We start from the raw sequence: 107,717 nt of genomic DNA, 5'->3' as shown, positions 1-107,717 counted from the left end.
CGCCTAATCAGACGCCCGGAATGAATTTCGACATGCGGAATTCAATCCCGTTGAGGAGTCGTGCAGTAGTGAGGTGCCGCGAAGCGGCGGGATGGTCGTCGCAGAACCGTTCCGGCTCTTTGGCAACTCGGAGAACACTACGGATCGGGGGAGGGTGTGTCAACCTGGGTCAGTCGAGGTCGCTGAGGCGACCTTCGGCGTCCGGCTGGGCGTCCTCGACCCGGCGCAGCAGGCGGGTCAACGCGTCGCCGAGGATTCGGCGTTCCTCGCCGGAGAAGTCCTGGAGGAGGTCCTCCTCGAAGACCGTGGCCAGGCGCATCGCCTCCAGCCACTTCTCCCGGCCCTCGTGGGTCAGCTCGACGATGACGCGCACGCGGTTGGTCTCGTCGCGCTCGCGGGTCACCAGGCCCTCGTTCGCCATGCGGTCAATGCGGTGGGTCATGGCGGCCGGGGTGAGGCCGAGGTGCTTGGCCAGTTCGCCGGGGCCCATGCGGTAGGGCGCCCCGGAGACGACGAGGGCCTTGAGGACCTCCCATTCGGCGTTGCTCATGCCGAGGGTGGCGGTCTGGCGTCCGTAGGCGACGTTCATCCGTCGGTTGAGGCGCTGGAGTGCGGAGACGACCTTCTCGACCTGAGGGTCGAGGTCCTGGAACTCGCGCTGATAGGCCGCGATCTGTTCCTCAAGGCTCGGCTCGGCGGTGCCGGCGGCCGGTTCTTCGGGCTCTGGCATGCGGCGAAGTATGACACGAAAGCCATTGGCGTTGAAGTTCTTCGTCATGTAGTCTTTAGCTTCGAACTTTAGGGTCGAAGTCTTGAGGGTGTGACTGTCCGGTCGCGGACGTCCTGCACCGTGCCTCGGCTTGGCCCCGGGGGTTTCCTGCTCGTTATCCGTCTTTTCGACCTGACCTAGGTAGGTGAGTGTGACCACCGCGATGGGCGCCGCGCTGCGCCGGATCCAGCTGGGGAACGCGCTGAGCGCGTTCGGCAACGGCTTCACCGTGCCGTATCTGTACGTCTACGTGGCGAACGTGCGGCATCTCGGTGCGAGTACGGCTGGTGTGGTGCTGGCGATGCTGGCGGTCTCCGCGCTGGTCGTGCTGCCGCTGACGGGGCGGGCCATCGACCGGCGGGGGCCGCTTCCGGTGGCCGTCGTCGGTACGGTCTCGGCGGCCGTTGGTTCGCTGGGGATCGGGCTGTCGGCGAGCGAGCCGATGGTGATCGCGTCGGCGGCGGCGCTCGGTGCCGGTATCGCGGTGATCCAGCCCGCGCTCGCCACGATGATCGTGTGGTGCTCGACGACGGTGACCCGCTCGCGGGCGTTCGCCACCCAGTTCTTCCTCAACAACCTGGGGCTGGGGATCGGCGGTCTGGTCGGCGGTCAGTTGGTGGACGAGGCGCACGCGTCCAGCTTTGTGCGGCTGTTCGCCATCGAGGCCGTGATGTTCCTGGTGTTGGGCGCGGCGATCGCGACCGTGCGGCTGCCGCGGGCGCCCAAGGTCGAGGACGCGGTGCCGTCCGAGGAGCGGGCCGCGGGTGCCTGGCGGGTGCTCTTCGGCGACCGGCGGATGGTGTGGCTGTGCGTGCTGGGCTTCGTGCTGTTCTTCGCCTGCTACGGGCAGTTCGAGTCGGGGCTGGCGGCGTATGCCACGGAGGTCACCCGGATCGAGCCGGCCACGTTGGGCATCGCGCTGGCGGCCAACACCGCGGCGATCGTGGCAGCGCAGTTCGTGGTGCTGAGGCTGGTCGAGCGGCGGCGCCGTAGCCGGGTGATGGCGCTGGTGGGGCTGATATGGACGGTGGCGTGGATCGCCGCCGGGCTGTCCGGGTTGGTGCACGGGGCGCAGGTGGTGGCGACGGTGCTGCTGATCTCCACGTACGCGCTGTTCGGCGTTGGGGAGTCGCTGCTGTCGCCGACCGTGTCGCCGTTGGTGGCGGATCTGGCGCCGGCCTCGCTCATAGGTCAGTACAACTCGGCGTTCGCGCTGGTCAAGCAGTTGGCGTTGGCGGTCGGGCCGGCCGTTGGGGCGCTGATGGTCGGGCACGGGATGTATGTCGCGTACATCGCGATGCTGACGGCGTGCGCGATCGGGATCACGGTGCTGGCGCTGCGGCTGGGGCGGATGTTGACCCCGGCGCAGGACCAGCCGCACCGGGCGGCCGTGCCGGCGCAGCGGGTGGAGGCCGAGCCGGTGGCCGCCGCGGTCTGAGGCGCGTTTCGGCGGCGGAGGCCGCCGGGCCCCGGCCGGGCGGCCCCGGTGGTGGGCCGCGGGCCGGGGGTCAGCCCTTGGGCAGGGCGAATTCGCACCAGACCGCCTTGCCGCCGCCCGGAGTTCGGCGGGAGCCCCAGGACGAGGCGATGGTGGCGACGATGGAGATGCCGCGGCCGGTCTCGTCGACGGGCTCGGCCCGACGGCGGCGGGGCAGGTGGTCATCGCCGTCGGTGACCTCGATGATCAGGCGACGGTCGGTGCGGCGCAGGCGTAGCCGCATCGGCGGGGTGCCGTGCTGGAGGGAGTTGGCGACGAGTTCGCTGGCGGCCAGCACTCCGAGGTCGTGGAGTTCGGGGGAGAAGCGCCAGGAGGCGAGGACTCCGGAGGCGAAGGCGCGGGCCCGGGGTGCGGCCTCGGTGCCGCCGTGGAGTTCGAGCGCGGCGTTGTGGAACAGCTCGGCGTCGTGGCCGGTGCGGACCGGGTTCTGGATGACGAGGATGGCGACGTCGTCGTCGTGCGTGGCGGTGATGCCCAGAGAGCGCAGCAGCCGGTCGCAGACGATGTCGGGGGCGCCGGTGGCGCCGGCGAAGGCGCGCTCCAGGCCGGCGACGCCCTCGTCGATGTCCTTGTCGCGGCGCTCCACGAGGCCGTCCGTATAGAGGACGGCGCTGCTGCCGGGGCTGAGCGGGACGGTGCCGGAGGTGTGCAGCCAGCCGCCGGTGCCCAGGGGCGGGCCGGTCGGTTCGGCGGCGCGGCATACGGTGCCGTCGGCGTCGCGGACGAGCATCGGCAGGTGGCCGGCCGAGGAGTAGACCAGGCGGCCTTCGTTGGGGTCGTGGACGGCGTAGACGCAGGTGGCGATCTGGCTGGCGTCGATCTCGGCGGCCAGGCCGTCGAGGAGTTGGAGCACCTCGTGGGGCGGGAGGTCGAGGCGGGCGTAGGCGCGGACGGCGGTGCGGAGTTGGCCCATGACGGCGGCGGCGCGCACCCCGCGGCCCATGACGTCGCCGATGACGAGTGCGGTGCGGCCGGCGCCGAGGGTGATGACGTCGTACCAGTCGCCGCCGACCGCGGCGTCGGTGCCGCCGGGTTGGTAGGTGGCGGCGACGCGGAGGTCGTCGGGCTGTTCCAGTTCCTGCGGGAGCAGGGAGCGTTGGAGGGTGACGGCGGCGGCGCGCTGGCGGGCCTCGCTGGCGCGGAGGCGCTCGGCGGACTCGATCTGGTCGGTGACCTCGGCGCCGAAGACCAGGACGCCCTTGTGCGGGGCGACGCAGGCGACCTCCGGGTCGGGGGCCGGGCCGCTGTCGGCGACCTCGATGGGGGTGCAGGTGAAGGTGTAGTAGCCGTCGCGGGTGCGGTCGCCGCAGGCGCCGGCGGGGACCTTGCGGGACTTGACGGTGCGGGGCCGGCCGCTGCGCAGGACCTGGTCCATCAGGGGCAGCAGGCCCAGTTCGCCGAGTTCGGGGAGGGCCTCGCGGGCGGTGCGGCCGGCGGGGCGGGGGCCGAAGACGCCGGCGTAGGCGCCGTTGACGTAGGCGATCCGGTGTTCGGGGCCGTAGACGACGGCGACCAGGGCGGGGATGGTGCCGAGGATGTCGTGGACGGAGAGCGCGTCGACGGTGGGCGGGGTGGCGTGCGGCGGGGTGTCCTCGCCGGCGGTGCCCTCGGCGCGGGCCGCGGGGACGGTGCCGGGCGGGCCGGCGGGGGCGTCGCCGGCGGGGGCGGGCGTGGTCGAGTGTGCCGTGGGCCCGGCGGGCGGGGTGGTCGACGGAGCGGCGCGGTCGGCTCGGGCGGCGGTGCGCCGCTGCGTACCCGGGAACTTGGCGCTCCAGCGCGTGAAGATCACGGAGGGATACCTCTTACTTCGCGTCGTCGCGCGGGGTCGGGCCGTCGGCGTGGGGGAACGCCCCGTGGCGTGGCTGGGGGCGCTGTCGGCACCCTCTGATGGAATGCAGCAAACGTCCTGAATCCTCGTGATTGTCACTCTTCGCAGATACGAGCCCACCCATGGTCACACGTCCAGTGTGGCCGACCGGACGGTCATCCGTCAGACGCCGGGCGCGCGGGCGTAGTTCCCGGCGCCGCGGTGGCCGGCCGGCGTCGGTCGGGCGGGCGGTCAACGTCCCTGGTGGGGCGGCCGGTCAACTGGCTTCGTTGTGCCGGCCGGTGCCCGCGGCGAGTTCGAATTCGGCGCGCGGATTCTCCAGCGAGCCGAGGGAGACGATCTCCCGCTTGAACAGTCCGGCCAGGGTCCATTCGGCGAGGATCCGGGCCTTGCGGTTGAAGGTGGGCACCCGGCTGAGGTGGTAGGCGCGGTGCATGAACCACGCGGGATAGCCCTTGAGTTTGCGTCCGTAGACGTGCGCGACGCCCTTGTGCAGGCCGAGCGAGGCCACCGAACCGACGTATTTGTGGCGGTAGTTGTGGAGCTCGTCGCCGCGCAGGGCGGCGGTGAGGTTGGCGGCGAGCGCCTTGGCCTGGCGGACGGCGTGTTGGGCGTTGGGGGCGCAGAGGGTGCGCGGGGCGTCGGAGGTGGCCGGCAGGGGCGCGGTCAGGTCCGGTACGGCCGCCGCGTCCCCGGCCGACCAGGCGTGCTCGGCGCCGTCCACCTGGAGCGCGGCGGTGCACTTGAGGCGGCCGTGACCGGCCAGCGGGAGGCCGCTGGCGGCGACGATGGGGTGGGGCTTGACGCCGGCGGTCCACACCAGCGTCCGGGCGGGGAAGCGGGAGCCGTCGCTGAGCCGGATCAGGCGCCGCTCGCAGGAGTCCAGGCGGGTGGTGAGCCGGACGTCGATGTTGCGGGCGCGCAGCTCGCGGACGGCGTAGCGGCCCATCTCGGGGCCGACCTCGGGCAGGATCCGGTCGGTGGCCTCGACCAGGATCCACTTCATGTCCTCGGGCTGGACGTTGTGGTAGTAGCGGACGGCATAGCGGGCCATGTCCTCCAGTTCGGCCAGCGCCTCCACGCCCGCGTAGCCGCCGCCGACGAAGACGAAGGTCAGCGCGGCGTCGCGGACCTCGGGGTCGCGGGTGGAGGAGGCGATATCGAGCTGTTCGAGGACGTGGTTGCGCAGTCCGATGGCCTCCTCGACGGTCTTGAAGCCGATGCCGACGTCGGCGAGGCCGGGGACGGGGAGGGTGCGCGAGACCGATCCGGGGGCGAGGACCAGCTCGTCGTAGGCCAGGGTGTGGGCGCCGTCGCCGGCCTCCCGCGCGGCCAGGGTGGTCAGCGTCGCCTTCCGTTTGTCGTGGTCGATGGCGGTGACCTCGCCGATGACGACGGTGCAGTGCGGCAGGACGCGGCGCAGCGGGACGACGACGTGGCGCGGGGAGATGGAGCCGGCGGCGGCCTCCGGCAGGAATGGCTGGTACGTCATGTACGGGTCGGGGTCGACGATGACGATCTCGACCGCGCCCTGCCGCAGTTCCTGCTTGAGCGTGCGCTGCAACCGCAGGGCGGTGTACATCCCCACGTAGCCACCGCCGACCACGAGAATGCGCGCCACGGCGTCCGAATGCTCCGAAGACACAGTCTTCACAGAGGTTCTCCTCGCGGTGTCGACCAGGCCGGGGCGCCACCGAGCGGGCGGCCGGGCCGGCAGCGCGGCCACCCCCTACGGGCGCTGTGCCCCCGGCGCGCACAGCACTGTTCCATGACGCACTGCCGCAACGGCTTTGTCCACAGGTCGGTCGAAAAGTATGGCCGGTACGCAGCGGTGGTGCGGAGCGGGACATTCCACATCACCGTTGCGAAGTACGCTGGTCAGGCGGAGATTGGCGCGAGACGGGAGGAAGGGGGCTCCGAGCGGATCCGGCCCATTAGGCCGATCGGGGGGTGTAGCAGGCGGAGGACCCTCTTCAATCTTGACGCGGGCTCAACTATGTTCGTATCTCGTTGGGGTGCACCCTTTCGTCGGGTCACCCCGGCCGTCAGGGCGGGGAGTCTCCGGGGGGAGACGTCATTACCGGGGGATCACTTATGCACATTCAGGGCTCTCAATGGCCGACGGCGGTCACCGTGACCGCCGCTTCCGACGGTGCCAACGGCGCCGGGGGCAAGGGAACGGGCGCTGCGACCGGCGCCAACGGCCGCAGCGCACCGCTGCGGGTCGACGCCCAGCGCAATTTGGAGCACGTGCTGCGCGCGGCGCGCGAGGTCTTCGGCGAGCTGGGGTACGGCGCGCCGATGGAGGACGTGGCACGGCGGGCCCGGGTCGGGGTCGGGACGGTCTACCGCCGCTTCCCGAGCAAGGACGTCCTGGTCCGGCGGATAGCCGAGGAGGAGACCTCCCGGCTGACCGAGCAGGCACGGGCCGCGCTGGGTCAGGAGGACGATCCGTGGTCGGCGCTGGCGCGGTTCCTGCGGACGTCGGTGGCTTCGGGGGCGGGGCGGCTGTTGCCGCCGGGCATCCTGCGGGTCGGCCCGGGCGAGGAGCGGGTGCCGGAGGGCCTGGGCGAGGTCCGGGTGCCGGAGGGCGGGACCGAGGCGCGGGTGCCGTTGCAGCGGGCGGCGCCGAGCGAGGCGGACGTGGCGGACGTGGCGCGTACCGGCACCGAGGCCGAGGAGACGCCGGGCGGGCAGGCGTTGCTGGAGGTCGTCGGACGGCTCGTGGAGCGGGCTCGGGCGGCCGGTGCGCTGCGGGTCGACGTGACGGTCTCCGATGTGCTGCTGGTGATCGCCACGGGCGCGCCGGCGCTGCCGGATCCGGGACAGCAACAGGCCGCCTCCGCACGGCTGTTGGAGATCCTGCTGGAAGGGCTGCGGTCACGTCCCACCACCTGATGCGGGGCGGCCGGCCCGGCGGCGCGGTGCATACGGCACAACGGCGCGCGGGTGGGCGGGGCTTGGCGTTGGGGGGTGTCGGCGGGGGCGGTTGTCGCGCCGGTCGCGCCGTTGGGCGTAGCAGGGCTGGCTACAAGGGCGGGCCGTGGGGTCGGGGTTCCCGGGGCGGGCGTTTGGCGTGTGGTGGCCGGGGCCGGTGTGGCGCGGTCGCCGGGGCGGGAGGGCCGCTGGCGGTGAACGTCAGTGCGGGCGCCCCGGAGGAGTGGTTGCCCACCCGGGCCCTGAAGCTCGGGCCCCGGGTGTGGCACGCTAGCGCGGTGTTGCGGTGTGACGGGTTCGGGGGCCTCGGCGATGGGTGTTGACGGGCGGGACGAGCGGCGCGGCGAGGGCGCGGGCGCACCGTCGGGTCAGGTACCGGACCAGTTGGGGCCGTGGGGGGCGACGCCCTCGGCGGCCGGTCCGGGGGGCGCCGGGCCCAGCGTGCCGGCGCAGCGCAGGCATGCCCGGCGGCGGGGACGGCCGGCGGCGGGCGAACCGGCCGCCGAGGGCACCGACGCCGGACTGCCGCCGTCCGACGCCCAGTTGGTGGCCGCCATGCGGGCCGGCGACGACAGCGCCTACGAGGAGCTCTACCGCCGGCACGCCGAGGCGGTGCGCCGGTACGCGCGCAGTTGTTGTCGGGACACCCACACCGCGGAGGACCTGACCGGCGAGGTGTTCGCGCGCACCCTCCAGGCGGTGCGCGGCGGGGCCGGGCCGGATTCGTCGGTGCGCGCCTATCTGTTGACGACCGTCCGGCGGGTCGCCGCGGTCTGGGCGAAGACCGCCCGGCGGGAGCATCTGGTCGAGGACTTCGCGGTGTTCGCGGTGACCGCGGCCGGCTCGTCCCTGGACGACGACACCCTGGACCTCGGCGCCGACGTCCGGGCGATGCACGAGGCCGAGCAGACGATGGCGGTGCGGGCGTTCCAGAGTCTGCCGGAGCGCTATCAGACGGTGCTGTGGCACACCACCATCGAGGACGAGTCGCCGAGCGAGGTCGCGCCGCTGCTCGGGCTGACCGCCAACGCCACCGCCGTCCTCGCGCACCGGGCCCGGGAGGGGCTCAAGCAGGCGTATCTGCAGGCCCATGTGAGCCAGTCGCTGACCTCGGGCGGCGACTGCGCGCGCTACGCGGACCGGCTCGGCGCGTACGCCCGGGGCGGGCTGCGGATGCGGGCCGAGCGGGGGCTGCGCAAGCACCTGGACGAGTGCGCCCAGTGCCGCGGCGCGGCGCTGGAGGTCGCGGATCTCAACCAGCGGATCGGGGCGGTGCTGCCGGTCGCGGTCATCGGTTGGTTCGCGGCCGGGTACGCGATCAAGGGGGCCGCGGCGGTGGCCGGCGTCGCCGGGGCCGGGGCTGCGGCGAGCGCCGGGGTGGCCGCGGCCGCCTCGGGCTCCGGGTCCGGTACGGCCGCCGGTGCCGGCGGGGCCGCCGCGGGGTCCGGTGCGGGCGCGTCCGCGGGCTCGGGTGGGGCGGCCGCGGGCGAGGGGTTGGCCGCGCCGGTGAAGGTCGCCGTCGGGGCCGGGTTGGTGGTCGTGGCGGGCGCGGCACTGGCCTTCGCGCTGACCGGGTCGCCGCAGCCGGCCCCCAAGCCGCGGGCGCAGCCGCCGGCGCCCTCGGCGCCGGCCGTGCCCACTCCCCCGCCGTCGCACACGCCGCGGCCCCCGGTGAGCGCCCCGGCCCCGAAGCCCAGCCCGACGCCCGCGCCGCCCAGGCCCACTCCGGCGCCGCCGAAGCCCACCCCCACGCCGACCCCGCCCCCGACGCCGACTCCGACACCGCCGAAGCCCACGCCGACGCCGACTCCGACGCCCACCCCGACCCCGACGCCCACGCCCACACCGCCGCCCGCGCCGTATCAAGTCAACGCGCTGCAGTACGACTTCGCGGGCGACGGCACCAAGCCGGAGGTCCGCGCCTTCGACAGCAGCTGGCTGTGGAAGCGGAACCACCCGAGCATCGGCGGGACGAGCTATCCGCACGGGGTGAGCGTGCACGCGTCGTCGTCCGTGGTCATCGACCTCAACCGGCAGTGCACCGCGTACGACGCGGTGGCCGGCGTCGACGACCTCAGCCTGGGGCTGGGCGCGCTGCGCTTCTCGGTGTACGCGGACGGGGTCCGGCTGTGGCGGTCGGCCGTGGTGCACGGCGGGCAGCCGGCGGTGCCGGTGCACGTCCCGTTGGCCGGGCGCAAGACGCTGCGCCTGGTGGTCGAGCCTTCGAGCGCGGGCGATCTGGTGGCGCTGGGGGACTGGGCGCGGTCGCAGATCAGCTGCCGGTGAGGGAGCGGGCGGGACGGGCGCTTGGCACCCGTCGGCCGAGGCATCGCTTCGGGGCCCTGGGGCCTTTCGGGGCGTGGCGACGGAACGCGGCAACAGGCCCGGTTAACGGGACTCAACGCCGGGCCCGGTAGCCGGGCGTGGCAACACCGGTCACGTCGGAGTGTGCGCCGGTGTGCGCCCCGACTCCGGGCGCGCGGGGAAGGTCGTGCGCCGGGTTGGTGCGCCGTTCTGCCGGGAGCACCGGGGCGGGACCGTGCTCCGGTCATCCGCCCCTGCGGGAAAACGGGCGGCGGGCCCTCCCCAGCCGTCCCCAACAGGCCGCCCGTGCCGGGCGGTTGGACACTCAGGCGAGCCGGGCGCGCGGCACCACGCCCCCGGCGAGGGCCCGTTGGCGCGGTGCCTCCGCGCCCGTCCAGCACGAGCCGCGGCGGGCCAGCAGCCGACGCAGCCACACTTCGGTGGAGACCAGGTCGGCCAGCCCGTCCAGGGGCAGCGAGGCGCCCTCGGCGGCCGCCCGGAGCGCCGTGCGGACCACCCGCGCCTCGATCAGCCCGGCGTCGGCGAGCAGGGGCGCGTCGAAGAGCCGGAGCAACTGGCCGGCGGCGGCGCGGAGTCCGGCGCGGGCCGCGGCGGAGTGCGGGTGGTGCGCGGCGGCGCCCCAGCCGGACGGCAGGTGCCGGACGCCGGCGCCGGTCAGGACCGACCGCAGGACGGCCGCCCGGGCGCCGGGCTGCACCCGGAGGGTGTCCGGCAGGGCGCGACAGGCGAGCACCACCTGGTTGTCCAGGAAGGGGGCGTGCAGCCGCTGGCTGCGGACCTCGGCGGCCTGCTCGAAGATCCGGTGGTCGGCGGCCTGGCGGGCCAGCGCGGCCCGGGCCCGCCGCTCGCCGGGACGGCCGGCGGCGGGCGAGCGGCCGGCCGCGTCCCCGAGGCGGACCGCCACCTCGGCCAGCGCCTCCCCCGTGAGCCAGCGGGCCGCGGGCCCGGGGCGGCACCAGGTGAGCGCGGCCAGCGAGGCATCCACCGCGCCGCCGGCCACCGGCTCGTCGGCGAACTCCCGCTCCCGTAGGCGACGGGCGGCCTCGGCGATCCCCGTGGCGTAGGAGGTGCGGGCGAGCTTCCGGGCGGCCCGGTAGACGGTGAACGGGATCAGGACGGAGTGCGCGGAGGGTCCGTCCGCCTTGGCCAACGCGGTGACCGGGCGCAGCAGATGGCGTCGGCGGCGGTCCATGAGGAGGTCGGCGAGGCGGGCCGGGTGGGCGTCGAGGACCTGACGGGCGCCGTTTCCGACGAAGTGGTCGGCGCCGCCGGACACCAGCCGGCTGCGGTGCCGGCCGGCGAGGACCAGCGCGGGGCCGGGCTCGTCGGTGAGCGGGAGGGCGTCGAGGCCGGTGTACGGGAGCGCCTCCTCGCCGGCCGCGACGATGACGTGGTGCAGCCGGGGGTTCTCGGCGATCCCGCGGGCGCGCTCCAGTTCTGCCTCGTGGTCGTCCTGACCGCCCCTGGTGGCACGGTCGTTGAAGGTCACCGCCAACAGGCGCTCGCCGTGGCCGTTGATCCTCCCTGGTTGGCCGGGGAGGCCGGCGGCCAGCAGGGCGAGCGTTCCGGAAGCGCTGCCTCCGGAGAGGTCGGCGCCGATGCCGGGGGCCGGGCCGCCGCGCGCCGCGCGCCGCTCCGCGGGGCCCATGCCGGGCACCGGGCCGGGGTCGAGCCGGTCCAGGCCGTCCGGGTCGGGGGCGAAGCGGGGGGCCGCCAGACGGGCGCGGACGGCCTCCACCAGGGCCTCGCGGACGGCCTCCACGGCCTGTTCCGGGGCGAGTTGGGGGGTGGCGACGGCGAGGGAAGCGGGCGGCTCGTAGGAGGCGCGCTCGCTGGTGCCGTTGCGCAGCACCAGGGCGTGGCCGGGCGGGACGCGGTGCACGCCGTCGTACGGGGTGCCGGTGCCGAGGGCCTCGGGGGCGTCCGGGCAGGCCAGCAGCGCCGCCAGGTGGCCGACGTCGAGGCCGGCCTCGACGAGGTCGGCGAGCGGCAGGGCGGCGGTGGCGTACGCGGTGCCGCCGGCCCAACGGGTGTGGAAGACGGGGCGGGCGCCGGCCAGATCCCCGGTGACGGTGATCCGGCGTCCCACCTGGGCGACGGCGGTGTAACTGCCCGGCCAGGCGGTGAGATGGCGCAGCGCGCCCCCACGGGCGGCGAACAGGCCGACCTTCAACTGGTCGTCGGTGGCGCCGCAGACCCCGAAGACGGCGAGCCGGGTCTCCGGGTCGGCCTGTACGACGCGCACCTCATGGGGCCGCCAATCGCCCACCGCCCAGAGGGGATCGGGGTCGCCCCACAGGAGTTGGGCGCCCACGGGCAGCAGCGAGCGGCACCCCTTGTCGGTGGTCGCGGCACTGCTCCACCCCACCAGCCAGCGCATCGCCGCCTCCGCCCGATTTCCCCGTCCGCCGAGGTGGCCGGCGGCCGCCCCGCACAGCGGATTCCCCAGCTGTCGTGCGGTCCATGCTGCCATGGCGCTGGCCTGCGGGCGGCTGCGGAGACGGCCCCTATCCGGGCGCGCGATGCCCCACTGACGCGCCAGGCGAGGGGCGGCGCGGCGCCCCGATGGCGACGGGCGGGAGGGCGCGGGCAGCGGCAACGGCCCCGGGTGGCCCCCCGTGTGGCCCCCGGAGCGGTCGACGGCGTGAAAGCGTCACCCGTCGATTTTCGGCCAAAGTCCGTGCCGTTCAGCCGAGTTGGGTCCCGGTCGGCGCCCCGGACTCGGCCGCCGTGCGGCGCGGCGGCCGGGTGGGTGCCCGGTCCCCGCGACGGTCCGGGAAGCGGGCTGCGCCTCCCGGACCGGACCGCCACCCGCGGGGAATGAGGTGGCGGTGTCCCCCAGCCCACTGGATCCAGTACAGCGGGCCGACCCACGCAGAACTCATCGAAGCGCGGGGGGCGTTGAGGGGCCAGCGCGCACGGACGGGCGCATGGGCACACGTACCCGGAGCACATGCCAATTCCCGCACCCCCGTTTGAACACGAATCTCGCCATCCAAGACACCGGCCCTTAACGGTCGGGATCCGGCGAACTACTCTGGGTGGACGCATGCCCCGGGGTACGGGGCGGCTGTCGCTGTGTCGAGGGGTGCGCATGTCCAGGGATACACGCGGGCCGAACGAAAAGCTCGGCACCGTTCTCGCCCTCGCGGGGATCAGCAATGCCGGACTGGCGCGCCGGGTCAACGACCTGGGTGCCCAACGCGGTCTGACGCTTCGCTACGACAAGACGTCGGTGGCCCGATGGGTCTCCAAGGGCATGGTGCCCCAGGGCGCCGCGCCCCATCTGATTGCGTCCGCGATCGGCAGCAAGCTGGGGCGACCGGTGCCGTTGCACGAGATCGGTCTGGCCGATGCCGATCCGGCGCCCGAAGTGGGGCTGGCCTTCCCCCGTGACGTGGGCGCTGCGGTGCGCTCAGCGACCGAGTTGTACCGTCTCGATCTCGCCGGCCGGCGGGGCAACGGCGGCGGCATCTGGCAGAGCCTGGCCGGATCCTTCGCGGTCAGTGCGTATGCGACCCCCACCTCCCGTTGGCTGATATCGCCGACCGACAGTTCGGTGGCGCGGGAGACGGCCGAGGCGCGGGAGAAGGACGCCGCGGCCGCCGGTGATGCCGGGACCCCGCAGCACGTCGGCCACAGCGACGTCACCAAGCTGCGCGAGGCGGCCGAGGACGCCCGGCGCTGGGATTCCAAGTACGGGGGCGGGGACTGGCGTTCGTCCATGGTGCCGGAGTGCCTCCGGGTGGACGCGGCGCCGCTGCTGCTCGCCTCGTACAGCGACGAGGTGGGCCGCGCGCTCTTCGGGGCGACGTCCGAACTCACCCGCCTGGCAGGCTGGATGGCCTTCGACACCGGCCAACAGGAGGCCGCCCAGCGGTACTACATCCAGGCGCTGCGGCTGGCCCGCGCCGCCGCGGACGTCCCCCTGGGCGGGTATGTGCTCGCGTCGATGTCCCTCCAGGCGACCTACCGGGGCTTCGCCGACGAGGGCGTCGACCTGGCCCAGGCCGCCCTGGAGCGCAACCGCGGGCTGGCCACCGCGCGCACCATGAGCTTCTTCCGCCTGGTGGAGGCGCGGGCGCAGGCCAAGGCCGGTGAGGCGCGCGCCTGCGAGGTGGCGCTCAAGGCGTCCGAGGGCTGGCTGGAGCGCTCCCGAGGCGGCGACCCGGACCCGTCCTGGTTGGACTTCTACTCCTACGAGCGGTTCGCTGCCGACGCCGCCGAGTGCTACCGGGACCTGCGGCTGCCCCGTCAGGTGCGGCGCTTCACCGAGCAGGCGCTCTCCCGGCCGACGGAGGAGTTCGTCCGCTCGCACGGGCTGCGCCTGGTCGTGTCGGCCGTCGCCGAACTGGAGTCCGGCAATCTGGACGCGGCGTGCGCCGCCGGCACCCGGGCCGTCGAGGTCGCCGGCCGCATCTCGTCCGCCCGCACCACGGAATACGTCCGGGATCTGCTGCACCGCCTGGAGCCGTACGGGGACGAGCCACGGGTGGTCGAACTCCGGGAGCGGGCACGGCCGTTGCTGGCGGCGCCGGCTTAGCACGCGGGCGCTGGAGGCGCGAAGGGCGCTGAAGGCGCTGTGGGCGACCGCGGGCGGCGGTCGGGGAACGACGAGCGGGCGCCCTGCGCGGGGTGGGGTCCAGGACGCGGGTCGTCTTCGCAGGTCAGGCCGGATCACTGCGGATTGTCGGTGCCGCCCGTCATGATGGACTACGGCGTCGGCGATGACGCGCGGACCCGCGGCGACGGGCGGGCCGGCGGTCATGCGGTTGGGGAGGTGCAGTGGCGGCGTACGACTGCGATGTGCTGGTGATCGGTGCCGGGATCGTAGGGCTTTCCACGGCCCATGCCCTCACGCGCGCCGCGCCGGGTATACGCGTCGTGGTGCTGGAGAAGGAGCCCGGTGTGGCCCGCCACCAGACCGGGCGCAACAGCGGGGTGATCCACAGCGGGATCTACTACCCACCCGGTTCGCTGAAGGCCCGCTTCGCCCTCCAAGGGGCGGCGGAAATGGTCAAGTTCTGCACGGAACACGACATTCCGCACGAGGTCACCGGCAAGCTGATCGTCGCCACCGACCGCGGCGAGCTGCCCCGGCTGCACGGCCTCATCCAGCGCGGCCGCGAGCACGGTCTGCCGGTGCGCGAGCTGGGCCCGGCCCAGATCGCCGGGTACGAGCCGGAGGTGCGCGGCCTGGCCGCGATCCACGTCGGCACGACCGGCGTCTGCGACTTCGGCGCGGTCGCCCGGGAGTTGGGCCGGCTCGCCCAGGAGGACGGCGCGCGGGTCGTCCTCGGCGAGGAGGTCACCGCCATCGGGCGCCGCCCCGGCCGGGTCGCGGTCCGCACCGCCGGCGGCACGGTCTACCGCGCCCGCGCCCTGGTCAACTGCGCCGGGCTGCACTGCGACCGGATCGCCCGGCTGGCCGGCGACGCCCCGGGCATGCGGATCGTGCCGTTCCGCGGGGAGTACTTCACCCTCGCCCCGGAGCGCGCGGCCCTGGTCCGGGGCCTGGTCTACCCGGTGCCCGACCCGGCGTTCCCGTTCCTGGGGGTGCACCTCACCCGCGGCATCGACGGCGCCGTCCACATCGGGCCGAACGCCGTCCCCGCGCTGGCCCGCGAGGGCTACGACTGGCGCACCGTCCGCCCCGCGGAGCTCGCCGGGACGCTGGCCTTCCGCGGCTCCTGGCAGATAGCCCGCCGCCACTGGCGCTACGGCGCGGGCGAGCTGCACCGCTCGCTGTCCCGTCGGGCCTTCGCGGACGCGGTCCGCCGGCTGCTGCCCGACGCCCGGGAGGAGGACCTGCTGCCCTCCCCCGCCGGCGTCCGGGCCCAGGCCGTCCTCCCCGACGGCACCCTCGTCGACGACTTCCTCTTCGCCGAGTCCCCCGGCATGGTCCACGTCCTCAACGCCCCGTCGCCGGCCGCCACGGCCAGTCTCCCGATCGGCCGCGAGGTGGCCCGACGGGTCGCCCGACTGTTGGGCATACCGGCGGGCGAGGTGCGGGGCCTCGGCCCCGAGGCGGGAAGCTGAAAGCCCGCTCCCGTTACCTCGCCCACACCGCGCCGTCCCCCGGGAGACCCGCCGCCGCCCGCCCGGCCCGCACCGCGTCGCCCGTTGGCCACCGGGCCCCACCTGCGCCTCTACGGGCGGGCAGGGGCGCGGGCCCGTCGGAACGGGGGGTGTCGGCCGGCCTTCGCCCCGTTCACCGCGCCCGGCGGTCCCGCCCTCGACGGTCCCGTTGACCCCGGCGCCATCCGTAGAATCGACGCACTGTGTCCGAGAACCCCGCCACCCCCGAGACCCTCGCCGCCGTTGCCGACGCCACGGGCGCGGACGCCGCGGTGACCGCCGCAGCAACCGCCGCCCCGGCCGCCGCGCCCCGGCGCGGCAAGCCGATGTTCCCCGACGGCACGGGACCGGCGGCCGACCCCGCCGGCTCGCACCACGAGCGGCGGATCCGGTCCTTCCAGCCCCGCCGCAGCCGCGTCACGGCCTCGCAGGGCGACGCGCTGCGCCGGCTCTGGCCGAAGTGGGGCGTGGACGTCGACGGGCTCTCCCGCCTCGACCTCGACGCGTTCTTCGACGGGCGGCCGGTCGTTTTGGAGATCGGTTTCGGGATGGGCGAGGCCACCGCGCAGATGGCCGCCGCCGCCCCGGAGACCGGCATCCTCGGCTGCGATGTGCACACCCCCGGCCAGGGCCATCTGCTCGGTCTCGCGGAGCGGAACGGCCTGTCCAACATCCGGGTGGCCAACGGCGACGCGATCATCCTGCTGCGCGAGATGCTCGCCCCGGCGTCCCTGGCCGGCCTGCGCGTCTACTTCCCGGACCCCTGGCCCAAGAAGCGCCACCACAAGCGCCGGCTGATCCAGCCGGAGTTCGTGGCGCTGGCCGCCACCCGGCTCGCGCCCGGCGCCCTGGTGCACTGCGCGACCGACTGGGAGCCGTACGCCGAGCAGATGCTTGAGGTCCTCTCCGCCGAGCCGGCGCTGGAGAACCTCTACCCGGGCTACGCACCGCGACCGGACTTCCGGCCGCTGACGAGATTCGAGGGCCAGGGCCTGGACAAGGGCCACACCGTCCACGACCTGCTGTTCCGTCGCCGGGCCTGAGGCCCGCGGCCCCTACGGGCCGCGCCCCCGCACCACCGTGTCCTCGCTGGCGGCAAACTCGCCTGCCCACGCCGCTCCACCCTCGTTAGGGTCGATGGGTGTACCCGTCACCGCCGCCGCTCCCCGAGCGCTCAGCCGGCCCGCCGCCGTACACACCCGCCGGGTCCCACCCCGGGCCCCGGCGCCGGTTCGCGCCCTGGCGCAGCCGGACCGTCCGAGCGATCGCGCTGGCCGCACTGCTCGCGCTGTCCGGCGTGCTCATCCTCGGCATCGTCCGGCGCCAGACCGGCACCGAGGGCTTTCTGGTCGGCCTCGGGCTGGCCGTCTTCCCCGTTCCGCTGCTGATCGCGGCGTTCTGCTGGCTGGACCGCATCGAGCCCGAGCCCTGGCGGAACCTCGCGTTCGCCTTCGCCTGGGGGGCGTGCGCCGCCACCCTCGTCGCCGTACTGGCCAACGGCTTCGCCACCGACTGGCTGGCCAGCAACGTCGCCTCCGCGTCCCCGACCGAGGCCGAAGCCTGGGGCTCGACGGTGGTCGCCCCGATCGTCGAGGAGGTGGTGAAGGCCGCCGCCATCGCCCTCCTCTACCGCTTCCGCCGCCGCGACTTCGACGGGATCACCGACGGCATCGTGATCGCCGGCATCACCGCCACCGGCTTCGCGTTCACCGAGAACGTGCTCTACCTGGGCAGCGCCTTCGGCGAGGACCAGTCCATGGGGCACAGCGGTCTGAACTCCCTCACGGCCGGCACCTTCTTCGTGCGGATCGTGGTCTCCCCGTTCGCCCACCCGCTGTTCACGATCCTCACCGGCCTGGCGTTCGGCATAGCCGCGACCCGCTACCCCCGCCGCCGCGGTGCCCGGACCGGGCTGGTGCTCCTCGGCCTGACCACCGCGGTCCTGCTGCACGGCGTGTGGAACGCCGCCTCCACCCTCGGCGACGCCGGCTTCCTCACCGTCTACGGCGCCTTCATGGTCCCGGTCCTGCTGGCCGTGACGTGGCTGGCGCTCTGGGCCCGCCGCCAGGAGCTGCTCTCGGTCCGCGAGTACCTCGCCCCGTACACCGCCGCCGGTTGGCTGGCCGCGCCCGAGCCCACCGCCCTCGCCTCCCTGAAGACCCGCGCGCTGGCCCGCGACATAGCCCGCCGCACCCACGGCCCGGCCGCCGCGCGCGCCGTCACCGCCTACGGCGCACTGGCCACCGCGCTCTCCTTCCATCGGCGCCGCGCCCATCTGACGGGCCCGACCGCGGACTTCGCCGCCCGGGAGCGGGAACTCCTGGACAGCCTGTGGCACTACCGGTCGTGGGCCGGCCCGGCGCTGCTCCAGGCGTGGGCGGGCCGGACCGCGACACCGGAAGCGGTGCCGGACCGGCCCGGGGGCGCGCCCGATTCCGACGCGGCAACGGGCCGGCGCCCCGCCCCGTAAGGAGCCGCGGTCGGACGCACGGCGCCGGCCGGCCGCCCCGCGCGACGGTGCCGCCCGGCGGTGCGGGGGCCGCGCGTAGGCTCGTGGGAGTTGTCCGCGAAAGGGAGGATTCTGCGATGGCTGGGATACCGACGAGCGTGGTGGCGGCCACCGGGCTGGTGGGCGGTTACGGCGTGGCCCGGTGGACCAAGAAGCGGCCCCTGGGCGGGGTGGCGCTCGCGGCGGCCGGTGCGGTGGCGGCCCGCGGCTGGCAGCAGAAGGCCGGCACGAAGGCGGCCGCCGCGCTGAGCGGCGCCTATGTGGCGGCGTTCGCGGGGTCCCACCCGCTGGCCAAGAAGATCGGCGCGTGGCCCTCGGTGTTCGCGGTGGCCGGCGGCGTCGCGCTGGCCTCCTGGGCGGTGGCGGACCGGCGCGGCTGACACCGGCGGCCCCGCTGTGGGGCCGCCCCCTGGAGCAGACCGCAGAGGGGCCGGCCCGTAGGCCGGCCCCTCTGCTGCGTCGCTCAGTCGGCTACCGCGCTCAGGCCGACGCCTCCGTGAGGAGGGCGACCTCGGCGTCGGTGAGGGTGAGCTCGGTGACGGCCAGGAGGGCCGGGAGCTGGGCGACGGTGCGGGCGCTGGCGATGGGGGCCACGACGGTGGGCTGGGCGGCGAGCCAGGCGAGCGCGACGGTGGTCGGCTCGGTGTCATGGGCCGCGGCGACGGTGTCGAGCGCGGCCAGGACGCGGCGGCCGCGGTCGGTCGCCAGATGCTCGGCGGCCGTCCCGGCGCGGGCGCTGTCCACGCTGACGCCCGGGCGGTACTTGCCCGTCAGGAAGCCGGAGGCGAGCGCGAAATACGGGACGGCGGCCAGGCCGTTGCGGGCGGCCACGTCGGCGAGTTCACCCTCGTAGGTGTCGCGGGAGACCAGGTTGTAGTGCGGCTGGAGGGCCACGTAACGGGCCACGCCCTCACGGGCGGAGAAGTCCAGCGACGCCTGGAGGCGCTGCGCGGAGATGTTGGACGCGGCGATCTCGCGGACCTTGCCGGCCTTGACGAGGTCGTCCAGGGCGGTGAGGAACTCGCCCACCTCGACGGACTCGTCGTCGAAGTGGGTGTAGTAGAGGTCGATGTGGTCCGTGCGCAGACGGGCCAGGGACTGGTCGACACCGGCCTTGATGGTGGCCGCGGACAGGCCCTTGTAGTCGGGGTGGGCGCCGACCTTGGTGGCGATCACGACCTGGTCGCGGTTGCCGCGGGCCGCGAGCCAGTTGCCGATGACGGTCTCGGACTCACCGCCCTTGTTGCCGGGCACCCAGGACGAGTACATGTCGGCGGTGTCGATGAAATTGCCACCGCCGGCAACGTAGGCGTCGAGTACGGCGAAGGACTCGGCCTCGTCGGCGGTCCAGCCGAAGACGTTGCCCCCGAGGCAGAGCCGGGAGACGGACAGCGAACCGAGCGGCTTGCGGTCGGGAACGGAGCTCTGGGCGTGTGTCGCGGTCATGCCCTGCTACAACGCAACAGCGCCTGGAATTGTTCCTCGCGCTGCGGGAGTTATTCCCCGGCCTAGGTGGGGAGTTGGTCCGCTCCCGTTGCCGGTCCAGAGAGGGTGCGCGGCTGGCCGCCCACGGGATGCGGGCGGCCGGCGCGGGCGTCAGACGGTGACCCCGCGGTCGCGCAGCCACGGCACCGGGTCGGTCGGGGCGCCGCCGTGCGGACGGACCTCCAGGTGGAGGTGCGGGGTGGTGGCGTTGCCGGTGGCGCCGACACGGCCGATCACCTCTCCCGTATGGACCCTGCCCGACGTCTTGACCATGGAGGACAGGTGGCAGAACCAGAGCTCCGTACCGTCGTCGAGCGTGACGACGATCCGGTAGCCGTACGCTCCGGCCCAGCCCGCCTGGGTGATGGTCCCGTCGTGAACCGCCTTGACCAGCGTGCCCGTTGGGGCCGCGAAGTCCTGGCCGGTGTGGTCCGCGGCCCAGCGGTCGCCGGCCTGCCCGAAGCCGGTGGCCAGGGTGTGCGAGGCAACCGGGGCGACGAAGTCCTGGGCGGCGCGGGCGGGTTGGTCGGCTTCCGGGGAGCCGGCGGAGGAGGGCTGTGCGGCCGGGGCCGCCGGGGTCGCCGGGGCCGCCGGTTCGTGGGTGGCCTGCGTTGCCTGGGAGGTCTGGGAAGTCTGGGGGACCTCCGTGGCCTGGGTGGCCTTCCCGTCCGGCTGCGGCGCCTGTGCGGCGGCCGGTGCCTCCTCCGTCTCCGCCCCCGACGCCCCCTCCGCCCTCGACGTCTCCTCCGTCCCGGACGCCTGCTCGACTCCGGACGTCTGCGGCATCTCTGACGCCTGCGGCGCGCTCTCCGCGGTCGCGGCCGTTCCCGTGGCCTCCGACCCCGTGGGGCCGCCCTGTTGGGCGTCGGCTTGAGTGTCGGTTTGGGCGTCGGTTTGGACGCCGGCCTGGGCATCGGCCGGGCGGGCACCGCCCTGCTGGAGGATGCGGTTGCGCAGCGCCTCGGCCGCGCCCGTGCCCTGCGCGGCTTCCGCGGGGGCGCCGCCGGCCCGCGTGCCATGGGCGGCGGGAGCGAAGGCGTCCGCGGTGGTGGTCGCGGCGGCGGCCACCGGGGCGTTCGGGGCATCCGCGGTGGCATCATCGGCCGTCCCACCGGGGTCGGGCATCGAGATCGGCACCGGCGGCCGGCCCTCGGCCGCGGCCACCCCGCTCGCGCCGACCGCCGCGATCACGCCGACGCCCAGGGCCGTGCCGCCGCGCGCCAGACCGACGCCGCGCTGCCTGGCCACCCGGTGCTTGCCGCGCAGCGAACGGAGGCCCTCTTCGTCGCCCCCGGCCTCGTAGAGCTCCGCCTCGCCGGCAGCCATCTCGTCACCCGTGACCCACGCGCCCTCGGCACCGCTCCCTTGGGGACCGTGCACCGGCTCACCACCGGGCAACCCGCCCTGGTCGACGCCCTCATGGGCCAGCCCTTCGGGGAGCAGCCCCTGGTGGGGCAACCCTTGCTGGGGCATCGCCTCGTAAGCGGAAGCGGCGGAAGAAGCCGAAGAAGCTGACGACGCTGACGAAGCAACGGAAGCAGCAGAAACGGGGGAAGCAGGGGAAGCGGGCGAAGCAGCGGCATCAACGACATCGCCACCCCCACCCGAAACATCCACACCAACACCACCGGAGGCAACGTGCCCGGCGGGGCCACCGAGGCCAAGGCCGAAGCCGATCGTGCCGCTGAAGTCGGCGGGGCCGCCTAGGCCATAGCCGGATGGAGCGTGGGGGGCGGGCCTGTTGGACGCCACGGGGGCGCTCTCCTTTCCTTCCTTCTCGCCTACCGGGTTAGCTGACGGGTTCGGAGCAGGAAGGTCTCCTACGAACGCCTCCTGGCGAGAAGCGCCCGATTCACCCCAAGAGGGTGGTTCCCCGGTTCCCCTCGCTCAATTCCCAGCAATTCCAGGCGGATCCGACAGGCATCCACCAAACCGGTCGATCCGGGCGGCGCGACGCGGGTCGGGGACCCGGTCGAGCAGGGCGGCGGCCGGCTCGTGCGGGACGGGTCGGGGTCGTTCTGGACGTGCGGGAAAAGCGCGTACGGGATTCGGCGTCGGCGCACGGTGCCGCCACTTGCGACGGCTGGGACGACCGCGCTCCGTTATCGGACAGTAATAGAGACGACGAGGGAAATCCAAGCGTTCCCACGAATCCACGGGGGTTCCACACGGCCCCCAAGAGGGCTCCGGCGGGAACGTTTCCCCTCAAGCCCTCCCCAATCAGGGCGAGTTGGCGCCGCCGCGTCAAACGATCTCGCGACGATTGTGCACCACTTGTTATGCAGAGGGATGCGTAACAATCACGGAGAGTGAGGGCGATAACGTCGCCCCATGGCCGTCAACGTTGCGAACACCGGAAACGTCGTCAACACCCCGCAGGAAGTGGCGGATCGGTACCGGGAGTTCTCCTGGCAACAGGCGCGCGGGCGGTCCGGGGCGCACGAGGAGTTGGCCGCCCGGATCGGCCAGGACGACGAGTTCTGCGAACTGCTCGCGGGGTCGCTGCCGGCCGGCAACAAGCAGCAGCCGAACCTGCTGCTCGCCGCGGTGCGCTATCTGGACGGCCCGCACGCGGAGTTGGGGCCGCGCGGCGCGGCGGCGTACGGGCGCTGGCGCGAGTGGACGATCCGGCACTGGGACGAGGTCCGCTCGGTGGTCCTGCAACGCGCCACCCAGGCCAACGAACCGGCCCGCTGCGCCGCACTGCTGCCGCTGCTGGCCCGTCTACCGCAGCCCCTGGCCCTCCTGGAGGTCGGAACGTCGGCCGGGCTGTGCCTGCACCCGGACCGGTACCGCTACCGCTACGTCCACGAGGGGCGCGACTCCTCGTGCGGCGCCCCGGATTCCCCGGTCACGTTCACCTGCCACACCAGCGGGCCAGCCCCCTTCGACGACGACAACGGCAACGACAACGCCCACGGCGACCCGGCGGCGTTGCCCGGCGGGCTCCTCCCCGACATCGTCTGGCGCGGCGGCATCGACCTGAACCCGCTGGACCCGGTCGGGGACGCGGACGACCTCCGCTGGCTGCGGGCCCTCGTCTGGCCCGGCGACGAGGCCCGCAGCGCGCGCCTCACGGCGGCCGTCGAGGCGGTGCGGCCCGCGCCACGCCCCGTGCTGGTCCGCGGCGACCTGGTCGACGAGCTGCCGGCGCTGGCCGCCCAGGCGCCGCCCGAGGCGACGCTGGTGGTCTTCCACAGCGCGGCGCTGAACTACCTTCCGCCCACCCGGCGCGAGGAGTTCGCGCACCGCGTGCGGACGCTGCTCGCCGAACGGGACGGCGGCGGGCACTGGATCTCCCAGGAGCACCACGGCGTGCTGCCGTGGATCACCGCGCCGGAACACCGCTCCCTGCGGCCCGAGGACGGCATGGTGCTGACCCTCGCGGTGGACGAGCGCCCGGTCGCGCTCACGGACCCGCACGGCCAGAGCGTGCACTGGCTCCGCTCCGCGCGCCCGTAGACGGCGTCGGATGCTCCCAACGGCCCTACGGGGGCCGGACCCACGGCGGACGCGGGAAACCGGGGCGCCAACGCGGCCACGGCGGGCGGTCCGCGCCCTACGTCCCCAGGGGACGCTGGACCGCCAGCAGCGCCATGTCGTCCGCGGGCGCCTCGCCCGTGTACCGGGCGACGTCCTCGATCACCACGTCCAAGAGGTCGTCGGGGCCGTCGAAGTGGCTGCCGCGCAACCGGGCGCACGGGTCGTAGAACGCGCCGGCCCGGTTGCGGGCCTCGGTCACCCCGTCGGTGAACAGGAACAGCATCCCGCCGGCCGGGAAGAAGACCTCGTCCGAGCGGTCCGGAAAGCCCGCCACGTCGGTCAGGCCCAGCGGCAACGCGGCGGTGGCCGGGGGCAGTTCCCGTAGGCCGCCGTCCGGAGTGAGCAGCAGAGGGGGCGGGTGGCCGCGGTTGAGGATGCGCACGACGGACTGGTCCCCGGCGGGGACCTCCGCCAGTACGGCCGTGGTGAAGCCCTCGTACTCATCGAGGCCCGCGCGGCGCCCGCCCTCCCGTTTGAGCGCCCGCTCCAGCCGGTGCGCCACCGCCTCCAGGCTGGCCTCCTGATCCGCCGCCTCCCGGAAGGCGCCGACGACGACCACCGCGGCCTCCACCGCCTCCAGCCCCTTGCCCCGCACGTCGCCGACGATCATCCGCACGCCGTGCGGGGTGTCCTGGATGGCGTGGAGGTCGCCGCCAATACGGGCGCCGGCCCGGGCACCGACGTAGCGGGCGGCGACCGCGAGGCCGGCCAACCGATCGGGCGGGGCCGGCAGTACGGCCCGTTGGGCGGCCTCCGAGACGTCCCGTACGGAGGCCAGCCGGGCGTCGCTGATCCGCACCACCCGGTTGATGCCGAGCGCCAGCAGGGCGACGACCACCACCGTGATCGCCTCGGTCACCGACTCGTAGTAGTCCTCGACGCCGTGGTACGTGGCGACCAGGAGCTCGCTGGTGATGGCGGCCAACGCCGTGACGCCGGTCGCCCGTAGGGAGAAGAGGGGAGCCGCGACCAGCGGGGCGGCGGCGAGGAACGGGGCCGCGGTGTACTGGGGCGGCGTGACGAGGTCGAAGAGCACCCCGATGACGATCAGGGCGGTGGGCAGCCAACGGGCCAATCGGCGGCCGGGCGGGGACATTTGGTCGCGTCGGGCGCGCCGTTCCCGGCTGCCTGTGCGGTTCCTGCCGCGTCGACGCATCCGCACCGGCCTCTTCCCGACTCCGCCCGCCCGGTGGCGCGCTCGTTCCGCCCCACCCGACGTGCCGCCCTGGTCCCTTGCGCCGCCCTCGGCCCCCGCGCCGTCCCCGGCCGTCCCGCCGATTCCCGCGCCCCGGGCCACCTGCGCCGCCCGCTCTGCCTGTGCAGTGCGCCGTGCCCTACCCGCTGGCCTGCTGCCTGCTGCCTGCTGCCTGCTGCCTGCTGCCTGCTGCCTCAAGGCTTGCTGCCGCTACGCCGGGTGGCGAGTCCTCCTGAGCCAAACGGGGTAGGCACAGGCTGGGGCCACTCCACCCCCTAAGGGCCACCCCCCTCGCCCCCTTACGGCACCCCCCACCACCCCGCCCCCGCTCCCCCACTACGCCTCCGGGCTTTCCCCTCCGGGCTTCGGCACGACCCCGGTCCCGACCCCGCCGCCCTCGCACTGGTTGACCGTGGCCCGCGCATGGGCGATGAAGCGCCGGGTCAGCGGATGCCCGTCGTGCCGCGGAAAGACGATGTGCAGCGGCATCAGGGGCGCGTCGGGGATCGCCACGAAGGAGATGAACGGGTGCACCCGTTGGCGGCCGATGGACTCCGGCACGACTCCGACCCCCCGGTTACCGGCCACCGCCTCCAGCCACTCGTCGAAGTTCCCGCACCGGACGGCGATTTCCGGCCGATCCTCCGGCGGCCAGTCCGACGCGTCCGACGTCCCGCCGGTCTCGTTCAGCACCAGCGGCATACGGGCCAACTCCCGCCAGCCGACCTCGTCCCGGGCCGCGAGCGGGGAACGCACCGACACCGCGGCGATCCGTCGCTCGTGCAGCAGCGTCACCGCCGTCAGGCCCGGCACGGTGACGTTCCCCCGCAGGATCGCGATGTCGACCTCGCCGCTGTCCACCCCGGCCAACGCCGCGTCCCGCCGGTGGACCCGCGCCCCGACACCGGTCTCCGCCTCGAACCGCTCGATGGCGGCCTGCGGCCAGGTGGCCGGAAACCCCCAGGCGAATCCGATCCGGAACAGCGGCACCTCCGGGGCCGGCAGCAGTGCGGCCTCCAAACGGGGCAGCAGCTCGCGGAGTTCCCCGTAGAGCCGCTCGCCGGCGGCGGTCAGCGTGACCTGTCGGGTGGTGCGCTCCAGGAGCCGGTAGCCGAGCAGTTCCTCAAGGCGGCGGATGGTGCGGCTGACCGTGGGCTGCGAGAGGCCGAGGCGGTCGGCGGCCCGGGTGAAGTGCCGCTCCTCGGCGAGGGCCACGTAGCAACGGAGGTGGTGCAGCTCGATGCCCGGTATCGCCATGATCGGCATCCTAGGCTCCCGCACGGCGGCCCCAACGGGCTCGACGCCCCGGCCGCCCTCGAAGGACCACCGCCCCCAACCGCCGCTCCACCCCCTCACCTCACCCCCATGTCTCCCCTCTCCTTCAACTCACCCTCAACGCCCGTCTCTTCCACCCCACCCGACGTCCCACGACGCCCCCGCATCCCGACCCAGATCACCAGGAACGCGGCGACGGCCACCCCGCACAGCAGCCACATCGCCGCCTGGTTGCCCCGGATGAACAGCTCCTTGGAGAGCGCCTCCGCGCCGCGCCCGTCCAGCCCGGTGTGCGCGCGCAACAGCCCGTTCCCCGCCCCCGGGTCGGCCACCGCCCGCGACACCCACTCCCCGCCCGGCAGTCGGCGCGCGGCCAGCGCCTCGTCCAACGCGTCCCGCGCCGACCAGCGGTAGACCGCCATCCCGACCGCCAGTCCGATCGCCCCGCCCAGGTTGTGGAAGGTCCACGACGAACCCACCGCCGTCCCCGCCAGCCGCTCCGGTACGGCGGACAGCGCGGCCACGGTGGCCGGGCCGAGGACGAGCGCCCAGCCGATCCCCATCAGCGCGAACGCCGCCATCACGAGGACGACCCCGCTCTCCGTGCTGAACTGCGCCTGGAGCGCCGCCGACAGGGCGAACGCCACGAACCCCACGCACAACAGCAGCCGCGGCGGGAACCGGTCCACCAGCCGCCCCACGACGGGCGACAGCACCGCCATCACCGCCGTGCACGGCAGCAACATCAGTCCGCTCGCGGTGTCCCCGTCATGCCGAACGGAAACCAGGTACAGCGGCATCAGGAAGAACGCCAGGCAGTAGAAGAACGCCAGGGAGAAATCGGCGGTGAGCGCACCCAAAAAGGTGCGGTTCCCGAACAGTTGGAAATCGATGAGGGGCGCCGCCACTTTGCGTTCCACCACACAGAAGGCGAGCACACCGACAACTCCCAGCACCAGCAGCCCGAGAATGCGGATCGATGCCCAGCCCCAGGCGTCGCCCAATGTCAGACCGAGGACCACTGCGGGCAACGCGAGGCTGATCAGCGCCAGTCCCGGCCAATCCGGCTTTCCGCTTCCGGCGGCACGCTCCCCGGGCACCCGTACCGAGAAAAAGCACACGGCCAACCCGATCGCCGTCAGCGGCACGTTTATCCAGAAAACCCAGCGCCAACTCAACTCCCCGACGATGAACCCGCCCAGCATCGGCCCGATCGCCAACCCGAGCCCGTTGACGCCGTAGAGCGCCCCTACGGCCCTGCCGCGCTGCTCCGGCGGAAAGGTGTCGGAGACCAGCGCGCCCGTACTGGTGTAGAGCACGGCGCAGGCGGCCCCTTGGACGAAGCGGCAGGCGACCAGCATCCGGACGTCCCCCGCCCACCCGGCCGCCAGAGAGGCGAGGCCGAACACCGCGGTCCCGGTATAGAGCACCCGCCGCCGGCCGTGGCTGTCGGCCAACCGCCCCATCGTCACCATGAACATCGACAGCGCGACGATGAATATGTTGACGATCAGCTGGAGTTCGGTGACCGTGGCCCCCATGTCCCGTTGGATGGCGGGAGCCGCGGTATTGACGATGGTGAGGTCGATACAGCCGAGAAAACTGATGATGCTCAGCCCGCCGAATGCCCACCATCGACGCCCGGCCCCCTTATCGCGCGCCCACCCCACACTCTCCCCCCTATCGACGGACCGCACGGATTCACCACCGGGCACCCCGGACGCCTCAGATCCCCCGAACTCCCCGCTCCCGCCTTCTCCTCGATCCGCCGCCTTCACGCACTGATCCACCATTCCCGCCTCCGAGCCGACGAACGGCGCCCTGCCGCTCCCCCGACATTCCCCGACGACGCTAAATACGCCGCCCGGCCCGGACAAATAGCCTTTCCGTCCACCCCATACGCGCCGCGAATGAATCGACGAACGACCGCCCTCGGCCCGCCCTGGCGCGTTCCGTAGCGGCCCAACGCGCCGTCTCCAACGGCCAACTGGACACGGCGAGGCGGTGCGCGCGGACCCTCCAAGGGGCGGACGCTCGACCTTCACGCCCGCCCCGAGCCGGCCAGCCCCCGATCCGGATCAACATGGCCGAAACCGAGCCGATCGCGCCCGAGCGCCTCCGCGCCGCACCTGAGGGCCGCCACACGCCCCACCCCACCCAAGGCCCGTCCCCTCGCCCCCGCCCCGGAGCGACCAGCGGAGCAACGTAGGCGGAGCAACGCAGGCGGGCCATGCAAAACGCCCCGGCCGGAGGCTTCCGGTCGGGGCGCCGAACGCAGGTCATGGTCCCTGTCCTGCGATGGATTCGGTGGGCCATCAGGGGCTCGAACCCTGAACCAATGGATTAAAAGTCCACTGCTCTGCCAATTGAGCTAATGGCCCGCACCGAGCAGCATAGCCCGAGGTCCTGCCGCAGCCCGAAGGCATGGCGGATCTGGCCAATCCGCGGCGTGCCACGACGGCGCTCCGCCGGCCACGCCCGCCCCGTATACGGGCCTCCACCACGCCCGTACGGGGCGCGCCGGAGCCACCGCGCGCCGGGTACGGAACGCGCCCCACGGTGCGCCAACACGCAGGGCCCGTACGGCACTTGCGTGCGTACGGGCCCTGCGCGAGCCATGCGGGCTACCGGCCTGTATCGGCCACGGTCGGGTCAGCCGTTGCGCTTCCAGCGCGGCTTGTCCTCGCGCCGGCCGAAGCCGGAGGTGCTACCGGAGCCACGGTGGTCGTCGCGCCGGCCGTAGGGGCGGTCGCCGCCGGAACGGAAACCGGAGGACGGCCGGCCGCCAGAGCGGTCGTCACGGTTGAACGGACGGTCGCCGCCACCGGAGCGGAAGGGGCGCCCACCGCGGTCGTCGCGGTTGAACGGACGGTTCGGGCGGTCACCGCGGTCGCCGCGGTGGAAGCCGCCGCGGTCGTCACGGCGGTCGAACGAGCGGCCGCCGCCGAAGCCGCCACGGTCGTCCCGACGGTCACGGTCACGGCCACCGCCGAAGCCGCCACGGTCGTCCCGACGGTCACGGTCACGGCCACCGCCGAAGCCGCCACGGTCATCGCGACGGTCACGGTCACGATCCCGGTCACGACCGAAGCCACCGCGGTCATCACGGCGGTCACGGCCGAAGCCACCGCGGTCGTCCCGACGGTCGCGGTCACGGCCGCCGAAGCCGCCGCGCTCGTCCCGACGGTCATCGCGACGGTCGTCGCGGCGCTCGAAGGAGCGGCCACCACCGGAGCGGTCGTCACGACGGTCGCGGTCGCGGCGCTCGAAGTTGCCGCGCTCGTCGCGGCGGTGCGGCCGCTCGTCACGGCGCTCGTCACGACGGCGCTCGCCGGAGCCGGACTGGGCCGGCACCGCGGCCTCGGCCACCGCCTCGGCGGCCGCCTGGGCGTTGGCCGCCAGCGCCTCCGCCGGGTCCTCGCCGCGCTCGCGGGCGGCCCGCGCGGTCAGCCGGTCGGCCTCCTCGCGCAGCTCGGTGGCGCGGGCCTGGAGCCGCTCCAGCTCGCGGGTCATGGAGCCGACCTCGCGCTCGGCCTGCTTGGCGACGTTGTTCGCCGACTCGGCCTGGACCTCGGTGAGCGAACGGGCGCCGGTGATCTTGGCCAGGTCCTCGTCGAACGCGCCGGCGCCGCCGACGATGTGCCGCGAGGCGTCCACGCCCGCGTCCTCCATCAGCCGGAAGATCTGGCGGCGCTGGTGCGGCAGGGACAGCGACACCACGGTGCCCTCCTGCCCCGCGCGGGCGGTGCGGCCGGCGCGGTGCAGGTAGTCCTTGTGGTCACCGGCCGGGTCGACGTTCAGGACCAGGTCGATGCCGTCGACGTGGATGCCGCGGGCGGCGACGTCGGTGGCGACCAGCGCGTTGACGTAGCCGTCCTTGAAGTCGGCGAGGACGCGGGTGCGCGCGCCCTGGGTCATCCCGCCGTGCAGCGCGTCCGCCGTCACGCCCGCCTCGATGAGCTGCTCGGCAACCCGCTCGGCGCCCAGCTGGGTGCGGACGAAGATGATGGTGCGGCCCTTGCGGGCGGCGATGGCGGCAGTGACCGGCGCCTTGTCCTTCGGCTTCACGACGAGGACGTGGTGGGTCATGGTCGTGACATTGCCCTGGGCGCTGTCGACCTCGTGACTGACCGGGTTGGTCAGGTAGCGCTTGACCAGCGTGGAGATCTCGTTCTCCATCGTGGCCGAGAACAGCATCCGCTGGCCGCCGTCGGGCACCTGGTCCAGCAGCTCGGTGACCTCGGGCAGGAAGCCCAGGTCGGACATCTGGTCGGCCTCGTCGAGGACGGCGACCTGGACGTCCTCCAGGGAGCACGCACCACGGTTGATGATGTCGCGCAGCCGGCCCGGGGTGGCGACGAGGATGTCGACGCCGCGCTCCAGGGCGTAGATCTGGTTGCCCATGGACGTACCGCCGCAGACGACCTTCATCTTCAGGCCGAGCACGTCGCCGTACGGCTGGAGGGCGTCCGCGACCTGCATCGCGAGCTCACGGGTCGGGGTGAGGATGACCGCGCGCGGCTTCTTCTTCTCGGTGCGGCCGTCGGCCAGGCGGGCCAGGGTCGGCAGACCGAAGGAGAGCGTCTTGCCGGAGCCGGTGCGGCCGCGGCCGAGGATGTCCTTGCCGGCCAGCGCGTCCGGGATGGTCGCGGCCTGGATCGGGAACGGGGTGGTGACACCGTTCTGGGCCAGCTTGCGGACGATGCCCTCGGGGAGGCCGAGGTCCGCGAAGGTCACGGTCCCGGCGTCGTCGCCCTCGGCGGGCTCGACGGCCTCGGTACCGGCGTCCTGCGCCGCGGTCTCCTCGACGGCTTCGGGGGCCGGCTGCGCGGCCTGGTCTTCGGGGGCCTCGCCGTTTGCGGGCAGGGCGGACTGGTCAGTGGAAACAGACATGCGAAATGCGAAACCTTCCGGAGTCTCGGCACGCGCCCACAACTCCGTGTGATTTCACAAAGACCGCCTCAATGCGGTCAGCCACGGCAAGGGAGAGAACGCGCCACACGGCGCGCTTTTTCAGGGCGCCGGGCAAATGGGATCAAACGATCTACCACCATACGCACCCCTCCCCCTGCAATGCAAATGGCCTCCGCGCCGCCCACGACGACGCGCGCCCCGGCACCGTCAGGCGTCCCACTCCACCTGGGGCGTCATCGACGAGGACAGCGAGGAGGCCCCGGCCCCCGGCGAGGACGAGTGCGCGACGGACGACGACGGCACGACGGGCGGTGGCTTCGAACCGGACGGTGGCGGGCCGGACCCCTGCGCGCCCCCGCCGGACGCCCCGCCGGAGGGGCCGTTCGGCGGCGCGCTCGGCGAGCCCGGGGTCGGTGCACCGGGCGCGGACGACGGCCGGCCGGGAGTGGAGGGCGAGGGCTGCGCGGGGCGCGACGGGCGCGACGCGCCGGCGGTTCCGCCGCGCCCCTGCGCCGTGCCGGGCTCCGGCCCGGAGGGCTTGGCCGGCTGCGCGGCCGTCCCCGGCCCGGCCGGCGACGACGGCTCCGCGCTCGGCGACGGCCCGGCGTCCGCCACCCGGCCGGTGTCCCCGGCGCCCCCACCGGCCGGCCGCCGCGGGCCGCCGTGGCCCGGCCGCCGCGGCCCGTCGCCACGGCCGTCGGCGGTCAGCCCACCGGGGGCGGCGTGCTTGCCCTTCCCGTCACCGTGCCGGGCGGCGCTGCCCGACGGCGCCGGGTGCCCGGGGTCGCTGACGCTCATGCAGCCGGCCAGCGAGGCGGCCAGCGCGGAGACGGTCAGCGCCGCGGCGGCGACCCGCTTCATCGAGCGCGAGCCCGTTCCGGAGGCGGGCACCACGGCATCGGGCAGCGCGCCAACGGGCGTTGCGGACGCGGGCGTTGCGGACGCGGGCGTTCCGCAGGCGGGAGCGGCCGCCCGGGCGTCGGGCGTCCCGAAGGCGGCGCCCCCGTCCGTCGACGGATCGGTGGTGGACGGCGGGCGAGGGGACATCGGGTGCACGGGCGGGACCTCCGGATCCGGAGCGCAGGGACGGCGTCGGACGCCCTGCCCAACTCCCGCCCCCCGCCTGAGGACACGCCACGGCCGACACACCCGCCCCAGCCGGTCAGCCGTAGCCGAGCGCGTGCAGCCGCCCATCGTCGATCCCGAAGTGGTGGGCGACCTCATGAACGACCGTCACCTCCGTCTCCGCGACCACGTCTTCCCTCGTGGCGCACATCCGCAGGGTCGGTCCGCGGAAGACGGTGATCCGGTCCGGCAGGACGCCCGCGTACCACTCGCCGCGGTCGGTGAGCGGGGTCCCCTCGTAGAGGCCGAGCAACTCGGGGTCGTCGGCCGGGGGCTCGTCCTCGACGAAGACCGCCACGTTGTCCATGAGCCGGGTCAGCTCCGGCGGGATCCGGTCCAGCGCCTCGGCGACCAGTTCCTCGAACTCCTCGCGCGTCATTTCCAGCACGCCCCCATTGTCCGGCAACGGCCGCGCGCCCGACGGTCCGCGCGCGGACACAGCCGGAGCCGCTCCGTCCCGCATAACGGGCGGCGCGGCCGGGCATACCGGACCAATGGCCCGCGCCGCGCGCTCCAGGACTTCGCCTCCCGACCCGCCAGGCCGCTCCCGCCTCCGCCTGCCGGGCCCCCGCCGCCCGTTCCTGCGGCCCGGCCCGGCGCACAGACCGCCCACCGGCCGCCGCACCCACCCCGGTGCCACGCTCGCGCCGCCCGCGCACCCGTACGCCCGGGCCGCCGGCCTGGTGGCCGTCAGCCTGCTCGGCGCCTGGCTGGGGCTGCTGCTCTTAGGGGGCGTGAACGCCCCGGTCGGCCCGATGGACACCAGCATGGCGCTGCGGCCGTCGCTGACCGGCGGCACCCGGATCACCGTCCCGCCCCTGGGCGACCTGGAGTTGGACAGCCACCGCGCCCCCGTCCGGCTCGACGTCGACGTCGACCGGCTGGACCCGGCCCGCTCCGCCGCGTTGGTCGACCACCCCGAGCGGTTCGCCGGCCTCCAGAAGCAGGTCACCCACGACGTGCTGCGCGGCGCCGCCGGCCTGGTGGCCGCCTCCTGTGCCGCGGTGGTCGGCGGCGCGACCGCGCTGGGCCTGGTCGTCTACCGCCGCCCGCGCCGCGCCCTGGCCGCCGGCGGCCTCGCCCTCGCCCTGCTCACCGCCTCCGGCACCGCCGCCTACGCCACCTGGAACCCGAAGTCCGTCCTGGAGCCGCGGTTTTCCGGACTGCTCTCCTCCGCCCCGTCCGTGGTCGGCACCGCCCGCAACATCGTCAGCGAATTCGACGTCTACCAGAAGGAGTTGGCGCGCCTGGTCACCAACGTCAGCAAGCTCTACGACACCGCCTCCACGCTCCCCGCCTACCAGCCGGACCCCACCACCCTGCGCGTCCTGCACGTCTCCGACATCCACCTCAACCCCGCGAGCTGGCACATCATCGCCTCGCTGGTGCAGCAGTACCGGATCAACGTCATCGTCGACACCGGCGACACCATGGACCACGGCTCGGCCGCCGAGAACCACTTCCTGGACCCCGTCGCCACGCTCGGCGCCCCCTACGTCTGGGTCCGCGGCAACCACGACTCCCGCACCACCCAGCGCTACCTCGCCACCCGCCGGCACGTCACGGTCCTCGACGACGGCCGGGTCGCCCAGGTCGCCGGGGTGCGCATCGCGGGCGTCGGCGACCCGCAGTTCACCCCGGACCGCTCGGTGGCGACGGCCGGCGACGCGGCCGAACGGACCGCCGGCGACAAGCTCGCCGACGCGCTGCGCACCCAGCGGCTGGCCGGCACCCCGGTCGACCTCGCGCTGGCCCACAACCCGACCGCGGCCACCGAGGCGGACGGCCTGGTCCCCCTGGCACTGGCCGGCCACCTCCACCACCGCGAGATCAGCACGCTCCCCCAGGGCACCCGGCTGATGGTCGAGGGCTCCACGGGCGGCGGCGGGCTGCGCGCCGTCCAGAACAAGCAGCCCGCGCCCGTCCAGGCGTCGGTGCTCTACCTGGACCGCACCACCAAGCGGCTCCAGGCGTGGGACGAGATCACCCTGGGCGGACTGGGGCTCACCCGCGCCGAGGTCAGCCGCCATCTCCCCCGCGAGAACCAGCCCGCGGCACCCGGCGCCACCCCCTCCGCGCACCCGTCCACAACGCCTTCCGACGGGCCCGGGTAAACCGTTTTGGCGAACGGTCCTCCCATCCCATATGCTTCTCACGTCCCCGACGGGGCCGGTAACGGCGCCAAGGCGGGCCATCAGCCCTCATCGTCTAGTGGCCCAGGACGCCGCCCTTTCAAGGCGGTAGCACGGGTTCGAATCCCGTTGGGGGCACGCACCAACCGTGTGCGAGACTGGTTCACGCCACTCGCACAATGCAAGGTCCTGTGGAGCAGTTTGGAGTGCTCGCCACCCTGTCAAGGTGGAGGCCGCGGGTTCAAATCCCGTCAGGACCGCTGCGGCTGGGTAGCTCAGTTGGTACGAGCGTCCGCCTGAAAAGCGGAAGGTCGCCGGTTCGACCCCGGCCCCAGCCACACCCATTGGGAGAAGGTCCCGGTTCGATTCTCGAACCGGGACCTTCTTCGTTGTTCCGCAATTCCTGTTCCCCGTGGGGGACTTGGGAAGGAAATCGAGAACAGGGGGCTGGGAACAGGGAACTGGGTGGGATTTCTTGCCGGGTTGCCGGGTTGCCGGCCTGCCGCTCGCCGAGGGGGCCGTCCCCAGGGGTTCTCCTGGGGACGGCCCCCTCGGCGTTGGTTCTTGTTGACGCCGTTCCTTGGCGCGCTGCGTTGGCGGCGTCCGGTCGGTGCGCTCCGTTGCCGCGTTCCGTCGGTGCGTCCCGTTGGGTTCGGGAGCGCGGGGTGGTTCAGGCGCCGGCGGCGTGCGCCGGGGCGGGGGCCGGTTCGCGGCCGCCCGGGTGGCGGTGCCGCCAGGTCCAGAAGACCGTGCAGGAGACCAACGACCAGCCGGCCAGTACCAGGAAGGGGAAGGCGTGCTGGTGGCCGCGGAAGTAGACCGCGGCGTGCTGGGCGTTGACCGAGGCGCCCGGCGGCAGCCAACGGCCGATGAGCCCGAGGACGGACGGGAGCAGCGGCCAGGAGACCGCGCCGCCGGACGAGGGGTTGCCGAGCAGGACCATCAGGCCCCAGGTGGGGATCATCGCCCAGCGGCCCATCAGGGTGTTGAACATCGTGAAGACCATCCCGGACGTGAACATCGTCAGCGCGAGGATCAGCCAGGACTCGACGAACGGCAGGCGGAGCGCGCCCAGCCACCAGTCGGCCACCGCGACGATGGCGAAGCCGCCGAGCAGGGCGTAGGCGAGGGTGAAGGCGATCCGCTCGGCCGGGTTGAGGCCGCGGGCGTGCACGCTGAGCTGGATGGCGCCGACGAAGCCGATGATCACGGCCGCGAGGGAGATGTAGAAGAGGGCCAGGCCCCGCGGATCGCCCTTCTGGAGCGGCTTGATGTCCCGGACGGTGACGGGCACGCCGGTGGCCGGGCCGACCTTGGCGGCGGCCTCGGACAGGAGCTGGGCCACGGAGGCGCCCGAGGCGCCGGACACGTCCAGCTCCACCCCGCGGCCGCTGGTGCGCAGCACCGCGTACTCGCGCTGCTCCTCGACGGCGTTCCGGGCCTCGGGGTAGGTGGCGTACCCGGTCAGTCGGAGCGAGGCGTTGAGGGCCTTCTCCAGGTCGGCGACGAAGGCCCGCTGCTGGGGGGCGGCGGGGCCGGTGACCACGGCGGTGGGGATGTGCCGGGGCGCCGGGTTGGCCATGGCGTAGGTGTACGAGCCGGCGAAGAGGCCGGCCGCGGCGGCGAGGATGACCGTCAGGACGACCGCCGGGAGGAACGGGGACTTCTTGAAGGCCGCCCAGTGTTCCGCCGCGGTCCGGGCCCGGCCGTGCGCGCCGTGCGGGACGCTCTCACCTTCATGTTCATGATCATCCATGGGAAACACGCTAAGGCAATGATGTCGGACATACCGCCCGGGGGTCCGGTGTCGCCCGGCCTGCCCGCGGGGCGTTCTTGGCCCGGGTACCGCCGTGAAATGGTTCGCCAGTCTTTTCCGCGAGGTGAGATCCTGGGGGACGTATGTCCAGTCAGCCTGCCCCCGCCCCGTCCGAGAGCGCCGCGCCCACGCTGCCCTCCCTGTTGAAGCGCCTTCCCGAGCTGATGCTGCGCGATCAGCAGCGGTTGGGGCGCCGGCTCGACGGCGCGCGCCGGATCCGTAAGCCCGAGGCCCGGGCGGGCGTGCTCGCCGAGATCGCCGCCGACATCGACGAGGCGGAGCTGCGGGTGGCGCAGCGCCGCGCCGCGATGCCGCGGGTCAGCTATCCCGAAGAGCTCCCGGTCAGCCAGAAGAAGGACGAGATCCTGGCGGCCATCCGCGACCACCAGGTGGTGATCGTCGCGGGCGAGACCGGCTCCGGCAAGACCACCCAGATCCCCAAGATCTGCCTGGAACTGGGGCGCGGTGTCCAGGGGCTGATCGGGCACACCCAGCCGCGCCGGATCGCGGCCCGTACGGTCGCCGAGCGGGTGGCCGAGGAGCTGCGGACGCCGCTGGGCGAGGCGGTCGGCTGGAAGGTCCGGTTCACCGACCAGGTCGGCGACGACACCCTCGTCAAGCTGATGACGGACGGCATCCTGCTCGCCGAGATCCAGACGGACCGGGAGCTGCGCCAGTACGACACGCTCATCATCGACGAGGCGCACGAGCGCAGCCTCAACATCGACTTCATCCTGGGCTATCTCGCCCAACTGCTGCCCAAACGCCCGGACCTGAAGGTCGTCATCACCTCCGCGACGATCGACCCCGAGCGGTTCGCCCGGCACTTCGGCCGCTTCGCGACCGTGGACGCGGCAGCGGGCGACGAGAGGACGTCCGCCCCGATCGTCGAGGTCTCCGGGCGCACGTACCCGGTCGAGGTGCGCTACCGGCCGCTGCTGGAAGAGGGCGGCTCGGACCCCGACCGCGACCAGATCACCGCGATCTGCGACGCGGTGGACGAGCTCCGCGCCGAGGGCCCCGGCGACATCCTGGTCTTCCTCTCCGGCGAGCGGGAGATCCGCGACACCGCGGACGCGCTCAACAAGAAGAACCTCGCCGCCACCGAGGTGCTGCCGCTGTACGCCCGGCTGTCGCACGCCGAGCAGCACCGGGTCTTCCAGCGCCATACGGGCCGGCGGATCGTGTTGGCCACCAACGTGGCCGAGACCTCGCTGACCGTCCCCGGCATCAAGTACGTGATCGACCCGGGCATGGCGCGGATCTCCCGTTACAGCTTCCGCACGAAGGTGCAGCGGCTGCCCATCGAGCCGGTCTCGCAGGCCAGCGCCAACCAGCGCAAGGGCCGCTGCGGCCGGACCAGCGACGGCATCTGCATCCGGCTGTATTCGGAGGAGGACTTCCTCTCCCGACCGGAGTTCACCGACGCGGAGATCCTGCGGACCAACCTCGCCTCCGTCATCCTCCAGATGACCGCGGCCGGCCTCGGCGACATCGAGAAGTTCCCGTTCATCGACCCGCCGGACCGCCGCAACATCAAGGACGGCGTCGACCTGCTGCGCGAGCTGGGCGCGCTGGACACCGCGCAGAAGGACGCCCGCAAGCGGCTGACCCCGCTCGGCCGCAAGCTCTCCCAGCTGCCGGTGGACCCGCGGCTGGCCCGGATGGTGCTGGAGGCGGACCGCAACGGCTGCGTCCGCGAGGTCATGGTGATCGCGGCCGCGCTGTCCATCCAGGACCCGCGCGAGCGCCCGTCGGACAAGCAGCAGCAGGCCGACCAGCAGCACGCCCGCTTCAAGGACGAGACGTCGGACTTCCTGGCGTTCCTCAACCTCTGGAGTTACGTGCGCGAGCAGCAGAAGACGCTGTCCTCGTCCGCGTTCCGCCGGATGTGTCGCGGGGAGTTCCTGAACTACCTGCGGATACGCGAGTGGCAGGACATCTACTCGCAGCTGCGGACGGTCGCCAAGAGCATGGGCGTCCACCTGAACGACACCGACGCGGCGCCCGAGCGCATCCACACCTCGTTGCTCTCCGGTTTGCTTTCGCACATCGGATTCAAGGACACGGACGCCAAGAACGAATACCTGGGCGCCCGCAGCGCCAAGTTCGCGGTCTTCCCCGGCTCCGCGCTCTTCAAGAAGCCGCCGCGCTGGGTGATGTCCGCCGAGCTGGTGGAGACCTCCCGGCTGTGGGCGCGGGTGAACGCCCGGATCGAGCCGGAGTGGATCGAGCCGCTCGCCGGACACCTGGTGAAGCGGAACTACAGCGAGCCGCACTGGGAACAGAAGATGGCCGCGGTGATGGCCTACGAGCGGGTCACCCTCTACGGCGTCCCGGTCGTCGCCCAACGCAAGGTCAACTACGGCCGGATCGACCCCGAGGTCTCGCGCGAGCTGTTCATCCGGCACGCCCTGGTGGAGGGCGACTGGCGCACCCACCACCAGTTCTTCCATGACAACCGCAAACTCCTCGGCGAGGTCGAGGAGTTGGAGCACCGCGCCCGGCGCCGCGACATCCTCGTCGACGACGAGACCCTCTTCGACTTCTACGACCAGCGGATCCCGGCGGACGTGGTCTCCGGGGCGCACTTCGACTCCTGGTGGAAGAAGCAGCGCCACGACGAGCCGGACCTGCTCAACTTCGAGCACTCGATGCTCATCAACGAGTCCGCCGAGGCCGTCACCAAGGACGACTACCCGGACTCGTGGCGGCAGGGGAAGCTGAAGTTCAAGGTCACCTACCAGTTCGAGCCGGGCGCGGACGCGGACGGCGTGACCGTCCACATCCCGCTCCAGGTCCTCAACCAGGTCTCGGCCGAGGGCTTCGACTGGCAGATCCCGGGCCTGCGCGAGCAGTTGGTGACCGAGCTGATCCGTTCGCTGCCCAAGCCGATCCGCCGCAACTACGTCCCGGCGCCGAACTTCGCCGCCCGTTTCCTGGACTCCACCGTCCCGCTCCAGGGGGCCCTGCCGTCGGCGCTGGCCGCCGGCCTCCAGCGGATGGTGGGGGTCCCGGTGGACGCCGCCGACTTCGACCTCGACAAGGTCCCCGACCACCTGAAGATCACCTTCCGGGTGGTCGACGAGCGCCGCCGCAAGCTGGCCGAGGACAAGGATCTGGAGGCGCTGCGGCTCCAGTTGAAGCCCAAGACCCGGGCCGCCCTCTCCCGGGCCTTCGAACAGGCCGAGAAGCGGCCCGGCAAGGACCGCAGGGGCGGCGGGGGCGGCGGGGGCGAGGCCGCACCGGCCGGCCCGGAGCAGCGCACCGGCCTGACGTCCTGGACGATCGGCACGCTCCCGCGCACCTTCGAGACCCGCCGCGCCGGCCAGCCGGTGAAGGCGTACCCGGCGCTGGTCGACGAGGGCAGCAGCGTCGCGGTCCGGCTGTTCGACACCGAGGCCGAGCAGCTGGCCGCCATGTGGGCCGGCACCCGCCGCCTCATCCTGCTCAACATCCCCACCAACCCCGCCAAGTTCGCCCAGGACAAGCTGAGCAACCAGCAGAAGCTGGCGCTCTCCCGCAATCCACACGGCTCCATCGCGGCGCTCTTCGACGACTGCGTGACCGCCGCCGCGGATCGGCTGATCGCGGCCCGGGGCGGCCCGGCCTGGGACGAGGAGGCGTTCCGCAAGCTCTTCGACGCGGTCCGGACCGACCTCGTCGACGCGACGCTGAAGATCATCCAGCAGGTCCAGGAGGTGCTGGCCGCCTGGCAGGCGTGCGAGCGCCGGCTGAAGGCGACCGCGTTCCCGTCGCTGCTGCCGTCGCTGACCGACGTCAAGGAGCAGTTGGCGGCGCTGATCAAGCCGGGCTTCGTGACCGCGCACGGCGCCAAGCGACTGCCGGACCTGATGCGCTACCTGGTCGCCGCCGACCGCCGGCTGACCCAACTGCCCACCAACGCCGAACGGGACCGCAGCCGGATGGCGAAGGTGAAGGAGATGCAGGACGAATACGCCTGGCTCCTGGAGCAGTTCCCCCAGGGCCGCCCGGTGCCGGCCGCGGCCCGGGAGATCCGCTGGATGATCGAGGAGCTCCGGGTGAGCTACTTCGCGCACGCCCTGGGGACCGCGTACCCGGTCTCCGACAAGCGGATCATGAAGGCGGTGGACGCCGCGGTCCCGTAGCCCGGACCGCACCGCGGGACGACGGCCGGGACCGAGTTCGACCGCACCCCCTGACCTGCTGTACAGTCTTGCTTCGCAGCCCGCCGCAAGCGGAAAGCGAAAATCAAGGTCCTGTGGAGCAGTTTGGAGTGCTCGCCACCCTGTCAAGGTGGAGGCCGCGGGTTCAAATCCCGTCAGGACCGCATTCCACGGCCCGCACCTTTCACCGGTGCGGGCCGTTGTGGTGTTCGGCCCGCACCGGGTGTTCCCCGGTGCGGGCCGTCGCGTTCTTGGTGGACGGGACGCGGGTACGGCGCCCCGAAGACCCCGATCGACGCGGACCGGACCCTACGGCCGTCTTGACGACGGCACCTGCCGCGGGTACTCACTGAGGCAGGGCGTGGGGCCGGGAGGTGGCGTGTGATGACGACCGCGGTACGGCACGAGACCAGGGCGCTGTTGCGCGCCCATCTGTCGGCGGCGCTGCGCTACGGCTACCGCCATCGCACCCGGCAGTGCCCGGTGTGCCATCAACTGCTGCGGCTCGCCATGGAGCCGCACGGCGCCCCTTCCGGGCCGCCGGAGCCCTCGACCGCCCCGGAGCCCTCCCAGGCCGCCTGCGAGCCGTCGACGGAGGACGAAAGTCCCGCCGCTCGGTGACCAAGGACGGCTGCGTCACCGGCCGTGCGGTGGAAGGCTGTTGAGAAGGGAACGGTCGAAAGGCGCTATACCTCAGTGCCGTTCACCCTTCAAGAACTCCGGGATGTGACGGGAGTCACCGAACAAGTTTCGCGCGATGGGGAACTTACTGCCCGTCTACAACGGGTCAATTTAATATGTGCAATTGCACTGCCTCTTAGGTGCCCCGAAACGAGACCGTCAGGTCCGGTCTGATGGCACCCTTCAGGGCCCCTGAAGGGGTCGTCACGCGCCTTTGGGCGTCGGTCGGCGCCGGGGCGACCCAAGCGCCGCGAGCGGCCGGCGAACGGCCGCACACAAAAAGAGATCGCGCCGGACCCGGCGGAGTCCAGCGCGATCGATGACGTACCCGAGTGAAGTGGGTGTGGGCCTGTTGGGGCAGGCACCGCGTCGTATGGAGCTGTGGTGGAGCAGGTGGTGCGAAAGGGCGCTTCCGGGTTGGGGGGCCCGAAAACAGCCTGGTTATGCGGTTATTCAGGACTCGCTGCGCTGCTGCGGGATACCCGCGAGCAGTGCGCGGACCTCAGCCTCGCGGTAACGCCGGTGCCCTCCGAGCGTGCGGATGGACGTGAGCTTGCCTGCCTTGGCCCAGCGGGTCACCGTCTTCGGGTCCACGCGGAACATCGTGGCGACCTCAGCGGGGGTAAGCAGCGGCTCGGCGTCAGGGGTGCGAGCGGTCATGAGCGGCCTCCTCGGGAGAACCGAACCATCACGGTTCTTTCCTCTAAATTCTGCACCTTGACCCACGTTGCCCGAAATGGCGGACGCGGGCCGAGTCGGTTATAGGACGAACGGCTTGTCCTCGGCACTACAACTACACCATCTGTCCAGCCACGTCGGCCAAACCGATGGAATTGCCCTCTCAGGTGTTCAACCTTGGCGGATGCCGATGGACCGTGCCATAGCGGACAGTCACACCCCCGTGACGATCAGTCACAACATGACCAGCCGCCATGAGACCCCTCAAGGAGCGCAATACCGATCTATCCGCCCTTAGTTGGACGGAAGGAGCCCAAGTCAGGCTCCTTGTCCTATTTTGACACGAGGGTGCACCTTGGGAGCAAGACCCGAAGTCAGTGCTTTAGGTCACGCTTGGGGCAATCGCCCGGATCGGGACCTACGTCCCGTACATCCCGTCAGCTGCGGCGCCGACCCCGGCAACTGGGCGCCGGCCCACCGGCGTTCAGCTGGAGAACTGGCGTTCGCGCACCGCGCGCCACCGCTGCGAGAGCTTCTCGTACGCGGCGCCGGCCCGCTCGCCGTCCCCCTCCCGCAACGCCGCCAGCCCCTCCGTCACCTCCGCGACGGAACGGTCCTCGGCGAGCTGCCCCTCGGGCACCGCGTGCACCAGCCCTCCGTAGTCCAGCTCCACGAGCGAGCGCGGGTGGAACTCCTCAAGCCAGCGCCCCACATCCACCAGGCCGTCGATCAACGGCCCCTCTTCCAGGGCATCCCGAAGCGTACGCAGTCCGCGCGCTACCCGTCTGCGCGCCTGCACCATCGGCGTGCGGTAACGCAACGCCGGGGACGGCTCACCCTTCGCGTACTCCCGCTCGTCGTCGTCGAAGAGGACGAACCAGCGCACCGGGATGTGCCAGGTGGACGCCCGGATCCAGGGCCGGGCGTCCGGATTCCGCTCGCGCCACCGCTCGTAGTCGGTGGTCGCCTGCCGGCGCACCACCGGGGGCAGCGCGGCGTCCAGTACGGACGCCGGCAACAGCTCCTCCAGGGAGGCCAGCGCCTGCCAGCCGCGCAGCCGGGTCCGCCAGGGGCAGACGCAGGTGACGTCGTCCACGACGGCGACGAACGCGTCCCCGCTCTCGTGTACCGGGACCGGCACCGGCGGGGTGGGCAACAGGTCGGCCAGTGCCCGGCGCTGCTCGTCCAGGGCCGTGGGGGTGGCGTCCCGCTGGGCGTAGCGCGCCCAGTAGGAGCGCTCCGGCTCGGGAAACGCTGCCAGCGGTTCGTAGACCCGTAGATACGCCACATACGGGACCCGCACCGACGACGCCAAGGCCACGCCCGCTCCTCCAAAGGAAAGCCCACCGGCCGGAGTTGCCTGCCTCCGCCCGCTCCGGATACGGCAGATCGTCCCACGCCCGTCCCCCGGGAGAGGGTGATCCTCCGTACCTGGCCGATCAACCCGCCTCCAGGTCTTACGCTCATCCCAACCGGCCCTCCCCACCCATTAGGAGGGCGTCCTTCGTGACTATGGGAGTCACCACAGTGACCGACGTACGTCCTGCCGCCTCCCCCGAGTTCCCCGCACCGTTCGAGCCGGGGACGCCTCCCCCCGCCGCCGGTGGCGCGTTGCAGACCCTGTTCCGCGCGGAGCAGGGCGGCCACGAGCAAGTCGTCCTCTGCCAGGACCGTGCCAGCGGCCTGAAGGCCGTGATCGCCATCCACAACACCGCCCTGGGCCCCGCCCTCGGCGGCACCCGTTTCCACGCCTACGCCTCCGAAGAAGAGGCCCTGCTGGACGCGCTGAACCTCTCGCGCGGCATGTCGTACAAGAACGCCCTGGCCGGGCTCGACCACGGCGGCGGCAAGGCGGTGATCATCGGCGACCCCGAGCTGATCAAGACCGACGAACTGCTGCTCGCCTACGGCCGGTTCGTGGCCTCCCTCGGGGGCCGCTACGTGACCGCCTGCGACGTCGGCACCTACGTCGCCGACATGGACGTGGTCGCCCGGACCAACGAGTGGACCACCGGCCGCTCGCCGGAGAACGGCGGCGCCGGCGACTCCTCGGTGCTGACCGCCTACGGCGTCTTCCAGGGCATGCGGGCCTCGGCGCAGCACCTGTGGGGCGACCCCACGCTGCGCGACCGGAAGGTCGGCATCGCCGGCGTCGGCAAGGTGGGACACCACCTCGTCGAGCATCTGCTCCAGGACGGCGCCGAGGTCGTGGTCACCGACGTCCGCGCCGGGGCGGTGGACCGGATCCTCGACCGCCACCCCCGGGTGACCGCCGTCGCCGACACCGCCGCTCTGATCCGCACCGAGGGCCTCGACATCTACGCCCCCTGCGCGCTCGGTGGCGCGCTCAGCGACGAGACGGTGCCCGCGCTCACCGCGAAGGTCGTCTGCGGCGCCGCCAACAACCAACTCGCGCACCCCGGCGTGGAGAAGGACCTCTCGGACCGCGGCATCCTCTACGCCCCCGACTACGTCGTGAACGCCGGCGGGGTCATCCAGGTCGCCGACGAGCTCCACGGCTTCGACTTCGACCGGTGCAAGGCGAAGGCCGCGAAGATCTTCGACACCACGCTGTCGATATTCGCTCGTGCGAAGGCGGACGGCATTCCCCCGGCCGCGGCGGCCGACCGGATCGCCGAGGCGCGGATGGCAGAGGGGCGTCGCGCCTGATCCGACCGGCACACGTGGCCAGAAACACACCCTTGTGCGGCCCGTCGGGGGGTTCAGGGAGACATGTCTCACCACCCGTCGGCGGGTCGCCGTACAGGACAGGTTAAAATCGCAGTTGACCAGCGTGGACGGGGCGCCGTGCCGGTCGTACCAAGCGGTGGGTGATGCGGGCGACGTACCGTATGGCCGCGGAAGCAGGTACCGTTAAAGCCCTACAGGCCGGTCTCTCCGTCGAGAGTCCGCTCTGAATCATGAACGCGTGTCAAGACTCTGGGGCCAACGAGCCCCGTCACTGAGGGGGTCGACCCATGGGGCGCGGCCGGGCCAAGGCCAAGCAGACAAAGGTCGCCCGCCAGCTGAAGTACAGCAGCGGTGGGACGGATCTCTCACGACTGGCCGACGAGCTTGCATCGCAGTCGAACCAGCAGCCTCCGAACCGAGAGCCGTTCGAGGACGAGGACGACGACCCGTACGCGCGGTACGCAGAACGGTACAACGCCGAGGACGACGGGGAAGAGGGCCACTCCTCGAACCAGCGTCGTCGCGCCTGATCGGGCTGCTGACCACCGGTCCAGCAGCACCCAGGCGCCTTTACGCGTCGTGCGCTCACGGGACTCATAACACCATCACGGACCCGGTCCGGGGAATCCCCCAGGCCGGGTTCTGTGCTGCGCGCGGGACCACCGGGTCGGTGGTCCCGCGCGCCTGCGGGGTCAGCTCGCGTAGTCACCGGTGAGGGTCACAGCCTCTGCGTGAGCGCCGCGCTCGACGATCTCGCCACTGACCCAGGCGTCCACGCCCCGATCGGCGAGGGTGGTCAGGGCGACGTCCGCGGACTCCTGGGGGACGACGGCGATCATGCCGACGCCCATGTTCAGGGTCTTCTCCAGCTCCAGGCGCTCGACCGAGCCGGCGGTGCCGACGAGGTCGAAGACGGCGCCCGGCGCCCAGGTGGCACGGTCCACGGTGGCGTGCAGGCCGTCCGGGATCACCCGGGCCAGGTTGTTGGCGAGGCCGCCGCCGGTGATGTGCGAGAAGGCGTGCACCTCGCTGGTGCGCGTCAGGGCCAGGCAGTCCAGCGAGTAGATCTTGGTGGGCTCCAGCAGCTCCTCGCCGAGGGTGCGGCCGAGCTCCGGGACCTCCTGGTCCAGGGACAGGCCGGCCCGGTCGAAGAGGACGTGGCGGACCAGGGAGTACCCGTTCGAGTGGAGTCCGGAGGACGCCATCGAGATCACCACGTCGCCCTTACGGATGCGGTCGGCGCCCAGGACCTGGTCGGCCTCGACCACGCCGGTGCCGGCGCCGGCGACATCGAACTCGTCCGCGCCCAGCAGGCCCGGGTGCTCGGCGGTCTCGCCGCCCACCAGCGCACAGCCGGCCAGCACACAGCCCTCGGCGATGCCCTTGACGATCGCGGCGACCCGCTCCGGGTGGACCTTGCCGACGCAGATGTAGTCCGTCATGAACAGCGGCTCGGCGCCGCAGACGACCAGGTCGTCGACGACCATGGCGACCAGGTCGTGGCCGATGGTGTCGTAGACGCCCATCTTGCGGGCGACGTCGACCTTGGTGCCGACGCCGTCGGTGGCCGAGGCCAGCAGCGGACGCTCGTAGCGCTTGAGCGCGGAGGCGTCGAAGAGGCCGGCGAAGCCGCCGAGCCCGCCGACGACCTCGGGACGGGTGGCCTTGGCGACCCACTTCTTCATGAGGTCCACGGCACGGTCGCCGGCCTCGATGTCGACGCCCGCGCTCGCGTAGCTGGCACCGGTTGATTCAGCGGACATGGCTGAGAACTTTCGTTTGGGTGGGGACGAGCTCTACGGGCGACGCAGCGCGTCGGCGCCGCCGACCCCGGCGGTGAGCGTGCGGACACCGTCCACGTCGGACGAGGCCGGGGCCTTGGTCTCGGACTCCAGGAGGTGCTTGCCCAGCAGCTCCGGGTCCGGCAGCGCCATCGGGTACTCGCCGTCGAAGCAGGCGTGGCACAGCTTCGACCTGTCGATCGTGGTCGCCTCGATCATGCCGTCGATGGAGATGTACGCCAGCGAATCGGCGCCCAGCGACTTGCCGATCTCCTCGACGCTCAGCCCGTTGGCGATCAGCTCCGCGCGGGTGGCGAAGTCGATGCCGAAGAAGCACGGCCACTTGATCGGCGGGGACGAGATCCGGATGTGGACCTCGGCGGCGCCGGCCTCGCGCAGCATCCGGACCAGGGCCCGCTGGGTGTTGCCGCGGACGATCGAGTCGTCGACGACCACCAGGCGCTTGCCGCGGATGACTTCCTTGAGCGGGTTGAGCTTGAGGCGGATGCCGAGCTGGCGGATGGTCTGCGAGGGCTGGATGAAGGTCCGGCCGACGTAGGAGTTCTTGACCAGGCCGGAGCCGTAGGGGATGCCGCTGGCCTCGGCGTACCCGACGGCGGCCGGGGTGCCGGACTCCGGGGTCGCTATCACCAGGTCCGCGTCGGCGGGTGCCTCGGCGGCCAGCTTGCGGCCCATCTCCACGCGGGAGAGATAGACGTTGCGCCCGGCGATGTCGGTGTCGGGGCGGGCGAGGTAGACGTACTCGAAGACGCAGCCCTTGGGGCGGGCCTCGGCGAAGCGCGAGGCGCGCAGGCCGTTCTCGTCGATGGCGACCATCTCGCCGGGCTCGATCTCCCGGATGAAGCTGGCGCCGACGATGTCCAGGGCGGCGGACTCGGAGGCCACCACCCAGCCGCGCTCCAGGCGGCCGAGGACCAGCGGGCGGATGCCCTGCGGGTCGCGGGCGGCGTAGAGCGTGTGCTCGTCCATGAAGCAGAGCGAGAAGGCGCCCTTGACGTGGGGAAGGACGCGCGGCGCGGCCTCCTCGACGGTCAGCGGCTTGCCGTCGTCGTCGACCTGGCCGGCCAGCAGGGCGGTCACCAGGTCGGTGTCGTTGGTGGCCGCGACCTGGGTCGCCCGGCCGCCGTCGCGGGGCAGCGCGGCGACCATCTCGGCGAGTTCGGCGGTGTTGACCAGATTGCCGTTGTGGCCGAGCGCGATCGATCCGTGCGCGGTGGCGCGGAACGTCGGCTGGGCGTTCTCCCACACCGAGGCACCGGTGGTGGAGTAGCGGGCGTGGCCCACGGCAATGTGGCCCTGGAGGGAACTGAGGGAAGTCTCGTCGAAGACCTGGGACACCAGGCCCATGTCCTTGAAGACGAGGATTTGGGAGCCGTTGCTCACCGCGATGCCCGCGGACTCCTGTCCACGGTGCTGCAGCGCGTACAGCCCGAAGTAGGTGAGTTTGGCGACCTCTTCACCCGGAGCCCAGACACCGAAGACGCCACAGGCGTCTTGCGGGCCCTTCTCCCCGGGGAGCAGGTCGTGGTTGAGTCGTCCGTCACCACGTGGCACGTCCCAGAGTCTAGGGCAGGTCGCGCATTCATCCGAACCGGGGATGGTGGGCGGCATGGAGGGACGCATGAACGGGGCGTTGCGGATGGTTGACGTGCCCACGGCCGCGCGGCCAGGATTTCTGCTCATGCAGACCCCGCAGCCCTTGGCGCGCCTGGTGCGTTGCCGGGTGCCCCGCCGCGCGCCGCGCCTCGTCCGGCGCCGCCACGTCGACCTCGGTCGGGTGGCCAGCGCCGCCTGTCGCCGCGGCTGACGACGGTGATCGCGTGCCCCCGCTGAGGCCGCGCCACCGCCTCTGAGCTGCACTTTCGCGTTCCTCACCGCTGCCCGGGCAGGGGTTTTTCCGGCCGTTTACGGCAGTTGTCCGTACTGTCCGTGCGACGCGGTGGTGTGAGATGCACGACGTTCCGCTGACCGCCCGCCTCCCTGCCGTCCCCAGGGGGCGCGGCGCGGGCCCGTACGGCCCCTCGACGACTCCCAGGAGAGCCGACCGATGTCCTCCGTCGACCCTGCCCCGCCGTCCTCCGCCGACCGCTCCCCCGACGACCCGGCGCCGGGCCTCTCCCGGCGCGCCTTCGGCGGGCTGGCCGGTGCCGGCGCCGCGGCCGCCGTGGGCGGGCTCAGTGCGCTCGCGGGCCCGCCCGCCGCCGCTGCCGCGCCGCCACGCACCGGCGAACGACCGTTCCGGGCCGCCCCCGGCCGGCGCTCGCGGCGCCCTAACTTCCTGTTCATCCTGGGCGACGACCTGGGGTGGGCGGACCTCTCCTGCTACGGGGCGGCCGGCATCCGCACGCCGCACCTGGACCGGCTGGCCCGGCAGGGCGTCCGCTTCACCCAGGGGTACGCGGGGTCCGCGACCTGCTCACCCACCCGTTTCTCGCTCTACACCGGCCGCTACCCAGGCCGCACGCAGGGCGGTCTGGCCGAGCCGATCGCGGACCGCGGCGTGGGCCTGGACCCCGGCCACCCCACGCTCGCCTCGCTGCTGCGGGACGCCGGCTACGCCACCGCGCTGATCGGCAAGTGGCACTGCGGCTACCTGCCGGACTACAGCCCCACCAGGTCGGGTTGGGACACCTTCTTCGGCAACTTCGGCGGCGCGCTGGAGTACTACTCGAAGCTGGGGCTCGCCGGGGAGTACGACCTCTACGAGGGCGACGCCACCTACCGGGACCTGCGCTACTACACCCGGATCCTCACCGAGCGGGCGGTGGACCACGTCACGGCGGCCGGACAGGGCGGCCGGCCCTGGCTGCTGAACCTCAACTACACGACGCCGCACTGGCCGTGGATCGCGGAGGGCGACACCGAGGGGAGCGCCGAGATCGTCCGCCGCATACGGGCGGGCGACCGGAAGGCGCTCTTCCACGAGGACGGCGGTTCGCTCGCGACGTACCGCGCGATGGTCGAGGACCTGGACCGCTCGATCGGTCGGGTGCTGGCCGCGCTCCGGCGCTCCGGCCAGGAGGAGGACACCCTGGTCTTCTTCGCCAGCGACAACGGCGGGGAGCGCTGGTCCTACAACTGGCCGCTGTCCGGGGAGAAGGCGTCGCTCCAGGAGGGCGGCATCCGGGTGCCGACGCTGGTGCGCTGGCCGGCCCGGATCGACGGCGGACAGGTCAGCCACCAGCCGGTGTTCACGCCCGACTGGACGGCCACCCTGCTGGAGCTCGGGGGCGCCCGCCCGGACCGCGCCCACCCCCTGGACGGGACGAGCCTGGCGGGCTACCTGCTGCGCGGGGAGCGCCTCGCCGAACGGGACCTGTTCTGGCGGGTGCGCGGCGAGCGGGCACTGCGCCGCGGCGACTGGAAGTACTACCGCGGCAAGGGCGGCCGGGACCAGCTCTTCCACGTCACCGCCGACCCCCGCGAACAGGCCGACCGAGCCGGGCACGAACGGGAGTTGCTGGCCCGGCTGCGGGCGTCCTGGGAGGCGGTGGACCGGACGCTGCTGCCGTATCCACCGCAGTGAGCCGCGGTGGCCCGCGGCGCCGGGCCGGGCCCGCCCGCTCAGCTCATCACGGGCAACAGGTCCGCCAGATCGGCCCGTTCGCCGCTGGCGGTGACCTGCGCCGCGTCCAGCGCCCCGGCCCAGTCGGCGCGGCCGGTGGCCAGCCGTATCCAGGTCAGCGGGTCGGTCTCGACGACGTTGGGCGGGGTGCCGCGGGTGTGTCGGGGGCCCTCGACGCACTGCACGACGGCGAACGGCGGCACCCGGACCTCGACCGAGCCGCCGGGCGCCTTGGCGGCCAGCCCGTCGGCCAACAGCCGGGTGGTGGCCGCCAGCGCCTGCCGGTCGAAGGGGATCTCCGTGCCGAGGGCGTCGGCCAGATCGTCGGTGTGGACGACGAGTTCGACGCAGCGGGTGACCAGATAGTCGCCGAGCCGCATCGCGCCGGGGCGGCACACGATGACCCGGTCGTCCGGCTCGCCGGGCACCACCTGGGCGAACTCCTCGGCGGTGCGCTCCAGCAGCTCCACCGGGTCGTGGTCGGCCGCGAGTGCGCGGACGTGCTCGTCGATGCCGGTGGCGTACTGCGCGGTCGCGGACGGCCAGGCCAGGAGGGTGACCTCCGGCTCGGGCGGGGCCGGCAGCCGCAGGGCGCGCACCACGCTGCCGACCGCCATGGACAGATGGGCCGCCAGCTCCCGTACCGTCCAGTCGCCGAGCCGGGTGGGCGCCGCGAGCTGCTCGGGGGTCAGGCCGGCCACCGCCCGCCGAACCTCGGCGTACTGGGCGGTGACGGCGGCCCGGGTCTTGGCCGGGTCGTACCGGCGGGGGCGCGGGGTGCGGGCGGCGGGAGACATACGGACAGCCTAGGGTCCGCCACTGACAACCGGACCGCTTCGCCCGGCCGCCGTCGCGGTGCCGCCCGCATCCCCAACGGGGGTGCCTCCCCTGCCCGTTCGAGGGCCGGCGGGGAGGCGGGAGCCGGTGGGCCGGTCAGCCGCTGCTGAGGCGGCGGCCCTGCCACGCGACGGCGCCGACGGTCAGCGACAGGCCCCAGGTCGCGCCGGCGAAGCGGGAGAGCGCGTCCACGTAGAGCGTGTCGTCGGCCCAGTAGAGCTGCATCGCGTAGGCGAGGACCGCGGCGCCCAGCAGGGCGAACGCCGCGGCGGCGGACCAGAGAAAACGGCGGTCGTTCTCGGACAAGTGGGCCTCCCCTAGGTGGGCCGGGCGTCGGAGCGCCCGGCGGCAATCAGCATCACCAGCAGCGGGACGACCCGCTCGACCGGTACCTCGTACCGACCTCGGGTGGTCGTGCGCAGCCAGCCGGCAGCGGTCAACTGCCGTAGGTGGTGGTAGATCTGGCCGGTCGTGCCGGTTCCGTCGAGCTCGGTGAGCTCGGCAGCGGTGCAGCGGCCGCTGAGCACCTCGCGCAGCAACCGCAGGCGCACCGGCTGGCCGAGCGCCGCGAACGCCTCGGCGGACGCCGCCCAGTCGCCGTCCATGACGGTGTCGGTGGGCAGCCCGTACTGCCACTCGTAGCGCAGTCCGGCCGGCGTCCGCACGGAGCCGGTGAACATCACGCCCCCGTTGACGGCGCCCAGGCCGGCGAGTTGCTCCTTGAGCCCGTTCAGGGCCCACAGCGCATCGCCCGGATCCCGCTTCGGCGTGGACGGTGGCGCGGCGGGCGCGGCGCCGGTCGCCCCGGCCGCCTCTTCCAACGCGGCCAGGCGGCGCTCCAACTCCGCCACCCGCTGTTCCAGATCCACTCCCCCAGATTACGTAGTTACGTAATTACGGGCAAGCCTCAAAGGTGCGGCCCCCGGTGACCGACACAGATCCCCCACACGCGAAACGGCCCGCCAGGCACTCCTGGCGGGCCGTTCCGGCGCGAAGGGTCAACGGGGCGCGCACACCGCCCCGTTGGGCGAAGCCCTAGCCGACGATCCCCGGGAGGGTCGCCTCGTGGGCCGACCGCAGCTCGTCCAGCGGGATGGCGAACTGCCCCTGGATCGCGAGCTCTTCGCCGTCCACCACGCCGATCCGGGTGGCCGGCAGCCCCCGCGCACCGCACATGTCGGTGAAGCGGAGCTCCTCGCTGCGCGGCACCGCGACGACCGCCCGGCCCGCCGACTCGGAGAAGAGGAAGACGAACGGGTCCAGGTCGTCCGGCACGACCAGCCGGGCGCCCTTGCCGCCGCGCAGGCACGACTCCACCAGCGCCTGGACCAGGCCGCCGTCGGAGAGGTCGTGCGCGGCGTCGACCATGCCGTCGCGGGACGCGGAGATCAGGATCTCCGCCAGCAGCCGCTCGCGCTCCAGGTCGACCCGCGGCGGCAGCCCGCCGAGGTGCTCGTGGACCACCTGCGACCAGGCCGAACCACCCAACTCCGGGCGGGTGTCGCCGAGCAGGTAGAGCAGCTGGCCCTCCTCCGCGAAGCCGACCGGGGTGCGGCGGGTGACGTCGTCGATGACGCCGAGCACCGCGACCACCGGGGTCGGGTGGATCGCCGTCTCGCCGGTCTGGTTGTAGAGCGAGACGTTGCCGCCGGTGACCGGGGTGCCCAGCACCTGGCAGGCGTCCGCGAGCCCGCGGGTGGCCTCGGCGAACTGCCACATCACCGCCGGGTCCTCGGGCGAGCCGAAGTTCAGGCAGTCGGAGACCGCGAGCGGCTTGGCGCCGGTGGCGGCGACGTTGCGGTACGCCTCGGCCAGCGCCAACTGCGCGCCCGCGTACGGGTCCAGCTTGGCGTAGCGGCCGTTGCCGTCGGTGGCCAGCGCGACGCCGAGGTTGGTCTCCTCGTCGATCCGGACCATGCCGGAGTCCTCGGGCTGCGCCAGCACCGTGTTGCCCTGCACAAAGCGGTCGTACTGGTCGGTGATCCACGCCTTGGACGCCTGGTTGGGCGAGCCGACCAGCTTCAGCACCTGGGCACGCAGCTCGTCGGCGTCCGCCGGGCGGGGCAACTTCCCCGCGTCGTCGGCCTGGAGGGCGTCCTGCCACTCCGGGCGGGCGTACGGGCGGTGGTAGGTCGGGCCCTCGTGGGCGACCGAGCGCGGCGGGACGTCGACGATCTGGTCGCCGTGCCAGAAGATCTCCAGCCGCTCGCCGTCCGTCACCTCACCGATGACGGTGGCGATGACGTCCCACTTCTCGCAGATCGCGAGGAAGCGCTCGACCTTGTCCGGCTCGACGATCGCGCACATCCGCTCCTGCGACTCGCTCATGAGGATCTCCTCGGGCGAGAGCGAGGAGTCGCGCAGCGGAACGGTGTCCAGCTCGACCCGCATGCCGCCGGAACCGGCGCTGGCCAACTCGCTGGTGGCGCAGGACAGTCCGGCGCCGCCGAGGTCCTGGATGCCGGCGACCAGCTGCTCCCGGAAGATCTCCAGGGTGCACTCGATGAGCAGCTTCTCCTGGAACGGGTCGCCGACCTGGACCGAGGGGCGCTTGGCCGGCTTGCCCTCGGAGTCGAAGGTCTCCGAGGCCAGCACCGAGACGCCGCCGATGCCGTCGCCGCCGGTGCGGGCGCCGTAGAGGATGACCTTGTTGCCGGCCCCGGACGCCTTCGCCAGGTGGATGTCCTCGTGCTTCATCACGCCGACGCAGAGCGCGTTGACCAGCGGGTTGCCCTGGTAGCAGGGGTCGAAGACGACCTCGCCGCCGATGTTGGGCAGGCCCAGGCAGTTGCCGTAGCCGCCGATGCCGGCGACGACGCCGGGGAGCACCCGCTTGGTGTCGGGGTGGTCGGCGGCGCCGAACCGCAGCGGGTCCATGACGGCGACCGGGCGGGCGCCCATCGCGAGGATGTCGCGGACGATGCCGCCGACGCCGGTGGCCGCGCCCTGGTAGGGCTCGATGTACGAGGGGTGGTTGTGCGACTCGACCTTGAAGGTGACCGCGTAGCCCTGGCCGACGTCCACGACACCGGCGTTCTCGCCGATGCCGACGAGCAGCGCGTCGTTCTCCGGGGCCTTCTCACCGAACTGCTTCAGGTGGACCTTGCTGCTCTTGTAGGAGCAGTGCTCGGACCACATCACCGAGTACATGGCCAGCTCGGCGCCGGTCGGCCGCCGGCCGAGGATCTCCCGGATCCGCGCGTACTCGTCTTCCTTCAGGCCGAGTTCGGCCCAGGGCTGGTCGGCGTCGGGGGTCGTCGCCGCGTGCTTGACGGTGTCCAGGCTCATGCGTTGACCAGCTTCTTCAGGATCGAGGTGAAGAACCCGAGGCCGTCGGTGCGGCCGGTGCCGATCAGCGGCTCGACGGCGTGCTCGGGGTGCGGCATCAGGCCGACGACATTGCCCGCCTCATTGGTGATGCCGGCGATGTCGCGGAGCGATCCGTTGGGGTTTCCGTACCCGTCGGCGGCCGGGCCGTCGGTGAGGTAACGGAAGGCCACCCGGCCCTCGGCCTCCAGCATGTCCAGCGTCCGCTCGTCGGCGACATAACGGCCGTCGATGTTCTTCAGCGGAATGCTGATCTCCTGGCCCCGGTCGTAGTCGGTGGTCCAGGCGGTACCGGCGTTCTCCACCCGCAGCTTCTGGTCGCGGCAGATGAAGTGCAGGTGGTTGTTGCGCAGCATCGCGCCGGGCAACAAATGCGTCTCGGTGAGGACCTGGAAACCGTTGCAGATGCCCAACACCGGCATACCGGCCCGGGCTTGTTCGATCACGGTCTCCATCACCGGCGAGAACCGGGAGATGGCCCCCGCCCGCAGGTAGTCCCCGTACGAGAAGCCGCCGGGCAGGACCACGGCGTCGACCTGGTGCAGGTCCTTGTCGCGGTGCCACAGCGGCACCGCCTCCGCCCCGGCCGCCCGGACCGCGCGCTGGGTGTCGCGGTCGTCGAGCGTGCCGGGGAAGGTGACGACTCCGACCCGAGCAGTCATGACTCGGCCCGCGCGGCTTCGTCGACCCGGACGGTGAAGTCCTCGATGACGGTGTTGGCGAGGAAGGTCTCGGCCATCTCATGGATACGGGCGAGGGCGGCCTCGTCGAGGGGGCCCTCCACCTCAAGTTCGAAACGCTTGCCCTGACGGACGTCGGCGATCCCCTCGAATCCCAGGCGTGGCAGTGCGCGCTGCACCGCCTGCCCCTGCGGGTCGAGGATCTCCGGCTTGAGCATGACGTCGACTACGACGCGTGCCACTGGCACTCCCGGTGGTGTGGTGCGTAAGGCGGTGTCCTCACAGTACCGTGTTCGAAAATCTACGCGCATAGATATGCAGCGTGCCCGATCCCGGGTCGGTAACCGTCAGCGTGCCCGCCAGGAAAAATCTGCGAAAAGAACGGGGGGCCGGATTGCGGCAGGACACGCTGACGAAATTAAATGGGCTTCACAATGCAATGCCCATCGCTGTACAAATGAAAAAGCATTGATCCCAATCAGCCGGATCTGGAGCATCACCCCACGTCAACAAGGGGTCGCTCCATGAAAGGACCGATATCCGTGGCGCAGCGCGTAGTAGTGACGCTCTCCGATGACATCGACGGAGGAGAAGCCGCAGAGACGGTCATCTTCGGTTTGGACGGGAAGTCGTACGAGATCGACCTCAATCCCACCAATGCGAAGAAACTGCGCGGCGCTCTCGCCCCGTTCGTAGAGGCCGGCCGCAAGCGGGCCAAGTCCGGCAAGACCTTCCACCGGACCGCGGTGACCGCCGACCCGGCGGCCGTCCGCGCCTGGGCCCGCTCCCACCAGATGGATGTCCCGCCCCGCGGCCGCATCCCGAAGAAGGTCTACGAAGCCTTCAACGCGGCCAACCACTAAGCGACTTGCCGACGTCCGCGGGTGCGCACACCGCCGACTTGCACAGCACCCCTACTGATCAGCTAGAGTCTGGAGCACGCCGAGGGGCGAGGCCGAAAGGCCGGGCCCCAAGGAGTCACGCGGGTGTAGCTCAGTAGTAGAGCGCCCCCTTTCCAAGGGGGAGGCGCAGTGTGCAATCCCTGTCACCCGCTCTGACAGTTCAACCGGTCCAAACGATCAGGTAGAGTAGCTGTCGCGCCACCGGTGAAAGCCGAGTGGATGCCTGCGGACGTAGCTCAGTTGGTAGAGCGCAACCTTGCCAAGGTTGAGGTCGCGAGTTCGAGCCTCGTCGTCCGCTCAGAAAAAAGGCCCCGGTCACTAAGACCGGGGCCTTTGTCGTATTCCCGGGCTCCTCACGTCACCGAGTCCTCAAGTTCCCGAGCCCCCGGGCGAAAAGGCGGGACGGTTCTCGGGGTCTTGGCCGGCGTGCACGGCAGGGCGGCCGAGCGCGGTGCCGCGCGACTTATCCGCCAGAAATCGCGGGACCGGGCGCACTGTGGCGGTGACCACAGTGCGGGGTGGGGCGCCGGGATGGCGGGCCAAAGCCGGACGGCGGGGCGGGTCGGGCCTAAGGGCGTGGCGGCGGGCGGGAGTTGGGGCGCTCGGGAGCGGGCGGGGGCCGCATCTGAGGTGCGGGCGGAATGCGTTCGCGGGGCGGCCGCGGGCGGAGGTGGCTCCGGGGCGTGCGTCGGGGGCCCGGAAGTTGGCTATAGTAGGGCTCGCACCGCGCAGCGGCGAACGGAAACGGGCGCCGAAGCACGGAGCATGCGGACGTAGCTCAGTTGGTAGAGCGCAACCTTGCCAAGGTTGAGGTCGCGAGTTCGAGCCTCGTCGTCCGCTCAGAGAAAAGGCCCCGGTCACTGAGACCGGGGCCTTTGTCGTGCGGGGGCGTCAGGCCCAGGAGTGGCCGGTCAGGCGCTCGTACGCCTCCAGGTACTTGGCGCGGGTGCGGTCGACGACCTCCTGCGGGAGGGCCGGCGGGGGCTGTTCGCCGGTGCGGTCCCAGGCCGCGGCGGGCGAGGTCAGCCAGTCGCGGACGAACTGCTTGTCGAAGGACGGCTGGGGGCGGCCCGGCTGCCACTGGTCGGCGGGCCAGAAGCGCGAGGAGTCGGGGGTGAGGACCTCGTCGGCCAGGGTGAGCCGGTCCTCGTGGAAGCCGAACTCGAACTTGGTGTCGGCGAGGATCAGGCCGCGCTCGCGGGCGATGTCGCGGGCCCGGCCGTAGACCGCGAGGGTCGCCTGGCGGAGCTGGGCGGCGGTCTCGGCGCCGACCTGGCGGGCGACCTCCTCGTAGGAGACGTTCTCGTCGTGGTCGCCGACGGCGGCCTTGGTGGCCGGGGTGAAGATCGGCGCGGGGAGCTCCGAGCCGTCGGTCAGGCCCTCGGGGAGCGCCAGCCCGCAGACCGTACGGGACTCCCGGTACTCGGCGAGGCCGGAGCCGGTGAGGTAGCCGCGGGCGACGCACTCCACCGGGACCATGGCCAGGGAGCGGCAGACCAGGGTGCGGCCGGCCCAGTCGGCGGGGGCGCCCTCGGGGACCTCGGTGGACAGGACGTGGTGCGGGACCAGGTCCGCGAACTGGTCGAACCACCAGAGCGAGAGCTTGGTCAACACCCGGCCCTTGTCCGGGATTTCGGTGGGGAGCACCCAGTCGTAGGCGGAGATGCGGTCGCTGGCGACCATGACCAGGTCGCCGGCGGCGTTCTGGTAGAGGTCGCGCACCTTGCCGGTGTGCAGGTGGGTGAGACCCGGGACCTGCACGGGCTCGGGCTTTTCTACGAATCCGGACACGCTGCCTCCGCGTAGGTTGATCCAGGAGTCCCGGTGATTCTCCCGCATGCGGGGCGGGGGGTCCGCCGCAGGGTCGCCGTCGGGGGGAACGGCGGCCCCGCGGCGGGTGGTCAAGCGGAGGACCGGGCTCCGGGGCGGGCGACGGCGGCGAGGGTGAGCAGTGCCAGGACGGCGACGGCGGTCAGGATCGTCGCCGTGGAGAACGCACCGCCGAGCAGGGTCACCGCGTACGGGGTGCAGAAGCCCAGGTAGCAGACGGCCCAGAAGCGGGCGGTGACGCGGGCCAGGTGGTGCGGGGGTGCCAGGGCGCCGACCTCGGTCAGGCCGTAGGCCACGCACAGGCCGTAGCCGGCGCCGATCAGCGCGGCGGCGAGCAGGGCCACCGCGGGCTGGGCGTGCGCCACGGCCAGGGCGCCGGTCAGCAGGCCGGCGGCGGTGACGAGCAGGCCGGCGGCGGCGGTGGCGAGGCGGTGCCGGGCGCTCAGCCGGCGGGCGAGCGGGGCGACGAGCAGGCCGGCCCCGGGGGTGACGGCGGTGACGATCCCGGCGTAGACGGTGCCCCAGCCGTGCAGGCCGGCGTCGACCTGCGCGGGCAGGACGGCGAAGGCGATCGCGGGGGCGGCGAACACCCAGGGGGCGACCGGGAGGACGAGGCGGCGGAAGGGGGTGCGGTAGGCGGGGGCGGTGCGCTCCTGGGCCGCCCCGTCCGGGGCCCGCGGCGGGACCGTCTCGGGGGCGCGGGCGGCGCTCAGCGCGGCGGCCGCGGACAGCACCAGGTGCGGGACGTAGGCCAGCACCATCGGGTGCGGGGCCCACTGGGCTATCAGGGAGGCGGCCAGGCCACCGGTGGCGAAGCCCGCGGAGAGGAAGAGGCCGGAGCGGCGGGCGGCGGCTCCGGGGGTGGGGGCGGTGCCGTGCGGCGGGGTGGAGAGCTCCTTGATCCAGACGCTGCCGGCGGTGAGCAGGGTGCCGGCGCCGACGCCGGTGAGGAAGCGGCCGGGCCACAGCAGGGCGGGCGCGACCGGGCCGCACATCAGCAGGCAGGTCGCCAGGGCCGAGACGGCGAGCGCGGTGAGGGCGACCCGGCGGCGGCCGTGCCGGTCGGCGAGCGGGCCGCCCAGCAGGAGGGCGGGGATCAGGCCGAGCACGTAGACGGCGAAGAGGGCGGTGGTGGTGGCGGCGGTCAGGCCGAGGTGGTCGCGGTAGGCGCCGAGGAGGGAGGAGTACTGGTTGGCGCTCCACCCGGAGGCCGTCATCAGCCAGCCGGCACGGAGCCAGTGGCGGGGGGCGGGGGCCGCGGTGGCGGCCGGGCCGACCGGGGCCGCCGGGGTGTGTGTCAGAGGCATAAGGGCTGTTGTACGGCGCGGACGGGCCGGTGCGCGGCCCCCGTTCAGGAAATGTGAACGGCCCGGTGTGAACGCGGCGGGCCCGGCTTATCGTGGCCGGTATGGATCTGCGCCGGCTGTCTTCGTTCCTGGCGGTGGTCGAGGAGCAGCACTTCGGCCGGGCCGCGGCGCGGCTGTTCCTGTCGCCGGCCGCGGTCACCCAGCACGTGCAGCAGCTGGAGCGGGAGTTCGGGACCCGGCTGTTGGAGCGCGGCCGGGGCCCGGTGGTCCCGACGGTCGCCGGGCAGCGGCTGGTCTCGCACGCCCGGACGCTGCTGGCCGCCGCGAACGCCGCGATGGAGGACGTGACCGAGGCCGTCCGGGACCGGCCGGCGGCGGGGCGCGGGCTGCGGGTCGGGGTGATGGGCCACGGGTCGGCGGAGGTGACGCCGGCCGCGGTGAACGCCTTCCGCCGCGCCCGGCCCGAAGTCCCGGTGTCGTTGGTGCAGTTGAACTTCACCGAGCACTGCTCCGCGCTGCGCGAGGACCGGGTGGACGTGGCGTTCGTCCGGCCGCTGGTGCAGGCCGAGGACATCGAGGTGGACGTGCTGACGACCGAGCAGCGGATCGTGGCGGTCTCCGCCCGGTCGCCGCTGGCGGACGCGGCGCGCGAGGGGGTGCGGATCGCGGACGTCCTGGACCTGCCGTTCCTGCGGCTGCCGGCGCGCACCCCGCGGCCGTTCGCCGACTACCTCTACTTCCAGGAGGGCGAACGGCGGGCGCCGGACTGCGCGTTGGACCCGCACGACGTGCTGACGAGCGTGGCAGCGGGGCGCGGTGCGGGGTCCGGGCTGAAGTCCTTCGCCCGGTACTACCCCTGGCCGGGGACGGTGTTCGTGCCGGTGCTGGACGCGCCGAGCGCACAGAGCGTACTGGCGACGCGGGCCGGGGACCCCCATCCGGAGGTGCGGATCTTCCGGGCGCTGACGGTGGCGCTGGCACGGGAGTTGGGGGAGTACGCGGCCCGTTAGCGCGGCGGTCGGGCGCTTTTAGTCGCGCTTGCAGATGCGGTCGAGGAGGTTGGCCGTGGCGCGCTGGACGCGCTGGTCGACGTGGCCGGGGCGGTCGAGCGCGGGTGACCAGGCGAAGGTGCCCGAGGAGAAGACCAGGGCGCCGCTGGGCGCGCGGTACAGGGAGGTCTCCTGGTGGCGGCGGACGCCCTCGCCGTCGCGGTACGGGGAGTGCGCGAGCAGGATGCGGCTGGTGTGCTCGGGGAGGCTGGTGCGCGGGAAGTAGCGGTCGGCCTCGCCGGCGACCAGGCCGGCGAGCTCGTCGCCCTCGTGGGCGCCGCTGGCCTCCCACAGCCAGTGGTCGGCGTTGCGGACGACCAGGGGGGCGGGCTCGGGGACCCGGCCGGCGTACTGGATCCCCATCAACCGCTGTTCCGGATTGCCCAGTTCGCGCCAGAGGGCGGGGCGGCCGGGGCCCTGGCGCTTGCGGCAGTTCAGCAGGGAGTCCGGGCCGGCTGGCGAGGGAGCGAGCTCCACCTGCCAGTACAGGGTGTTGGCGGAGAGGAAGACCAGGGAGGTGCCGGCGTCCCGGGCGGCCTCGACCGTGCGGCGCATCGGGACCGACCAGTACTCGTCGTGTCCGGGGAAGACCAGGCCGCGGTAGCGGGTGGGGTCGACGCGGCCGGCGTGCAGGTCGCGGGCGTCGGCGTAGGCGAGGTCGTAGCCGTAGCGCTCGGCCCAGCGGATGAAGTCGTAGGCGTGGCCGACGTGGAGGGGGAGGCCGGCGCCGGCGTAGGGGCGGTCGAAGGAGACGGTGGTGGCGGCGTCCCGCTCGCCGAGCAGGGCACCCTTCTCGTCCCAGGCGTGGTAGAGGCTGGCACCGGTGCGGCCGTCCTCGGGGTAGAGGTTGTACGCCTGCCAGGTGATGTCGGGGAGCATCAGCAACAGGTCGGCGGGCTCGGCGTCGCGGACGGTGAAGGGGACGTGCGAGCGGTAGCGGCCGTCGGCGGTGGTCAACACGGCGACGTAGGCGCCCAGTTGCCAGTACGTGGGGACCTGGAGGCGCCAGGAGAGCCACCAGTGGTGGCAGGAGACGGTGCGGTCGACCAGCAGCGGGGCCGGCTGGACGATGCCGGCGAGGCGGGGACTGGTGGTGATCTTGGCAGCGCCGGCGCCGGCGTAGTGGCCGATGCGGTAGACGTCGATGCTGAACGGCTGCGGCGGGTCGACCGAGACCCGGAAGTCGATGGCGTCGCCGGGGGCCACCGCGCCGGGGACGGCGAAGCCCTTGATCTGGCGGTGGACGTCGTCGGCGGTGCGGGGGCCGTTGTGTTTTCGCGGTGCGGGGACCCGTAGGTCGCCGTGGGCGACGGCCGGATCGACGTACCAGGGGATGATGCGGCCCGAGTCGAAGTAGGTCTCGCTGCCGCGGAGCCAGGGCAGCGGGCCCTGTCCGAACGGGTCCGTGACCGCGTGGGCGAGGGCACCCGACTCCCAGCGCCTGATCTGTTCCGTCGCCACCTTGCACTCCCCTCCCGCGTCTCCCATGGCCGCGGCCCACCGGGCCTACCCACCCCCCAGCACATCACATTACGCACTCACTTCGTCACCCTTCGTCGTGAATTTAGGTGCCCTTGCCCCGAAGCGCGAACTGGAAGGGAACATGCAGCCGTGCGCGGGCGCCGCGCACCGACTCAACCCAGCCGGACCGGCTTCTCCGGGCGGACGCCGACGCGGTGCAACCAGCCGCGGAGCGGCTCGGCGTCGCCCTCGTCGACCAGGCTGAGGACCGGGCGGCCCAGGTCGGCCCGGCGGGCGCCGTCCACCAGGAGGGCCGGGCCGTCAAGCCAGTCCAGGCCGGGGGCGGCGCCGGCGGTGTCCACGGCGGCGCAGCAGACCATGGCCGTGACGTGATCGGCGAGCAACTCGCGGCCGGTGCGCGGCGGTTGGAGGGGGAAGAGCGGGAGGGTGCCGTCGGTCGGGCCGTCGCTCCAGGAGGCGCCGGCGCCGGCGGGTGGGGCGCCGTGGGCGGCCTGGCGGGCGGCCTTCTCGCGCTCCTCGCGGGCGACCTCGGCGCCCAGCCGGGCGGCGAGCAGATCGCCGGCGCGGGTGTCGCGGGCCAGGCGGTCGATGACCCGGGCCAGGGTCGGGCCGGTGGACGGCGCGGGGGCGGCGCCGGCCCGCTCGGGGCCGAGGGCGTGCGACAGGCCCGCGGGGTGGTGCGCGGCGGTCGTATGGGCGCGGGCCCCGGCGTAGGTGAGGTGCGGGGCCGGAGCGGGCCGGGGGGCGGGGGTGGCGTCGGGGGCGTCCGCGGGGACGGCGGGGCGGTCCGGCGTATGGGACGGCTCCGGTGTCGCGCGGTCGAACTCCGGGCCGGCGGCCGGGAGTTCGTCGAGGACCCGGTGCAGGCGGGCGGCCTCCAGGCGCCACTTGCGGTCCACGATCTCCTGCGGGTACTGCTGCCAGGCGACCGGCGACCAGTCCGGGCCGGTCTCGGCCGGGCCGCCGTGGAAGAGCCGGGCGGCCAGCAGGGAGGCGGCCCGGTCGATGGTGCCGGGCTCCTCCAGGAGGTCGCAGGCGGGCCGCTCGCCGAGCCGGGAGGCGAAGCCCTCGGCCAGGCGGTCGCGGCGGGAGAGCTCGGTGAGCGCGGAGACCACGCCGGCGTCCAGACGGGAGGGCCAACGCCCCATGCGCCAGGCGGGCAGCGCGACCCGGGTCAGCAGCCGGTCCCACCCCGCGTACGCCAGGCCGACCTGTTCCTGGGCGACCAGCCGCAGACCGTAGTCGACGCTCTGGGCGCGCTCGGAGGCGGCGGCCGCGACCCCGCGCTCCATGAGCGTGGCGTGCTCGTGGGCGGCGCGCAGCAGCAGCCGGGCCACCCGGCCGACGAAGCGGAACGGGAGGGCACCCAGCGGGCCGCGGGCCCGGGCGGCGACCGCGACGGCCGCGTCCAGGCCGCGGATGAAGCGGCGGGCGGCGGCTATGTCCGGATGCGCCGACGGGCCGGTGCCGGCGACGACGGGAGCCAGCAGGGCGCGCAGTTCGGCCACCCGCATCCACCACAGGAACGGCGAGCCGATCACCAGGACCGGGGCCTCGGGCTCCCGGCGGCCGCCCCGCCGGGCCGGACGCGGCGGGCCGTGCGCGCGGTGGGTGCGGTCCTCCAGCCAGCTGTCGCAGTCCGGGGTGAGGGCTATCGACGAGGGGGCGGGGACGTCGAGGCGGTCGGCGAGGTCGCGGACCAGGCGGTAGAGGTCGGGGGCGGCCTCCTCGGCGATCGGCACGGAGGGGCTGAGCGCGGGCCGGGCGCGGGCGACGACGGCGGAGACGAGGGTCGTCAGCAGCAGGCTCAGCGCCGTGAGGCCGCCGGCGGTCCAGCGGGCGACGGCCCAGCCGCCCTCGGTGCCGAGCCGGCCGGTGGCGCCGCCGACGAGGAGCACCACGGCAACGGCGGCCGGCAGCAGGGCGAGGGCCAGCGCCGCACCGCGGACGCGGAGCACCGCGAGGGCGCGGGCACGCGCCACCAGGACGCCTGTTTCCGGACTTGCCACGAGCCTGTACACCCCCAGCGGTCCTTCAGTGGAGCGGGACGGACGACGGTCGTGCGATGCGCGGGCGAGCGAGCGACCCACTCCCCCACTGTGGCACCGGCCACTGACATCGCAATGCCGGTGAGCCAGTTGCCGGACGCCGTCGGGGCAACGCCCGGTGCACGCACCGTTCCCCGCTCTCGCGCGTCCACACGAGCAAGGGAGGCCCCGATGACCGGAGCGGCCGACCCCGCACCACCCGTTGTCGGCACGACGACCACAGGAGGCTTGCGCGGCACCCTAGTTGGGGCTGCGGAGTTCGTCAGCCAGATACCCGCCCGGTCACTCGATGGAATGGCTTTGGGTAAAGCCGCGGGCCCGAGAACGGCATTTCTGGGCCACTTCCCGGCGGGCGGCGGGGCCCCGCAACAGAACGAGGCATATGTCAGGGAAATGACATATGCCTCGGTCGTCGTGAAGGCGGGGAAGTGGTCGCCGGCCGCGGGGCGTTACTCCCCCGCAGCCGCCTTCGCGGCGATGTCGGTGCGGTGGTGCGAGCCGTCCAACGAGATCTTGTCGACGGCGCGGTAGGCGCGCTCCCGGGCGGTGGCCAGGTCGGCGCCGGTGGCCGTGACGGACAGCACCCGGCCGCCGGCGCTGAGCACCGCTCCGGACGCGTCGCGCGCGGTGCCGGCGTGCAACACGTAGGCGTCGGGGGCGTCCTGCTCGGCGACCTCGGCCAGGCCCTCGATCGGGTCGCCGGTGCGCGGGGTGCCCGGGTAGTTGTGGGACGCGATGACGACGGTGACGGCGGCGCCGTCGCTCCAGCGCAGCGGCGGGAGGGCGGCCAGCGCGCCGGTGGCGGCGGCGTGCAGCAGGCCGGCCAACGGGGTCTTCAGGCGGGCCAGCACGACCTGGGTCTCCGGGTCGCCGAACCGCGCGTTGAACTCGATCACGCGGACCCCGCGGGAGGTGATCGCCAGGCCGGCGTAGAGCAGCCCGGAGAACGGGGTGCCGCGGCGCCGCAGTTCGTCGACGGTGGGCTGGAGGACGGTCCGCAGCACCTCGTCGACGAGCGTGGGGTCGGCCCACGGCAGCGGGCTGTAGGCGCCCATGCCACCGGTGTTGGGGCCCTGGTCGTCGTCGTGGGCGCGCTTGAAGTCCTGGGCCGGCTGGAGCGGGACGACGGTCTCGCCGTCGGTCACCGCGAAGAGCGAGACCTCGGGGCCGTCGAGGAACTCCTCGATGACGACGCGGTCGCAGGCGCCTGCGTGCGCGCGGGCGGCCTCGACGTCGTCGGTGACCACGACGCCCTTGCCGGCCGCCAGCCCGTCGTCCTTGACGACGTAGGGGGCACCGAAGGCGTCCAGCGCGGCGTCGATCTCCTCGGGGGTGGTGCAGACGTAGCTGCGGGCGGTGGGCACGCCCGCAGCGGCCATCACGTCCTTGGCGAACGCCTTGGAGCCCTCCAGCTGGGCGGCCTGCGCCGAGGGGCCGAAGACCGGGATGCCGCGCGCCCGGACCGCGTCCGCGACGCCGGCCACCAGCGGGGCCTCGGGGCCGACGATGACGAGGTCGGCCCCCAGGTCGGCGGCGAGGTCGGCCACCGCCCGGCCGTCCAGGGCGTCGACCCCGTGCAGTTCGGCGACCCCGGCGATGCCGGCGTTGCCGGGGGCGCAGTGCAGCGCACTGACGTCGGGGTCGAGGGACAGAGAGCGGCACAGGGCGTGTTCGCGGGCGCCGCCGCCGATGACGAGGACCTTCACGGTGTGCAGCCTAGACGAATGCACCAACCGGCCGGCCGTCGGGCATACCCCGATCGCACAAGGGCGGGCCCCGACCGGAAACCACCGGCGCCACCGGTGTCCGCCGGCACGGCGCGAACTCTTTCGGGTGAGATCAGCGGGCGTCCTATACCGGATCCCGCACCACTTCCGGGCGGAAAACGGGTGATCTTGGGACAGAGCCCAACCGTTCGGCGGTAGGAAGGGAGGCGGTGCGCGGCCCTCCTGTAGGCCGTGCGCGCACCGCACGGATCCGCGTACGAGGGAGCGCACGGGTGAGTCAGCCGGAGATGCAGCCCGAGGGGCCCCCTCGGGGCGAGGGCGGGCCCGACCGGGGCCGCGGGCGGTCCCCGGACCGCGACCGGAACGAGGGCCGGCCGCCGCGCCGCCCCGCCGGGCTGCGCGGCCGCGGCGACCTCGTGGGGCGGGCGTTCCCGCACGGCGACTGGGGCGAGCCGGACAACCGGCTGGACGCGCTGTACCTCTGGAGCGAGGAGGGCGCGCTGCGCACCGCCGACTGGTACCTGCGCGACCGGCTGGCCAAGCGCCGGGGGGCGCGGGTGCTGCGGGTGGGGGCCGCGGCCGGGGTGACCGCGGGCGGGACGCTGCCGCTGCTCGACCTCGCCGGGGTCTGGGAGCACGGGGCGCCGTGGGGGGCGCTGACGCTGCTGCTGGCGGCGGTGTGCGTGGGCTGCGACCGGTACTTCGGGGTGACCGCGGGCTGGATGCGGGACCTGGCCACCGCGCAGGCGATCCACCGGCGGGTGGAGGCGCTCCAGTTCGACTGGGCGGCCGAGAGCGTGCGGGAGGTGCTCGGCCCCGCGGAGGGCACCGCGAGCGAGGCGGCGGAGCGCTGCCTGAGCGTGCTGCGGCGGTTCAACGAGGACATCGGGGAGTTGGTGCGCGCGGAGACGACGGACTGGATGGTGGAGTTCCGGTCCGGCCCGGTGCCGCAGGCCACGCACGCGGTGCTGCCGTGGGCGACGCCGCGACAGGACGGCCACGGGCACCCGGGGCGCTACTCGTTGCCGCCCGGTACGCGGCCGAACATGCCGCGGCAGCGGCCGCCGGAGGCCCCGCGCTGAACGCGGACCGGCGGGGAGCCCCGCGGGGCCTTCGGCGGCTCTCCCCGCCGGTCCGGCCCGCTCAGCTGAAGACGATCATGGAGCCCTGGCCGAGGCTGCGGGTGGCGGCCGCGTGCAACCCGAGCCAGACGTGCCGTTCCCGGGCGAACGGGCCGTCGTCCAGGGGGACCGCGGTGGCCCGCTCCTCCAGGGAGGTGGGGCCGGCCGGCGGCGCGGGCGCGGCCGGCGGGTTGGCCGGATCGATACCCAGGGCCGGGGCGACCAGTTCGAGGTCCCGCAGCAGGCCGTGGGAGGAGCCCAACGGGCCGCCGCCGGCGAGGAGTTCCTCGGTGGCCAGCGGGTGCGGGAAGTCCACCGGGACGTACGCGCCCGCGTGGTCGTAGTGCCAGACCAGGTGGGACTGTTGCGCGGTGGTCTCGAACATCTCCAGCAACTGCTCGTAGTCGCCGCCGAGTTCGTCGACCGGGCTCACCTCCAGGCCGCACAGCCGCAACAGGTAGGCGCGGCGCAGGAAGTGCAGCGCGTCGTAGTCGAAGCCGGCGACCGGCGCCACGTCACCGGAGAGGCCCGGCATGTAGCTGAAGACCGGGATCTCGGGCAGGCCCGCGCCCACCAGGGCGTCGTTGTAGGCGGCGATCTCTTCGGAGAAGGGGTTGTCGGGGCTGTGGCACAGCACATCGACGAGGGGTACCAGCCACAGGTCACATGCCACGGGTGGGGGCTCGCTTCCGGTCGGGGACGAGGGGCACCGGCGCTCGTAGAGCCACGGGTACGGCCCATTACGGCCGATGGTCGGGACAGCGTAGTGCTACCCGGGCGTTCCGACGAGAGCGAGGGAGTGCGCGTTGTAGTCGGCGATCAACCGCTGGGCGGCGGGCAGGTCGTGTCGCAGCAGGGCGTCGGCCAACTCGCCGTGGCCGTGCCACAGCAGGCCCTTGAGGTGCGGCTCGCGGCGCAGCAGCGGCACCGCGAACATCCAGGTCTGGACGCGGATCCGGTCCAGGAAGTCGCTGATGTAGGGGTTCTTGACGATGCCGCTCAACTCGCGCCAGAACCGCAGGTCGTAGCCGATGAGGACGTCCAGGTCACCGGCCCGGGCGGCGCGTTCGGCCTCCTCGGCGCGGCGGCGGATGGAGATCAGCACCTCCTCCGGGGCGGTGCGCAGCGCCCGTTCGGCGTTGCTGCGGAAGATGCCCTCGATGAGGAGGGTGCGGGCCTCGACCATGGCGCGGAAGTCGTCGGCGGTGAAGGCGTGCACCTTGAAGCCGCGGTGCTGCTCGACGTCGAGCAGCCCCTGGGCGCACAGGTCGAGCAGCGCCTCGCGCACCGGCGTCGCGGAGACGCCGTACTGGTCGGCGATCTCCTTGACGGTGAAGGGGTGGCCGGACGACAGCCGGCCCGCCAGGATCTCGTCGCGCAGCGCGTCGGCGATCTGCTCGCGCAGCGTGCTGCGCCGTATCACTGAGCTGTCCGGGCCCGGGGCCATGCGGTGCGTCTCCTTCGACGTCCATGACCGCAGGTCCAAGCGGCCGTCGCCCACGATAGGCGAGGCGGTGGGAGGGGTTTCCGCGCGGCCGGTGACCCTCGTCACGAGGGGCGGGGGCCACCGGCGCGCGTTCCGGGGCGGGACGGCGGTCAGGCCGTGTGCGCGTCCGCGGTCGTCAGGGCCTCGTCGAGGGCTGCCAGGCCCTCCTTGGCCTCGGCCTCGGTGAGGGTGCACGGCGGGACGACGTGGGTGCGGTTCATGTTCACGAACGGCCACAGGCCGCCGCGCTTGCAGGCCGCGGCGAACGCGGCCATCGGGGCGTTGTCGGCACCGGCCGCGTTGTACGGCACCAGCGGCTCGCGGGTCTCCTTGTTCCGCACCAGGTCGAGCGCCCAGAAGACGCCCATGCCGCGGACCTCGCCGACCGAGGGGTGCCGCTCGGCCATCTCGCGCAGCGCCGGGCCGATGACCTTCTCGCCGATCTCCGCGGCGTTCTCCACGATCCGCTCCTCGGCCATCGCGTTGATCGTGGCGACGGCGGAGGCGCAGGCCAGCGGGTGGCCGGAGTAGGTCAGTCCGCCGGGGTAGGGGCGCGTCTCGAAGGTGGCGGCGATCTCGGCGTTGATCGCCACGCCGCCGAGCGGGACGTAGCCGGAGTTGACGCCCTTGGCGAAGGTCAGCAGGTCGGGGGTGACGCCGAAGTGGTCGGCGGCGAACCAGCGGCCGGTGCGGCCGAAGCCGGCCATCACCTCGTCGAGGATGAAGACGATGCCGTGGCGGTCGCAGATCTCGCGGACGCCGGCGAGGTAGCCGGGCGGCGGGACCATGATGCCGGCGGTGCCGGGCACGGTCTCCAGGATGATCGCGGCGATCGAGGCGGGGCCCTCGAAGGCGAGGGTCTGTTCCAGGTGGGCCAGGGCGCGCTCGCACTCCTGCGCCTCGTTCTCGGCGTGGAACGGCGAGCGGTACAGGAACGGGCCCCAGAAGTGGACGACGCCGGCCGAGGCGGTGTCGGAGGGCCAACGGCGCGGGTCGCCGGTGAGGTTGATCGCGGCGGCGGTGGCGCCGTGGTACGAGCGGTAGGTGGAGAGCACCTTGGGGCGGCCGGTGTGCAGCCGGGCCATCCGGACGGCGTTCTCCACCGCCTCGGCGCCGCCGTTGGTGAAGAAGATCTTGTCCAGGTCGCCGGGGGTGCGCTCGGCGACCAGCCGGGCGGCCTCGGAGCGGACGTCCACCGCGAAGCCGGGGGCGAGGGTGCACAGCTTGCCGGCCTGCTCCTGGATCGCCGCGACGACCTTGGGGTGCTGGTGGCCGATGTTGGTGTTGACGAGCTGGGAGGAGAAGTCGAGGTAGCGGTTGCCGTCGTAGTCCCAGAAGTACGCGCCCTCGGCGCCGGCGACCGGAAGCGGATCGATCAGGCCCTGGGCGGACCAGGAGTGGAAGACGTGCGCGCGGTCGGCCGCCTTCACTGCGGCGCCGGAGGGGGGTACCGCCCGTGCCGTTGAGGCTACGGGGGAGGGATCGGGATGCGGCGTGGTCACGGTCAGTACCTCGGATCGGGTCGCTCGGATCCGCCGCCGGACAGAGCGGCGATGGGCCCCAGCCTAGAGATCACCGTTTGTCCGCCGATACCGACACTGTGTATGGCGCTCACCACCAGCGCGGACAGAATGTCTACGGTCCTGGAGGAAACTCCAGGGTTGCCCGGGGGTGGGCTGCTTGCCCCCGGGCACCGTCAGGAGCCGCGGCGTTCGGGGCGGGCCGCCCCGCGCACCGGCTCAGGCCGCCACGGCGGTGGGGAACGCGGTCCGCACCGGGCCACGCCAGTGGTTGGCGTAGAGGTGCGGGCGGAGCGCCGACAGTCCGCCGCAGTACTTGGTGAAGTCGGCGGCCGGGACGCCGTACCCGGCCAGCAGCCGGTCGGCCTCGGTGAGCCGGCCGCAGGTCTTGGTCTCGACGACGACCAGGCCGCCGTCGGCCCGTACGGTGCGGCCGGTCTCCAGGTCGCGGCAGACGAGGGCGGCGTCGCAGGTGACCCGTTGGCCGTCGGCGACGAAGGTGGCCCGCTGGTAGTCGGTCTCGATGGAGCGGCCCAGTTCGGTGGGGGCCTGGATGCCGTAGGAGCGGTCGAGCACGGTGGCGAGGAAGTCGCGCGGGGCCGCGCCGAGCGCCGCATCGCCGGGCATCAGCGGCTGCCGGTGCTTGACCGTACGGCCGTGCTCCTCCTTGAGCTTGACCTCGAACTGCCGCTCCCCGGTGTCCGCGTAGAGCCGCTCGCGGATCTTGAAGCGGAGCACGTTGCGCTGCCGGTGGTCGTGGAAGGAGCGCAGGTCGGGGGTGTCGTAGTAGACGGACTGGTAGCGGAACCAGCGGCGGCCGTTGATGCACAGCGCCGCGAACGGGCCGCCGGGGCGGGCGCGGTCGGTGAGTTCGGCCGCGAAGGCGGCGAAGACCTCGACCGGGACGAGGTAGGTGGTGCTGTAGCGGGCGAGGAGTTCGGCGCGGGCCTGGACCTCGGCCAGGGGGACGGGGCGGGCGGCCATGGTGGCGCGCGCGATGGCTCGTACGGCGGGTATCACACGGTCTCCTTGGGATTCGGGGACGGGGGATCGTGCGGGTCCTGTCGTCGCTCTCTGCGGTTTTTCTCCTTTCTTTACGATCGATAACCCCGGAAAGTTCCGCGCCGCGGAATCGGCCATCCATTGTTCATCTCCCGCCCGGTGCAACATTTCTGACACTTCGTCACTTATCTGTCGGCGCCGCGCCGCCTCTCCTGCCGTTACGGAAGGCACGCGAAGTCCGGTGCCGGACGCGGGAGATGAACCGGCCTCCTCAACGGGCGGGCGTCTTGGCCGAATACCGCCCCCACGGCCGCCCACCCGGCCTCGATATCCTCACCGCGGACGAGTAACGGCCGCTCCCACAGGGCGAAGCGGGGAGAGCCGGACAAAGGGGCGGCGCATCATGGAACAGTCGGGACGGACGGGGCAGCAGCGACGGGCGGGACGGGCCGGAGGGCTGGCGCCGCTCGGTGCCCACGACCCCCAACAGATCGGCGACTACCGCCTGCTCGGCCGGCTCGGCGAGGGCGGCATGGGGCGGGTCTTCCTGGCCCGTTCGGACCGCGGCCGGACCGTCGCGGTCAAACTGGTGCGCACGGAACTGGCCCACCAGGAGGAGTTCCGGGACCGCTTCCGCCGTGAGGTGCGGGCCGCCCGGAAGGTGGGCGGCGAGTGGACCGCGCCTGTCCTGGACGCGGACACCGAAGCCGAGACCCCCTGGGTGGCCACCGGCTACATCGCCGGCCCCTCCCTCCAACAGGTCGTCGCCCGCTGCGGCCCGCTCCCGGAGCGCACGGTGCGGATCCTGGCCGCCGGGCTGGCCCGCGCGCTGCGCTCCATCCACGCCGCCGGCATCATCCACCGCGACCTCAAGCCGTCCAACATCCTGCTGACCATCGACGGCCCCCGGGTCATCGACTTCGGCATCGCCCGGGCCCTGGAGGGCGTCACCAGCAGCGTGGCCACCCAGACCGGCTCGGCCGTCGGCTCCCCCGGCTTCATGGCGCCCGAACAGGTCCGCGGCGCGCCGCTCACCCCGGCCTGCGACGTCTTCTGCCTCGGCTCCGTCCTGGTCTACGCGGCCACCGGGCACCAGCCGTTCGGCTCCGCGACGACCCTGCCGCACGCGATGATGTACCGCATCGCCGAGGAGGAGCCGGACCTGACCGCGCTCCCCGAGGGGCTGCGCCCGCTGGTCGTGGACTGCCTGACGAAGGACCCCGCCCGGCGCCCGACGCCCGAGGAGCTGGTGACGCGGGCGGAGGGCGCCCCGGACGCCACCGGGGCGGACGACGAACCGTGGCTCCCGGGGACGCTGGTCGCCCATCTGGGGCGGCACGCCGTGGAGTTGCTGGAGGCGGAGGACCCACAGGACGGCGCCGAGCGAACGCCCGTCCCGGAGCCGGCCACCATGGCGCCGTCGCCCCGCCCGGCCAGGGCGCACCGCCGCACCCGCCAAACGCTGCTGGCCGCGGCCGCGCTGGGGCTGGCCACGGCGGGCGCCGCGACCGGGTACGCGCTGCTGGGCGGTTCGGACGGCAGCGCCGCCGCCACCGAGAAGCCCAACCGCCCGGCCCCGGCGGCGAACGGCGCCATCCCGGCCGGGTACTTGGGCATCTGGTCGACGACGGTCGGCGACTCCCACCTGGACGTCCGCCGCTTCACCCTCGTCCAGGGCAAGCCGGGCGAGGTCGTGCTGCGCATGGAGGCCACCGGCCCCACCTACGAGTGCCGCTTCACGGCCACCCTGGAGAGCGCAGGCCCGCCGGTCCGCCTCGGCCCGTCCAAGGTGGTCTCCGGCACCCCCGACACCTGCCGCCCCGGCACCGGCTCCACCCTGGAGCTGATGGCCGGCCAACTGCGGCGCACCTTCGACGACGCGGGCGGCAAGGCGCCGTTGCTGTACACGAAGACGGGGTGACGGCGGGAGGCGCGATGCCTCCCGCCGCCACCCCGGACAGCGGTCGTCCCCCAAGGGGACCGGCCGGCCGTCAGCGGCCGGCCGCCGCGAAACGCCCTACGACAGGAACGAGTTGATCTCGATCGTCTCGTCCCGGCCCGGGCCGACGCCGATCGCGGAGATCGGGGCGCCCGACATCTCCTCCAGCGCCTTGACGTACGCCTGGGCGTTCTTGGGCAGCTCGGCGAAGGTCTTGGCCTTGGTGATGTCCTCGGACCAGCCCGGCAGCATCTCGTAGACCGGCTTCGCGTGGTGGAAGTCGCTCTGGCTGTAGGGCAGTTCCTCGACGCGCTTGCCGTCGATCTCGTAGGCCACGCAGACCGGGATCTGCTCCCAGCCGGTGAGGACGTCGAGCTTGGTGAGGAAGAAGTCCGTCAGGCCGTTGACCCGGGTCGCGTAGCGGGCGATCACCGCGTCGAACCAGCCGCAGCGGCGGTCCCGGCCGGTGGTGACGCCGCGCTCGCCACCGATGGTGCGCAGCGCCTCGCCGTCCTTGTCGAACAGCTCGGTCGGGAACGGCCCGGCGCCCACGCGGGTGGTGTACGCCTTGAGGATGCCGATGACCCGGCTGATCTTCGTCGGGCCGACGCCGGCGCCGGTGCAGGCGCCGCCGGCGGTCGGGTTCGAGGAGGTGACGAAGGGGTACGTGCCGTGGTCGATGTCGAGCAGGGTGCCCTGCCCACCCTCGAAGAGCACGACCTTGTCGTCGTCCAGGGCCTTGTTGAGGATCAGGGTGGTGTCGGCGACGTAGCCCTTGATCTTGTCGGCGTAGCCCAGCAGCTCCTCGACGACCTGACCGGCCTCGATGGCGCGGCGGTTGTAGAGCTTGGTCAGCAGCTGGTTCTTGACGTCGAGGGCCGCCTCGACCTTCTGGGTCAGGATCGACTCGTCGTAGAGGTCCTGGACCCGGATACCGGTGCGGTTGATCTTGTCGGCGTAGGTCGGGCCGATACCGCGGCCGGTGGTGCCGATCTTCCGCTTGCCGAGGAAGCGTTCGGTCACCTTGTCGACGGTGATGTTGTACGGCGTGATCAAGTGCGCGTTACCGCTGAGCAGCAGCTTGGACGTGTCGACGCCGCGCTCGTTGAGTCCGCTCAGCTCGGAGAGCAGGACCGCCGGGTCGACGACGACACCGTTGCCGATGACCGGGGTGCACCCCGGCGAGAGGATTCCGGAAGGGAGGAGGTGCAGTGCGTACTTCTGGTCGCCGACGACGACCGTGTGGCCGGCGTTGTTGCCGCCCTGGTAGCGCACCACATAGTCCACGGACCCACCGAGCAGATCGGTGGCCTTTCCCTTGCCTTCATCACCCCACTGAGCACCGAGCAGCACAAGTGCGGGCACAGGCGTACACCCCTTCCGGGCGGGGCATGTCCAACGTGCGTGGATGGCGCGGCGCTACGCGTGTGCTCGCGTGGCGTCCGCCAGAGCCGTCGGACCGGTGCCCCGGAATAGACGAAGCCCCTGGCGCAATAGCGCAAGGGGCTCTTGCACCGAGATGCTACCTGAGGAAGGACCGAGGTGTCGGCGCAGTCTTCTGGGCACTCTCCCGCGGACTCCGTTCGGGGGTGCCCCCTGCTTGTGGTCATCGACCCGGTCGCCCGCCGGGCGGACGGCGAATCCGTGCGGATCGCCAAGGACGTCCTGTGCGCGGGCGCGGGGGCGAAGATCTGCCTCCCGGAGGGGCCGGCGGAGTTCGCCCAGGCGCTGTCCCGGCGCGGCCGGCGCCGCCCGGTGGTGATCGGCGACGACCGGGCGCTCCTTCGGGCGGTGGGCCTGCTCCACAAGGAGCGGGAGCTGGCCGGGGTGCCGCTGTCGATGGTGCCGGTGGGCCCGCCGGAGACGGTCGCGCTGAGCCGGACGCTGGGCGTCCCCACGGACGCGGTGGCCGCCGCGCGGGCCGTCCTGGACGGCGGGGAGCGGCCGATGGACCTGCTGACCGACGACAGCGACGGCATCGTGCTGGGCGGCCTGCGCATCCCGTGCGGCGATCCGGCCGGGCCGCTGGCGGAGTACGGGACGGCCCACGGCGCGGGCCGGGAGCGCGCGGACCACGCCGACGAGGGGACGGCAAAGGCGGACCCGTCGGCGGAGCGGGCCGCTCCCCTCGGGGACGGCGGGCTCTCCGGCGACGCGTATCCGGGGGAGGGGGCCGACCCGGTGGACCCGACGGGCGGGCACCGGCCCTGGTGGGCGCCGGCCGCCCGCACCGCCCGTACGGCGCTGTCGCTGCTCGCCGCGCCCGGAACGGGACGGTGGGGCACCGCCCGCCCGGGTGCGGCGGGCCCCGGCGGGGGCCGGCGGGCGCGGGTGCCCGCGCAGCGGCTGCGGCTGCGGGTCGAGGCCGACGGGGCGCTGCTGGCGGATCTGGACCGGCCGGTGCGCGGGGTGTCGGTGGTGCCGGCCGCCGGGGACGACGGGCGGCCGGGCGGGCTGGCCGAGGTGATCGTGCACTGGCCGAACGAGGAGCGCCCGGTGCGGGTCGCCGCGCGGGCGGTGACGGTGTCCGGGCCGGACTTCCACTACCGGGCGGACGCGCTGGTCGGCGGCCCCGTACGGACCCGGACCTGGACGGTGCAGCAGGGCGCCTGGCGACTGCAACTGCCGCGGCAGAGGTGAGCCGGGGCGCGGCGCCGACCGGCCGACGCCGCGACGCCGCGGAGAGCCGCCAGCGGCGCCCTACTCCGCGCGGAGCTCTTCGAGGTGGTCGCGCCAGCGCTCCAGCATGCCGGCGAGCTCCTGCTGCATGAACTCCGTGAAGGCCAGCGTCTCGCCGATCCGGCGGCCGGCGGCGCTCTCCTTGCCGAGGCTCTCGACGCCCTCGCGCAGGGTGTTCTCCCAACGGGTGAGGACGCTGTCCCGGCGGGTCAGGGCCTCGTACCACTGGTCGCTGTGGACGCGGTAGCGGTCGCGGCGGGAGCCGGGCTCGCGCTCGCGGCTGACCATGCCCACCTGGGAGAGGTAGCGGATCGCGCCGGAGACGGCCGCCGGGCTGACCTGGAGCCGCTCGCCCAGCTCGGCGGAGGTCAGCACGCCGGAGTCGGACGCCAGCAGGCAGGCGAAGACCCGGGCCGGCATCCGCTGCATCCCGGCGTCGACCATCTGCGCCGCAAACCGCTCGACGAAGGTCAGCACCGCCGCGTCGTCCCGGTCGGCCGCCCGCTCTCGCTCTTCGCTCATGTCCGCATCATCTCCCCTGATCAGAGCCGGTCCCTCAACTTTATACGTTTTCTTAGCTTCACAATTTTGTGAAGCTAGCGTATCTTCGGAACCATGACGCAGGCGCTCTCGCCCTCCCCCGCGCTGCGGGTGGCCGGGCTCCACAAGTCCTTCGGCGCGACCCACGCGCTGGCCGGCCTCGACCTCACCGTCGAGGCCGGCGAGGTGCACGGCTTCCTCGGGCCGAACGGCGCCGGGAAGTCCACCACCCTGCGCGTCCTGCTCGGCCTGCTGCGCGCCGACCGCGGCACCGCACAGGTCCTGGGCCAAGACCCCTGGCGGGACGCCGTCGAGATCCACCGCCGCGTCGGCTACGTCCCCGGCGACGTGACCCTGTGGCGCAACCTCTCCGGCGGCGAGGTCATCGACCTCTACGGCCGGCTGCATCAGAGCAGCGGCGCGAAGCGCCTCCCGTGGACGGGTGGTGGCGGGCGACGGGCGGGCACCGGCCGGCGGGACGAGCTGCTGGAGCGCTTCGAGCTCGACCCCACGAAGAAGGGCCGCACCTACTCCAAGGGCAACCGCCAGAAGGTCGCCCTGGTCGCCGCGTTCGCCTCCGACGTCGACCTGCTGATCCTCGACGAGCCGACCTCCGGGCTCGACCCGCTGATGGAGGAGGTCTTCCAGAGCTGCGTCGCCGAGGAGCGCGACCGCGGCCGCACGATCCTGCTCTCCAGCCATCTGCTCTCCGAGGTCGAGGCGGTGTGCGACCGGGTCAGCATCATCCGCAAGGGCCGCACCGTCGAGTCCGGCTCCCTGGGGGAGCTGCGCCATCTGACCCGCACGACCGTCGTCGCCGAGCTGGCCGGCCCGCCGTCCGGACTCGACGGCCTGCCCGGCGTCCACGACCTCGCCGTCCAGCCGGTCCACGGCGGCCCCGGCTGCCGCGTCCGGCTCCAGGTCGACACCGCGCGCCTGGGCGCGGCGCTCGGCCCGCTCGGCGCGGCCGGACTGCGCAGCCTCACCAGCACCCCGCCCACCCTGGAGGAGCTGTTCCTGCGCCACTACCAGGACGACCTGAGCCGCGACGGCCGACCGGGCCGCCGAGCGGGCGCCCGGACCGACGGGGCGGTGGCCCGATGAGCGCCCTGACCGCACCGGCCGCCGCGCGCCCCCACGTCGGGCGCCAACTGGCGGGCACCGGCGCCCTGTTGCGCCTGGCCCTGCGCCGCGACCGGCTGCTGCTCCCGGCCTGGGCGCTGCTGCTCGGCCTCACCGTGAGCGCCACCGGCTCCTCCTTCGCGGCGCTCTACGACACCGCCGCCAAGCGCGCCCAGCTCGCCGCGTCGATGAACGCCAACGGCTCGCTGCGCGCGCTGTACGGACCGGTCTTCGACGACTCCCTGGGCGGCCTGGTCGCCTGGCGGATGGCCGGGTTCGGCGCGGTGCTGGCGGCCGTGATGAGCCTGCTGATCGCCGTCCGGCACACCCGCGAGGAAGAGGAGACCGGCCGTCAGGAGCTGCTGTCCGCCGCCATGGTGGGGCGGCGGGCGCCGCTGACCGCCGCGCTGTTGGCGGCGGCGCTCGCCGATGCGGGGGTGGCCGCGCTGACCGCCGCCGGGCTCGCCGCGTCCGGGCTGCCGGTGGCCGGGTCGCTCGCCCTGGGCCTCGCGATCGGCGGCACGGGGCTGTTCTTCGCCGCGCTGGCCGCGATCGCCGCCCAGTTCACCGAGAGCGCCCGGCTGGCCAGGGGGCTGACCGGCGCGGCCCTCGGCGCCGCCTTCGCGCTGCGCGCCGCCGGGGACGCCTCCGCCGGCAGCGGCTCCCCCGGCAGCGGCGCCGGCTCCCCGCTCACCTGGCTCTCCCCCGTCGGCTGGGCGCAGCACGTCCGCGCGTTCGCCGGCGAGCGCTGGTCGGTGCTGCTGCTCCTCGCCGCCGCGACGGCGCTGGCCACCGCGGCCGGCTACGCCCTGACCGCCCGCCGGGACGTGGGCATGAGCTTCCTGCCGGCGCGGCCGGGACCGGCCCGCGCACCCCGTTCGCTCGGCGGCCCCACCGGCCTGGCCTGGCGGTTGCAGCGGACCGCCCTGGCCGGCTGGACGGTCGGCTTCGCGCTCGCCGGGGCGGTGTTCGGCGGGGTCGCCAAGGGCGCGGTGGGCCTGGTCGGCGGCAATGCGCAGACCCGGGAGATCGTGCAACGGCTCGGCGGGGAGCGGTCGTTGACGGACGCCTTCCTCGCCTCGATGACCGGCATGCTCGGCATGGTCGCGGCGCTCTACGCCGTGGGCGCGGTGCTCCGCATACGGGCCGAGGAGACCGGCGGCCGGGCCGAGCCGGTACTGGCGGGCGCGGTGAGCCGACTGCGCTGGGCGGCCGGTCATCTGGCCGTCGCACTGGCGGGCACCGCGGTGCTGCTGACCGCCGGCGGGCTGGCCCTGGGGCTCGCCTACGGCGCCTCGGTCGGCGACGTCGCCGGCGGCACCGGGCGGGTGCTGGCCGCCGCGCTCGCCCAGGTCCCGGCGGTGTGGACGCTGGCCGCGGTGGCGATATGCGTGCTCGGCCTGCTGCCCGCGGCCAGCGCCGCGGTCTGGGCGCTGACCGGCGGCTGCCTCGCCCTCGGCTGGCTCGGCCCGGTGCTGCGGCTCCCCCAATGGGCGCTGGATCTCTCGCCGTTCGGGCACCTGCCGAAGCTGCCCGGCGGTGCGGTGACGGCCGCACCGTTCCTCTGGCTCACGGCCCTGACGGTGGCGTTGATATCCGTCGGTCTCGCCGGCCTGCGCCGCCGCGACATCGGCTGAGGCTGCCCCCCACGTCGTGCGCCGCCGGGCTGTAGCGGACCCGGCGGCGCACTCGGACCGTGTCGCCTTGGTCGTCCACAGGGTGTGGACGACCAAGGCGGGCGGCACCGTCAACGGCCCCTCGCCGTCAGCCGCCCCCCGCCGTCAGCCGCCCGGCGTGACCAGCCGCGCCTCGTAGGCGAAGACCGCCGCCTGGGTGCGGTCGCGCAGCCCCAACTTCACCAGGATCCGGCTGACATGCGTCTTCACCGTCGACTCGGCGACGACGAGATGCGCGGCGATCTCGCCGTTGGACAGGCCCTGGGCCACCAGCACCAGGACCTCCGTCTCCCGCTCCGTCAGGTCCCCGATGCGCTCCTGGGCCGGGGCGCGCGGCGACCCCAGCCGGGAGAACTCGTTGATCAGCCGCTTGGTGACGGTCGGGGCGAGCAGCGCCTCGCCGGCGGCGACGATCCGCACGCCCTCGGCGAGCTGCCCGGCCGAGGCGTCCTTGAGCAGGAAGCCGCTGGCCCCGGACCGCAGCGCCTGGTAGACGTACTCGTCCAGGTCGAAGGTGGTCAGCACCAGCACCTTGGCGTCCGCGTCGGCGGCGACGATCTCGCGGGTCGCCTCCAGGCCGTTCATCTCCGGCATCCGGATGTCCATCAGGACCACGTCCGGCTTGAGCAGTGCCACCTTCTGCACCGCCTGCCGGCCGTCCACCGCCTCGCCGATGACCTCGATGTCCGGCATGGCGTTGAGCAGGACGGAGAAGCCCTCGCGGACCATCACCTGGTCGTCCACGATCAGCACCCGGATCATGCGGCGCCCCCGCCCGTCCCGTTGGCCACCGGCAGGAACGCCGCCACCTCGAAACCACCCTCCGCAGTCGGCTCGGCCGTCATCTCACCGCCGAGCATCTGCACCCGCTCCCGCATGCCGAGCAGCCCGTGGCCGGCGCCCGGCGACGGCTTGGCCAGCCGGCTCGGGGCACCGTTGACGATCCGCAGCCCGATCCCGCCCAGGACGTAGGAGACCTCCACCCGCGCCTGCGCGCCCGGCGAGTGCCGCAACGCATTGCTCAGCGCCTCCTGCACGATCCGGTACGCGGACAGCTCCACGCCCTGCGGCAGCGGCCGGGCCGCCCCCGTGATCACCGCCTCGACGGTCAGCCCGGCGCCCCGGACGCTCTCCAGCAGCGAGTCCAGGCTGGCCAGGGTCGGCTGCGGGGCCTCCGGGTCGCGTTCGGCGAAGGCGTCCGGGTCCTCGGAGCGGACCACGCCGAGGATGCGGCGGAGCTCGGTCAGCGCGGCGACGGCGTTCTCCCGGATGGTGGCGAAGGACGTGGCGAGCTCGGGCGGCGGATCGGTGACCCGGTAGGGCGCCGCCTCGGCCTGGATAGCGATCACCGACATATGGTGCGCCACCACGTCGTGCAGCTCCCGGGCGATCAACGCCCGCTCCTCCAACAGCGTCCGGCGGGACCGCTCCTCGGCGGTGACGCTCTGGGTCTCGACGACCTGCCGGCGCTCCTCCCGCCAGGCCCGGACCGCCGCCGCGGAGACCAGCACGACGCCGGAGAAGAACGCCACCGGCGGCATATCGCCCAGCGCACCGCCCCGCGCCAGCAGCGACAGCAGCGTCCCCGCACCGAAGGTGATCCCCCACATCTCCACCGCCAGCCGCGGCCGGGTCCGCAGCACCACCAGCGTCATCACCGCGAGGTGGACGACGAAGGAGCCGCCCCAGATGCTGGCGTACGGCGAGAGGAGGCGGGCGCCGATCCACTCCACGCCGAACGCCCCCAGCGACAGCCAGAAGGCGCCCACCGGCCGGGACAGGACAAGCAGCAGCGGCACCGCCAGCGCCAGCGCCAGCACCACGTCGATCGCGCCGCGCACCGCGCTGGCGTCGTAGCTGGGGCCCGCGGACCCCAGGAAGACACAGACCGCGAGGAACGCCACGGCGCTGTGCGGGAGCCAGCTGGCCCACTGCCGGGCCCGGCCGGGCAGCCACGGCAGCCATCGGGCCAGCTTGGCGTCGTCCAGCGGCGGCAGCGGTCGGAAGGCGAAGGCATCGACGAAGAGGTCCTGGCGCAGGGTGTGCAGCGCGCCGTGGGCCATGCGCGCCTCCGAGCGCAGGGGGCCCTGCGTCTGGGTCGTCTCGTTCACGCACACCACGGTAAGCAGCGACGCCCCGTCCGGGCGTCCCCACCGAAGCGGATCTGCCGGGGTCCCCCTCAAGTACTACGCGGTGCGGCCGGGCCGCCACCGAGCGGTTCGGCGGGGGCCCAACCGGCGTCCAACGCGTCGCCGCGCAGCAGCGCGAGCAGCGTCCGGAAGGGCCCGGTACCCGGCGTCAGCGCGGCGAAGTGTCCGGTACCGGGCAGCTCGCGCAGCGCGGTGGCGGCCGGGTGGGCGGCCGCGTAGCGGCGGGAGAGCTCCACGGGGACGTCGGGGTCGTCGGTGCCGTGCAGCAGCGTGACGGGGACGCCGGCCGGCGGGTGGCGGACCGGGTCGGCGGCGGCCAGCCGGCCGGCGAAGCCGGGGCCGGTGCCGAGCAGCCCGGCCACCGCGCCGTCGCTGAGGCCCAGCTCGTGGGCGCGCGCCAGATCGGCGACCGGCGCCACGGCGATCACCCGGGTCACCGGCATACCGGGGCGGGCGGCGGCGAGCAGCGCGAGGTGGCCACCGGCGGAGTGCCCGACGAGCACCACCTCCCGGGGCCCCTCCCCGGGCGCCGCCCCGGCCTCGGCCGCCGCCGCGACGGCCGCCGGCACGTCCTGGAACGTCTGCGGCGCGCCCCCGCCCGCCCCCACCCTGCGGTACTCGGCGAGCGCGACCGGCACCCCCCGCCGGGCCAACTCCGCCGCGCACGGCGACAGATGGCTCCGGTCGTACGCGGCCCGCCAGAACCCGCCGTGCAGCAGGACGACGAGGGGCCCGGCCCCCGGCCAGCGCCCGTACAGGTCCACGACCTGGTCCGGGTGCGGGCCGTAGGACACCGTGCGCTCCGGCGCCGCCGGGGCGAGCCCCAGCAGCGCCGCCTCCTCGTCCGCCGCACTCACCCGGCGTCGCCGCCCGCCGCGGACCCCTCGTCGGGCGCGGACCCCGCCTCGGGCCCCGCCGCCGGCTCCCCGTCGGCCCGCTCGCGCAGGATCTCGCCGAGCACCCGCGCGGCCCGCTCCGCGTCGGCGAAGGTGGTGTAGAGCGGGGTGAAGCCGAAGCGCAGCAGGTCCGGAGGGCGGTAGTCGCCGACCACCTTGCGCCGGATCAGCTCCGCCATCACCTCGCCGGCCACGGGGGCACCGTCCGGCCCCGGCGCGCAGGCGAGCGAGATCTGGCTGCCGCGCCGCCGGTGCTCGGTCGGCGTGACCGAGCGGACCCGGCCGGGCGGCGCGTACGCGGCCACGCACTCCAGGAAGAAGTCCGTCAGCGCCAGGCTCTTGGTCCGCACCTCCTCGATGGAGACGCCCTCCCACGCCTCCAGCGCCGCCTCCAGGGCCAGCATCGAGAGGATGTCGGGGGTGCCGACGCGACCGCGCAGGGCCCCTTCTGCCGGGGCGTAGCTGGCCTCCATGCCGAACGGGTCGGCGTGCGAGTTCCAGCCCGGCAGCGGCGACTCGAACCGCTCCTGGAGGCTCTCGCGGAGATAGAGGTACGCGGGCGAACCCGGGCCGCCGTTGAGGTACTTGTACGTGCAGCCCACCGCGAGGTCCACCCCGCAGGCGTCCAGCGCGACCGGCAGCGCACCGGCGCTGTGGCACAGGTCCCACACCGCCAGCGCGCCCGCGGAGTGCAGCGCGGAGGTGATCTGGGCCATGTCGTTGAGCTCGCCGGTGCGGTAGTCGACGTGGTTGACCAGCGCCAACGCGGTGCGCTCGGTGACCTCGTCGGCGATCCGCGCGGGCTCCACGGGGCGCACCGCGAGGCCGGCCATCCGGGCCGCGGAGCGGGCGACATAGCCGTCGGTGGGGAAGGTCGTGGCGTCGACCAGGATCTCCGTGCAGCCCTTCCCGGCCATCCGGATGCCGCCGATCACCGCCTTGAAGACGTTGACGCTGGTGGAGTCGCCGACCACCACCTGGCCCGGCGCGGCCCCGATCAGCGGGGCGATCTTCTCGCCGATCCGCTCGGGCGCGGTCCACCAACCGGCCTCGGTCCAGGACCGGATGCGCAGCTCGCCCCACTCGTGGCCGATCACCTCGGCTATCCGGCCGGGCACCGAACGGGGCAGCGCGCCCAGCGAGTTGCCGTCGAGGTAGACGGTGTCGTCGAGGACGAAGCGGTCGCGGGTGGTCGTCAGCGGCCCGGCCGCGTCCAGCTCCGCGGCGCGGCCCGCCAGCGCGGGCGCCCCGGCGTCCAACGGGCCGGAGCCCAACGGGGTTTGTGGCCCCTGCGGGGTTTCGCGGCTCTCAGACATGGCTTCGCGCCGTCCACAGCTCGGGGAAGACGTTCTTGCGGGCCCGCTTCTCCAGCCAGGCGACGCCCGCGGACCCGCCGGTGCCCATCTTCGCTCCCATCGCCCGCCGGGTCGCCACGAGGTGGTCGTTGCGCCAGCGCCAGACCAGCTCCGCGACATCGGTCAACAGCTCGGCCAGGCGCACCAGTTCACCGTCCTGCGGCCCGTCGAGGATCCGCGCCCAGACCCCCTCGACGGCCTCGTCCGGCTCGTAGCGCTCGGCCACGTCGCGCCGCAGGACGGCCTCCGGGACCCGGTGGCCGCGGCGCGCCAGCAGCCGCAGCACCTCGTCGTACAGGCTCGGCTCGTGCAGCGCCTTCTCCAGCGCGGCGTGGTCCTCCGGGGAGCCGCGGTGCGGCACCAGCATCGCCGCGGACTTCTCGCCGAGCAGGAACTCCAGCCGCCGGTACATCGCGGACTGGAAGCCGCTGCCCTCGCCGAGCGCGGCGCGGTAGGCGTTGAACTGCGCCGGCGTCAGCCGGGCCAGCGGCTTCCAGGCGGCGTTCAGCGCCTCCAACTCCCATGTGGAACGGCGCAGCGCGTCCATCGCCACCGGCAGGTCGTCCCGGCGCAGCGCCTCGGCGGCGGTGTGCCACTCGTGGACGATCACGGTGAACCACAGCTCCATCACCTGGGTCGTGACCAGGAAGACCATCTCGCCCGGGTCGTCGGACTGAAGGTGCTGGAGGTGGGTGAGGACCCCCGCGTGGACGTAGTCCTCGTAGGGGGTGGTGGTGCTGGCGCCGATGGTCAGATCGGGACCGAACGGTGGCTCCGCCTCGGCGGCCGCGGCGTCCGGCGCCGGGGCGTCGTGCGCGGGATGGGTGGGAGACGGCTTCGACATGAGGGACTCCTCAGGTGCGAACTACCGGGTAGCGGTCCGCTCCTTCCTCGTCGGTTTGGGAGCCCCGGTCCCCTCGGGCCGGGGATGCCCCGACCCACTGAAAATCATCGGTGCTGCACCACCGCCGCGCAAGGGCCGGCCGCGATCGCGGCCGGCCCTGCGAACCGCCCCGAAAGGCCGGGACGGGGCGGTTCACGGTGGTTCGCGGCGACTTTTCGCGGCGACCTGAGGAGAGGCGGTGACGTCAGGAGAGGGTGTCGGCCGCGGTCGGCGAGGAGTCGCGGAGGAAGGTCGAGCAGCGCTCGTACTCCTCCTGCTCGCCGATCGCCTGGGCGGCCCGGGCGAGGGCGTGCAGCGCGCGCAGGAAGCCGCGGTTGGGCTCGTGCTCGAACGGCACCGGGCCGTGGCCCTTCCAACCGGCCCGGCGCAGCGCGTCCAGGCCGCGGTGGTAGCCGGTGCGGGCGTAGGCGTACGACTCGACGACCCGGCCGGCCTCGAAGGCGTCGTCCGCGAGCTGGGCCCAGACCAGGGAGGAGGCCGGGTACTTCGCGGCCACGTCGGCCGGCGCGGCGCCCGAGGCGAGCAGCTCGCGGGGCTCGGGGTCGTCGGGCAGGTGGGTCGGGGGCGGTCCCCCGAGGAGGTTTTCGTGAATCGGCATGGTGCCAGTTTGCCGTGGGCCTGCGGCCGGCTGCACCCCACGTGGTTGGCTGTCCCGCCGTGGGCCTGCGGCCGGCCGTGCCCCACGTGGTTGGCTGTCCCGCCGTGGCGCCTGCGGTGCGGGCTTTTGTCCGCTGCGCGGGGCGGTGCCGCTGCGCGGGGCGGGGTGAGTTGTGTCCGCTGCGCGGGGCTGTTGGGGTGCGGGGACGGGCCTCCGGGGCGGGGGTGCCAGACTGCTTCGCTTTACGTCTGGCACCCCCACCCCTCCGGCCCGTCCCCTCCCGTGGGTGGGTGGGGATTGGGTTGGCGGGGGCTTGTGTTGGTGGGTTGTCTTACGGCCCGTCCCCTCCCGTGGGTGGGTGGGAATGGGGTTGGTGCGGGTCCGGGCCGTCGTGTCCCGTCGGTGGGTGGTGTGGGGTGTCGCCGGGGTCCAGGGGTGGGGAGGTCATGCCGCAGTGGTAGGTGCATTCGGCGTGGCAGGGCTGCTCGGGGGGTTGGGGGGCCGTGCGGCGGACGGTGAGCCAGGCGATCAGGGCGCCTACGAGGAGGACCAGGGCGCACAGGGGCATGGCGCGGCGGAAGGCGGCGGCGAAGGCGGGGGGCGAGCGGTAGGACTCCGGGCTCATGCCGGCCAGGAGGGGGAGGGCGGCGACGGCCATCAGGCCGGCGGCGCGGGCCGCGGCGTTGTTGATGCCGCTGGCCAGGCCCGCCCGGTCGACGTCCACCGAGGCCAGCACGGTGGCGGTGAGCGGGGCGACCAGGGTCACCATGCCGGCGCCCAGCACCACGAGGGCCGGCAGGACGTCGGTGAGGTAGGTCGCGCCCGGGCCGACGCGGGTCATCAGGAGCATGCCGGCGGCGCAGAGCAGCGGGCCGACGGTGAGCGGGATGCGCGGGCCGATGCGTTGCCCCAGTTCGCCGGAGCGGGCCGACAGCAGCAGCATCAGCACGGTGGTGGGCAGCAGCGCGGTGCCGGCCTGGAGGGCCGAGTAGCCCGCGACGACCTGAAGCTGGAGCACGGAGAGGAAGAAGAAGCCGCCGAACGCGGCGTAGACGCAGACCGTCACCGCGTTCACGGCGGTGAACTGCCGGATGGCGAAGATCTGCGGCGGCAGCATCGGGTCGTCCCGCCGCCGCTCGACGCGCAGGAAGACCGCGCCGAGCAGCAGCCCGGCCAGCGCGGGCACCAGCACGCCGGGGGAGACGCCCCGGCCCGGCGCCGCGATCAGGGCGTAGCTGACGCCGGCCAGGGCCAGCGCGCCCAGGACCGCGCCCGGCACGTCGAAGCCGCGCGCCCCGGCCGCACCCCGCTCGCGGGTCTCCGGCACGTGGCGCAGCGCGATCGGCACGCAGGCCACCGCCAGCGGCACGTTGAGGAAGAACACCCAGCGCCACCCGACGCTGTCCACCAGCCAGCCGCCGACGAACGGGCCGACGGCCGCGGCCACCCCGCCCAGGCCGGACCAGGCACCGACCGCCCGCGCCCGGTCGTCGGGGTGGAAGACGGCCTGGATGAGGGCGAGCGAGCCGGGGGTGAGCAGGGCGCCGCCGATGCCCTGGAGCGCGCGGGAGGCGACCAGCACCCCGGCGTTCGGCGCCAGTCCGCACAGCAGCGAGGCCACCGCGAACCAGACGACGCCGACGACGAAGACCCGGCACCGGCCGTACCGGTCGCCGAGCGAACCGCCCAGCAGGATCAGCGAGGAGAGGGTGAGCATGTAGGCGGTGACGGTCCACTGGAGGACCGCCAGGTCCGCGTTGAGGTCCGCGCCGATCCTCGGCAGCGCGACGTTGACGACCGTGCTGTCGAGCATCGCCATGCCCGAGCCGAGCACGGTCGTGGTCAGCACCCAGCGGCCCTGCGGCGAGGCCAACCGGATCTCGCCCGGTGCGCGGCTCGGCTCGCTCCTCACCGGCTCATCCATACGGTGAGCATGCCCCGATCCGGGGCCGGCCGCCCGTCCGGTCGGAGCTGGATGCGACGGGGCCCCGCAACCGGTGTCGGTTGCGGGGCCCTGCGATACCGCTTGCGTGCCTACTTCAGCTTGGTGCCGGTGGAGCGCAGGTTGGCGCACGCCTCGGTGACGCGCTTGGCCATGCCGGCCTCGGCCGCCTTGCCCCAGGTGCGCGGGTCGTAGGTCTTCTTGTTGCCGACCTCGCCGTCGACCTTCAGCACGCCGTCGTAGTTGCGGAACATGTGGTCCGCGACGGGGCGGGTGAAGGCGTACTGGGTGTCGGTGTCGAGGTTCATCTTGACCACGCCGTTCTCCAGCGCGGTGGCGATCTCCTCCGCGGTGGAGCCGGAGCCGCCGTGGAAGACGAAGTCGAACGGCGCGGTCTTGCCGTACTTGGCGCCGACGCCCTGCTGGAGGTCCTTCAGCAGCTCGGGGCGGAGCACGACGTTGCCCGGCTTGTAGACGCCGTGGACGTTGCCGAAGGAGGCGGCGAGCAGGTAGCGGCCCTTCTCGCCCAGGCCCAGCGCCTCGGCGGTGCGCAGCGCGTCGTCGACGGTGGTGTAGAGCTCGTCGTTGATCTCGTGGGTGACGCCGTCCTCCTCGCCACCGGTCGGGGTGATCTCGACCTCAAGAATGATCTTGGCGGCGGCGGCGCGGGGCAGCAGCTCCTGGGCGAGGGCCAGGTTGTCCGCGAGGGTCTCGGCGGAGCCGTCCCACATGTGCGACTGGAAGAGCGGGTTGCGGCCGGCCTTGACGCGCTCCTCGGAGATCGCGATCAGCGGGCGGACGTAGCCGTCCAGCTTGTCCTTGGGGCAGTGGTCGGTGTGCAGCGCGATGTTGACGTCGTACTTCTCGGCGACCACGTGCGCGAACTCGGCGAGCGCCACCGCGCCGGTGACCATGTCCTTGTTGTGCTGACCGCCCAGGAACTCCGCACCACCGGTGGAGATCTGGATGATGCCGTCGCTCTCGGCCTCCGCGAAACCGCGCAGCGCAGCGTGCAGGGTCTGCGAGGAGGTCACGTTGATGGCCGGGTAGGCGAACTTGCCTGCCTTCGCCCGGTCCAGCATCTCGTTGTAGACCTCAGGGGTTGCGATGGGCATCTGTCCGCTCCTTGTGTGTGCGGGGTGTGCGTTCTTGGCCCTGACCAGGGGGCGACGGCTTCGCCGTGGCACATCTTCCCAGACTCACCGGATTGCTCCACATCGCCCATCGGGCGGCCGGCGTCCGAAACCAAGGGGTTCGGCGTCGAGGGGCAACCGGCGTTTCACGTGAAACCCAGCCCGTGGCTTCCCGTGAAACGCCGGTCCTCCGACGAATCCGCAGGTCAGCGAAGACGACCCGATCGGGTTGTCAGCTCAGGCCGAGGTCGCCGAGCTGGTACCCGGTGAGGTAGGGGAGCCCGGCACCGTCGATGGCCGAAGCGGCACCCCGGTCGACGATCGTCGCCACCGCGACCACCTCGGCGCCGGCCTCGCGCGCGGCCTCGACGGCGGTCAGCGGCGAGCCGCCGGTGGTGGAGGTGTCCTCGACGACCAGGACCCGGCGGCCCTTGATGTCCGGGCCCTCGATGCGGCGCTGCATCCCGTGGGTCTTCTGCGCCTTGCGGACGACGAAGGCGTCCAGCCGGCGGCCGCGGGCGGCGGCGGCGTGCAGCATCGACGTCGCCACCGGGTCGGCGCCGAGCGTCAGCCCGCCGACCGCGTCGAAGTCGAGCTCGGCGGTGAGGTCGAGCATCAGCTGACCGACCAGCGGCGCCGCCTCGCTGTCGAGGGTGATCCGGCGCAGGTCGATGTAGTAGTCGGCCTCCTTGCCGGAGGAGAGCGTCACCTTGCCGTGCACCACGGCCTTGTCCTTGATCTGCTGCAGCAGCTCGCCGCGCACGTCGTCAGTCATGCGCACGAGCTTAGGACAGCGCCCTCGCCCCGGCGTCCGTCGGCTACAGCGCGCGCCAGCGCCAGGTCGTCGAGACCTCCAGCGGGTCGATCGGGGTGACCAGCCGCGGGGTGGTGTTCAGGCCGTTCGGCGGGCCGGACTGCGGCTCCACGCAGACCGCGGCCTCCTGCTCGTCGTAGACCACGACCCACTCGGCGCGGCTGGAGACCGTCAGCTCCAGCCGGCCCGGCCAGGTGAGCGTGACCTCGACGCCGCGCGGCATCCCGAAGCAGTCGTCCCACGGCCCGGGCTTCGGGGTGATCCGACGGCCGGTCGGGAGGTGGTCGGAGCCGCGCTCCTCCTGCCACTCGGGGGCGAAGTCGACGCGTACGTCGCCACCGCCGTCGCCGAGGTTCCGCAGGAACCACGGGTGCCAACCGGCCTGCGCCGGGAAGGAGTCGCCGGTCGCCTCGACGCCCATGCTGAGCGTGAGCGAACCGCCGTCCTCGGCCAGCTCGACGACCTGGGTGACGGTCCCCGGGTACGGCCAGGGGGCCGCGGGGTCGGACAGGTCGTAGGTGAAGGCAGCCCCGGTGTCGTCGACGCGCGCGGTGCGCCAGCTCAGGTCGCGGCCGGTGCCGTGGATGGCGTGCGGCGGGGAGTTGACCGGCATCTGGTGCAGCTCGCCGCCGTTGCGGAACCGTCCCTGGTCGATCCGGCCGCACCAGGGGACCATCGGGAAGCAGCCGTACTTGTCGCCCTGCCGCAGCAGTTCCGTGCCGCCGATGCGCAGGCTGCCGAGGCGGCAGCCGTTGTCCGGGTGCACGGTCAGTTCGGCGTCCCCGGCGGACAGCAGTACGCCGTCCGCGCCCCGCTCCTGCATGGTGTTCTCGGTGCTCACGGAAGCGACCCTAACGGTGCGCCCGCCCGCGGCCGGGCATCCGGGCCGCGCCGCCGTCGGCGCCCCACCCCGGCGCAGCAGGCACCCGGCCCCGCGGTCCGTCCGCTCACCGGCGCCGCCGCAGCACCCGTCCGACCACCACCGCCGACGCCAGCACCACCGCGGCGGCCGGCGCAGCCCAGCGCAGCGGCACCGCGCTGCCGCCGGGCTCCGGCGCGGGCACCGGCGCGTAACGGCCGCGCGGCGGGGCGTGGTCGACCTCCTCCGCGCTGCGGCCGATCATCGTCCGGCGGGCGTGCGCGGCCTCCGCGGGCGCGACCCCGGCCAGTTCCTCCGGGTCGTCGGGGGCGCCGGGGCCGTCCGCGGCGTCGAGGTCGTCGGAGTCGTCGGACGTGGGGGCGGTCTCGTCGGGGGTGGCCGCCACCGCTTCGGGCTCGGCCGGGTCCTCGGGGTCGGCGACCACGCTGACGTCGTCCTCGGCGTCGCTGAGCGGATCGAGCGACGACGGCGGCACCTCGGTGTCGAAGATGCTCTGCGGCACCGTCCCGGAGTCCTCGGGCGCTGCGGCGAGCGGACGGTCCGTCAGGTCCGTCGCGAGGTTCTCCGCGAAGCGGTCCAGCAACCGGCGGCCGGCGGCTCCCGCCAACTGGCCCTCGGCGGCGGCCAGTCGGCCGCCGAGGGTGACCGCGCCGGTGCACACCAGCGTCGTCCCGGGGCCGGGCTCGGTGGCCGGGGCCAGCCGCACGGTCAGCGTCACCGCCACCGCACCGTCGCCCCGGGTCTCGGTGCCGGACATCGCGACGGTCACCGGGGCGAGTGGGCCGTCGGCGCCGGGGGAGGTGTCCTCCGGGCCGCCGTCCGGGCCGCCGTCGACGGTCAGGGTGCCGCGGTAGGTGATGGTGGAGCTGCCGACCCGCAGCCGCAGCCGGCCCTCGGGGCGGTGCGCGGCGGCGTCGGCGTCGAGTTGGACTCCTGGGACGCAGCGCGCCACGCGCTCGGGTTCGGTGAGCGCCCGTCGCACGGTCCGGACGGGAAACGGAACGTACACCTCATGCTCCATGGCATGGGAGCCTAATTCCTCGGCCCGCGCCAGGGGCACCCCCCGGCCCGGTGTCCGTGCGGCTCATTGCCCGTACCGCGGGTGCATCAGCGTCGAGGGCGGCAGCCCGGAGATGCGCTCCTGGGCCTCGCCCCGCCAGCCGGCCCGTACGTCGCGCAGCGGGACGGCGGCGGGCGGGGCGTCCGGCGCCGCGACGAGCCGGGGCGGCCGCCGGGCGGCCAGCACGAAGCCCCAGTACCGCGGACCGCCCCGCACACCGGGCCCGGCCGGCGGGGGGAACGAGGCAGCCGAGCGGTCCGGGTCGCCCAAGAAGTCCGGCGGCCGGCCGGCGACGCGGTACGGCAGCGTGGCCAGGCCCACCGAGCGCAGCGTCGCCTCCACCGTCCAGTACACCCGGGCCCGGGCGAGCGGCGGTCCGGCGTGCACCGCCAACCGCCCGTCGGGGGCGAGGGTCCGCAGGGCGAGGCCGTAGAACTCCTGGGAGTAGAACTTGGTGCTGGCGGTGATGCCGGGGTCGGGGAGGTCGGAGACCACCACGTCGTACTGCCCGGCCCGGCCGTGGCGCGAACGGGCCTGCTGGCGCAGCCAGTTGAAGGCGTCGACGGTGACCACCCGGACCCGGGGGTCGTCGAGCGCGTGCCGGTTGAGGGCGGACAACCCCGGGTCGGTGCGCGCCAGTCGGACCACCTCCGGGTCGATCTCCACCACCGTCACCGAGCGGACCCCGCCGTAGCGCAGCAGCTCGCGCGCGGCCAGGCCGTCGCCGCCGCCGAGGACCAGGGCCCGGGCGTGCCGGCCGCCGGCCATCGCCGGGCCCACCAGCGCCTGGTGGTAGGCCCGTTCGCTGTCGGAGCTGACCTTCAGCCGGCCGTCGAGATAGAGCTCCAGCGGCCTGCCGGAACCTTTCCTCCCCCGTCCCGAGCCGCCCCGTACGCCACCGTCGCCGTCCTGCGGGACGTCCGTACCGCCGGTCAGCACCACCTCTTGGACGCCGGTCTGCTCCGCGACCCGGGCCGCCGTCCCGTACACCGCCCGGCGCGCGGCCTGCTCGAACGGGCCGGCCAGCGCCATCCCCGCGCCGAGCAGCGCGAGCGCCAGCGCGTTGGCGGCGAGCAGCACCCAGCGCGCGCGGGGGGTCAGATCGCGGCCGAAGAGCCACAGCACCAGCACCGCGCCGGCGAGGAGGTTGACCGCACCGGTGACCAGTGCACCCGTCAACTGCCCCAGGCAGGGCAGCAGAAGGAAGGGGAAGGCCAGCCCGCCGACCAGCGCGCCGACGTAGTCCGCGGCGAACAGATCGGCCACCGCGCCGCCGGCGTCCTGCCGGCGCACCCGCTGGATCAGCGTCATCAGCAGTGGTATCTCGGCGCCGATCAGCACGCCGATGCCGAGCGAGAAGCCGACCAGCGCGATGCGGGACTGGCCCAGCCAGGCGAAGCAGGCGTAGAGCGCCATCGCGGAGCCGCCGCCGACCAGCGCCAGCACCGTCTCGACCGCGCCGAAGCCGACCGCGGCCCGGCAGCGCAACCGCTTGGCCAGCAGCGCCCCGACGCCCATCGCGAACACCATGAAGGACAGCACGACCGACGCCTGGGTGACCGAATCGCCGGTCAAGTAGCTTGCCAGGGCGACCAGTTCGAGCTCGTAGACCAGGCCGCAGGCCGCGCAGACGAAGACCACGGCGAGCACCAGCAGCCGACCGAGCCCGCACGGCACCGGCAGGCGGGCCGGCGTCAGGACCTCCGGTGGCCTGAGCGCTCCGACGACGAGGGGCTCTGGCGGGTCGATCATGACATGAACGCTACGTGACGAGAAGGCGGCGTTACGTCACCCACAGGAGTGCACTCTAGGTGCTGCGCACACCAGTTGAAGCCCGCATGGAAGCGGCGCATCGCACCGTTCGACGAACGCCGTGAGGACAGACCCTAGGCCGCGACCGCCGCCCGCACCCCGACCCGCGTCCGGGTGGCCACCAGCCGCCCCTCCTGCGGATACGCGTGCCAGGTACGCCAGCGCACCTGGCCCTGCTGACGCTGCGCCAGCATGGCCGTAAAGGCGTGCGGGGAACCGGGGAACGTGCCGGCGAGACCGTGTGGATGGTCGGCGACCAGCGCGAGCAACTCCTGTGCCCGGCCGGCGAACGAGCCGCGCGAGAGCGTCTCGACGTGCGCCGCGAACTCGTACTCCCAGTCGCCCAACCGTTTGGCCACGCCCAGCGGCAGCGGCGTGCTGCTGCCCGGCATGCAGGCGACGGTCTCGGAACATGTGCCGTGCTCCTCTTCGAGCAGCACCTGATGAGAGGCCCCGAGCAGCCTCAACTGCACCTGGGCGTCGTCGAGTCGAAGGTCCAGTACGGCCAGCGCCGGCAGGGGTTCCCTGCCCAACGCCCAGGCCAGATCGGATGCTCGGGTATCGGTGTAAGCCGTTTTCAGGGTCGTGAGCATGGGTCGGCTCCGCAAGCACGCAGTGGTTGGTGGGCCGGCCCGCCCGAGAAGGGGATCAGGGAGCAGTGACTGCCTGCCGGCTCGTGCCCACGCGAGGTCCGAGAACTGGGGGATTCTCAAGGGAGAGGGAATCACGAATCGGGTGGTGCTCACAGCGTTTTTACCCATCTTCGCCCTGGTTTCCATCCCCTAGAGGGCCTCGCAGTTCACCTGTTCAACACCCCATCGCACAGGGGATGTTGGACCATTTCGCGCCACTCGCCCCACGCATATGCAAGGCCGCATGAGCTGGCCGCATGTGTGCCGGTACGGGGTCCGGAAAGACCCCTTATCGGCGGTGCGGGAAGCCCCGTAAAAGGGCGGTGCCCACGACCGCGGACGGATGCGTTCCGCGGTCATGGGCACATGCGTACGGGCGCCTCTCGGGGCGCCTCAGCGGCCCCCGGCGCCACCGTCAGGAGCCGCCGCCACAGCCACCCCCGCCACCACAGGAGGAACCCCCGCCACAGGAGTGCCCGCCGTGGTGGCCGCCGCCCCCGCCGCACGAGGAGTGGTGATGGTGGTGCCCACCGCCGCCCCCGTCGGAGCCGCCGCCCCCGGCCACCCACCAACTGCCGCCGCTGCCGGCGCTGCTGGCCCCTACGTACCCGCCGCCGCGGCCCCGCTTACGGGAGCCGCCCCGCGCGGCCAGGCCCACCACTACCAGCACGAGGATCACCAGCACCGCGAACACCACGAATCCCGCCATGACCGCCGCACACTCCTTTCCATCCCCCGAAGCGTGGGGCACCCCCACGCCCTTCGAGCAGTGGAGGAGCATCGCTCCGTCGGCGCCGGTGCGATCGTCGCCGCACCGCCGGCGCCACCGGCCGCCCGGTCGGGCCACCGTCGTCTTCCATGGTCAGGTGGCTTGTGCCCGGTCCTCGACGACTCAAAAGCGCAGTTGAGGAACTCCAGAGGTTCGACGGAGGATGGCGCCCATGGACCGACCGCTGCTCAACCGCCGCCTCGCCGCCTTCGGCACCACGATCTTCGCCGAGATGTCGGCGCTCGCCCAACGCACCGGCGCCATCAACCTCGGCCAGGGCTTCCCCGACGCCGACGGCCCGGAGGAGGTCCGGGAGGCGGCGGTGCGCGCCCTCCGCGACGGCCGCGGCAACCAGTACCCCCCGGGCCCCGGCGTCCCCGAACTCCGCGCCGCCGTCGCCGCCCACCAACAGCGCTTCTACGGACACCGCGGCCTGTCCTACGACCCCGACACCGAGGTCCTGGTCACCGCCGGTGCCACCGAGGCGATCGCCGCCGCGCTCCTCGCCCTGGTCGAGCCGGGCGACGAGGTGATCGCCCTGGAGCCTTACTACGACTCCTACGCCGCCTGCATCGCGATGGCGGGCGGCCACCGCGTCCCGGTGACCCTGCGCCCCTCCGCGGAGACCGGCCGGTACCACCTCGACCTCGACGAGCTCCGCGACGCCCTCACCGACGACACCCGCCTGCTCCTCCTCAACACCCCGCACAACCCCACCGGCACCGTCCTGACCTCCGAAGAGCTCGCCGCCATCGCCGAACTCGCCGTCGAGCGCGACCTGTTGGTCATCACCGACGAGGTCTACGAGCACCTGGTCTTCGAGGGCGAGCACCTGCCGCTCGCCTCGTTCCCCGGCATGCGCGAGCGCACCGTCACCATCGGCTCGGCCGGCAAGACCTTCTCGTTCACCGGCTGGAAGGTCGGCTGGGTGACCGCCGCCCCCGCGCTGATCACCGCGGTCCGCTCCGCCAAGCAGTTCCTCACCTACGTCTCGGCCGGCCCCTTCCAGTACGCCGTGGCCGAGGCGTTGGCCCTGCCCGACTCCTACTTCACCGGGCTCCGTGACGATCTGCGCACCAAGCGCGACATCCTCGCCACCGGCCTGGCCGACGCCGGCTTCCGGGTCTTCCGCCCGGCCGGCACGTACTTCATCACCACCGACATCCGCCCGCTCGGCGAGAGCGACGGCTTCGCCTTCTGCCGCTCGCTGCCCGAGCGCGCCGGCGTCGTCGCCATCCCCAACGCCGTCTTCTACGACCACCAGGACCAGGGCGCGCCCTTCGTCCGCTTCGCGTTCTGCAAGGGCGTCGAGGTGCTCAGGGAGGCGGCGGACCGCCTCAAGCGGCTGTAACCCCGGCCGCCCCCCCCCCGGCGCGCCACCCGATCCGACCACCCCGCTCGCACGCCCCGGCACGGGCGCCGAGAGTCGGGGGTGCGACGACGGGTGAGCGGAGGTGGGCGGTGGTCGCCGAGACGTTGGGGGGCGGCGGGGAGCCGGCAGCGGTCGGGTGGGGACGGGTGGCGGCCGCGGCGCGGCGGGCGCGGCCGGCGCTACTGCTGTTCGCCGGTATCCGGGGCCTTGGGGTGCTGTGCGTGGCGGGCTGGGCCCGGCACACCGGGCGGCACCCGCTCACGCTGCTGGGCGCGTCCTGGGACTCCCAGTGGTACCTGAGCATCGCCCAGCACGGCTACGGCTCGCCGGCCACGCCCCGCTCCTGGCCCCAACTGCCGGCGGCCGACCTGGCGTTCTTCCCGCTGTACCCGTGGCTGGTGCGGGCCCTACGGGCGGCGGTGCCCCTCGGTGCGGCCTCCGCGGGGCTGTTGGTCGCATGGGCCGCGGCGCTGGCGGCGGCGTGGGGGATCTTCGCGGTGGGCGAGCGCCTGCACGGGCGGCGCACCGGCGTCCTGCTCGTCGCCCTGTGGGCGCTGCTGCCGCACGCCGTCATCGAGTCGCTGGCGTACACCGAGACGCTGCTGACCGCGCTGTCCGCCTGGTCGTTGTACGCGGTGCTGACCCGGCGCCCGGTGTGGGCCGGGGCGCTGGCCGCGCTGGCGGGGCTGGCCCGGCCCAGCGCGCTGGCGACCGTCGCCGCGGTGGAGTTGGCGGTGGTGGCCGTGGCCTGGCGGCAGCGCCGACCGGACTGCCCAGGCCGCGGGCGGGTGCCACCCGCGCGGTTGTGGGCGGCCGCGCTGCTCGCGCCGACCGGGTGGCTGGCGTACGTGCTGTGGGTGGGGTGGCACACCGGCCGCGGACCGCTGGGCTACCTCGACGTGCAGGCGCTGTGGGGCTCGCGGTTCGACCTCGGCCGGGACACCCTGCGCGCGGTCCGGCGCCTGGTGCTGGCCGGGGCGCCGCCGGCCTACTGCATGGCGCTCGCCTCGCTCGCGGTGGCGCTGCTGCTGTACGCCCTGCTGGTGGCGGACCGGCCGCCGGTCGCGGTGCTCGGCTACGTCACCGTGCTGGTCGTCCTCGCTCTGGGCGGCACCCACTACTTCGCGTCGAAGCCGCGCTTCCTGCTGCCGGCCTTCCCGCTGCTGCTGCCGGCGGCCCGGGCGCTGGCCGGGGCCCGCCGGCGCACTACCGCCCTGCTGTCCGCCGCGCTGGCCGCGCTCTCCTTCGGGTACGGGGCGTACCTGCTGACCGTCGCCGCGATGCCGCTGTGAGGCGGCCGGGCCCGGGCCCGAGAACGACCGCGGGCCCCGGAGCCGACGAGGTCGGTTCCGGGGCCCGGGCAGCCGGGACGCGAGGGGCTTTCAGCCCTCGTCGTCGCCCGGCTTCTCGTTGGGGTCGCCTTCGATCTCGGCCTCCAGGCCGAGCTGCTCGACGATCCACCTGTCGAATTCGATCGAGGCGCGCACCCAGCTGACCGTGCTCGACACGAAGTGTTCGAGCGAGACACCGGTGCCGACCAGCATCGATGCCTCACCGATCAGACGGACGCTGCCGTCGTCGTGGGTGTGGGTGTACACCTTGGGCCAGAGCGTCCGACGGTTCCAGTCGTCGATCGCCTCCAGCAGCTTCAGCTTCTCGTCGATGTCGTGGGCGCGGTCGTAGAACGTGCGGACGGAGAAGATCTCCTGCTCCGCCTCACCGCGGAACATGAAGTACGTGCGGAACTGCTCCCACGGGGCGGCGAGGTCACCCTCCTCGTCGACGACGTACTTCAGCTCCATCTGGTCAAGCAGCTGCTTGACCAGGTCCTGGTCGGGGACGACGGGCCCCTCAGGCCCCGACGGCTGCGGTTCGGGCTGGCCCCCGAAATTCGGAATCGAGGACGGGTCGATGCTCACCGTGGAATTCCCTTCGTATGGTCCCTGCCATCCTCCCCCATACGCTCCCGGTCCTGGCAACCCCGGGGCGGCGGACCGGCGCGTATGGGGGCGACGGCGCGACCGCAAGGCGCCCGGCGCGGTCAGGCCGCGGGGCGCACCGCGGCCACCGACAGGCGCTCGCCGTCGCCGGCTGTGTCGGCCGTGTTCACGTCCACCCGGACCGTGTCCCCGTCGAGCACGTCGCCGGCCAGGATGGCGCGCGCCAGCTGATCGCCGATGGCCGTCTGGACCAGGCGGCGCAGCGGGCGGGCGCCGTAGGAGAGGTCCGGGGCCGGAGCGTCGGCGGCCGGCTCCTGACCGAGCCAGGCGAGCCAGGTCAGCGCGCGGTCGGTGACGTCCAGGGTGAGCCGGCGGTCGCCCAGGCGGCGCTGGAGGTGGTCCAGCTGGATCCGGGCGATCCGCTGGAGCTGGTCGGTGCCCAGCGGGTGGAAGACCACCAGGTCGTCCAGCCGGTTGAGGAACTCGGGGCGGAAGGCGGCGCGGACCGTCTCCAGCACCTTCTCCTTCTTCTGCTCCTCCTTCAGCAGCGGGTCCATCAGGAAGTTGGAGCCGAGGTTGGAGGTCAGGATGAGGATGGTGTTACGGAAGTCGACGGTGCGGCCCTGGCCGTCCGTGAGCCGGCCGTCGTCGAGCACCTGGAGCAGGATGTCGAAGACCTCGTGGTGCGCCTTCTCCACCTCGTCCAGCAGCACCACGCTGTACGGACGGCGACGGACCGCCTCGGTGAGCTGACCGCCCTCCTCGTAACCGACGTAGCCGGGAGGCGCGCCCACCAGCCGGGCCACGCTGTGCTTCTCGCTGTACTCCGACATGTCGATCCGGACCATCGCCCGCTCGTCGTCGAAGAGGAAGTCGGCCAGCGCCTTGGCCAGTTCGGTCTTGCCGACGCCGGTGGGGCCCAGGAAGAGGAACGAGCCGGTGGGCCGGTCCGGGTCGGCGATGCCCGCGCGGGTGCGGCGCACCGCGTCGGAGACCGCGCGCACCGCCTCGTTCTGCCCGATCAGCCGCTTGCCGAGCTCCTCCTCCATGCGCAGCAGCTTCTGGGTCTCGCCCTCCAGCAGCCGCCCGGCCGGGATGCCCGTCCAGGAGCCGACCACGTCCGCGATGTCGTCCGGGCCGACCTCCTCCTTGACCATCGACTCCTTGGCCGCCTCCTGCTCGGCCTCCGCCTCCGCGGCCTCCTCCAACTCCCGCTCCAGGCCCGGGATCTCGCCGTAGAGCAGCTTGGAGGCGGTGTCGAAGTCGCCGTCGCGCTGGGCCCGTTCGGCCTGCCCACGCAGCTCGTCCAGCCGCTCCTTCAACTCGCCCACGCGGTTGAGGGACTGCTTCTCCTTCTCCCAACGGGCGGTCAGCCCGCGCAGCTCCTCCTCCTTGTCGGCGAGGTCCTTGCGCAGCTTCTCCAGCCGCGCCACCGAGCCGGCGTCGGTCTCGTTCTTCAGCGCCAGCTCCTCCATCTTCAACCGGTCGACGGAGCGCTGGAGTTCGTCGATCTCGACGGGCGAGGAGTCGATCTCCATCCGCAGCCGGGAGGCCGCCTCGTCCACCAGGTCGATGGCCTTGTCGGGCAGGAAGCGGGAGGTGATGTAGCGGTCGGAGAGGGTGGCCGCGGCGACCAGCGCCGAGTCGGCGATCTGCACCTTGTGGTGCGCCTCGTAGCGCCCCTTCAGGCCACGCAGGATCGCCACGGTGTCCTCGACGGTCGGCTCGGCGACCAGCACCTGCTGGAAACGCCGCTCCAGCGCCGGGTCCTTCTCGATCCGCTCGCGGTACTCGTCCAGCGTCGTCGCGCCGACCATCCGCAGCTCACCGCGGGCCAGCATCGGCTTGAGCATGTTGCCCGCGTCCATCGCCGAGTCGCCGCCCGCGCCCGCGCCGACGACCGTGTGCAGCTCGTCGATGAACGTGATGACCTGCCCGTCACTGGCCTTGATCTCGGCCAGCACGGTCTTGAGCCGCTCCTCGAACTCACCCCGGTACTTCGCGCCCGCGACCATCGCCCCCAGATCGAGCGCCACCAGCCGCTTGTTGCGCAACGACTCCGGCACATCGCCCTTGACGATCCGCTGCGCCAACCCCTCGACCACCGCGGTCTTGCCCACACCCGGCTCACCGATCAACACCGGGTTGTTCTTCGTACGACGGGAGAGCACCTGCACCACCCGCCGGATCTCCTGGTCCCGGCCGATCACCGGGTCCAACTTGCCCTCCCGGGCCGCCGCGGTGAAGTCCGTACCGAACTTCTCCAGCGCCTTGTAGGTGCCCTCCGGATCGGCGTTGGTCACCCGCTGGCCGCCGCGGCTGGCCTCGAAGGCGGCCAGCAGCTTCTTGGCCGTGGCGCCCTGCTGCTCCAGCAGCTCACCGGTGCGGCCGCCCTTGGCGGCGATGCCGATGAGCAGATGCTCGGTGGAGATATAGGCGTCGCCCAGCTCCTTGGCGCGCTGGGCGGCGTCCGCGATGACGGCGAGCAGCTCGCGGTCCGGCTGCGGCGGGGCCACGGTCGAGCCCTGGACGCTGGGCAGCCCGGCGAGCTGCCGCTCGGCGCCGGAACGGAGCTGGGCGGCGTCCGCCTCGACGGCCGCCAGCAGATCCATGATGTTCTCGTTGTCCTGCCCGGCGAGCAGGGCGAGCAGGAGGTGCGCGGACGTCATGTCCGCGTGCCCGGCGGTGACCGCCCGCTCGTTGGCGGCGCTCAGCGCCTCCCGGCTCTTGTTGGTCAGCTCGGCGTCCACGTCTGCCTGATCCTCCTCGTGCGTCCGGCGCTCCGCGCGCTTCCTCTATCCAATCCTGCCTTGCTCAACGTGCGATAAGTTGAGTCTATTCCACTCAAGGCAATCGATCACGCTTACGAGTGAAGATCCGACCATCGGCCTCTTTCCGCAGGCGGCGGCCGGTGACACTGGCCATCGAACACAAGGAGGTGCAGCATGACGGCTATGGCACACGAGCCCGTAGCGACGAACGAAAAGACCCTCCTGGACGGCTTCTTCGCCTTGGAGACCCCCGAGGGCTTCAAGGCGGAGCTGATCGAGGGGGAGATCGTCGTGACGCCGCCGCCGGACAACAATCACGAGCGGTTCTTCAGCAGGATCGTCAAGCAGGTTCTGAGCAAGTCCCGCACTGACATGGACGTATCCGGCAACAAGGGGATCGTGCTGTCACCTGGCGGCCTGTATCCCAAGAATTACGTGATCCCGGATGCCACCTTCGTGCCCATTGACGCAGACCTCTTTCGTCTGCCGGGCCACTGGATTCCCAGCGACGCTGTCGCCCTCGTCGTCGAGGTGACCTCAAGCAAGCCTTACCGGGACCGCGTCATCAAGCGCGACGCCTACGCCCGTGCCAACATCCCGCTCTACCTCCTCATCGATCGTGAGAAGTCCATGGTCACGCTGTTCAGCGAGCCTTCCGATGGGGACTACATGGGCAACATCACCGTCCCCTTCGGCAAACCCCTCCCCCTCCCCGCCCCCTTCTCCTTCGACCTGGAGACGGCCGACTTCCTGTGACCGGCCGGGGGCCGCGCTCTGGCCCCCAACTACCCTGGCCCCATGGCCCACGACCTGAGCGCACTGCCCCCCGAGTACCTCGCCTTCTGGGACGAGTACTTCATGTCGACCCTCACGACGCCGCGGGCCAACGGCACCCCGCACGTCGTCCCGGTCGGCGTCACCTACGACGCCGGGCAGCGGATCGCGCGGGTCATCACCCGCAAGGACAGCACCAAGGTCAAGAACGTCCTCGCCGCCGGCGCCGACGGGGCGCGGGTGGCGGTGTGCCAGGTGGACCGCGGCCGTTGGGCGACCCTGGAGGGCATCGCGCGGGTGCGGACCGACGCGGAGGCGGTGGCCGACGCCGAGCGCCGGTACGCCGAGCGGTACGGCCGGACCCCGTCGCCCAACCCGGACCGCGTGCTGATCGAGATCGCGGTGACCCGGGCCCTCGGGCGGGGCTGAGCGCCCCCGCCGGCACACGCCCCGCCACCCGGCGCGCCCGCGCACCACCCCCCGGTATCGGCCGTATCCCCGCCAACTCGCCTGACCGGTACGGGTACCGGCCAGCCCCGCCCACCCACCAGGTCCGGACCTGGCCGGAACCGGACCGTTCAAATCCGCTCCCGGGCCCCCAACTGGTAGTCAGGAACGGCAGGAACCGAACACCTCCGCACATCCGTGAGCGGGATCGGACCCGTCCCGGGCGGAAATGACGGCAGTTGGAGGCCGCATGGCGTCGGCACTACGCACCACGACGACCGTTCCGCGCCCACTGCCGCACCAACGCACCAGGCGCCCCCGCCCGCACGCCGAGAACTGCCCGCGCTGCGGCGGGCAGTTGGCCGTGAATCAGGACGGCTGGAAGATCTGCCACGCCTGCGGATACGCGTCGCCGCCCGGCGCCGTCCCTCCACCCCGGGCCCTTCGCGGGGGTATCGTCGCCCCCACAGTCGCCACGCCCCGGAGGGCACGATGAACTCGGTCCGAGTGACGGCGATCGCCTGTCTGATGCCGCTGTCCGAGCTGGACGAGGATCCGTTCCTGGTCGATGACCGCAGCCAGCACGCCATGTGCAAACAGTGGGCGGCAGCCCGTGACTACCGCCTGACCTGTCAGCTCAGCCTGCACCAGCTGCGCGCCGACCACAGCGCGCTGTGGCACGACGTCGAAAAGGGCCTGGTCGACATGTTCGTCGCGCCCAACCGCCGGGCGCTGGAGTACGCCATCAACGGCGCCGACGAGTTCACCGCACGCTGCGCGGCGGCCGGCATCCGGCTGGAGACCGCCGACCTGGACGAGCCGGTCTACACCCTGGCGATGAAGTCGCGGGTGCACCGCCGGCTGTCGATGCCCACCGCGGGCTACAACGGCTGCTGACTGTAAGGGAGTTGGGCGGGGATCCATCGCCCGGCGGGAACGCACGAAGGGCCGGGGTGGTGCGACCACCCCGGCCCTTCAGCGCGTCGAGCGCAGCATCACTCCGACGACCGCTTGGGCCGCCAGACGACCAACGCACTGGTCTGCTGCACGTCCTGATACGGCACCAGGTCCCGGCGGTACGAGGCGTGCACCGCCGCCTCCCGCTGCCGCATCGTGCTGGCCGCGCCCTCCAGGGCGCCCTGGAGCTCGGCGACCCGCTGCTGGAGCGCCGCGACCTGGTTCTCCAGCTCGATGATGCGCTTGATGCCGGCGAGGTTGATGCCCTCCTCCTGCGACAACTGCTGGACGGTGCGCAGCAGTTCGATGTCGCGGGCGGAGTAGCGGCGGCCCCGCCCGGCCGTGCGGTCGGGCGAGACCAGGCCCAGGCGGTCGTACTGCCGCAGGGTCTGCGGGTGCAGGCCGGAGAGCTGGGCCGCGACGGAGATGACGTACACCGGCGATTCTTCGGTCAGTTCATACGGGTTACGACGCTGCCCGCCCCGGCTGTCCATCTCATGCTCCCTTCGCGGCCTGGAACAGCTCCGCCCGCGGGTCCGGGCCCGCGGTCGCCTCGCGATAGGACTCCAGCGCTTCCTTCGCCTTGTCGCCGAGGTCCTTGGGAACGACCACCTCTATGGTGACCAGCAGATCACCGCGGGTGCCGTCCTTACGGGTCGCGCCCTTGCCGCGGGCCCGCATGGTGCGTCCGTTGGGCGTGCCGGCCGGCAGCTTGAGCGTGACCGGCGGGCCGCCGAGCGTCGGCACCTTGATCTCGCCACCGAGCGCGGCCTCCGGGAAGGTGACCGGCACCGTGACGGTGAGGTTGTCGCCCTTGCGGCCGAAGACCGGGTGGGCCTCGACGTGGACGACCACGTAGAGATCACCGGCCGGGCCGCCGTGCTCGCCCGGAGCGCCCTTGCCGCGCAGCCGGATGCGCTGCCCGTCGGAGACGCCCGCGGGGATGCGGACCTGCATCGTGCGGGCGCTGGACGCCCGGCCGCTGCCCTTGCAGACCTCGCAGGGCTCCTGCGCGATCAGGCCGCGGCCCTTGCAGTCGGCGCACGGGTCGGTGAGCGAGAAGCCGCCGCCCGCGCCCCGGCTGATCTGGCCGGTGCCGACGCAGGTCGGGCAGACCCGCGGCGTGCCGTTCTTGTCGCCGGTGCCCGAACACGCCTTGCAGGGCGCCTGGCTGGACATCCGCAGCGGGACCGTGGCCCCGTCGACCGCCTCGGTGAAGCTGAGCGTCACCTCGGACTCGATGTCCTGGCCGCGGCGCGGCTGCGTGCGGGTGCCGGTGCCGCCGCGGTTGAACAGGCCGCCGAAGACGTCCCCGAGACCGCCGCCGAAGCCGCCGGCACCGGAGCCGGAGCCGCCCGCGCCCCCGGCGCCTCCGAAGAGGTCGCCGAGGTCGAAGTTGAAGCTCCCGCCCCCGCCGGGGCCGGGCCTGAAGCCGCCGTTGCCGAACAGCGCCCGGGCCTCGTCGTACTCCTTGCGGCGCTTGGCGTCGCCGAGCACGTCATTGGCCTCGGAGATCTCCTTGAAGCGCTCCTCGGCCTTGGCGTCGCCCTTGTTGGCGTCGGGGTGGTTCTCCCGGGCCAGCTTGCGGTACGCCTTCTTGATCTCCGCTTCGGTGGCGTCCTTGGGGACGCCGAGGACCTTGTAGTAGTCCTTCTCCACGAAGTCCTTGGTGCTCATCCCCGACGTCCCTCCTTCCGGACGGCTCTCGCCCCGGCCCGCACATCAGCCCTCGTCCGGGCCACCGTTCTCCTTGTCCGCGGCCTCGGCACCCTCGGCTCCCTTACCGCCCTTGGCACCCTTGGACTCCTCGTCGGAGGCCGACTTGGCGCCCTGCGCACCCGGCTGCGGCTCGGCGACCGCGACCCGCGCGGGGCGGATCGTGCGCTCACCGATGCGATACCCGGGCTGCAGGATGGCGACGCATGTCGTCTCCGTGACGTCGGGCGCGTAGGAGTGCATCAGCGCTTCGTGGATCGTCGGGTCGAAGGGCTCGCCCTCCTTGCCGAACTGCTGCAGGCCGAGCTTGGCGACCACGGTCTCCAGCGACTCGCCGACCGACTTGAAGCCGCCGACCAGTTCGCCGTGCTCCCGGGCCCGACCGATGTCGTCGAGCACCGGCAGCAGCTCGGAGAGCAGGTTGGCGACCGCGATCTCCTTGACCGTCACGCGGTCCCGCTCCACCCGGCGGCGGTAGTTCTGGTACTCCGCCTGGAGGCGCTGGAGGTCGGTGGTGCGCTCGTTGAGCGCGGTGCGCACCTGGTCCAACTGGGCCTGCATGCCCACGTCCTGGACGTCCCCGGCCGGGGCCGAGCCCGCCTTGTCGGCGGACTCGGCCCGTGCCGCGTCTTCGGGGGCGGCATCGGAAGGGACGTCGGGCTTCTCCTCGAAGCCCGGGGTCTCCTCCGTCACGCCGCACCGTCCTTCTTCGGCTTCTCGTCGTCGACGATCTCGGCGTCCACGACGTCGTCCTCGGCCTTGGCCTGCTGCTGGCCGCCGGCCTGGGCGCCCTCGGCACCGGCCGCACCCTGGGCCGCCTGCGCGTCGGCGTACATGGCCTGACCCAGCTTCTGGGAGACCGCGGCGACCTTCTCGGACGCGGTCTTGATCTCGGCTGTGTTGTCGCCCTCGGCGGACCCGCCCTTGAGCTTCTCCTTGAGCTCGCCGACGGCGGTCTCGACCTCGGTCTTGACCTCGGCGGGCACCTTGTCCTCGTTGTCCTTGAGGAACTTCTCGGTCTGGTAGACCAGTTGCTCGCCCTGGTTGCGGGTCTCGGCGGCCTCGCGGCGCTGGTGGTCCTCCTCCGCGTAGCGCTCGGCCTCCTCACGCATGCGGTCGACCTCGTCCTTCGGCAGCGAGGAGCCGCCGGTGACGGTCATCTTCTGCTCCTTGCCCGTGCCCAGGTCCTTGGCGGTCACGTGCATGATGCCGTTGGCGTCGATGTCGAAGGAGACCTCGATCTGCGGGACGCCGCGCGGCGCCGGCGGCAGGCCGGTCAGCTCGAACATCCCGAGCTTCTTGTTGTACGCCGCGATCTCGCGCTCGCCCTGGTAGACCTGGATCTGCACGGACGGCTGGTTGTCCTCGGCCGTCGTGAAGATCTCCGAACGCTTCGTCGGGATCGTGGTGTTGCGCTCGATCAGCTTGGTCATGATGCCGCCCTTGGTCTCGATACCGAGGGACAGCGGGGTGACGTCCAGCAGCAGGACGTCCTTGACCTCACCCTTGAGCACACCGGCCTGGAGGCTGGCGCCCATGGCGACGACCTCGTCCGGGTTGACGCCCTTGTTGGCCTCCTTGCCGCCGGTCAGCTCCTTGACGAGCTCGGCGACGGCGGGCATCCGGGTCGAACCGCCGACCAGGACCACGTGGTCGATCTCGGACAGCGAGATGCCGGCGTCCTTGATCACGTTGTGGAACGGGGTCTTGCAGCGGTCGAGCAGGTCCGAGGTGAGCTGCTGGAACTGCGAGCGCGTGAGCTTCTCGTCCAGGTGCAGCGGGCCCTCGGCGGAGGCGGTGATGTAGGGCAGGTTGATCGTCGTCTCGCTGGACGAGGACAGCTCGATCTTCGCCTTCTCGGCGGCCTCGCGCAGGCGCTGGAGCGCCATCTTGTCCTTGGCCAGGTCGACGCCGTGGCCGTTGTTGAACTGCTTGACCAGGTAGTCGACGATGCGCTGGTCCCAGTCGTCACCACCGAGGTGGTTGTCACCGTTGGTGGCCTTGACCTCGACGACGCCGTCACCGATCTCCAGCAGCGACACGTCGAAGGTGCCACCGCCGAGGTCGAAGACGAGAATGGTCTGGTCTTCCTTCTCCAGGCCATAGGCCAGGGCGGCGGCGGTGGGCTCGTTGACGATGCGCAGGACGTTGAGGCCCGCGATCTCACCGGCCTCCTTGGTGGCCTGGCGCTCGGAGTCGTTGAAGTACGCCGGGACGGTGATGACCGCGTCGGTGACCTTCTCGCCGAGGTAGGACTCCGCGTCCCGCTTCAGCTTCTGCAGGATGAACGCAGAGATCTGCTGCGGGTTGAAGTCCTTCTCGTCGATGTTGATCTTCCAGTCAGTGCCCATGTGGCGCTTGACCGACCGGATCGTCCGCTCGACGTTGGTCACCGCCTGACGCTTGGCGACCTCGCCGACCAGCACCTCGCCGTTCTTGGCGAAGGCGACGACGGACGGCGTGGTCCTGGCGCCCTCGGCGTTGGTGATGACGGTGGGCTCACCGCCTTCGAGAACACTGACGACGGAGTTAGTCGTGCCCAGGTCGATGCCGACCGCACGTGCCATTTCGATTCCTCCAGCTGACTTGAGTGGAACAGGCTCAAGAGTGCAGCACCCGATCGAACCTGTCAACAGACCTGAGTCGGAGGCGCTCAACTTTTATGGGGCGCTTATCCTCACCAGACCCTTCGGGAGGACGCCGGCGCCGGCTCGACGGTTGCGCGCGCGACACAGATCACCGGCCGGGCGGCTTCATGGGGCCCGGAATACTGGGTAACCTCAGCGCAGACCCGAAAAGTTACCGCTTAGTAGTTCCGCTCAGATCCCGGCGGCCCGGCCGCTTTTGATCAGCGGAGCGCTTTTAGATTTCTAGATTCCGCCCGCTCTCGCAGGTTCGAGGAGCCTCCCATGCAACTCGCCGCGATCATCGTGTCGCTGGTCCTAATCGCGGTCGGCGTCGCGCTGTTCGGCCGTGCCATCCTGCAGATCTTCCGCCAGGTCCGACTCGGCCAGCCCGTGCCCGCCGGCACCCGCACCGACGAGCCCGTGCAACGCACGGTCACCGTGGCCAAGGAGTTCGTCGGCCACACCCGGATGAACCGCTGGGGCGTCGTGGGCGTGGCCCACTGGTTCGTGGCGGTGGGCTTCCTGTCCCTGCTGCTGACGATCGTCAACGCCATCGGGCAGCTCTTCAAGGCCGACTGGATCCTGCCGGTGATCGGCAACTGGCTCCCCTGGGAGCTGTGGGTCGAGGGCATGGGCACCCTGACGACCGTGGGCATCCTCGTCCTGATCGCCATCCGGCAGCTCAACCGGCCGGGCGGCGCGGGCCGCAAGTCCCGCTTCGCCGGCTCCAATACGGGCCAGGCGTACTTCGTCGAGGCCGTCATCCTCATCGTCGGCATCTGCATCGTCTCGCTGCACGCCCTGGAGGGCGCCCAGCACGGCGTCGACCACTACGAGGCGGCGTACTTCGTCACGTACCCCCTGGTCGCGGCCTTCAAGGGGCTGAGCCTGGGCACGCTGCAGAACCTCACCTACTTCTTCGCCGGCCTGAAGATCGCGACCTCCTTCATCTGGATGATCACGGTCGCCCTGAAGACCGACATGGGCGTGGCCTGGCACCGCTTCCTGGCCTTCCCCAACATCTGGTTCAAGCGCGAGGCGGACGGCGGCACGGCGCTCGGCGCGCTCCAGCCGATGGTCTCGGCCGGCAAGCCGATCGACTTCGAAGACCCGGGCGAGGACGACCAGTTCGGCGTCTCGCAGATCGAGCACTTCTCGTGGAAGGGCCTGCTGGACTTCTCCACCTGCACCGAGTGCGGCCGCTGCCAGTCGCAGTGCCCCGCGTGGAACACCGGCAAGCCGCTCTCCCCCAAGCTCCTGATCATGTCGCTGCGCGACCACGCGCACGCCAAGGCCCCGTACCTGCTCGCCGGCGGCGGCAAGGACGCCGAGGGCCACGAGAAGGCGACCGCGGAGCAGCTCAAGGACGTCCCGGCCAGCGCCCTCGCCGAGGCCGAGCGCCCGCTGATCGGCACCCTGGAGGCCGCGTCCGACAGCGGCTTCGCCGCGGGCGGGGTCATCGACCCCGACGTGCTGTGGTCCTGCACCACCTGCGGCGCCTGCGTCGAGCAGTGCCCGGTGGACATCGAGCACATCGACCACATCGTCGACATGCGCCGCTACCAGGTCATGATCGAGTCCTCGTTCCCGTCCGAGGCGGGCACGATGCTCAAGAACCTGGAGAAGAAGGGCAACCCCTGGGGCCTGGCCAAGAAGCAGCGGCTGGCCTGGACCAAGGAGGTCGACTTCGAGGTCCCGGTCGTCGGCAAGGACATCGAGGACCTCACCGAGGTCGACTACCTCTACTGGGTCGGCTGCGCCGGCGCCCTGGAGGACCGCGCCAAGAAGACGACCAAGGCGTTCGCGGAACTCCTGCACATCGCGGGCGTGAAGTTCGCGATCATGGGTGGCGACGAGGCGTGCACCGGTGACTCCGCCCGCCGCATGGGCAACGAGTTCCTCTTCCAGCAGCTCGGCCAGCAGAACGTCGAGGCCCTGAACATGGCCTTCGGCGAGGACAGCGACGACGAGTCCACGAAGAAGCCCAAGGCGTCCAAGAAGATCGTCGCCACCTGCCCGCACTGCCTGAACACCCTCGGCAACGAGTACCCGCAGCTCGGCGGCGACTACGAGGTCATCCACCACACCCAGCTGCTCCAGCACCTCGTCGACGAGGGCAAGCTGATCCCGGTCACCCCGGTCGAGGGCCTGATCACCTACCACGACCCGTGCTACCTGGGCCGCCACAACAAGATCTACACGCCGCCGCGCGAGATCATCGGCAAGGTCCCGGGCCTGCGGAACGAGGAGATGCACCGCCACAAGGAGCGCGGCTTCTGCTGTGGCGCCGGCGGCGCCCGGATGTGGATGGAAGAGCGGATCGGCAAGCGCATCAACGACGAACGCGTCGATGAGGCCCTGTCGTTGGACCCCGACATCGTCTCCACCGCCTGCCCGTTCTGCCTGGTCATGCTGACCGACTCGGTCAACGGCAAGAAGAACGACGGCAAGGCCAAGGAATCCGTCCAGGTCGTCGACGTCGCCCAGCTGCTGCTGGACTCCGTCAAGACGCCGCTGGATCCGCCGGCGGCGGATGCGGAGGCGGCGGAGTCCTCGCCGGCACCGGCGAAGTGAGTTAACGGCGTCCCGGACGCCGAACGTTTGACGGCCGGCCCCATGGGGCCGGCCGTCTCCTTTTCCTGTCGGTTGCGCCTTTCCGCTGCGCTTGGCGTGCCTCCCACGTTGTTGGCTTTCCCACCGTTGCCTGCGGCCGGCTGTGCCCCACGTTGTTGGCTTTCCCGCCGCGCGGGTTGCTGTTGTTTGCGCCTGGCGGCGCGGGCTTGTTGCCGCTGCGCGGGGCTTTTGGGTGCGGTGACGGTCCTCCGGGGTGGGGGTGCCAGACTGCTTCGCTTTACGTAAGGCACCCCCCCCCCACCCCCCCCAACCCACCCCGAGGTGGG

83 protein-coding genes, 8 tRNA genes and 1 riboswitch are annotated in these 107,717 nt (G+C 73.0%); of the genes, 36 read left to right on the top strand and 55 right to left on the bottom strand.

Features of this window, described 5'->3' with window-relative positions; genetic code table 11:
• Nucleotides 1-169 precede the first annotated feature (169 nt).
• On the bottom strand, nucleotides 170-730 hold the full coding sequence (locus tag ACFVFQ_RS27205) for a MarR family winged helix-turn-helix transcriptional regulator (RefSeq protein ID WP_383420618.1): 561 nt from the start codon (nucleotides 728-730) through the stop codon (nucleotides 170-172).
• Between the two features lie 190 nt (nucleotides 731-920).
• Between ACFVFQ_RS27205 and ACFVFQ_RS27200 the strand changes: the two genes are divergently transcribed.
• Nucleotides 921-2,207: an MFS transporter gene (locus ACFVFQ_RS27200; protein WP_383420629.1), complete on the top strand. Its 1,287-nt coding sequence runs from the start codon at nucleotides 921-923 to the stop codon at nucleotides 2,205-2,207.
• A gap of 70 nt (nucleotides 2,208-2,277) precedes the next feature.
• Here ACFVFQ_RS27200 and ACFVFQ_RS27195 read toward each other — a convergent pair whose 3' ends face one another.
• Complete coding sequence (locus ACFVFQ_RS27195) at nucleotides 2,278-4,056, bottom strand: SpoIIE family protein phosphatase (RefSeq protein ID WP_383420616.1); 1,779 nt, start codon at nucleotides 4,054-4,056, stop codon at nucleotides 2,278-2,280.
• A 295-nt stretch (nucleotides 4,057-4,351) separates the two neighbouring features.
• Nucleotides 4,352-5,749, bottom strand: a complete 1,398-nt coding sequence (locus ACFVFQ_RS27190) for an NAD(P)/FAD-dependent oxidoreductase (RefSeq protein ID WP_383420614.1) — start codon at nucleotides 5,747-5,749, stop codon at nucleotides 4,352-4,354.
• A 440-nt stretch (nucleotides 5,750-6,189) separates the two neighbouring features.
• Between ACFVFQ_RS27190 and ACFVFQ_RS27185 the strand changes: the two genes are divergently transcribed.
• Together ACFVFQ_RS27185 and ACFVFQ_RS27180 are read left to right on the top strand one after the other, a co-directional pair.
• Complete coding sequence (locus ACFVFQ_RS27185; protein ID WP_383420612.1) at nucleotides 6,190-6,993, top strand: TetR/AcrR family transcriptional regulator; 804 nt, start codon at nucleotides 6,190-6,192, stop codon at nucleotides 6,991-6,993.
• Nucleotides 6,994-7,344: 351 nt separating this feature from the next.
• Entirely contained in the window at nucleotides 7,345-9,318 is a 1,974-nt protein-coding gene (locus ACFVFQ_RS27180; RefSeq protein WP_383420610.1) for a sigma-70 family RNA polymerase sigma factor, read from the top strand.
• A gap of 343 nt (nucleotides 9,319-9,661) precedes the next feature.
• Here ACFVFQ_RS27180 and ACFVFQ_RS27175 read toward each other — a convergent pair whose 3' ends face one another.
• Nucleotides 9,662-11,737: an asparagine synthase-related protein gene (locus ACFVFQ_RS27175; protein ID WP_383420627.1), complete on the bottom strand. Its 2,076-nt coding sequence runs from the start codon at nucleotides 11,735-11,737 to the stop codon at nucleotides 9,662-9,664.
• 714 nt (nucleotides 11,738-12,451) lie between these two features.
• On the opposite strand from ACFVFQ_RS27175, the gene ACFVFQ_RS27170 reads away from it, so the two are divergent.
• From ACFVFQ_RS27170 to ACFVFQ_RS27150, 5 genes are all read left to right on the top strand, one after another.
• The gene (locus ACFVFQ_RS27170; protein WP_383420608.1) at nucleotides 12,452-13,900 is read left to right on the top strand and encodes an MFS transporter; all 1,449 of its coding nucleotides are present in this window, start codon (nucleotides 12,452-12,454) and stop codon (nucleotides 13,898-13,900) included.
• Between the two features lie 242 nt (nucleotides 13,901-14,142).
• Nucleotides 14,143-15,396, top strand: coding sequence for an L-2-hydroxyglutarate oxidase (gene lhgO, locus ACFVFQ_RS27165; protein ID WP_383420606.1), 1,254 nt, complete (start codon nucleotides 14,143-14,145; stop codon nucleotides 15,394-15,396).
• Between the two features lie 242 nt (nucleotides 15,397-15,638).
• Nucleotides 15,639-16,478 (top strand): tRNA (guanosine(46)-N7)-methyltransferase TrmB, encoded by an 840-nt coding sequence (gene trmB / locus ACFVFQ_RS27160; RefSeq protein ID WP_383420604.1) that lies wholly within the window; start codon nucleotides 15,639-15,641, stop codon nucleotides 16,476-16,478.
• 98 nt (nucleotides 16,479-16,576) lie between these two features.
• Nucleotides 16,577-17,905, top strand: coding sequence for a PrsW family intramembrane metalloprotease (locus tag ACFVFQ_RS27155; protein WP_383420602.1), 1,329 nt, complete (start codon nucleotides 16,577-16,579; stop codon nucleotides 17,903-17,905).
• 116 nt (nucleotides 17,906-18,021) lie between these two features.
• Nucleotides 18,022-18,324: a hypothetical protein gene (locus ACFVFQ_RS27150; protein ID WP_026247493.1), complete on the top strand. Its 303-nt coding sequence runs from the start codon at nucleotides 18,022-18,024 to the stop codon at nucleotides 18,322-18,324.
• A 100-nt stretch (nucleotides 18,325-18,424) separates the two neighbouring features.
• Here the strand turns inward: ACFVFQ_RS27150 and ACFVFQ_RS27145 are convergent, their stop codons facing one another.
• Together ACFVFQ_RS27145 and ACFVFQ_RS27140 are read right to left on the bottom strand one after the other, a co-directional pair.
• Entirely contained in the window at nucleotides 18,425-19,390 is a 966-nt protein-coding gene (locus ACFVFQ_RS27145; RefSeq protein WP_383420600.1) for an aldo/keto reductase, read from the bottom strand.
• 150 nt (nucleotides 19,391-19,540) lie between these two features.
• Nucleotides 19,541-20,902: a peptidoglycan DD-metalloendopeptidase family protein gene (locus ACFVFQ_RS27140; RefSeq protein ID WP_383420598.1), complete on the bottom strand. Its 1,362-nt coding sequence runs from the start codon at nucleotides 20,900-20,902 to the stop codon at nucleotides 19,541-19,543.
• A gap of 290 nt (nucleotides 20,903-21,192) precedes the next feature.
• Nucleotides 21,193-21,349: riboswitch (cyclic di-AMP (ydaO/yuaA leader) on the bottom strand.
• Between the two features lie 411 nt (nucleotides 21,350-21,760).
• Here ACFVFQ_RS27140 and ACFVFQ_RS27135 point away from each other — a divergent pair.
• A complete protein-coding gene (locus ACFVFQ_RS27135) occupies nucleotides 21,761-22,891 on the top strand; it encodes a DUF2332 domain-containing protein (RefSeq protein ID WP_383420596.1) in 1,131 nt (376 codons plus the stop codon).
• Between the two features lie 97 nt (nucleotides 22,892-22,988).
• On the opposite strand, the gene ACFVFQ_RS27130 is transcribed toward ACFVFQ_RS27135, so the two are convergent.
• The 7 genes from ACFVFQ_RS27130 to ACFVFQ_RS27100 form a co-directional block, all read right to left on the bottom strand.
• Nucleotides 22,989-24,068 carry a PP2C family protein-serine/threonine phosphatase gene (locus ACFVFQ_RS27130; protein ID WP_383420594.1) on the bottom strand — a complete coding sequence of 360 codons (1,080 nt, stop codon included), beginning with the start codon at nucleotides 24,066-24,068 and terminating at the stop codon, nucleotides 22,989-22,991.
• A 435-nt stretch (nucleotides 24,069-24,503) separates the two neighbouring features.
• Nucleotides 24,504-25,424 (bottom strand): LysR family transcriptional regulator, encoded by a 921-nt coding sequence (locus ACFVFQ_RS27125; protein WP_383420592.1) that lies wholly within the window; start codon nucleotides 25,422-25,424, stop codon nucleotides 24,504-24,506.
• A 95-nt stretch (nucleotides 25,425-25,519) separates the two neighbouring features.
• A complete protein-coding gene (locus tag ACFVFQ_RS27120; RefSeq protein ID WP_383420590.1) occupies nucleotides 25,520-27,112 on the bottom strand; it encodes an MFS transporter in 1,593 nt (530 codons plus the stop codon).
• A 638-nt stretch (nucleotides 27,113-27,750) separates the two neighbouring features.
• Nucleotides 27,751-27,823 (bottom strand) — tRNA-Lys (locus ACFVFQ_RS27115).
• Between the two features lie 271 nt (nucleotides 27,824-28,094).
• Nucleotides 28,095-30,335, bottom strand: coding sequence for a DEAD/DEAH box helicase (locus ACFVFQ_RS27110; RefSeq protein WP_383420588.1), 2,241 nt, complete (start codon nucleotides 30,333-30,335; stop codon nucleotides 28,095-28,097).
• Between the two features lie 228 nt (nucleotides 30,336-30,563).
• A complete protein-coding gene (locus tag ACFVFQ_RS27105; protein ID WP_383420586.1) occupies nucleotides 30,564-31,403 on the bottom strand; it encodes a hypothetical protein in 840 nt (279 codons plus the stop codon).
• Between the two features lie 115 nt (nucleotides 31,404-31,518).
• The gene (locus ACFVFQ_RS27100; protein WP_383420584.1) at nucleotides 31,519-31,869 is read right to left on the bottom strand and encodes a metallopeptidase family protein; all 351 of its coding nucleotides are present in this window, start codon (nucleotides 31,867-31,869) and stop codon (nucleotides 31,519-31,521) included.
• A gap of 106 nt (nucleotides 31,870-31,975) precedes the next feature.
• On the opposite strand from ACFVFQ_RS27100, the gene ACFVFQ_RS27095 reads away from it, so the two are divergent.
• The 4 genes from ACFVFQ_RS27095 (at nucleotide 31,976) to ACFVFQ_RS27080 (ending at nucleotide 33,951) form a co-directional block, all read left to right on the top strand.
• Nucleotides 31,976-33,595, top strand: a complete 1,620-nt coding sequence (locus ACFVFQ_RS27095; RefSeq protein ID WP_383420582.1) for a metallophosphoesterase — start codon at nucleotides 31,976-31,978, stop codon at nucleotides 33,593-33,595.
• 83 nt (nucleotides 33,596-33,678) lie between these two features.
• Nucleotides 33,679-33,751 (top strand) — tRNA-Glu (locus ACFVFQ_RS27090).
• Nucleotides 33,752-33,798: 47 nt separating this feature from the next.
• Nucleotides 33,799-33,873: transfer RNA gene (locus tag ACFVFQ_RS27085), tRNA-Asp, on the top strand.
• 4 nt (nucleotides 33,874-33,877) lie between these two features.
• Nucleotides 33,878-33,951 (top strand) — tRNA-Phe (locus tag ACFVFQ_RS27080).
• Nucleotides 33,952-34,283: 332 nt separating this feature from the next.
• Here the strand turns inward: ACFVFQ_RS27080 and ACFVFQ_RS27075 are convergent.
• A complete protein-coding gene (locus ACFVFQ_RS27075) occupies nucleotides 34,284-35,369 on the bottom strand; it encodes an ABC transporter permease (protein WP_383420580.1) in 1,086 nt (361 codons plus the stop codon).
• A 143-nt stretch (nucleotides 35,370-35,512) separates the two neighbouring features.
• Between ACFVFQ_RS27075 and hrpA the strand changes: the two genes are divergently transcribed.
• From hrpA to ACFVFQ_RS27060, 3 genes are all read left to right on the top strand, one after another.
• Nucleotides 35,513-39,559 carry an ATP-dependent RNA helicase HrpA gene (gene hrpA / locus ACFVFQ_RS27070; protein WP_383420578.1) on the top strand — a complete coding sequence of 1,349 codons (4,047 nt, stop codon included), beginning with the start codon at nucleotides 35,513-35,515 and terminating at the stop codon, nucleotides 39,557-39,559.
• A gap of 107 nt (nucleotides 39,560-39,666) precedes the next feature.
• Nucleotides 39,667-39,741: transfer RNA gene (locus ACFVFQ_RS27065), tRNA-Asp, on the top strand.
• Between the two features lie 220 nt (nucleotides 39,742-39,961).
• Complete coding sequence (locus tag ACFVFQ_RS27060) at nucleotides 39,962-40,198, top strand: DUF6274 family protein (RefSeq protein WP_383420576.1); 237 nt, start codon at nucleotides 39,962-39,964, stop codon at nucleotides 40,196-40,198.
• A gap of 513 nt (nucleotides 40,199-40,711) precedes the next feature.
• On the opposite strand, the gene bldC is transcribed toward ACFVFQ_RS27060, so the two are convergent.
• A complete protein-coding gene (bldC, locus tag ACFVFQ_RS27055) occupies nucleotides 40,712-40,918 on the bottom strand; it encodes a developmental transcriptional regulator BldC (RefSeq protein ID WP_003980577.1) in 207 nt (68 codons plus the stop codon).
• Nucleotides 40,919-41,420: 502 nt separating this feature from the next.
• A complete protein-coding gene (locus tag ACFVFQ_RS27050; protein ID WP_383420573.1) occupies nucleotides 41,421-42,257 on the bottom strand; it encodes a hypothetical protein in 837 nt (278 codons plus the stop codon).
• 191 nt (nucleotides 42,258-42,448) lie between these two features.
• Between ACFVFQ_RS27050 and ACFVFQ_RS27045 the strand changes: the two genes are divergently transcribed.
• A complete protein-coding gene (locus ACFVFQ_RS27045) occupies nucleotides 42,449-43,606 on the top strand; it encodes a Leu/Phe/Val dehydrogenase (protein ID WP_383420624.1) in 1,158 nt (385 codons plus the stop codon).
• A 308-nt stretch (nucleotides 43,607-43,914) separates the two neighbouring features.
• A complete protein-coding gene (locus ACFVFQ_RS27040; protein WP_383420571.1) occupies nucleotides 43,915-44,157 on the top strand; it encodes a DUF3073 domain-containing protein in 243 nt (80 codons plus the stop codon).
• Nucleotides 44,158-44,319: 162 nt separating this feature from the next.
• Here the strand turns inward: ACFVFQ_RS27040 and purM are convergent, their stop codons facing one another.
• Nucleotides 44,320-45,390 carry a phosphoribosylformylglycinamidine cyclo-ligase gene (purM, locus tag ACFVFQ_RS27035; RefSeq protein ID WP_383420569.1) on the bottom strand — a complete coding sequence of 357 codons (1,071 nt, stop codon included), beginning with the start codon at nucleotides 45,388-45,390 and terminating at the stop codon, nucleotides 44,320-44,322.
• A gap of 33 nt (nucleotides 45,391-45,423) precedes the next feature.
• Nucleotides 45,424-46,983, bottom strand: a complete 1,560-nt coding sequence (gene purF, locus ACFVFQ_RS27030; protein ID WP_383420567.1) for an amidophosphoribosyltransferase — start codon at nucleotides 46,981-46,983, stop codon at nucleotides 45,424-45,426.
• A gap of 43 nt (nucleotides 46,984-47,026) precedes the next feature.
• Between purF and ACFVFQ_RS27025 the strand changes: the two genes are divergently transcribed.
• Both ACFVFQ_RS27025 and ACFVFQ_RS27020 read left to right on the top strand, forming a co-directional pair.
• Nucleotides 47,027-47,236, top strand: coding sequence for a putative leader peptide (locus ACFVFQ_RS27025; protein WP_383420565.1), 210 nt, complete (start codon nucleotides 47,027-47,029; stop codon nucleotides 47,234-47,236).
• Nucleotides 47,237-47,476: 240 nt separating this feature from the next.
• Nucleotides 47,477-48,955: a sulfatase gene (locus tag ACFVFQ_RS27020; RefSeq protein WP_383420563.1), complete on the top strand. Its 1,479-nt coding sequence runs from the start codon at nucleotides 47,477-47,479 to the stop codon at nucleotides 48,953-48,955.
• A 38-nt stretch (nucleotides 48,956-48,993) separates the two neighbouring features.
• Here ACFVFQ_RS27020 and ACFVFQ_RS27015 read toward each other — a convergent pair whose 3' ends face one another.
• From ACFVFQ_RS27015 to purS, 6 genes are all read right to left on the bottom strand, one after another.
• Nucleotides 48,994-49,791 carry a sterol carrier family protein gene (locus ACFVFQ_RS27015; protein WP_383420561.1) on the bottom strand — a complete coding sequence of 266 codons (798 nt, stop codon included), beginning with the start codon at nucleotides 49,789-49,791 and terminating at the stop codon, nucleotides 48,994-48,996.
• Between the two features lie 136 nt (nucleotides 49,792-49,927).
• The gene (locus ACFVFQ_RS27010; RefSeq protein ID WP_383420559.1) at nucleotides 49,928-50,137 is read right to left on the bottom strand and encodes a hypothetical protein; all 210 of its coding nucleotides are present in this window, start codon (nucleotides 50,135-50,137) and stop codon (nucleotides 49,928-49,930) included.
• A gap of 11 nt (nucleotides 50,138-50,148) precedes the next feature.
• Complete coding sequence (locus ACFVFQ_RS27005; RefSeq protein ID WP_383420622.1) at nucleotides 50,149-50,682, bottom strand: ArsR/SmtB family transcription factor; 534 nt, start codon at nucleotides 50,680-50,682, stop codon at nucleotides 50,149-50,151.
• A gap of 184 nt (nucleotides 50,683-50,866) precedes the next feature.
• Nucleotides 50,867-53,119 (bottom strand): phosphoribosylformylglycinamidine synthase subunit PurL, encoded by a 2,253-nt coding sequence (gene purL / locus ACFVFQ_RS27000; RefSeq protein WP_383420558.1) that lies wholly within the window; start codon nucleotides 53,117-53,119, stop codon nucleotides 50,867-50,869.
• Entirely contained in the window at nucleotides 53,116-53,820 is a 705-nt protein-coding gene (gene purQ, locus ACFVFQ_RS26995) for a phosphoribosylformylglycinamidine synthase subunit PurQ (RefSeq protein ID WP_383420556.1), read from the bottom strand. Before purQ ends, purL begins: the two co-directional genes overlap by 4 nt.
• Nucleotides 53,817-54,080, bottom strand: a complete 264-nt coding sequence (gene purS / locus ACFVFQ_RS26990) for a phosphoribosylformylglycinamidine synthase subunit PurS (protein WP_274914885.1) — start codon at nucleotides 54,078-54,080, stop codon at nucleotides 53,817-53,819. The genes purQ and purS overlap by 4 nt, the downstream gene beginning before the upstream one ends.
• A gap of 300 nt (nucleotides 54,081-54,380) precedes the next feature.
• Here purS and ACFVFQ_RS26985 point away from each other — a divergent pair, with 300 nt between their 5' ends.
• The 4 genes from ACFVFQ_RS26985 to ACFVFQ_RS26970 all read left to right on the top strand — a co-directional run bounded on the left by ACFVFQ_RS26985 (nucleotide 54,381) and on the right by ACFVFQ_RS26970 (nucleotide 55,580).
• Nucleotides 54,381-54,701 (top strand): Lsr2 family protein, encoded by a 321-nt coding sequence (locus tag ACFVFQ_RS26985; RefSeq protein ID WP_274919159.1) that lies wholly within the window; start codon nucleotides 54,381-54,383, stop codon nucleotides 54,699-54,701.
• A gap of 119 nt (nucleotides 54,702-54,820) precedes the next feature.
• Nucleotides 54,821-54,892: transfer RNA gene (locus ACFVFQ_RS26980), tRNA-Gly, on the top strand.
• 73 nt (nucleotides 54,893-54,965) lie between these two features.
• Nucleotides 54,966-55,038 (top strand) — tRNA-Gly (locus ACFVFQ_RS26975).
• 469 nt (nucleotides 55,039-55,507) lie between these two features.
• Nucleotides 55,508-55,580 (top strand) — tRNA-Gly (locus ACFVFQ_RS26970).
• A 51-nt stretch (nucleotides 55,581-55,631) separates the two neighbouring features.
• Here ACFVFQ_RS26970 and ACFVFQ_RS26965 read toward each other — a convergent pair.
• On the bottom strand, nucleotides 55,632-56,531 hold the full coding sequence (locus ACFVFQ_RS26965; protein WP_383420553.1) for a phosphoribosylaminoimidazolesuccinocarboxamide synthase: 900 nt from the start codon (nucleotides 56,529-56,531) through the stop codon (nucleotides 55,632-55,634).
• A gap of 110 nt (nucleotides 56,532-56,641) precedes the next feature.
• Complete coding sequence (locus ACFVFQ_RS26960; RefSeq protein ID WP_383420551.1) at nucleotides 56,642-57,877, bottom strand: MFS transporter; 1,236 nt, start codon at nucleotides 57,875-57,877, stop codon at nucleotides 56,642-56,644.
• 101 nt (nucleotides 57,878-57,978) lie between these two features.
• Between ACFVFQ_RS26960 and ACFVFQ_RS26955 the strand changes: the two genes are divergently transcribed.
• On the top strand, nucleotides 57,979-58,887 hold the full coding sequence (locus ACFVFQ_RS26955) for a LysR substrate-binding domain-containing protein (protein ID WP_383420549.1): 909 nt from the start codon (nucleotides 57,979-57,981) through the stop codon (nucleotides 58,885-58,887).
• A gap of 18 nt (nucleotides 58,888-58,905) precedes the next feature.
• Here the strand turns inward: ACFVFQ_RS26955 and ACFVFQ_RS26950 are convergent, their stop codons facing one another.
• The 3 genes from ACFVFQ_RS26950 to purD all read right to left on the bottom strand — a co-directional run bounded on the left by ACFVFQ_RS26950 (nucleotide 58,906) and on the right by purD (nucleotide 64,162).
• On the bottom strand, nucleotides 58,906-60,387 hold the full coding sequence (locus tag ACFVFQ_RS26950; RefSeq protein ID WP_383420547.1) for a N,N-dimethylformamidase beta subunit family domain-containing protein: 1,482 nt from the start codon (nucleotides 60,385-60,387) through the stop codon (nucleotides 58,906-58,908).
• Nucleotides 60,388-60,560: 173 nt separating this feature from the next.
• Complete coding sequence (locus tag ACFVFQ_RS26945) at nucleotides 60,561-62,417, bottom strand: hypothetical protein (protein WP_383420545.1); 1,857 nt, start codon at nucleotides 62,415-62,417, stop codon at nucleotides 60,561-60,563.
• 488 nt (nucleotides 62,418-62,905) lie between these two features.
• Nucleotides 62,906-64,162 (bottom strand): phosphoribosylamine--glycine ligase, encoded by a 1,257-nt coding sequence (gene purD / locus ACFVFQ_RS26940; RefSeq protein ID WP_383420543.1) that lies wholly within the window; start codon nucleotides 64,160-64,162, stop codon nucleotides 62,906-62,908.
• Nucleotides 64,163-64,455: 293 nt separating this feature from the next.
• Between purD and ACFVFQ_RS26935 the strand changes: the two genes are divergently transcribed.
• Nucleotides 64,456-65,265: an SLATT domain-containing protein gene (locus ACFVFQ_RS26935; RefSeq protein ID WP_383420541.1), complete on the top strand. Its 810-nt coding sequence runs from the start codon at nucleotides 64,456-64,458 to the stop codon at nucleotides 65,263-65,265.
• Between the two features lie 61 nt (nucleotides 65,266-65,326).
• Here the strand turns inward: ACFVFQ_RS26935 and ACFVFQ_RS26930 are convergent, their stop codons facing one another.
• From ACFVFQ_RS26930 to ACFVFQ_RS26915, 4 genes are all read right to left on the bottom strand, one after another.
• Nucleotides 65,327-65,977: a hypothetical protein gene (locus tag ACFVFQ_RS26930; RefSeq protein ID WP_221905519.1), complete on the bottom strand. Its 651-nt coding sequence runs from the start codon at nucleotides 65,975-65,977 to the stop codon at nucleotides 65,327-65,329.
• A 96-nt stretch (nucleotides 65,978-66,073) separates the two neighbouring features.
• Complete coding sequence (locus tag ACFVFQ_RS26925; RefSeq protein ID WP_383420539.1) at nucleotides 66,074-66,751, bottom strand: GntR family transcriptional regulator; 678 nt, start codon at nucleotides 66,749-66,751, stop codon at nucleotides 66,074-66,076.
• A 149-nt stretch (nucleotides 66,752-66,900) separates the two neighbouring features.
• Entirely contained in the window at nucleotides 66,901-68,292 is a 1,392-nt protein-coding gene (locus ACFVFQ_RS26920; RefSeq protein ID WP_383420537.1) for an aspartate aminotransferase family protein, read from the bottom strand.
• Between the two features lie 237 nt (nucleotides 68,293-68,529).
• Nucleotides 68,530-69,330 (bottom strand): polyphosphate polymerase domain-containing protein, encoded by an 801-nt coding sequence (locus ACFVFQ_RS26915; protein ID WP_383420535.1) that lies wholly within the window; start codon nucleotides 69,328-69,330, stop codon nucleotides 68,530-68,532.
• Between the two features lie 385 nt (nucleotides 69,331-69,715).
• On the opposite strand from ACFVFQ_RS26915, the gene ACFVFQ_RS26910 reads away from it, so the two are divergent.
• Nucleotides 69,716-71,233, top strand: a complete 1,518-nt coding sequence (locus ACFVFQ_RS26910) for a serine/threonine-protein kinase (RefSeq protein ID WP_383420533.1) — start codon at nucleotides 69,716-69,718, stop codon at nucleotides 71,231-71,233.
• Between the two features lie 96 nt (nucleotides 71,234-71,329).
• On the opposite strand, the gene ACFVFQ_RS26905 is transcribed toward ACFVFQ_RS26910, so the two are convergent.
• Nucleotides 71,330-72,616 (bottom strand): adenylosuccinate synthase, encoded by a 1,287-nt coding sequence (locus ACFVFQ_RS26905; RefSeq protein WP_383420531.1) that lies wholly within the window; start codon nucleotides 72,614-72,616, stop codon nucleotides 71,330-71,332.
• A 237-nt stretch (nucleotides 72,617-72,853) separates the two neighbouring features.
• On the opposite strand from ACFVFQ_RS26905, the gene ACFVFQ_RS26900 reads away from it, so the two are divergent.
• Nucleotides 72,854-73,891, top strand: a complete 1,038-nt coding sequence (locus ACFVFQ_RS26900) for a hypothetical protein (RefSeq protein WP_383420529.1) — start codon at nucleotides 72,854-72,856, stop codon at nucleotides 73,889-73,891.
• 60 nt (nucleotides 73,892-73,951) lie between these two features.
• On the opposite strand, the gene ACFVFQ_RS26895 is transcribed toward ACFVFQ_RS26900, so the two are convergent.
• Nucleotides 73,952-74,452 carry a GbsR/MarR family transcriptional regulator gene (locus ACFVFQ_RS26895; protein ID WP_383420527.1) on the bottom strand — a complete coding sequence of 167 codons (501 nt, stop codon included), beginning with the start codon at nucleotides 74,450-74,452 and terminating at the stop codon, nucleotides 73,952-73,954.
• Nucleotides 74,453-74,545: 93 nt separating this feature from the next.
• Between ACFVFQ_RS26895 and ACFVFQ_RS26890 the strand changes: the two genes are divergently transcribed.
• A complete protein-coding gene (locus ACFVFQ_RS26890) occupies nucleotides 74,546-75,574 on the top strand; it encodes an ABC transporter ATP-binding protein (protein WP_383420525.1) in 1,029 nt (342 codons plus the stop codon).
• The gene (locus ACFVFQ_RS26885) at nucleotides 75,571-77,229 is read left to right on the top strand and encodes an ABC transporter permease (RefSeq protein ID WP_383420523.1); all 1,659 of its coding nucleotides are present in this window, start codon (nucleotides 75,571-75,573) and stop codon (nucleotides 77,227-77,229) included. The genes ACFVFQ_RS26890 and ACFVFQ_RS26885 overlap by 4 nt, the downstream gene beginning before the upstream one ends.
• A 144-nt stretch (nucleotides 77,230-77,373) precedes the next feature.
• Here the strand turns inward: ACFVFQ_RS26885 and ACFVFQ_RS26880 are convergent, their stop codons facing one another.
• The 14 genes from ACFVFQ_RS26880 to ACFVFQ_RS26815 all read right to left on the bottom strand — a co-directional run bounded on the left by ACFVFQ_RS26880 (nucleotide 77,374) and on the right by ACFVFQ_RS26815 (nucleotide 92,153).
• Nucleotides 77,374-78,030 (bottom strand): response regulator transcription factor, encoded by a 657-nt coding sequence (locus ACFVFQ_RS26880; RefSeq protein ID WP_020929250.1) that lies wholly within the window; start codon nucleotides 78,028-78,030, stop codon nucleotides 77,374-77,376.
• Entirely contained in the window at nucleotides 78,027-79,331 is a 1,305-nt protein-coding gene (locus ACFVFQ_RS26875; protein ID WP_383420620.1) for a sensor histidine kinase, read from the bottom strand. The genes ACFVFQ_RS26880 and ACFVFQ_RS26875 overlap by 4 nt, the downstream gene beginning before the upstream one ends.
• A 116-nt stretch (nucleotides 79,332-79,447) precedes the next feature.
• The gene (locus ACFVFQ_RS26870; RefSeq protein WP_383420521.1) at nucleotides 79,448-80,275 is read right to left on the bottom strand and encodes an alpha/beta hydrolase family protein; all 828 of its coding nucleotides are present in this window, start codon (nucleotides 80,273-80,275) and stop codon (nucleotides 79,448-79,450) included.
• Nucleotides 80,272-81,630, bottom strand: coding sequence for a kynureninase (kynU, locus tag ACFVFQ_RS26865; protein ID WP_383420519.1), 1,359 nt, complete (start codon nucleotides 81,628-81,630; stop codon nucleotides 80,272-80,274). The genes ACFVFQ_RS26870 and kynU overlap by 4 nt, the downstream gene beginning before the upstream one ends.
• Nucleotides 81,623-82,513, bottom strand: coding sequence for a tryptophan 2,3-dioxygenase family protein (locus ACFVFQ_RS26860; protein ID WP_383420517.1), 891 nt, complete (start codon nucleotides 82,511-82,513; stop codon nucleotides 81,623-81,625). The genes kynU and ACFVFQ_RS26860 overlap by 8 nt, the downstream gene beginning before the upstream one ends.
• Before the next feature lie 244 nt (nucleotides 82,514-82,757).
• Entirely contained in the window at nucleotides 82,758-83,171 is a 414-nt protein-coding gene (locus tag ACFVFQ_RS26855; RefSeq protein ID WP_274914857.1) for a DUF3151 domain-containing protein, read from the bottom strand.
• Between the two features lie 331 nt (nucleotides 83,172-83,502).
• On the bottom strand, nucleotides 83,503-85,095 hold the full coding sequence (locus ACFVFQ_RS26850) for an MFS transporter (protein WP_383420515.1): 1,593 nt from the start codon (nucleotides 85,093-85,095) through the stop codon (nucleotides 83,503-83,505).
• A 110-nt stretch (nucleotides 85,096-85,205) separates the two neighbouring features.
• Nucleotides 85,206-86,228, bottom strand: a complete 1,023-nt coding sequence (fbaA, locus tag ACFVFQ_RS26845; RefSeq protein WP_383420513.1) for a class II fructose-bisphosphate aldolase — start codon at nucleotides 86,226-86,228, stop codon at nucleotides 85,206-85,208.
• Between the two features lie 250 nt (nucleotides 86,229-86,478).
• Nucleotides 86,479-87,021: an orotate phosphoribosyltransferase gene (gene pyrE / locus ACFVFQ_RS26840; protein ID WP_383420511.1), complete on the bottom strand. Its 543-nt coding sequence runs from the start codon at nucleotides 87,019-87,021 to the stop codon at nucleotides 86,479-86,481.
• A gap of 43 nt (nucleotides 87,022-87,064) precedes the next feature.
• A complete protein-coding gene (locus tag ACFVFQ_RS26835; protein ID WP_383420509.1) occupies nucleotides 87,065-87,901 on the bottom strand; it encodes an aldose 1-epimerase in 837 nt (278 codons plus the stop codon).
• 106 nt (nucleotides 87,902-88,007) lie between these two features.
• Nucleotides 88,008-88,961, bottom strand: a complete 954-nt coding sequence (locus ACFVFQ_RS26830) for a carbon monoxide dehydrogenase subunit G (protein WP_383420507.1) — start codon at nucleotides 88,959-88,961, stop codon at nucleotides 88,008-88,010.
• Between the two features lie 63 nt (nucleotides 88,962-89,024).
• Nucleotides 89,025-90,752 (bottom strand): polyamine aminopropyltransferase, encoded by a 1,728-nt coding sequence (locus ACFVFQ_RS26825; protein WP_383420505.1) that lies wholly within the window; start codon nucleotides 90,750-90,752, stop codon nucleotides 89,025-89,027.
• 134 nt (nucleotides 90,753-90,886) lie between these two features.
• A complete protein-coding gene (locus ACFVFQ_RS26820; protein WP_383420503.1) occupies nucleotides 90,887-91,405 on the bottom strand; it encodes a DUF2617 family protein in 519 nt (172 codons plus the stop codon).
• A gap of 454 nt (nucleotides 91,406-91,859) precedes the next feature.
• Nucleotides 91,860-92,153, bottom strand: coding sequence for a hypothetical protein (locus ACFVFQ_RS26815; RefSeq protein ID WP_383420501.1), 294 nt, complete (start codon nucleotides 92,151-92,153; stop codon nucleotides 91,860-91,862).
• A 232-nt stretch (nucleotides 92,154-92,385) separates the two neighbouring features.
• On the opposite strand from ACFVFQ_RS26815, the gene ACFVFQ_RS26810 reads away from it, so the two are divergent.
• Entirely contained in the window at nucleotides 92,386-93,564 is a 1,179-nt protein-coding gene (locus ACFVFQ_RS26810; protein WP_383420499.1) for a pyridoxal phosphate-dependent aminotransferase, read from the top strand.
• A 110-nt stretch (nucleotides 93,565-93,674) separates the two neighbouring features.
• Entirely contained in the window at nucleotides 93,675-94,877 is a 1,203-nt protein-coding gene (locus ACFVFQ_RS26805) for a hypothetical protein (RefSeq protein WP_383420497.1), read from the top strand.
• A gap of 90 nt (nucleotides 94,878-94,967) precedes the next feature.
• Here ACFVFQ_RS26805 and ACFVFQ_RS26800 read toward each other — a convergent pair whose 3' ends face one another.
• Both ACFVFQ_RS26800 and clpB read right to left on the bottom strand, forming a co-directional pair.
• A complete protein-coding gene (locus ACFVFQ_RS26800) occupies nucleotides 94,968-95,504 on the bottom strand; it encodes a YbjN domain-containing protein (RefSeq protein ID WP_383420495.1) in 537 nt (178 codons plus the stop codon).
• Nucleotides 95,505-95,626: 122 nt separating this feature from the next.
• Entirely contained in the window at nucleotides 95,627-98,275 is a 2,649-nt protein-coding gene (clpB, locus tag ACFVFQ_RS26795) for an ATP-dependent chaperone ClpB (protein WP_383420492.1), read from the bottom strand.
• A 195-nt stretch (nucleotides 98,276-98,470) separates the two neighbouring features.
• On the opposite strand from clpB, the gene ACFVFQ_RS26790 reads away from it, so the two are divergent.
• The 3 genes from ACFVFQ_RS26790 (at nucleotide 98,471) to ACFVFQ_RS26780 (ending at nucleotide 100,414) form a co-directional block, all read left to right on the top strand.
• Nucleotides 98,471-99,052, top strand: a complete 582-nt coding sequence (locus tag ACFVFQ_RS26790; RefSeq protein WP_383420490.1) for a Uma2 family endonuclease — start codon at nucleotides 98,471-98,473, stop codon at nucleotides 99,050-99,052.
• A gap of 42 nt (nucleotides 99,053-99,094) precedes the next feature.
• Nucleotides 99,095-99,499 (top strand): pyridoxamine 5'-phosphate oxidase family protein, encoded by a 405-nt coding sequence (locus ACFVFQ_RS26785; RefSeq protein WP_383420488.1) that lies wholly within the window; start codon nucleotides 99,095-99,097, stop codon nucleotides 99,497-99,499.
• A 510-nt stretch (nucleotides 99,500-100,009) separates the two neighbouring features.
• On the top strand, nucleotides 100,010-100,414 hold the full coding sequence (locus ACFVFQ_RS26780) for a hypothetical protein (protein ID WP_383420486.1): 405 nt from the start codon (nucleotides 100,010-100,012) through the stop codon (nucleotides 100,412-100,414).
• Between the two features lie 98 nt (nucleotides 100,415-100,512).
• On the opposite strand, the gene ACFVFQ_RS26775 is transcribed toward ACFVFQ_RS26780, so the two are convergent.
• Genes ACFVFQ_RS26775 through dnaK form a run of 4 tightly spaced genes read right to left on the bottom strand, consistent with a single transcriptional unit; the run spans nucleotide 100,513 to nucleotide 104,757 of the window.
• Entirely contained in the window at nucleotides 100,513-100,968 is a 456-nt protein-coding gene (locus ACFVFQ_RS26775; RefSeq protein WP_274914840.1) for a heat shock protein transcriptional repressor HspR, read from the bottom strand.
• 1 nt (nucleotide 100,969) lies between these two features.
• Complete coding sequence (gene dnaJ, locus ACFVFQ_RS26770; protein WP_383420484.1) at nucleotides 100,970-102,151, bottom strand: molecular chaperone DnaJ; 1,182 nt, start codon at nucleotides 102,149-102,151, stop codon at nucleotides 100,970-100,972.
• Nucleotides 102,152-102,196: 45 nt separating this feature from the next.
• Nucleotides 102,197-102,883: a nucleotide exchange factor GrpE gene (gene grpE, locus ACFVFQ_RS26765; protein WP_383420482.1), complete on the bottom strand. Its 687-nt coding sequence runs from the start codon at nucleotides 102,881-102,883 to the stop codon at nucleotides 102,197-102,199.
• Nucleotides 102,880-104,757: a molecular chaperone DnaK gene (gene dnaK / locus ACFVFQ_RS26760; protein ID WP_383420480.1), complete on the bottom strand. Its 1,878-nt coding sequence runs from the start codon at nucleotides 104,755-104,757 to the stop codon at nucleotides 102,880-102,882. The genes grpE and dnaK overlap by 4 nt, the downstream gene beginning before the upstream one ends.
• A 342-nt stretch (nucleotides 104,758-105,099) precedes the next feature.
• Between dnaK and ACFVFQ_RS26755 the strand changes: the two genes are divergently transcribed.
• The gene (locus tag ACFVFQ_RS26755; protein ID WP_383420478.1) at nucleotides 105,100-107,391 is read left to right on the top strand and encodes a (Fe-S)-binding protein; all 2,292 of its coding nucleotides are present in this window, start codon (nucleotides 105,100-105,102) and stop codon (nucleotides 107,389-107,391) included.
• Nucleotides 107,392-107,717: the final 326 nt, after the last annotated feature.

It is taken from the genome of Streptomyces sp. NPDC057743 (assembly GCF_042798755.1).
Lineage (GTDB): Bacteria > Actinomycetota > Actinomycetes > Streptomycetales > Streptomycetaceae > Streptomyces.
This window is presented reverse-complemented; position numbering and strand designations above follow the sequence as displayed.

Excerpts from the sequence above, each read along its gene's own strand:
- ACFVFQ_RS26830 (WP_383420507.1), bottom strand. The coding sequence starts at position 88,961 with ATGGAGCATGAGGTGTACGTTCCGTTTCCCGTCCGGACCGTGCGACGG.
- ACFVFQ_RS27205 (WP_383420618.1), bottom strand. The coding sequence starts at position 730 with ATGCCAGAGCCCGAAGAACCGGCCGCCGGCACCGCCGAGCCGAGCCTT.
- ACFVFQ_RS27045 (WP_383420624.1), top strand. The coding sequence starts at position 42,449 with ATGGGAGTCACCACAGTGACCGACGTACGTCCTGCCGCCTCCCCCGAG.
- ACFVFQ_RS26755 (WP_383420478.1), top strand. The coding sequence starts at position 105,100 with ATGCAACTCGCCGCGATCATCGTGTCGCTGGTCCTAATCGCGGTCGGC.
- ACFVFQ_RS26895 (WP_383420527.1), bottom strand. The coding sequence starts at position 74,452 with ATGAGCGAAGAGCGAGAGCGGGCGGCCGACCGGGACGACGCGGCGGTG.
- ACFVFQ_RS27040 (WP_383420571.1), top strand. The coding sequence starts at position 43,915 with ATGGGGCGCGGCCGGGCCAAGGCCAAGCAGACAAAGGTCGCCCGCCAG.
- ACFVFQ_RS27170 (WP_383420608.1), top strand. The coding sequence starts at position 12,452 with ATGTCCAGGGATACACGCGGGCCGAACGAAAAGCTCGGCACCGTTCTC.
- ACFVFQ_RS26960 (WP_383420551.1), bottom strand. The coding sequence starts at position 57,877 with ATGCCTCTGACACACACCCCGGCGGCCCCGGTCGGCCCGGCCGCCACC.
- ACFVFQ_RS27125 (WP_383420592.1), bottom strand. The coding sequence starts at position 25,424 with ATGGCGATACCGGGCATCGAGCTGCACCACCTCCGTTGCTACGTGGCC.
- ACFVFQ_RS26810 (WP_383420499.1), top strand. The coding sequence starts at position 92,386 with ATGGACCGACCGCTGCTCAACCGCCGCCTCGCCGCCTTCGGCACCACG.
- ACFVFQ_RS26780 (WP_383420486.1), top strand. The coding sequence starts at position 100,010 with ATGAACTCGGTCCGAGTGACGGCGATCGCCTGTCTGATGCCGCTGTCC.
- ACFVFQ_RS27180 (WP_383420610.1), top strand. The coding sequence starts at position 7,345 with ATGGGTGTTGACGGGCGGGACGAGCGGCGCGGCGAGGGCGCGGGCGCA.
- fbaA (WP_383420513.1), bottom strand. The coding sequence starts at position 86,228 with ATGCCCATCGCAACCCCTGAGGTCTACAACGAGATGCTGGACCGGGCG.
- ACFVFQ_RS27110 (WP_383420588.1), bottom strand. The coding sequence starts at position 30,335 with ATGTCTGTTTCCACTGACCAGTCCGCCCTGCCCGCAAACGGCGAGGCC.
- ACFVFQ_RS26815 (WP_383420501.1), bottom strand. The coding sequence starts at position 92,153 with ATGGCGGGATTCGTGGTGTTCGCGGTGCTGGTGATCCTCGTGCTGGTA.
- ACFVFQ_RS26820 (WP_383420503.1), bottom strand. The coding sequence starts at position 91,405 with ATGCTCACGACCCTGAAAACGGCTTACACCGATACCCGAGCATCCGAT.
- ACFVFQ_RS27145 (WP_383420600.1), bottom strand. The coding sequence starts at position 19,390 with ATGACCGCGACACACGCCCAGAGCTCCGTTCCCGACCGCAAGCCGCTC.
- ACFVFQ_RS26955 (WP_383420549.1), top strand. The coding sequence starts at position 57,979 with ATGGATCTGCGCCGGCTGTCTTCGTTCCTGGCGGTGGTCGAGGAGCAG.
- ACFVFQ_RS26860 (WP_383420517.1), bottom strand. The coding sequence starts at position 82,513 with ATGTCGAAGCCGTCTCCCACCCATCCCGCGCACGACGCCCCGGCGCCG.
- purQ (WP_383420556.1), bottom strand. The coding sequence starts at position 53,820 with ATGACTGCTCGGGTCGGAGTCGTCACCTTCCCCGGCACGCTCGACGAC.
- ACFVFQ_RS26775 (WP_274914840.1), bottom strand. The coding sequence starts at position 100,968 with ATGGACAGCCGGGGCGGGCAGCGTCGTAACCCGTATGAACTGACCGAA.
- ACFVFQ_RS27015 (WP_383420561.1), bottom strand. The coding sequence starts at position 49,791 with ATGTCTCCCGCCGCCCGCACCCCGCGCCCCCGCCGGTACGACCCGGCC.
- ACFVFQ_RS27130 (WP_383420594.1), bottom strand. The coding sequence starts at position 24,068 with ATGTCCCCGCCCGGCCGCCGATTGGCCCGTTGGCTGCCCACCGCCCTG.
- ACFVFQ_RS27075 (WP_383420580.1), bottom strand. The coding sequence starts at position 35,369 with ATGGATGATCATGAACATGAAGGTGAGAGCGTCCCGCACGGCGCGCAC.
- bldC (WP_003980577.1), bottom strand. The coding sequence starts at position 40,918 with ATGACCGCTCGCACCCCTGACGCCGAGCCGCTGCTTACCCCCGCTGAG.
- ACFVFQ_RS26885 (WP_383420523.1), top strand. The coding sequence starts at position 75,571 with ATGAGCGCCCTGACCGCACCGGCCGCCGCGCGCCCCCACGTCGGGCGC.
- ACFVFQ_RS26890 (WP_383420525.1), top strand. The coding sequence starts at position 74,546 with ATGACGCAGGCGCTCTCGCCCTCCCCCGCGCTGCGGGTGGCCGGGCTC.
- dnaJ (WP_383420484.1), bottom strand. The coding sequence starts at position 102,151 with ATGAGCACCAAGGACTTCGTGGAGAAGGACTACTACAAGGTCCTCGGC.
- ACFVFQ_RS27150 (WP_026247493.1), top strand. The coding sequence starts at position 18,022 with ATGGCTGGGATACCGACGAGCGTGGTGGCGGCCACCGGGCTGGTGGGC.
- ACFVFQ_RS26825 (WP_383420505.1), bottom strand. The coding sequence starts at position 90,752 with ATGATCGACCCGCCAGAGCCCCTCGTCGTCGGAGCGCTCAGGCCACCG.
- ACFVFQ_RS26880 (WP_020929250.1), bottom strand. The coding sequence starts at position 78,030 with ATGATCCGGGTGCTGATCGTGGACGACCAGGTGATGGTCCGCGAGGGC.
- hrpA (WP_383420578.1), top strand. The coding sequence starts at position 35,513 with ATGTCCAGTCAGCCTGCCCCCGCCCCGTCCGAGAGCGCCGCGCCCACG.
- ACFVFQ_RS27185 (WP_383420612.1), top strand. The coding sequence starts at position 6,190 with ATGCACATTCAGGGCTCTCAATGGCCGACGGCGGTCACCGTGACCGCC.
- ACFVFQ_RS26910 (WP_383420533.1), top strand. The coding sequence starts at position 69,716 with ATGGAACAGTCGGGACGGACGGGGCAGCAGCGACGGGCGGGACGGGCC.
- ACFVFQ_RS26850 (WP_383420515.1), bottom strand. The coding sequence starts at position 85,095 with ATGGATGAGCCGGTGAGGAGCGAGCCGAGCCGCGCACCGGGCGAGATC.
- ACFVFQ_RS26785 (WP_383420488.1), top strand. The coding sequence starts at position 99,095 with ATGGCCCACGACCTGAGCGCACTGCCCCCCGAGTACCTCGCCTTCTGG.
- ACFVFQ_RS27095 (WP_383420582.1), top strand. The coding sequence starts at position 31,976 with ATGGCCCGCGCCGCGCGCTCCAGGACTTCGCCTCCCGACCCGCCAGGC.
- ACFVFQ_RS27135 (WP_383420596.1), top strand. The coding sequence starts at position 21,761 with ATGGCCGTCAACGTTGCGAACACCGGAAACGTCGTCAACACCCCGCAG.
- ACFVFQ_RS27060 (WP_383420576.1), top strand. The coding sequence starts at position 39,962 with ATGACGACCGCGGTACGGCACGAGACCAGGGCGCTGTTGCGCGCCCAT.
- ACFVFQ_RS26875 (WP_383420620.1), bottom strand. The coding sequence starts at position 79,331 with ATGGCCCACGGCGCGCTGCACACCCTGCGCCAGGACCTCTTCGTCGAT.
- purL (WP_383420558.1), bottom strand. The coding sequence starts at position 53,119 with ATGAGCCTGGACACCGTCAAGCACGCGGCGACGACCCCCGACGCCGAC.
- ACFVFQ_RS27105 (WP_383420586.1), bottom strand. The coding sequence starts at position 31,403 with ATGTCCCCTCGCCCGCCGTCCACCACCGATCCGTCGACGGACGGGGGC.
- ACFVFQ_RS26790 (WP_383420490.1), top strand. The coding sequence starts at position 98,471 with ATGACGGCTATGGCACACGAGCCCGTAGCGACGAACGAAAAGACCCTC.
- kynU (WP_383420519.1), bottom strand. The coding sequence starts at position 81,630 with ATGTCTGAGAGCCGCGAAACCCCGCAGGGGCCACAAACCCCGTTGGGC.
- purM (WP_383420569.1), bottom strand. The coding sequence starts at position 45,390 with ATGTCCGCTGAATCAACCGGTGCCAGCTACGCGAGCGCGGGCGTCGAC.
- ACFVFQ_RS27175 (WP_383420627.1), bottom strand. The coding sequence starts at position 11,737 with ATGCGCTGGCTGGTGGGGTGGAGCAGTGCCGCGACCACCGACAAGGGG.
- ACFVFQ_RS27140 (WP_383420598.1), bottom strand. The coding sequence starts at position 20,902 with ATGCCCCAGCAAGGGTTGCCCCACCAGGGGCTGCTCCCCGAAGGGCTG.
- pyrE (WP_383420511.1), bottom strand. The coding sequence starts at position 87,021 with ATGACTGACGACGTGCGCGGCGAGCTGCTGCAGCAGATCAAGGACAAG.
- ACFVFQ_RS26925 (WP_383420539.1), bottom strand. The coding sequence starts at position 66,751 with ATGGCCCCGGGCCCGGACAGCTCAGTGATACGGCGCAGCACGCTGCGC.
- dnaK (WP_383420480.1), bottom strand. The coding sequence starts at position 104,757 with ATGGCACGTGCGGTCGGCATCGACCTGGGCACGACTAACTCCGTCGTC.
- ACFVFQ_RS26855 (WP_274914857.1), bottom strand. The coding sequence starts at position 83,171 with ATGCCGATTCACGAAAACCTCCTCGGGGGACCGCCCCCGACCCACCTG.
- ACFVFQ_RS27025 (WP_383420565.1), top strand. The coding sequence starts at position 47,027 with ATGGTGGGCGGCATGGAGGGACGCATGAACGGGGCGTTGCGGATGGTT.
- ACFVFQ_RS27020 (WP_383420563.1), top strand. The coding sequence starts at position 47,477 with ATGTCCTCCGTCGACCCTGCCCCGCCGTCCTCCGCCGACCGCTCCCCC.